Annotated in this window: 105 protein-coding genes, 7 tRNA genes, 2 rRNA genes and 3 pseudogenes (1 of these 117 only partly in view); 43 read left to right on the top strand and 74 right to left on the bottom strand. The window is 61.5% G+C overall.

Translation table 11 applies throughout. The annotated features are described in order from the left end of the window. Nucleotides 1-78 carry the start of a Fic family protein gene (locus ABIB24_RS03340; RefSeq protein ID WP_354316125.1) on the bottom strand. The gene continues 936 nt to the left of window position 1, outside the view, so only the first 78 of its 1,014 coding nucleotides appear in the window; the start codon lies at nucleotides 76-78; its stop codon lies off the left edge, out of view. A gap of 179 nt (nucleotides 79-257) precedes the next feature. Between ABIB24_RS03340 and ABIB24_RS03335 the strand changes: the two genes are divergently transcribed. The 6 genes from ABIB24_RS03335 to ABIB24_RS03310 all read left to right on the top strand — a co-directional run bounded on the left by ABIB24_RS03335 (nucleotide 258) and on the right by ABIB24_RS03310 (nucleotide 6,215). Beyond that, nucleotides 258-647 carry a YybH family protein gene (locus ABIB24_RS03335; RefSeq protein ID WP_015268917.1) on the top strand — a complete coding sequence of 130 codons (390 nt, stop codon included), beginning with the start codon at nucleotides 258-260 and terminating at the stop codon, nucleotides 645-647. Between the two features lie 94 nt (nucleotides 648-741). Continuing rightward, the gene (locus ABIB24_RS03330; protein ID WP_274078971.1) at nucleotides 742-2,241 is read left to right on the top strand and encodes a purine-cytosine permease family protein; all 1,500 of its coding nucleotides are present in this window, start codon (nucleotides 742-744) and stop codon (nucleotides 2,239-2,241) included. A 13-nt stretch (nucleotides 2,242-2,254) separates the two neighbouring features. Continuing rightward, a complete protein-coding gene (locus ABIB24_RS03325; protein ID WP_274078972.1) occupies nucleotides 2,255-3,685 on the top strand; it encodes an aldehyde dehydrogenase family protein in 1,431 nt (476 codons plus the stop codon). Between the two features lie 419 nt (nucleotides 3,686-4,104). Continuing rightward, on the top strand, nucleotides 4,105-4,350 hold the full coding sequence (locus ABIB24_RS03320; RefSeq protein ID WP_143493469.1) for a hypothetical protein: 246 nt from the start codon (nucleotides 4,105-4,107) through the stop codon (nucleotides 4,348-4,350). A gap of 228 nt (nucleotides 4,351-4,578) precedes the next feature. Next, nucleotides 4,579-4,815 (top strand): DUF6429 family protein, encoded by a 237-nt coding sequence (locus ABIB24_RS03315; protein ID WP_075043732.1) that lies wholly within the window; start codon nucleotides 4,579-4,581, stop codon nucleotides 4,813-4,815. Nucleotides 4,816-4,997: 182 nt separating this feature from the next. Continuing rightward, nucleotides 4,998-6,215 carry a DUF3422 domain-containing protein gene (locus tag ABIB24_RS03310; protein ID WP_354316124.1) on the top strand — a complete coding sequence of 406 codons (1,218 nt, stop codon included), beginning with the start codon at nucleotides 4,998-5,000 and terminating at the stop codon, nucleotides 6,213-6,215. Nucleotides 6,216-6,329: 114 nt separating this feature from the next. Here the strand turns inward: ABIB24_RS03310 and ABIB24_RS03305 are convergent, their stop codons facing one another. The 3 genes from ABIB24_RS03305 to ABIB24_RS03295 form a co-directional block, all read right to left on the bottom strand. Continuing rightward, nucleotides 6,330-8,741, bottom strand: coding sequence for a DUF3772 domain-containing protein (locus ABIB24_RS03305; RefSeq protein WP_354316123.1), 2,412 nt, complete (start codon nucleotides 8,739-8,741; stop codon nucleotides 6,330-6,332). 56 nt (nucleotides 8,742-8,797) lie between these two features. After that, nucleotides 8,798-9,853: a bifunctional DNA-binding transcriptional regulator/O6-methylguanine-DNA methyltransferase Ada gene (ada, locus tag ABIB24_RS03300; RefSeq protein ID WP_354316122.1), complete on the bottom strand. Its 1,056-nt coding sequence runs from the start codon at nucleotides 9,851-9,853 to the stop codon at nucleotides 8,798-8,800. 209 nt (nucleotides 9,854-10,062) lie between these two features. Further along, the gene (locus ABIB24_RS03295) at nucleotides 10,063-10,689 is read right to left on the bottom strand and encodes a DNA-3-methyladenine glycosylase family protein (RefSeq protein WP_354316121.1); all 627 of its coding nucleotides are present in this window, start codon (nucleotides 10,687-10,689) and stop codon (nucleotides 10,063-10,065) included. Nucleotides 10,690-10,861: 172 nt separating this feature from the next. Between ABIB24_RS03295 and ABIB24_RS03290 the strand changes: the two genes are divergently transcribed. The 3 genes from ABIB24_RS03290 (at nucleotide 10,862) to ABIB24_RS03280 (ending at nucleotide 14,885) form a co-directional block, all read left to right on the top strand. Then, nucleotides 10,862-11,377 (top strand): sigma-70 family RNA polymerase sigma factor, encoded by a 516-nt coding sequence (locus ABIB24_RS03290; protein ID WP_085617313.1) that lies wholly within the window; start codon nucleotides 10,862-10,864, stop codon nucleotides 11,375-11,377. Next, nucleotides 11,364-12,320: a FecR domain-containing protein gene (locus tag ABIB24_RS03285; RefSeq protein ID WP_286918821.1), complete on the top strand. Its 957-nt coding sequence runs from the start codon at nucleotides 11,364-11,366 to the stop codon at nucleotides 12,318-12,320. The genes ABIB24_RS03290 and ABIB24_RS03285 overlap by 14 nt, the downstream gene beginning before the upstream one ends. A 96-nt stretch (nucleotides 12,321-12,416) precedes the next feature. After that, on the top strand, nucleotides 12,417-14,885 hold the full coding sequence (locus ABIB24_RS03280; RefSeq protein WP_354316120.1) for a TonB-dependent siderophore receptor: 2,469 nt from the start codon (nucleotides 12,417-12,419) through the stop codon (nucleotides 14,883-14,885). A 160-nt stretch (nucleotides 14,886-15,045) separates the two neighbouring features. Here ABIB24_RS03280 and ABIB24_RS03275 read toward each other — a convergent pair whose 3' ends face one another. Both ABIB24_RS03275 and ABIB24_RS03270 read right to left on the bottom strand, forming a co-directional pair. Continuing rightward, entirely contained in the window at nucleotides 15,046-16,203 is a 1,158-nt protein-coding gene (locus ABIB24_RS03275; protein WP_025337647.1) for an MFS transporter, read from the bottom strand. Between the two features lie 406 nt (nucleotides 16,204-16,609). Continuing rightward, a complete protein-coding gene (locus tag ABIB24_RS03270; protein WP_354316119.1) occupies nucleotides 16,610-17,824 on the bottom strand; it encodes an MFS transporter in 1,215 nt (404 codons plus the stop codon). A gap of 182 nt (nucleotides 17,825-18,006) precedes the next feature. Between ABIB24_RS03270 and ABIB24_RS03265 the strand changes: the two are divergent. Both ABIB24_RS03265 and ABIB24_RS03260 read left to right on the top strand, forming a co-directional pair. Further along, nucleotides 18,007-18,567, top strand: a pseudogene (locus tag ABIB24_RS03265) (FecR family protein); the annotation flags it as partial. A gap of 130 nt (nucleotides 18,568-18,697) precedes the next feature. Then, a tRNA-Met gene (locus tag ABIB24_RS03260) sits at nucleotides 18,698-18,774 on the top strand. Nucleotides 18,775-18,873: 99 nt separating this feature from the next. Here the strand turns inward: ABIB24_RS03260 and ABIB24_RS03255 are convergent. Next, nucleotides 18,874-19,488, bottom strand: a complete 615-nt coding sequence (locus tag ABIB24_RS03255) for a LysE family translocator (RefSeq protein ID WP_354316118.1) — start codon at nucleotides 19,486-19,488, stop codon at nucleotides 18,874-18,876. 246 nt (nucleotides 19,489-19,734) lie between these two features. On the opposite strand from ABIB24_RS03255, the gene ABIB24_RS03250 reads away from it, so the two are divergent. Beyond that, nucleotides 19,735-20,652, top strand: a complete 918-nt coding sequence (locus ABIB24_RS03250) for a LysR substrate-binding domain-containing protein (RefSeq protein WP_354316117.1) — start codon at nucleotides 19,735-19,737, stop codon at nucleotides 20,650-20,652. Here the strand turns inward: ABIB24_RS03250 and ABIB24_RS03245 are convergent. Continuing rightward, nucleotides 20,592-21,176 (bottom strand): D-Ala-D-Ala carboxypeptidase family metallohydrolase, encoded by a 585-nt coding sequence (locus tag ABIB24_RS03245; RefSeq protein ID WP_354316116.1) that lies wholly within the window; start codon nucleotides 21,174-21,176, stop codon nucleotides 20,592-20,594. The two genes, ABIB24_RS03250 and ABIB24_RS03245, sit on opposite strands and share 61 nt — an antisense overlap. Nucleotides 21,177-21,460: 284 nt before the next feature. Here ABIB24_RS03245 and ABIB24_RS03240 point away from each other — a divergent pair, with 284 nt between their 5' ends. Then, entirely contained in the window at nucleotides 21,461-22,150 is a 690-nt protein-coding gene (locus ABIB24_RS03240) for an NYN domain-containing protein (protein WP_137164761.1), read from the top strand. Between the two features lie 54 nt (nucleotides 22,151-22,204). Here the strand turns inward: ABIB24_RS03240 and can are convergent, their stop codons facing one another. Genes can through ABIB24_RS03225 form a run of 3 tightly spaced genes read right to left on the bottom strand, consistent with a single transcriptional unit; the run spans nucleotide 22,205 to nucleotide 24,133 of the window. Next, nucleotides 22,205-22,843: a carbonate dehydratase gene (gene can / locus ABIB24_RS03235; protein WP_025337641.1), complete on the bottom strand. Its 639-nt coding sequence runs from the start codon at nucleotides 22,841-22,843 to the stop codon at nucleotides 22,205-22,207. Between the two features lie 52 nt (nucleotides 22,844-22,895). Further along, nucleotides 22,896-23,351, bottom strand: a complete 456-nt coding sequence (rimI, locus tag ABIB24_RS03230) for a ribosomal protein S18-alanine N-acetyltransferase (RefSeq protein ID WP_046616794.1) — start codon at nucleotides 23,349-23,351, stop codon at nucleotides 22,896-22,898. Further along, nucleotides 23,348-24,133, bottom strand: coding sequence for an energy transducer TonB (locus ABIB24_RS03225; RefSeq protein ID WP_274119764.1), 786 nt, complete (start codon nucleotides 24,131-24,133; stop codon nucleotides 23,348-23,350). The genes rimI and ABIB24_RS03225 overlap by 4 nt, the downstream gene beginning before the upstream one ends. A gap of 427 nt (nucleotides 24,134-24,560) precedes the next feature. Here ABIB24_RS03225 and mksB point away from each other — a divergent pair, with 427 nt between their 5' ends. The 3 genes from mksB to mksF are packed head-to-tail and all read left to right on the top strand — an operon-like array spanning nucleotide 24,561 to nucleotide 29,378. Continuing rightward, on the top strand, nucleotides 24,561-25,850 hold the full coding sequence (gene mksB / locus ABIB24_RS03220) for an Mks condensin complex protein MksB (protein ID WP_354316115.1): 1,290 nt from the start codon (nucleotides 24,561-24,563) through the stop codon (nucleotides 25,848-25,850). Beyond that, nucleotides 25,840-26,547: an Mks condensin complex protein MksE gene (gene mksE / locus ABIB24_RS03215; RefSeq protein ID WP_013970824.1), complete on the top strand. Its 708-nt coding sequence runs from the start codon at nucleotides 25,840-25,842 to the stop codon at nucleotides 26,545-26,547. The genes mksB and mksE overlap by 11 nt, the downstream gene beginning before the upstream one ends. Beyond that, nucleotides 26,544-29,378: an Mks condensin complex protein MksF gene (gene mksF / locus ABIB24_RS03210; RefSeq protein ID WP_015268901.1), complete on the top strand. Its 2,835-nt coding sequence runs from the start codon at nucleotides 26,544-26,546 to the stop codon at nucleotides 29,376-29,378. Before mksE ends, mksF begins: the two co-directional genes overlap by 4 nt. A gap of 131 nt (nucleotides 29,379-29,509) precedes the next feature. On the opposite strand, the gene ABIB24_RS03205 is transcribed toward mksF, so the two are convergent. The 5 genes from ABIB24_RS03205 to rplU all read right to left on the bottom strand — a co-directional run bounded on the left by ABIB24_RS03205 (nucleotide 29,510) and on the right by rplU (nucleotide 33,198). After that, nucleotides 29,510-29,971 (bottom strand): CreA family protein, encoded by a 462-nt coding sequence (locus tag ABIB24_RS03205; protein WP_500121021.1) that lies wholly within the window; start codon nucleotides 29,969-29,971, stop codon nucleotides 29,510-29,512. Beyond that, on the bottom strand, nucleotides 29,968-31,086 hold the full coding sequence (proB, locus tag ABIB24_RS03200; RefSeq protein WP_354316114.1) for a glutamate 5-kinase: 1,119 nt from the start codon (nucleotides 31,084-31,086) through the stop codon (nucleotides 29,968-29,970). Before proB ends, ABIB24_RS03205 begins: the two co-directional genes overlap by 4 nt. Before the next feature lie 85 nt (nucleotides 31,087-31,171). Continuing rightward, nucleotides 31,172-32,398 carry an Obg family GTPase CgtA gene (gene cgtA / locus ABIB24_RS03195; protein WP_274079175.1) on the bottom strand — a complete coding sequence of 409 codons (1,227 nt, stop codon included), beginning with the start codon at nucleotides 32,396-32,398 and terminating at the stop codon, nucleotides 31,172-31,174. Nucleotides 32,399-32,587: 189 nt separating this feature from the next. After that, nucleotides 32,588-32,845 carry a 50S ribosomal protein L27 gene (gene rpmA / locus ABIB24_RS03190; protein ID WP_003247464.1) on the bottom strand — a complete coding sequence of 86 codons (258 nt, stop codon included), beginning with the start codon at nucleotides 32,843-32,845 and terminating at the stop codon, nucleotides 32,588-32,590. 38 nt (nucleotides 32,846-32,883) lie between these two features. Further along, entirely contained in the window at nucleotides 32,884-33,198 is a 315-nt protein-coding gene (rplU, locus tag ABIB24_RS03185; RefSeq protein WP_003247466.1) for a 50S ribosomal protein L21, read from the bottom strand. Nucleotides 33,199-33,442: 244 nt separating this feature from the next. Between rplU and ABIB24_RS03180 the strand changes: the two genes are divergently transcribed. The 3 genes from ABIB24_RS03180 to ABIB24_RS03170 all read left to right on the top strand — a co-directional run bounded on the left by ABIB24_RS03180 (nucleotide 33,443) and on the right by ABIB24_RS03170 (nucleotide 35,270). Next, nucleotides 33,443-34,411, top strand: coding sequence for a polyprenyl synthetase family protein (locus ABIB24_RS03180; protein ID WP_003256318.1), 969 nt, complete (start codon nucleotides 33,443-33,445; stop codon nucleotides 34,409-34,411). A 187-nt stretch (nucleotides 34,412-34,598) separates the two neighbouring features. Continuing rightward, nucleotides 34,599-34,940 (top strand): zinc ribbon domain-containing protein YjdM, encoded by a 342-nt coding sequence (locus tag ABIB24_RS03175; RefSeq protein WP_354316113.1) that lies wholly within the window; start codon nucleotides 34,599-34,601, stop codon nucleotides 34,938-34,940. 84 nt (nucleotides 34,941-35,024) lie between these two features. Beyond that, nucleotides 35,025-35,270 carry a PA4570 family protein gene (locus ABIB24_RS03170; protein ID WP_003256316.1) on the top strand — a complete coding sequence of 82 codons (246 nt, stop codon included), beginning with the start codon at nucleotides 35,025-35,027 and terminating at the stop codon, nucleotides 35,268-35,270. Nucleotides 35,271-35,388: 118 nt separating this feature from the next. On the opposite strand, the gene bamJ is transcribed toward ABIB24_RS03170, so the two are convergent. The 5 genes from bamJ to ABIB24_RS03145 all read right to left on the bottom strand — a co-directional run bounded on the left by bamJ (nucleotide 35,389) and on the right by ABIB24_RS03145 (nucleotide 40,175). Next, on the bottom strand, nucleotides 35,389-36,006 hold the full coding sequence (gene bamJ, locus ABIB24_RS03165) for a BamJ family beta-barrel-assembly machinery protein (RefSeq protein ID WP_025337633.1): 618 nt from the start codon (nucleotides 36,004-36,006) through the stop codon (nucleotides 35,389-35,391). Nucleotides 36,007-36,091: 85 nt separating this feature from the next. After that, nucleotides 36,092-36,397: a DUF6482 family protein gene (locus tag ABIB24_RS03160; protein ID WP_015268897.1), complete on the bottom strand. Its 306-nt coding sequence runs from the start codon at nucleotides 36,395-36,397 to the stop codon at nucleotides 36,092-36,094. Nucleotides 36,398-36,555: 158 nt separating this feature from the next. Beyond that, nucleotides 36,556-37,044: a TIGR00645 family protein gene (locus ABIB24_RS03155; RefSeq protein ID WP_003247486.1), complete on the bottom strand. Its 489-nt coding sequence runs from the start codon at nucleotides 37,042-37,044 to the stop codon at nucleotides 36,556-36,558. Nucleotides 37,045-37,236: 192 nt separating this feature from the next. Continuing rightward, the gene (locus ABIB24_RS03150; protein ID WP_003247487.1) at nucleotides 37,237-37,575 is read right to left on the bottom strand and encodes a PA4575 family protein; all 339 of its coding nucleotides are present in this window, start codon (nucleotides 37,573-37,575) and stop codon (nucleotides 37,237-37,239) included. 161 nt (nucleotides 37,576-37,736) lie between these two features. After that, entirely contained in the window at nucleotides 37,737-40,175 is a 2,439-nt protein-coding gene (locus ABIB24_RS03145) for a Lon protease family protein (protein WP_354316112.1), read from the bottom strand. 253 nt (nucleotides 40,176-40,428) lie between these two features. On the opposite strand from ABIB24_RS03145, the gene ABIB24_RS03140 reads away from it, so the two are divergent. The 4 genes from ABIB24_RS03140 to ABIB24_RS03125 all read left to right on the top strand — a co-directional run bounded on the left by ABIB24_RS03140 (nucleotide 40,429) and on the right by ABIB24_RS03125 (nucleotide 44,017). Beyond that, nucleotides 40,429-40,917 carry a DUF3015 domain-containing protein gene (locus tag ABIB24_RS03140; protein WP_003256313.1) on the top strand — a complete coding sequence of 163 codons (489 nt, stop codon included), beginning with the start codon at nucleotides 40,429-40,431 and terminating at the stop codon, nucleotides 40,915-40,917. 74 nt (nucleotides 40,918-40,991) lie between these two features. After that, complete coding sequence (locus tag ABIB24_RS03135; RefSeq protein WP_354316111.1) at nucleotides 40,992-42,845, top strand: Lnb N-terminal periplasmic domain-containing protein; 1,854 nt, start codon at nucleotides 40,992-40,994, stop codon at nucleotides 42,843-42,845. 250 nt (nucleotides 42,846-43,095) lie between these two features. Continuing rightward, complete coding sequence (locus tag ABIB24_RS03130; RefSeq protein ID WP_025337630.1) at nucleotides 43,096-43,452, top strand: hypothetical protein; 357 nt, start codon at nucleotides 43,096-43,098, stop codon at nucleotides 43,450-43,452. 67 nt (nucleotides 43,453-43,519) lie between these two features. Continuing rightward, nucleotides 43,520-44,017 carry a GreA/GreB family elongation factor gene (locus ABIB24_RS03125; protein ID WP_354316110.1) on the top strand — a complete coding sequence of 166 codons (498 nt, stop codon included), beginning with the start codon at nucleotides 43,520-43,522 and terminating at the stop codon, nucleotides 44,015-44,017. 140 nt (nucleotides 44,018-44,157) lie between these two features. Here the strand turns inward: ABIB24_RS03125 and gdhA are convergent, their stop codons facing one another. Both gdhA and ettA read right to left on the bottom strand, forming a co-directional pair. Then, nucleotides 44,158-45,498 carry an NADP-specific glutamate dehydrogenase gene (gdhA, locus tag ABIB24_RS03120; RefSeq protein WP_015268894.1) on the bottom strand — a complete coding sequence of 447 codons (1,341 nt, stop codon included), beginning with the start codon at nucleotides 45,496-45,498 and terminating at the stop codon, nucleotides 44,158-44,160. Nucleotides 45,499-45,811: 313 nt separating this feature from the next. After that, a complete protein-coding gene (gene ettA, locus ABIB24_RS03115; protein WP_015268893.1) occupies nucleotides 45,812-47,479 on the bottom strand; it encodes an energy-dependent translational throttle protein EttA in 1,668 nt (555 codons plus the stop codon). On the opposite strand from ettA, the gene ABIB24_RS03110 reads away from it, so the two are divergent. After that, the gene (locus ABIB24_RS03110; protein WP_137162951.1) at nucleotides 47,471-47,908 is read left to right on the top strand and encodes a hypothetical protein; all 438 of its coding nucleotides are present in this window, start codon (nucleotides 47,471-47,473) and stop codon (nucleotides 47,906-47,908) included. The genes ettA and ABIB24_RS03110 overlap by 9 nt on opposite strands. 273 nt (nucleotides 47,909-48,181) lie before the next feature. Here ABIB24_RS03110 and ABIB24_RS03105 read toward each other — a convergent pair whose 3' ends face one another. The 11 genes and pseudogenes from ABIB24_RS03105 to ABIB24_RS03055 form a co-directional block, all read right to left on the bottom strand. Next, nucleotides 48,182-48,643: an SMI1/KNR4 family protein gene (locus ABIB24_RS03105; RefSeq protein WP_137162950.1), complete on the bottom strand. Its 462-nt coding sequence runs from the start codon at nucleotides 48,641-48,643 to the stop codon at nucleotides 48,182-48,184. A 2-nt stretch (nucleotides 48,644-48,645) separates the two neighbouring features. After that, nucleotides 48,646-48,876, bottom strand: coding sequence for an HNH/ENDO VII family nuclease (locus tag ABIB24_RS03100; protein WP_249352809.1), 231 nt, complete (start codon nucleotides 48,874-48,876; stop codon nucleotides 48,646-48,648). Between the two features lie 196 nt (nucleotides 48,877-49,072). Then, nucleotides 49,073-49,447, bottom strand: a complete 375-nt coding sequence (locus ABIB24_RS03095) for a barstar family protein (protein WP_137162949.1) — start codon at nucleotides 49,445-49,447, stop codon at nucleotides 49,073-49,075. Nucleotides 49,448-49,461: 14 nt separating this feature from the next. Further along, nucleotides 49,462-49,902 (bottom strand): hypothetical protein, encoded by a 441-nt coding sequence (locus tag ABIB24_RS03090; protein WP_354316109.1) that lies wholly within the window; start codon nucleotides 49,900-49,902, stop codon nucleotides 49,462-49,464. Further along, nucleotides 49,902-50,216: a DNA/RNA non-specific endonuclease gene (locus tag ABIB24_RS03085; RefSeq protein ID WP_354316108.1), complete on the bottom strand. Its 315-nt coding sequence runs from the start codon at nucleotides 50,214-50,216 to the stop codon at nucleotides 49,902-49,904. Before ABIB24_RS03085 ends, ABIB24_RS03090 begins: the two co-directional genes overlap by 1 nt. Then, nucleotides 50,149-51,005 (bottom strand): annotated as a pseudogene (locus ABIB24_RS03080) (IS5 family transposase). Before ABIB24_RS03080 ends, ABIB24_RS03085 begins: the two are co-directional and overlap by 68 nt. Nucleotides 51,006-51,467: 462 nt before the next feature. Beyond that, on the bottom strand, nucleotides 51,468-52,019 hold the full coding sequence (locus ABIB24_RS03075; RefSeq protein WP_274079170.1) for a DUF6990 domain-containing protein: 552 nt from the start codon (nucleotides 52,017-52,019) through the stop codon (nucleotides 51,468-51,470). 210 nt (nucleotides 52,020-52,229) lie between these two features. Further along, nucleotides 52,230-52,967, bottom strand: coding sequence for a hypothetical protein (locus ABIB24_RS03070; RefSeq protein WP_274079169.1), 738 nt, complete (start codon nucleotides 52,965-52,967; stop codon nucleotides 52,230-52,232). Between the two features lie 33 nt (nucleotides 52,968-53,000). Further along, complete coding sequence (locus ABIB24_RS03065) at nucleotides 53,001-53,084, bottom strand: VENN motif pre-toxin domain-containing protein (protein ID WP_258229920.1); 84 nt, start codon at nucleotides 53,082-53,084, stop codon at nucleotides 53,001-53,003. Between the two features lie 46 nt (nucleotides 53,085-53,130). Then, nucleotides 53,131-53,553 (bottom strand): annotated as a pseudogene (locus ABIB24_RS03060) (hemagglutinin repeat-containing protein); the annotation flags it as partial. Nucleotides 53,554-53,668: 115 nt separating this feature from the next. Continuing rightward, nucleotides 53,669-54,076: a hypothetical protein gene (locus tag ABIB24_RS03055; protein WP_354316106.1), complete on the bottom strand. Its 408-nt coding sequence runs from the start codon at nucleotides 54,074-54,076 to the stop codon at nucleotides 53,669-53,671. A 248-nt stretch (nucleotides 54,077-54,324) separates the two neighbouring features. Here ABIB24_RS03055 and ABIB24_RS03050 point away from each other — a divergent pair, with 248 nt between their 5' ends. The 5 genes from ABIB24_RS03050 to ABIB24_RS03030 all read left to right on the top strand — a co-directional run bounded on the left by ABIB24_RS03050 (nucleotide 54,325) and on the right by ABIB24_RS03030 (nucleotide 62,059). Continuing rightward, a complete protein-coding gene (locus ABIB24_RS03050; protein WP_137162944.1) occupies nucleotides 54,325-58,155 on the top strand; it encodes a sensor domain-containing protein in 3,831 nt (1,276 codons plus the stop codon). A 341-nt stretch (nucleotides 58,156-58,496) separates the two neighbouring features. Then, entirely contained in the window at nucleotides 58,497-59,750 is a 1,254-nt protein-coding gene (gene glyA / locus ABIB24_RS03045) for a serine hydroxymethyltransferase (RefSeq protein WP_025337620.1), read from the top strand. Nucleotides 59,751-60,028: 278 nt separating this feature from the next. Further along, entirely contained in the window at nucleotides 60,029-60,982 is a 954-nt protein-coding gene (locus tag ABIB24_RS03040; protein ID WP_274079166.1) for an arsenic resistance protein, read from the top strand. A gap of 530 nt (nucleotides 60,983-61,512) precedes the next feature. Next, nucleotides 61,513-61,740, top strand: a complete 228-nt coding sequence (locus ABIB24_RS03035) for a type II toxin-antitoxin system RelE/ParE family toxin (RefSeq protein ID WP_237140965.1) — start codon at nucleotides 61,513-61,515, stop codon at nucleotides 61,738-61,740. Nucleotide 61,741: 1 nt separating this feature from the next. Continuing rightward, on the top strand, nucleotides 61,742-62,059 hold the full coding sequence (locus ABIB24_RS03030) for a helix-turn-helix domain-containing protein (protein ID WP_274079165.1): 318 nt from the start codon (nucleotides 61,742-61,744) through the stop codon (nucleotides 62,057-62,059). A gap of 59 nt (nucleotides 62,060-62,118) precedes the next feature. Here ABIB24_RS03030 and ABIB24_RS03025 read toward each other — a convergent pair whose 3' ends face one another. Continuing rightward, nucleotides 62,119-63,048, bottom strand: a complete 930-nt coding sequence (locus ABIB24_RS03025; RefSeq protein ID WP_085618672.1) for a malate dehydrogenase — start codon at nucleotides 63,046-63,048, stop codon at nucleotides 62,119-62,121. A 174-nt stretch (nucleotides 63,049-63,222) separates the two neighbouring features. On the opposite strand from ABIB24_RS03025, the gene ABIB24_RS03020 reads away from it, so the two are divergent. Then, nucleotides 63,223-64,500, top strand: coding sequence for a peptidase MATCAP family protein (locus ABIB24_RS03020; RefSeq protein ID WP_354316105.1), 1,278 nt, complete (start codon nucleotides 63,223-63,225; stop codon nucleotides 64,498-64,500). Between the two features lie 89 nt (nucleotides 64,501-64,589). Here ABIB24_RS03020 and ABIB24_RS03015 read toward each other — a convergent pair whose 3' ends face one another. The 3 genes from ABIB24_RS03015 to ABIB24_RS03005 form a co-directional block, all read right to left on the bottom strand. After that, entirely contained in the window at nucleotides 64,590-64,802 is a 213-nt protein-coding gene (locus ABIB24_RS03015; protein ID WP_274119771.1) for a hypothetical protein, read from the bottom strand. A gap of 200 nt (nucleotides 64,803-65,002) precedes the next feature. Further along, a complete protein-coding gene (locus ABIB24_RS03010; protein ID WP_015268870.1) occupies nucleotides 65,003-65,230 on the bottom strand; it encodes a hypothetical protein in 228 nt (75 codons plus the stop codon). A 598-nt stretch (nucleotides 65,231-65,828) separates the two neighbouring features. Continuing rightward, the gene (locus ABIB24_RS03005; RefSeq protein WP_354316104.1) at nucleotides 65,829-66,383 is read right to left on the bottom strand and encodes a winged helix-turn-helix domain-containing protein; all 555 of its coding nucleotides are present in this window, start codon (nucleotides 66,381-66,383) and stop codon (nucleotides 65,829-65,831) included. A 1,011-nt stretch (nucleotides 66,384-67,394) separates the two neighbouring features. Here ABIB24_RS03005 and ABIB24_RS03000 point away from each other — a divergent pair. Continuing rightward, nucleotides 67,395-68,486 (top strand): AAA family ATPase, encoded by a 1,092-nt coding sequence (locus ABIB24_RS03000; protein ID WP_354316103.1) that lies wholly within the window; start codon nucleotides 67,395-67,397, stop codon nucleotides 68,484-68,486. Next, on the top strand, nucleotides 68,479-70,680 hold the full coding sequence (locus ABIB24_RS02995; protein ID WP_354316102.1) for a S8 family peptidase: 2,202 nt from the start codon (nucleotides 68,479-68,481) through the stop codon (nucleotides 70,678-70,680). Before ABIB24_RS03000 ends, ABIB24_RS02995 begins: the two co-directional genes overlap by 8 nt. A 307-nt stretch (nucleotides 70,681-70,987) precedes the next feature. On the opposite strand, the gene ABIB24_RS02990 is transcribed toward ABIB24_RS02995, so the two are convergent. From ABIB24_RS02990 to ABIB24_RS02940, 11 genes are all read right to left on the bottom strand, one after another. Beyond that, nucleotides 70,988-72,754, bottom strand: coding sequence for a retron Ec67 family RNA-directed DNA polymerase/endonuclease (locus ABIB24_RS02990; RefSeq protein WP_354316101.1), 1,767 nt, complete (start codon nucleotides 72,752-72,754; stop codon nucleotides 70,988-70,990). A gap of 329 nt (nucleotides 72,755-73,083) precedes the next feature. Beyond that, nucleotides 73,084-73,941: a hypothetical protein gene (locus ABIB24_RS02985; RefSeq protein WP_354316100.1), complete on the bottom strand. Its 858-nt coding sequence runs from the start codon at nucleotides 73,939-73,941 to the stop codon at nucleotides 73,084-73,086. A gap of 89 nt (nucleotides 73,942-74,030) precedes the next feature. Next, nucleotides 74,031-76,925 carry a DUF927 domain-containing protein gene (locus ABIB24_RS02980; RefSeq protein WP_354316099.1) on the bottom strand — a complete coding sequence of 965 codons (2,895 nt, stop codon included), beginning with the start codon at nucleotides 76,923-76,925 and terminating at the stop codon, nucleotides 74,031-74,033. After that, on the bottom strand, nucleotides 76,922-77,206 hold the full coding sequence (locus tag ABIB24_RS02975) for a DUF3077 domain-containing protein (protein WP_354316098.1): 285 nt from the start codon (nucleotides 77,204-77,206) through the stop codon (nucleotides 76,922-76,924). Before ABIB24_RS02975 ends, ABIB24_RS02980 begins: the two co-directional genes overlap by 4 nt. After that, entirely contained in the window at nucleotides 77,203-77,490 is a 288-nt protein-coding gene (locus tag ABIB24_RS02970) for a hypothetical protein (protein ID WP_073664115.1), read from the bottom strand. The genes ABIB24_RS02975 and ABIB24_RS02970 overlap by 4 nt, the downstream gene beginning before the upstream one ends. A 540-nt stretch (nucleotides 77,491-78,030) precedes the next feature. After that, nucleotides 78,031-78,363, bottom strand: a complete 333-nt coding sequence (locus ABIB24_RS02965) for a hypothetical protein (protein WP_154211778.1) — start codon at nucleotides 78,361-78,363, stop codon at nucleotides 78,031-78,033. After that, nucleotides 78,360-78,620, bottom strand: coding sequence for a helix-turn-helix transcriptional regulator (locus ABIB24_RS02960; RefSeq protein ID WP_154211779.1), 261 nt, complete (start codon nucleotides 78,618-78,620; stop codon nucleotides 78,360-78,362). Before ABIB24_RS02960 ends, ABIB24_RS02965 begins: the two co-directional genes overlap by 4 nt. A gap of 98 nt (nucleotides 78,621-78,718) precedes the next feature. After that, on the bottom strand, nucleotides 78,719-79,468 hold the full coding sequence (locus ABIB24_RS02955) for a hypothetical protein (RefSeq protein WP_354316097.1): 750 nt from the start codon (nucleotides 79,466-79,468) through the stop codon (nucleotides 78,719-78,721). A 270-nt stretch (nucleotides 79,469-79,738) separates the two neighbouring features. After that, on the bottom strand, nucleotides 79,739-81,028 hold the full coding sequence (locus ABIB24_RS02950; RefSeq protein ID WP_354316096.1) for a tyrosine-type recombinase/integrase: 1,290 nt from the start codon (nucleotides 81,026-81,028) through the stop codon (nucleotides 79,739-79,741). Nucleotides 81,029-81,189: 161 nt separating this feature from the next. Beyond that, nucleotides 81,190-81,265 (bottom strand) — tRNA-Thr (locus ABIB24_RS02945). A 71-nt stretch (nucleotides 81,266-81,336) separates the two neighbouring features. Then, nucleotides 81,337-81,747, bottom strand: a complete 411-nt coding sequence (locus ABIB24_RS02940) for a pilin (RefSeq protein ID WP_085618687.1) — start codon at nucleotides 81,745-81,747, stop codon at nucleotides 81,337-81,339. Between the two features lie 216 nt (nucleotides 81,748-81,963). On the opposite strand from ABIB24_RS02940, the gene ABIB24_RS02935 reads away from it, so the two are divergent. Genes ABIB24_RS02935 through yacG form a run of 4 tightly spaced genes read left to right on the top strand, consistent with a single transcriptional unit; the run spans nucleotide 81,964 to nucleotide 84,861 of the window. Then, entirely contained in the window at nucleotides 81,964-83,172 is a 1,209-nt protein-coding gene (locus tag ABIB24_RS02935; RefSeq protein ID WP_354316095.1) for a type II secretion system F family protein, read from the top strand. Nucleotides 83,173-83,174: 2 nt separating this feature from the next. Further along, on the top strand, nucleotides 83,175-84,041 hold the full coding sequence (locus ABIB24_RS02930; RefSeq protein WP_354316094.1) for a prepilin peptidase: 867 nt from the start codon (nucleotides 83,175-83,177) through the stop codon (nucleotides 84,039-84,041). Then, complete coding sequence (gene coaE, locus ABIB24_RS02925) at nucleotides 84,041-84,664, top strand: dephospho-CoA kinase (protein WP_075043664.1); 624 nt, start codon at nucleotides 84,041-84,043, stop codon at nucleotides 84,662-84,664. Before ABIB24_RS02930 ends, coaE begins: the two co-directional genes overlap by 1 nt. Beyond that, nucleotides 84,661-84,861, top strand: a complete 201-nt coding sequence (gene yacG, locus ABIB24_RS02920; protein WP_003260624.1) for a DNA gyrase inhibitor YacG — start codon at nucleotides 84,661-84,663, stop codon at nucleotides 84,859-84,861. Before coaE ends, yacG begins: the two co-directional genes overlap by 4 nt. A gap of 237 nt (nucleotides 84,862-85,098) precedes the next feature. On the opposite strand, the gene ABIB24_RS02915 is transcribed toward yacG, so the two are convergent. Further along, nucleotides 85,099-85,806 carry an energy-coupling factor ABC transporter permease gene (locus tag ABIB24_RS02915; protein ID WP_354316093.1) on the bottom strand — a complete coding sequence of 236 codons (708 nt, stop codon included), beginning with the start codon at nucleotides 85,804-85,806 and terminating at the stop codon, nucleotides 85,099-85,101. A gap of 133 nt (nucleotides 85,807-85,939) precedes the next feature. Between ABIB24_RS02915 and ABIB24_RS02910 the strand changes: the two genes are divergently transcribed. From ABIB24_RS02910 to ABIB24_RS02900, 3 genes are all read left to right on the top strand, one after another. Beyond that, complete coding sequence (locus ABIB24_RS02910; RefSeq protein WP_013970766.1) at nucleotides 85,940-86,569, top strand: DUF1780 domain-containing protein; 630 nt, start codon at nucleotides 85,940-85,942, stop codon at nucleotides 86,567-86,569. A gap of 133 nt (nucleotides 86,570-86,702) precedes the next feature. Next, nucleotides 86,703-86,876: a DUF3094 family protein gene (locus tag ABIB24_RS02905; protein WP_013970765.1), complete on the top strand. Its 174-nt coding sequence runs from the start codon at nucleotides 86,703-86,705 to the stop codon at nucleotides 86,874-86,876. An 84-nt stretch (nucleotides 86,877-86,960) separates the two neighbouring features. After that, on the top strand, nucleotides 86,961-88,256 hold the full coding sequence (locus ABIB24_RS02900) for an NAD(P)/FAD-dependent oxidoreductase (protein WP_025337608.1): 1,296 nt from the start codon (nucleotides 86,961-86,963) through the stop codon (nucleotides 88,254-88,256). A 175-nt stretch (nucleotides 88,257-88,431) separates the two neighbouring features. Here ABIB24_RS02900 and ABIB24_RS02895 read toward each other — a convergent pair. The 8 genes from ABIB24_RS02895 to rluD form a co-directional block, all read right to left on the bottom strand. Next, nucleotides 88,432-88,507 (bottom strand) — tRNA-Lys (locus ABIB24_RS02895). A gap of 5 nt (nucleotides 88,508-88,512) precedes the next feature. Beyond that, a tRNA-Pro gene (locus tag ABIB24_RS02890) sits at nucleotides 88,513-88,589 on the bottom strand. Nucleotides 88,590-88,636: 47 nt separating this feature from the next. Then, a tRNA-Lys gene (locus ABIB24_RS02885) sits at nucleotides 88,637-88,712 on the bottom strand. Nucleotides 88,713-88,718: 6 nt separating this feature from the next. After that, nucleotides 88,719-88,795 (bottom strand) — tRNA-Pro (locus tag ABIB24_RS02880). 4 nt (nucleotides 88,796-88,799) lie between these two features. Further along, nucleotides 88,800-88,875 (bottom strand) — tRNA-Asn (locus ABIB24_RS02875). Nucleotides 88,876-89,271: 396 nt separating this feature from the next. Then, nucleotides 89,272-91,836, bottom strand: coding sequence for an ATP-dependent chaperone ClpB (gene clpB, locus ABIB24_RS02870; protein WP_354316092.1), 2,565 nt, complete (start codon nucleotides 91,834-91,836; stop codon nucleotides 89,272-89,274). 250 nt (nucleotides 91,837-92,086) lie between these two features. After that, nucleotides 92,087-92,827, bottom strand: coding sequence for a peptidoglycan editing factor PgeF (gene pgeF / locus ABIB24_RS02865; protein WP_085693106.1), 741 nt, complete (start codon nucleotides 92,825-92,827; stop codon nucleotides 92,087-92,089). Next, nucleotides 92,824-93,786 carry a 23S rRNA pseudouridine(1911/1915/1917) synthase RluD gene (gene rluD, locus ABIB24_RS02860; protein ID WP_025337605.1) on the bottom strand — a complete coding sequence of 321 codons (963 nt, stop codon included), beginning with the start codon at nucleotides 93,784-93,786 and terminating at the stop codon, nucleotides 92,824-92,826. The genes pgeF and rluD overlap by 4 nt, the downstream gene beginning before the upstream one ends. Nucleotides 93,787-93,933: 147 nt before the next feature. Between rluD and ABIB24_RS02855 the strand changes: the two genes are divergently transcribed. Both ABIB24_RS02855 and ABIB24_RS02850 read left to right on the top strand, forming a co-directional pair. Beyond that, nucleotides 93,934-94,953: an outer membrane protein assembly factor BamD gene (locus ABIB24_RS02855; protein WP_085626733.1), complete on the top strand. Its 1,020-nt coding sequence runs from the start codon at nucleotides 93,934-93,936 to the stop codon at nucleotides 94,951-94,953. 93 nt (nucleotides 94,954-95,046) lie between these two features. Next, nucleotides 95,047-95,277 carry a PP0621 family protein gene (locus tag ABIB24_RS02850; RefSeq protein ID WP_015268854.1) on the top strand — a complete coding sequence of 77 codons (231 nt, stop codon included), beginning with the start codon at nucleotides 95,047-95,049 and terminating at the stop codon, nucleotides 95,275-95,277. 116 nt (nucleotides 95,278-95,393) lie between these two features. On the opposite strand, the gene thiO is transcribed toward ABIB24_RS02850, so the two are convergent. From thiO to ABIB24_RS02825, 5 genes are read right to left on the bottom strand one after another with little or no spacing between them, the layout of a single operon-like run. Continuing rightward, entirely contained in the window at nucleotides 95,394-96,491 is a 1,098-nt protein-coding gene (gene thiO / locus ABIB24_RS02845) for a glycine oxidase ThiO (RefSeq protein WP_075043657.1), read from the bottom strand. 54 nt (nucleotides 96,492-96,545) lie between these two features. Further along, nucleotides 96,546-96,935 (bottom strand): type IV pilin protein, encoded by a 390-nt coding sequence (locus ABIB24_RS02840; protein WP_085721799.1) that lies wholly within the window; start codon nucleotides 96,933-96,935, stop codon nucleotides 96,546-96,548. A 1-nt stretch (nucleotide 96,936) separates the two neighbouring features. Beyond that, complete coding sequence (locus ABIB24_RS02835; protein WP_137162931.1) at nucleotides 96,937-97,401, bottom strand: hypothetical protein; 465 nt, start codon at nucleotides 97,399-97,401, stop codon at nucleotides 96,937-96,939. Then, nucleotides 97,398-98,042 (bottom strand): PilW family protein, encoded by a 645-nt coding sequence (locus ABIB24_RS02830; protein ID WP_137162930.1) that lies wholly within the window; start codon nucleotides 98,040-98,042, stop codon nucleotides 97,398-97,400. Before ABIB24_RS02830 ends, ABIB24_RS02835 begins: the two co-directional genes overlap by 4 nt. Beyond that, nucleotides 98,039-98,221: a prepilin-type N-terminal cleavage/methylation domain-containing protein gene (locus ABIB24_RS02825; RefSeq protein WP_137162929.1), complete on the bottom strand. Its 183-nt coding sequence runs from the start codon at nucleotides 98,219-98,221 to the stop codon at nucleotides 98,039-98,041. Before ABIB24_RS02825 ends, ABIB24_RS02830 begins: the two co-directional genes overlap by 4 nt. 109 nt (nucleotides 98,222-98,330) lie before the next feature. On the opposite strand from ABIB24_RS02825, the gene ABIB24_RS02820 reads away from it, so the two are divergent. Beyond that, nucleotides 98,331-98,846 carry a GspH/FimT family pseudopilin gene (locus ABIB24_RS02820; RefSeq protein WP_274079155.1) on the top strand — a complete coding sequence of 172 codons (516 nt, stop codon included), beginning with the start codon at nucleotides 98,331-98,333 and terminating at the stop codon, nucleotides 98,844-98,846. Nucleotides 98,847-98,979: 133 nt separating this feature from the next. On the opposite strand, the gene ispH is transcribed toward ABIB24_RS02820, so the two are convergent. From ispH to murJ, 6 genes are all read right to left on the bottom strand, one after another. Further along, entirely contained in the window at nucleotides 98,980-99,927 is a 948-nt protein-coding gene (gene ispH, locus ABIB24_RS02815) for a 4-hydroxy-3-methylbut-2-enyl diphosphate reductase (RefSeq protein WP_137162927.1), read from the bottom strand. A gap of 14 nt (nucleotides 99,928-99,941) precedes the next feature. Next, complete coding sequence (gene fkpB, locus ABIB24_RS02810) at nucleotides 99,942-100,379, bottom strand: FKBP-type peptidyl-prolyl cis-trans isomerase (protein WP_003258215.1); 438 nt, start codon at nucleotides 100,377-100,379, stop codon at nucleotides 99,942-99,944. Beyond that, nucleotides 100,372-100,887, bottom strand: coding sequence for a signal peptidase II (gene lspA / locus ABIB24_RS02805; RefSeq protein WP_025337596.1), 516 nt, complete (start codon nucleotides 100,885-100,887; stop codon nucleotides 100,372-100,374). Before lspA ends, fkpB begins: the two co-directional genes overlap by 8 nt. Next, nucleotides 100,880-103,711, bottom strand: coding sequence for an isoleucine--tRNA ligase (gene ileS / locus ABIB24_RS02800; RefSeq protein ID WP_085706420.1), 2,832 nt, complete (start codon nucleotides 103,709-103,711; stop codon nucleotides 100,880-100,882). Before ileS ends, lspA begins: the two co-directional genes overlap by 8 nt. Next, nucleotides 103,708-104,658, bottom strand: coding sequence for a bifunctional riboflavin kinase/FAD synthetase (gene ribF / locus ABIB24_RS02795; RefSeq protein ID WP_025337594.1), 951 nt, complete (start codon nucleotides 104,656-104,658; stop codon nucleotides 103,708-103,710). Before ribF ends, ileS begins: the two co-directional genes overlap by 4 nt. A 118-nt stretch (nucleotides 104,659-104,776) precedes the next feature. Then, nucleotides 104,777-106,315, bottom strand: coding sequence for a murein biosynthesis integral membrane protein MurJ (murJ, locus tag ABIB24_RS02790; RefSeq protein ID WP_354316091.1), 1,539 nt, complete (start codon nucleotides 106,313-106,315; stop codon nucleotides 104,777-104,779). A gap of 250 nt (nucleotides 106,316-106,565) precedes the next feature. On the opposite strand from murJ, the gene rpsT reads away from it, so the two are divergent. Then, the gene (rpsT, locus tag ABIB24_RS02785) at nucleotides 106,566-106,844 is read left to right on the top strand and encodes a 30S ribosomal protein S20 (protein ID WP_003247625.1); all 279 of its coding nucleotides are present in this window, start codon (nucleotides 106,566-106,568) and stop codon (nucleotides 106,842-106,844) included. 252 nt (nucleotides 106,845-107,096) lie between these two features. On the opposite strand, the gene ABIB24_RS02780 is transcribed toward rpsT, so the two are convergent. The 5 genes from ABIB24_RS02780 to ABIB24_RS02760 all read right to left on the bottom strand — a co-directional run. Beyond that, a complete protein-coding gene (locus ABIB24_RS02780; RefSeq protein WP_354316090.1) occupies nucleotides 107,097-109,397 on the bottom strand; it encodes a PqiB family protein in 2,301 nt (766 codons plus the stop codon). Next, nucleotides 109,390-110,013: a paraquat-inducible protein A gene (locus ABIB24_RS02775; RefSeq protein WP_015268842.1), complete on the bottom strand. Its 624-nt coding sequence runs from the start codon at nucleotides 110,011-110,013 to the stop codon at nucleotides 109,390-109,392. The genes ABIB24_RS02780 and ABIB24_RS02775 overlap by 8 nt, the downstream gene beginning before the upstream one ends. Then, entirely contained in the window at nucleotides 110,000-110,659 is a 660-nt protein-coding gene (locus ABIB24_RS02770; protein WP_025337591.1) for a paraquat-inducible protein A, read from the bottom strand. The genes ABIB24_RS02775 and ABIB24_RS02770 overlap by 14 nt, the downstream gene beginning before the upstream one ends. A gap of 341 nt (nucleotides 110,660-111,000) precedes the next feature. After that, nucleotides 111,001-111,116 (bottom strand): 5S ribosomal RNA (rrf, locus tag ABIB24_RS02765). A gap of 136 nt (nucleotides 111,117-111,252) precedes the next feature. Continuing rightward, nucleotides 111,253-111,444: ribosomal RNA gene (locus ABIB24_RS02760) — 23S ribosomal RNA — on the bottom strand; the annotation flags it as partial.

Below are 111,444 nucleotides of genomic sequence, written 5' to 3'. Positions count from 1 at the left end.
TCCCACTTGCTCGCTGATTTCGGCAACCAGAGCCAGAATGCGGGGGGTCACCGTCAGTGGTGGTTGGTAATTGCTCATTGCCTACAGCCCATGGGGATCAGCTGCCACCTTAATCCACAGATCACGCGGGGGTAAAGAAAGCGCAGCCATCACTTCACAAATTCCTGAACTGATTATTTGCCCGCAGCGATTTTTCCCCTCGCCAACCGCCACCAGAATCGCTTCACCACAATCACAAGAACCGTGAGGCCACTCCCGTGGACCAGACACTCCAGGTACGGCAAGCCGCCGCCGACCTCGTTGCGGCGTTCGCCAGCAACGACACCGCTCGCTATTTCGCCTGCTTCAGCGAAGACGCCACCTTCCTTTTCCACACCCTGCCGCAACCGCTGCTGTCGCGCCATGCCTACGAGCAACTCTGGGCCCAGTGGCAGGCCGACGGGTTTGCGGTGCTCGCCTGCGAATCGGGCAATGCCCAGGTGAGCCTGCAAGGTGACGTGGCGATCTTCATGCATGATGTGGCCACGCACATCCGCATCGCCGGCGAAGAACACCAGTTGAGCGAGCGCGAGACCATCGTCTTCCGCCGCCACGGCGAAAGGTGGCTGGCCTGCCACGAGCACCTGTCGGTCGTATCGCCGGCCTGATCATCCATTTACGCGGCCCTGCCGCCCTGCCATCGCACCCACAATAAGGCCCGCGTACTGCGCCGGCCCACAACAACCGCGCTGGAGCATCACCATGAGCCACTCGACCGGTATCGAGACCAACGGCGTCGAACAGATCCCCGACGATCAACGCGACGCCTCCCCGCTGGACCTGTTCCGCCTGATCTTCGGCGGCGCCAATACCTTCGCCACGGCCGTGCTGGGCAGCTTCCCGGTGCTGTTCGGGCTGTCGTTCCAGGCCGGAGTGTGGGCGATCCTGCTCGGCGTCGGCGTGGGCGCGCTGATCCTTGCGCCCATGGGCCTGTTCGGCGCCCTCAACGGCACCAACAACGCAGTATCGTCGGGTGCGCACTTTGGCGTGCACGGGCGCATCGTCGGTTCGTTCCTGTCGCTGCTCACCGCGGTGGCGTTCTTTTCGCTGTCGGTGTGGAGCTCGGGCGACGCCCTGGTCGGCGGCGCCAAGCGCCTGGCCGGCCTGCCGGAAACCGACCTGACCCTGGGCCTGGCCTATGGCCTGTTCGCGGTGCTGGTGCTGGTGGTGTGCATCTTCGGCTTCCGCTTCATGCTGTGGGTCAACAAGATCGCCGTGTGGGCCTCGAGCCTGCTGTTCCTGCTGGGCATCGTTGCCTTTGCCGGGCCGTTCGACGCTGGTTATGCGGGCAGCGTAAACCTCGGTCAGGCGGGCTTCTGGGCGGCATTCGTCGGTGCGGCGATCCTGGCCATGAGCAACCCGGTGTCGTTCGGTGCGTTCCTCGGCGACTGGTCGCGCTACATCCCGCGTGAAACGCCCAAGGCGCGCATCATGCTGGCGGTGATCGCGGCCCAGGGCGCGACACTGATCCCGTTCCTGTTCGGCCTGTGCACCGCCACCCTGGTGGCCACCCAGGCACCGGACTACATCGCCGCCAACAACTACGTCGGTGGCCTGCTGGCGGTGGCGCCAAGCTGGTTCTTCCTGCCGGTGTGCCTGATTGCGGTGATCGGCGGCATGTCCACCGGCACCACGGCGCTGTACGGCACCGGCCTGGACATGTCCAGCGTGTTCCCACGCCTGCTCAGCCGTGCCGGCGCCACACTGCTGATCGGCGTGCTGGCGATCGGCTTCATCTTCGTCGGCCGCTTCACCTTCAACCTGGTGCAGAGCGTGTCGACCTTCGCCGTGCTGATCATCACCTGCACCAGCCCGTGGATGGTGATCATGATCCTCGGCCTGATCACCCGCCGCGGCTTCTACCATGCCGACGACCTGCAGGTGTTCACCCGCGGCCAGCGTGGCGGCCACTACTGGTTCCTGCATGGCTGGAACTGGCGCGGCATGGGGGCGTGGATCCCCAGCGCGGCGGTGGGCCTGTGCTTCGTCAACCTGCCAGGGCAGTTCGTCGGCCCGCTGGGCAACCTGGCCGGCGGCATCGACCTGAGCCTGCCTGTCACCCTGGGGCTGGCCGGCGTGCTGTACCTGCTGCTGCTCAACCTGTTCCCCGAACCTGCCGGAGTGTATGGCCCCCAGGGCCCGCGTTGGGTGCGTTGCAAAAGCACCGCGCACACGCCGGTAACCACCGCCGAAATGGCCTGACTGGAAACCGACCATGACCACTTCCCACTACATTGCCGGCCGCTGGGTCGAAGGCCAGGGCAGCGACTGCATCAGCGTCAATGACCCGGCCCTTGGGCAACCGTTTGCCGAACTGATGGCCGCCAGCGTCGCCCAGGTAGACCAGGCCGTGACCGCTGCCCGTGGCGCCCTGCCCGCCTGGAAAAACACCAGCGCCAGCGAACGCGCCGCCTACCTGCGCGGCTTTGCCGAACAGCTCGGGCAGCGCCGCGAAGCGTTGATCACCTTGCAGATGCGCAACAACGGCAAGCCACGTCACGAGGCGGAAATCGACCTGGACGACGCTATCGCCACCTTCGGCTACTACGCCGAACTGGCCGAGCAACTGCCATCGAAGAACATTGAAGTGCCGTTGGCTGCGCCGGGCTTCAGCGCTCGTACCCGCCTGGAACCGGTGGGCGTGGTCGGCCTGATCGTGCCATGGAACTTCCCGCTGGTGACCAGCGCCTGGAAGCTCGCCCCGGCCCTGGCCGCCGGTTGCACCGTGGTGCTCAAGCCGTCGGAAGTCACCCCGCTGATCGAACAGGCCTACGGCCAGATCGCCGATGCCCTGGGGCTGCCGCCCGGGGTGCTGAACATCGTCAACGGCAAGGCCGAGACCGGTGCTGCGCTGAGCAACCACAATGGCCTGGACAAGCTGTCGTTCACCGGCAGCAATAGTGTCGGCAGCCAGGTAATGCGCAGCGCTTCGGCGCAGTGCCGGCCAGTGACGCTGGAGCTGGGCGGCAAGTCGGCGATCGTGGTGTTCGATGATTGCGACGTGGGCCAGGCGGTGGAGTGGATCGTCGCCGGCATTACCTGGAACGCCGGGCAGATGTGCTCGGCCACTTCGCGGCTGCTGGTGCAGGACGGCATTGCCGATGCATTGCTGCCGCGTTTGCAGGCCGCACTGGAACAGCTACGGGTCGGTAATCCATTGACCGAAGAGGTCGAAATGGGGCCGCTGACCAGCCAGGCGCAGTGGCTGAAGGTGGCCGGCTACTTTGCCACGGCGCGTGAGGAAGGCCTGCAGTGTCTGGCCGGTGGCAAGGCGCTGGACCGTGATGGCTGGTTCGTCAGCCCGACGCTGTATGCCGATGTGCCGAAAGACAGCCGCCTGTGGACCGAGGAAATCTTTGGCCCGGTGCTGTGCGCGCGTCGCTTTGCGACCGAGGAACAGGCGATTGCCGAGGCCAACGATAGCCGCTTCGGGCTGGTGGCTACGGTGTGCTCCGCCGACCTGGAGCGCGCCGAGCGGGTGGCCGATGCGCTGGAGGTTGGCCATGTGTGGATCAACTCGGTGCAGGCGGTGTTCGTCGAGACCTCGTGGGGTGGCACCAAGGGCAGCGGGATCGGGCGTGAGCTGGGGCCTTGGGGGTTGTCGGCCTACCAATCGGTCAAGCATGTGACGCGCTGTCTGGGTTGAGGTTTCCGGGGCCGCTTTGCGGCCCTTTCGCCGGCAAGCCATATGCAATCCCTGTGGGAGCTGGCTTGCCGGCGATCGAGGACGAAGCCCTCGCCTTGGCCCCTCAGATGTAAGACTTTTCCCAACCTGAAACCAAATGCTTCAGCTGGAAGTAGCTTGGGAATTATCCTACCCGCGCCGCAGCCGTTTCTCTGTTGTTGAACAGGAGCATCAGGGCTAATTTCCCCGGGTCGTCACAAATGGCGACCGGGTGTGAGAGCCCGTGCTGATCTGGTTGCAACCTCAACGGTAGCTGTGCGCGGGCAGGCTTGGTCCTGGCCGGGTTCCTAGGTCTCCGGTCTCTCACCCCGCGTACGGCTGCCACCCGATCCTGTGAGAGGGAATGGGGTGGTAGCTCCTGACCGACCTGGGGAAACGCAATGAATAAACTTGTGCCCGATCCACCTGTAAAACCTGGCTCCCGCCCGTTCTACACCATCAACAACGACTTGCCCTCACCCGAGGCACTGCGATACGTCTCGCAGTTGCTGCTTGGCATCGAGGACAGCCTCGACGAATACATCTGCGCCAACGCTGGCGAACCGGGCATCGGGTTGTTGGTCAATACTGTGCATAACGTGCAAATGACCCGGGCGCTCAACCAGTTGCTGTTGAACCGCGAATAAGGCCTGGAGTTGATGCCGGGTTCACCGGCCTCTTCGCGGGCAAGCCCGCTCCCACAGGGATAGCGCAGGCCTGAAGGGCAGCACCGTACCTGTGGGAGCGGGCTTGCCCGCGAAGAGGCCGGTACAGGCTTCACAGGATGTGTCGCAAAAACGCCATTTCGAGAACACGTTTGGCAAACATGTCGCTGGCAGCGACACATAGATGCTGCACTGAACGAGGCCGAGATCATGACCTATGACGACAAGTTGATCGAAGAAGCTGTACTTGCCCTGTTAGCCACCTTCAGCTTCAACGGAGGCAGTGCCTGGAAAGGTTTTGACTTCGAGGTAATGAACAATCTGCATGAGCAGGGCTTTATTACTCAACCGCGGGGCAAGGCGAAATCAGTTCGGTTGACACCTGAAGGCATGGAGCGAGGGAAGCAAATCGCAGATCAGCTGTTCGCTGAAAAGCCCGAACAGTAATGATACCGGGACTTCTTTGCGGCGCAGGCCTGAAGGGCAGCGTGCTACCTGTGGGAGCGGGCTTGCCCGCGAAGAGGCCGGCACAGGCGACACAAAACTCTGCGCCCGCGTGACTTTCCCCTCCCCCCGCAAAGTCCCACTTCCTGGTACCCCCACAATCACAACACCAGGCCGGACCACCCATGCACCCTCAACGCACCGCCTTGCACAACGAACTGCACGCCCGCCCGTCGCTGTATTTCGACGGCCCGGCGCATGTCTTCCACCTGGCCTTGCTCGGCGGCGATGCTGCCTGTGCGGCACTGCTGCAACGCTGCTGCCCGGATGCCCTGGACACCGCTGCCGCCCAAGGCATCACCCGCCTGGATGGCCATCCGTTCAAGTGGGAACGGCACACCGAGTTCTTCACCCTGACCCTGGTGGTGCCCTGCACTGCCGCCGACACCGAGTGGCAAACGCTGCCGCCGGTGCTGGCCGAGGCTATCGCCCCGCAAGCGGCGCAAGTGATCAATGCGGTGCAGGTGCTGGTCCGTGACGAACACGAACTGGACCTGCCCCACTACGGTTTCAAGGACCCGTGCGGCTCCTGCGTCGGCGGTGGCGATGCGGTGGTGTGGAGCGATTTTCGCCTGACCGAGGACGGCACCAACCGCTTCCTGTTCATCAACCGTCGCCTCAATGCCTACCGCCAGGGCCGCATGATCCGCCGTCTGCTGGAAATCGAGACCTACCGCATGATGGCCTCGCTGACCCTGACCACGGCCAAGGACCTGAGCCAGGAACTGGATGCCTTCGACAAGAACCTGGTCAGCCTCTCGGAGCGCAGTGCCGGGGTCGATGGCCATGATTCCAAAGGGTTGCTGGAGGCCATTGCCCACCTGTCACGCCAGGTGGTCAGCCGCACGGTGAAAACCCGCCACCGCTTCGGCGCCACGCAAGCCTATGCGCAACTGGTGTTCGAGCGCCTGGGCGAGCTGCGGGAAAGCCATGTGGGCGACTGCCAGCGCCTGGGGGTGTTCATCGAACGCCGGTTCAAACCGACCGTGCGCTACTGCGCGGCCACCGAGCAGCGCCTGGAGCAGTTGGCGAAGAATGTGGCCAACCTGGGCGACCTGTTGCAGGCACGGGTACAAGTGGAGATGGAAGAACAGAACGCCGAGATCCTGCGCAGCCTCAATGCCCGGGCCGATGCCCAGGTGAAGATCCAGCGGGCGGTGGAGGGGCTGTCGATCATTGCCATCACCTACTACCTGCTGAACTTGTTCAAGCTGCTGTATGGCGGGCTGAATGTGCTGGGGTTGGGGCTGACGGCGCGGGATGGGCTGTTGGCCATGGCGCCGCCTGTGCTGTTGGTGTTGCTGGTGATTTTGCTGAGGATCAGGCAGGCCAAGCAGCATTGAGGATTGGGGGCGCCTTGCGCCCCTATCGCGACACAAGGCCGCTCCTACAGGGACTGCACATTTCCTGTAGGAGCGGCCTTGTGTCGCGATGGGCTGCAACGCAGCCCCCGATGCTCACACCGGCTCGTCAGCCGGCCGTGCATTCTCTTGCACCAACACCATGCTCTGCGGCGACGACAGGGCAATACCTTCATCACGCAGGCGCCCAAGGATGGTAAACAGCAGGTCACTGCGCGTACCGGATACCTGCCGTGGCCCCGCCACGTAACCACTCACACCTATCACCATGCCGCTGCTGGTCAGGTCCTTGAAGGTGACCGAGGTGGCCGGCGCATCCAGAATCGCCTCGTGCTCCTGGTAAGCCGCCAGCAGCAGTTCACGCACGCGGTTGGCATCGGTCTCCAGCGGCATGGTCAGGGTAATGCCGACCACGCCAAGGGCATTGCCCATGGTCACGTTGCGCACGTTCTGCGAGATGAACTGCGAGTTGGGCACGATAACCGTCGAGCGGTCGGACATCTGGATCTCGGTGGCGCGCACGTTGATACGGCGAATGTCGCCCTCGACGCCCGCCAGGCTGACCCAGTCGCCCACCTTGACCGGGCGCTCGGTCAGCAGGATCAGGCCGGAAATGAAGTTCTGCACGATCTGCTGCAAGCCGAAACCGATACCCACCGACAGGGCACTGACCACCCAGGTCAGGCTGGTGAGGTTGATGCGCAGGGTCGACATCACCAGCATGGCCAGGAAGATGAAGCCCAGGTAACCCACCAGGGTCACCAGCGAGGCACGCATGCCGGCGTCCATGTCGGTTTCCGGCAGCAGGCGATCGCTCAGCCAACGCTTGACCACGCGGATGGCGAACAGGCCGCTGAGGAACATCACCACTGCCAACAGAATGTCCTGGGGGACAATGTTCATGTTGCCCAGCAGCTTGCCGCCGGTCTCGTCCCAATCACCCAGGCTCAGCAGCAGCTCGCTGGGGCTGGTGCCCGATGGCATCAGTGCCAGCAACAACGCCAGGAACAGCACCACGGTGCGGCCGATGCCGGCCAGGATGGTGCTGGCCTGCGCCTGGTGACGCGGCGCCAGGCCCAGGGTCGAGGCCAGCGCCAGGCCGCCGGGCTGGCGGGGCGACAGCAGGGTTTCGCAGAGGTCGCCAAAGAACGTGGTCAGCAGGTAGGCACAGGTGATCACCAGGCTGACCCACAGCAGCTTGGCGGTGAGGAAGTAGGCGAGTGTCAGGTAACCGGCGAGCAGGGCCAGCAGGATCAGCGTCAGCCAGATCACCATCACGAACGGGATCAGCCCGGCCAGGCCCGTGGGGCGCTCCAGGTCATGCTTGCGCAGGGTGCGACGGTAACGCAGCAGCGCACCGGCGAAGGTAACCGCCACAACCAGCGCGGTCAGGCCGTTGACCGCCACGGTCAGCGCCAGGCTGGCACCGATCACGCTGTTGATGCGTTCCATGGTCATCATGACCATCAGCGCCAACGCCAGCACCTTGGGGAACCAGCCCAGGGCGCTGGCCACTTCGTCGTGAATCGGCGGCAGGCGCCAGGAGGGGCGTTGCAGCATCAGCATGGCGCGGCCCAGGCCGGTGATGAAGGCGCTGAACACCACCAGGGCAAGTACATGGTTGGCCAGGCTGGCAATATCGGCGCCCAGCTCGGCGCTGCTCTCCAGCCCCCATCGCAGCAGCGAGACCGAACCGGCGATGGTACCCAGGGTTGCCAGGCTCACGCCCAGCGCCAACGCACTGCGGCGCAGGCGGCCTTCGGGTAGCCAGCTGACCATGGCGTCGGCCAGCAGGCGCTCGAGCACGCGGCGCACCAAGGTCCAGACCAGGATTGCCGCCACCAGGCTGGTAATGAACAGCCAGCGATTTTCGGCGCTGAAGGCACTGCCGATGGCATCGGCCGTCTCGCCACGCAGGTCGCGCAGGCGTGCCACGTCGTCCTGGGTGGGGCGAATGATGCTCTGCCAGAACGCCGGGCTCAGCGGTGAGGCCGCGCGGCTGGTGATCTGCGAGTTGAACTGGCTGCGGCGCAGGTTGACGATTTGCGTGGACAGGTCGCGGGCCGACTGGGTCAGCTTGGTTGCCTGGTCCCGTTGGGCTACCAAGGCCTTCTTCTCGGCCTCCAGCTCCTTGCGCTGCTGGGTCAGGGTGGCGGCCTCGTCCGGCTGGACCGGCCCGATGACCTTGAGCTTGTCGTCGACTTTCTCCACATCCGTGGTGCGCAGGGCACTTAACGCATCGGCCTGGCGCTGGACCTGCATGGCGCCCAGGCGCAGTTGCGACAGCAGATCGTCGTTGGCCTCGCTGGTGACACCCTGGCGGATCTGGTCCAGTCGATCGCTCAACTGCTCGATGCTGGCGTTTTCATCCAGCACGTTCGCTTCGGCAACCGCCAGATTGGACAAGGGCGTGGCCGGGGCCGACCAGGCCGGGCTGGCAATGGCCAGCATCAAGGCCATCAAAACCATCAGGCCTGGGCAAAAACGGGCAAGGCTGACACGCCTCATCGAATATTCCTCTTTACAATTCGATTTGGCGGGGGATTCTACGCGGCTTCAGGCAATCAGGAGAGTGCCGTTTCTCGTTTGAGCAGTTGCTGTTTGCGCTCGACGCCCCAGCGGTAGCCGCTGATGTCGCCGTCGCGGCGCACCACCCGATGACATGGGATGGCCACAGCGATGTGGTTGGCCGCGCAGGCCATGGCCACCGCACGCACCGCCTTGGGCGCGCCGATGCGCTCGGCGATGTCGGTGTAGCTGACCCGGCTGCCGGCCGGCACCTCGCGCAGGGCCTGCCACACCCGTTCCTGGAACGCAGTGCCTTGCACATCCAGGGGCAAGGCCAAGCCCAGCGCCGGGGCTTCGACGAAGCCCACCACCTCGGCGACCAACCGTTCGTAGGCACTGTCGCCACCGACCAGGTGGGCCTTGGGGAACTGGTCCTGCAGGTCGCGCAGCAGGGCCTCGGGGTCGTCGCCCAGCAGGATCGCGCAAATGCCCTTCTCGCTCTGGGCCACCAGGATCGCGCCCAAAGAGCACTGGCCGAGGGCGAAGTGGATGGTTGCCCCGGCGCCGCCGGCGCGGTATTGCCGCGGGCGCATGCCCAGGCGCTGGTCGGCGCTTTCGTAGAAACGGCTGTTGGAGTTGTAGCCGGCGTCATAGATGGCATCGGTGACAGAGCGCTGGCCATCTTCCAGGTGCGCGCGCAGGCGCCGGGCACGGAAAGCGGTTGCGTAGGCCTTGGGGGTGAGGCCGGTTTCGGCCTTGAACAGGCGGTGCAGGTGGAAAGGGCTGACGGCCAGTTGGGCGCTGAGTTGATCGAGGCTGGGCGCGGGGTCGCTGGCTTCGATCAGCCGGCAGGCGCGGGTGACCAGCTGGCTGTGGCGGGTGGCGCTGGTGGTGGTGGCGGTGCAACGTTTGCAGGCGCGGTAGCCGGCGGCTTCGGCGGCGGCTGGGGTGTCGTAGAACTCGACGTTGGTTCGCTTGGCGAGGCGCGATTTGCAGCCGGGGTGGCAGTAGATGCCGGTGGTGCGCACGGCGTAGACGAAGTGGCCGGTGGCGGCGGTTTCGCGGGATTCTACGGCTTGCCAGCGTTGGTCGGGGGTGGTGTAGGGGTTCATTGGTAAATGTCCAGATAGGTTGTTGCTTGTGCCGGCCTCTTCGCGGGCATGCCCGCTCCCACAGGTACCGTGTCGGTTTCGGATGTTGTGCCATGCCTTTGAGGCCGGTTTACCTACAACTTCAGGTACTGCATAGACCTTCAAGGCTGTGGAAATCCCTGTGGGAGCGGGCGTGCCCGCGAAAGGGCCGGCACAGGCGGTGCAAGACCTCAGGCCCGCCACAGGTACCAGGCCGCCACGGTACGGTATGGCCGCCAGCCGCCACCCAGCGAACGCATTTGCGCCGGCGTCGGCGCCTTGTCCAGCCCCTTCAGCCGCCGATACCCCTCGCGCACGCCAAAATCGTCGACCGGCAGAACGTCCGAACGCGCCAGGCTGTAGATCAGCAACATCTCCACCGTCCACCGCCCTACCCCGCGCAATGCCACCAGCCGTTCGATCAACGCCTCGTCAGCCATGGCCAGTGCCTCGTCCCGGCTCGGCACCAGGCCATCCAGCCGGCCCTGGGCAATACCCTGGATCGTCGCCATCTTGCTCGCGGAAAAACCACAGGCGCGCATGGTTTCTGGTGTAACCGCCAACAACTGCTCCGGCCCCGGGAACGCAGCCTCCGGGAACAACGCCAGCAAGCGCCCAAGAATTGCCTCGGCAGCACGGGCATGCAGTTGCTGGTAGGCAATCGCCCGTACCAACACTTCGTAAGGCTCACGCCCCGGCGTGGCCTGGTGCAGGCAAGGCCCGGTCGCCGCGATATGCCGCGACCAGTCCGGGTCGAGCGCCGCCAGGTATTCGGTGGCCTCGCGGTACGCGTCAGGCGAAAGGTCGGCCCGGATCATGGCACCTCCATCAAGTCGATTGCAGGTCCAGCTTAGCGCAGCCGTTCATCGGGCAAACGCCGGTTCTTGCGCGGCTAATTCCTGGCGTGCCATTGCTCCGCGCCATCGTCCCCGCATAGAATTGAGAACTATTCACAATCGCATATATCCACAGGACCGGGCCTTCGCCAAGATGCAGATCAACGACACGCTCAAGCCGACCGAGGTCGCTCTGCTCTACCAGGCCCACCACCGTTGGCTCAGCGGCTGGCTGCGCAGCCGGGTAGGTTGCAGCGAGCACGCCGCCGACCTGGCCCAGGATACCTTCGTGCGGCTGTTGCGGGCCCGCCAGCTTTCGCCGCTGAAGGAGCCACGCGCCTACCTCAGCAGCATCGCCCGTGGCCTGATGATCGACCAGTTCCGCCGCCGCGCGCTGGAACGGGCCTACCAGGAAAGCCTGGCTCACCTGCCCGAAGCCGAAGTGCCCAGCGAAGAAGATCGACTGGTCATCCTGGATACCCTGGCGCGCCTCGACCGTGCCCTGCACCAGCTGAAACCGCGTGCCCGCCAGGCTTTCCTGCTGGCTCAGCTCGATGGTTTGAGCATCGTGCAGATCGCCCTGCGCCTGGGTGTGTCGCGGGCCACCGTCGAGCGGGACCTGGCCAAGGCCCTGGGCGTCTGCTACCGGTTGCGCTATGCCGACGCCTGACAGCGCGCCCGCGCAGGCGCAGGTCGACCAGGCCATCGACTGGCTGGTGAAGCTGCGCTTCGACAGCCCCTGCCCGCGTACCGAGCAGCAGTTCCAGCACTGGCTGGCCAGCCATCCGGACAACCCCTTGGCCTGGCAGCGGGTCAGCCACCTCAGTGACGAACTGGCCGGGCTGCCCAAGGGCCTGAGCCGCCGCACTCTGGATGGCAGCCAGCGCCAGCGCATCAGCCGCCGCGACCACCTCAAGCTGCTGGCCGTGCTGGCCGTGGGCGGCAGCCTGGGCTGGGCCGCGCGCGAACCGTTGGGCATACCCCAGCTGCTGGCCGACAGCAGCACTGCCACCGGCGAACGCCGCCAGTTGCAAGGCAGCGATGGCAGCCGCATCCAGCTCAATACCGCCAGCGCCATCGACCTGCGTTACAGCGCCGAGCAGCGCCGGCTGCAACTGGTGCGTGGCGAGGTGAGCCTGGACAGCAACCCCAACGATAACCGCCCGTTCCGCATCGACACCCACATTGGCCAACTGGCCACCCTCGACGGCCAACTGCTGCTGCGCGAGAACGACCAGGGCCTGTTGCTGGCGGTACGCCGGGGCGACGTCACGCTGTTCCCCACCTCGGCCTCGCCACGTCGGGTGCTGCCAGGCGAAACCTTGCAGGTGTGGGCCAGCGGCAGCTTCCAGGCGGTGACGCTGCACAGCGACCCCTGGGGCTGGACCGACGGCGTGCTCAGCGTGCAGCAGATGCCGCTGGGCGAGTTCATCGCCGAGCTGGCGCGTTACCGCCCAGGCCTGCTGCGCTGTGCCCCCGAAGTGGCAGACCTGAAGGTGTCCGGTACCTACCAGTTGGCCGACACCGGGCAGATCCTGCAGCTACTCACCCGCAGCCTGCCGGTGCGGGTCGACTACCGCACGCGTTATTGGGTGAGCATCGGTGCGGCCTGAAAAATTTCTGAAAATAAATGAGGTGGAATCTCATTCTCGTCCGGCCTGAAGGAACAAAACCCGAAAAGTGGTCTTCACAACCTTCAGGAGCGCTTCATGATTGCCCCGTGTTCCCCTCGCAACGACAGGCTGCGCCGTGCCGTGCGCGCGGCCGTGTTCGGCCTTGGCCTGGCAGCTGGCGGTGCCTTCCCGGCCATGGCCCAGGCTGCAGCGGCCAGCCAGAGCCAGCAGACCGACTGGAACATCCCGGCCGGCCCGCTGGCCCCGGCGCTGGACCAGTTGGCCCGCCAGGGCGGCCTGAGCCTGTCGTTCGACGCGAACAGCCTGCAGGGCAAGACCACCCGCGGCGTGCAGGGCCGGCATGACAGTGCGGGGGCGCTGTCGATCCTGTTGCAGGGCAGCAACGTGCAGGTCCAGCAGGAAAGCGCAACCAGCTTCCTGCTGATCCCGGCGCTGGATGTGGGAAACGCCCTTGAGCTGGGCGCGACGAGCATTTCCAGCGACCGCCTGGGCGAAACCACCGAGCACACCGGCTCCTACACTACCGGCGAAGTGACCATCGGCAAGATGCCGCAAACCCTGCGCCATACCCCGCAATCGGTCAGTGTGATAACCCGCCAGCGCATCGATGACCAGTACATCACCAACCTGACCAACCTGCTGGAGCAGACACCCGGCGTGGTGGTCAACTACACCGACAGCGAGCGGGTGCAGTACTACTCGCGTGGCTTTGCCATCGATGCCATCCAGTATGACGGCGCCACCGTGGTGCAGAGCAGCGGTGGCGGTTCGTTCATCCAGACCGACTCGGCGTTCATCGACCGCGCCGAAGTGCTGCGCGGCGCCACCGGCATGCTGCGTGGCGCCGGCAACCCGTCGGGCACGGTGAACCTGGTGCGCAAGCGCCCGACCCATGACTTCCAGGCTACGGGCAGCGTGACCCTGGGCTCATGGAATGCCCAGCGCTATGTGGCCGATATCTCCGGCCCGCTGACCGAAACCGGCAACGTACGCGGGCGGGTGATCGCCGTGCATGACGACCGCGACCTGTTCCAGGACTCGCGCATGGAGCGCAAGGAAGCGTTCGGCGGCTCGCTGGCCTTCGACCTGGACGACAGCACCACGCTGACCACCGGTGTCGAGTGGACCAAGCTCGACGCCACTGGCGCCTGGGGCAACCTGCCCGCCGACGCCAGCGGCGCCCCCCTGCCCTTCGGCCGCAGCACCTACCTGGGCGCCGACTGGAACCGCTGGGACCGCAGCAACCTGAACACTTTTGCCGAACTGGAACACCGCTTCGACAACGACTGGACCCTGAAGCTGATGGCCCTGCGTACCCACTTCGAGCTGGAGGACCATGGTTTCAAGCAAACCTACATGGAGCGCGCACCGGCCAACCTGAACCCCACCGGCAACCCGTACCTGATGCAATATCAGGTTACCGAAGGCGACGGCGGCGAGAGCCTGCAGAACAACCTGAGCGCCACCCTCAACGGCCCGTTCGACCTGTTTGGCCGCACCCACGAGCTGATGGTCGGCGTCGAACGGATTCGCAACGACTCCTACGCGTCGGCCACCAACCGGGTAATTTCCGGGCTGTACGACATCCGCTACTGGGACCCGAAAACCAGCCTGCCAGAGCCGGACATCGACATCACCGCACACCCGGTGCGCACCCGTACCACCCAGCAAGCCGCACACGCCACCTGGCGCATTTCGCTGGCCGAACCGCTGACCGCGATCATCGGCGCGCGGGCCAACTGGTACGACTACGAGCAGGAAAACAACACCGGTGCAAACGGCAAGTTCAGCGTCGATGAGAAGATCGTGCCGTACGCGGCGCTGATCTACGACCTGAATGACAACTTCAGCGTGTACGCCAGCTACACCGAGATATTCAGCCCGCAGACAGTGGTGGACAAGAACAACTCGGTGCTCGACCCGATCATCGGCGAAGCCTACGAAACGGGCATCAAGGGCGAGTTCTACGATGGCCGGTTGAACACCAGCCTGGCGTTTTTCCGTATCAACCAGGTGGGTACGCCGGTGGATGACATGTCCACGGAGATCGGCTGCAACGGCACCACCGGCCGCTGCAAGATCGCCTCGGGCAAGAGCCGCAGCGAGGGCATCGACCTGGAGATTTCCGGCGAAGTGCTGCCGGGCTGGCAGGTCACCGGTGGCTACACCTACAACACCACCGAGTACCTGAAGAACTCGGCAGCTACCAATGGCAACGCGATCCGCACCACCGACCCGGAGCACATGCTGCGACTGTTCACCAGCTACCGCCTGCCGGGCACGCTGGATGCCTGGACCATTGGCGGCGGCGTGCAGGCGCAGAGCGATATCTATTCCGAAAGCGGCACGGCCAAGGCGACCCAGGCGGGGTATGCGGTGTACAACGGCATGCTCGGTTATCGCATCAACGACAACTACTCAGTGCAACTGAACGCCAACAACATCTTCGACAAGAAGTACTACCGGCAGATCGGTACCACGGCGACGGGGTACTACTGGGGGGAGCCGCGCAATATGTCGGTGACCTTGCGCGGGAGTTTCTGACAGGGCAACACGGTCGCCTTGTGGGAGCGGCCTTGTGTCGCGAAAGGGCCGCGAAGCGGCCCCAGGGTTTCAACTGCGCCGGCCAGATTGCTGGGGCCGCTTTGCGGCCCTTTCGCGACACAAGGCCGCTCCTACAGGGACCGCGCAGCCCTGGAGGACCTCAGTCCGCCACCGCCCGCAACCGCCCCGCGCGCCGGTACGACTGCCGGGCAAAGCACACGAACAACCCGGCCATCAGCGCCAGCGCGATGGGCAGACCATGCGGCGCCACATCCATCGCCGCACCGCTGACCAGCGGCCCGACCAGGCTACCCACACCCCACAGCAAGCCCACGCTGGCATTGGCGGTAACCAGGTCCTGCCCCTTGAAGCGCTGCCCGATCAACACCAGCGCCAGGGTATAGATGCCGCCTGCCACGGCGCCCAGCAGCACCAGCAGCGGCCACAGCAGCCAGGTCAGGTTCAGCAGCCAGGGCAGGCCGATACCGATCGCCATCGCCAGCAGCCCGCATACCAGGTGCAGCCCGGTGCGCTCCACCCGGTCGGCCAACCAGCCAAGCGGCAACTGGAACAACATGTCACCGGCAAACACCACGGTCACCATCAGCGCCGCCACGCCCACGGCAAAGCCATGGCTGGTGGCATACACCGGCAGCAGCGACAGCACCACGGCATCGAAGAACGAGAAGAACAGCACCGCCACGCACAACGCCGGCGCCACACGGAAGAAACCGGCCAGGCCGAAGCTCTTTTCACCCTCTTCATGTTCCACATGGTCGTTGGGCACGGTCAGCACGATGCACAGCAGCGCCAGGCCATAGCAGGCGGTGACCACACCGGTGATCCACGGGCTGTCGGCGCCCAGCACCGCCAGCATGGCCGGGCCGAGCACCTGGAAGCCGGTGAAGCTGGTGGCGTACAGGGCCATGATCTTGCCGCGGTTGTGCTCCGGGCACAGTTCGTTGACCCACGACTCGCCGAGGATGATGGCGATACCCATGCCCAGCCCCAGGCCCAGGCGCAAAAGCGCCAGCAGCCACAGCGAGCCGAACGCAGACTCGAGCAAGCCAATGCTGAGCGTGCACAGGCTGAAGCACAGCAGGTAGATGGTGCGCCGGGTAAGGTGGCGACAGCAGGCGTCGACCAGGAACGCCGAGAGCATCATGCCCGCAGCGGGGATGGCCGAGATGATGCCGATTTCCAGGGTGCTCGCACCGGCTTCATGCAGGCGCAACGACACCAGCGGCAGGCTGGCCCCCAAACTGAAACCCACGACCGAAACGGCGAACAACAGGCCCGCCAGCAAACGCATGTTCATGTACCACTCCTTGCAAACCGAAAAGACGTGCAGACACAGGCGCGCACGCCAGGGCGGCGAGCGACGCGAAAGCGCAGATCAGTTCAGGCGAGGTGTGGCGAGAAGGTGAAGGCAAACAGCACGCTGCGGCGACGCTTGAGCACCGTATCGCTCGGCCACGCGCGACGCAGGGCCTGGAAGGCAGGCTGGCGGGCGTTTGGCAGGGACTGGTTACGGCACATCGCTTTGACTACTACGCAGGTGGTTGGGGAAAGGCGGACTCTAGGCCACCGCAGGTTGGCTCGTCAATTGCCCAGGGGGCCTCTACGAGGCCCTTTCGCGACACAAGGCCGCTCCTACAACAGTACGCAGCCCCCTGTAGGAGCGGCCTTGTGTCGCGATGGGCTGCAAAGCAGCCCCGGCAATATCAGCGCTTGCCGGTACTTGGCAAGAACACCGCCAGCAACCCGAACAACGGCAGGAACGAACACACCTCGTACACGTACTCGATGCCACGCAGGTCCGCCACATACCCCAGCAAGGCTGCACCGATGCCACCAAAGCCGAACATCAGCCCGAAGAAGATCCCGGCAATCATGCCCACGCTGCCCGGCACCAGCTCCTGCGCATACACCACGATCGCGGAAAACGCCGAAGCCAGGATAAAGCCGATCACCACGCTCAACACGGTGGTCCAGAACAGGTCGGCATACGGCAGTACCAGGGTGAACGGCGCCACTCCGAGGATCGAGAACCAGATCACCGCCTTGCGCCCGATGCGGTCACCGATCGGCCCGCCAAAGAAGGTACCTGCCGCCACCGCACCGAGGAACAGGAACAGGTGCAGCTGCGAGCTGGCCACCGACACATCGAACTTCTCGATCAGGTAGAAGGTGAAGTAGCTGGTAAAGCTGGCCATGTAGAAGTACTTGGAGAACACCAGCAGGCCCAGCACGATCAGCGCCGCGACCACCCGCCCGCGCGAGATGCCGTGGGTCGCCTGCACTGCCTTGCGCGCCTTGGCCTGGTTTAGGTGCTCCTTGTACCAGCCACGCAGCATCAGGGTGACGCCGAGGAAGAACAGCGCAGCCAGGCCGAACCAGGCTACGTGGCTCTGCCCGAACGGAATGACAATGGCCGCCGCCAGCAGTGGGCCCAGCGCAGAGCCGGTGTTGCCGCCGACCTGGAAGGTCGACTGGGCCAGGCCGAAGCGCCCGCCCGAGGCCAGGCGCGCAATACGCGAGGTTTCCGGGTGGAAGGTCGACGAGCCGATCCCCACCAGCGCCGAGGCCAGCAGAATCATGGGGAAGCTGCCGACGAAGGCCAGCATCACTATACCCACCAGGGTACACAGGGTGCCCAGCGGCAGCAGGTTCGGCGCCGGTCGGCGATCGGTGAAAAAGCCGACCCAAGGCTGCAGCAGCGAGGCGGTGATCTGGAACGTCAGGGTAATCATGCCGATCTGGGCGAAGCTCAGGTCGTAGTTGGCCTTGAGCATCGGGTAGATCGCCGGCAGCACCGACTGGATCAGGTCATTGATCAGGTGCGCCAGGGCGCAGAAACCGATGATGCGCATCACCAGCGGCGTGGCTTGGCTCGCCGCCGCACTGGTGGACGCCGTGGAGGCGCTACTGATAGCCATGTGCCTGAATCTCCGTCAGCAGTTTGGGATCCGATTATCGGGAAACAAATAGATACATAGCTACCTTTTTTATCCCTCTGTCGCGATGCGCTTGAAAATGGTTATCAATATAATTAGCATCCTCGGCCCATACCCCTGTAATCGTTGGGCGAAACGGCCCCTATCGCGAGCAGATCGAACCCATGAGCCAGATGCTCGCCAATCAGCTGCAGCCTGACCGCCCCCGCCCTCGGCAGATCAACACGCGCCGCAGCCATATGGGCAAATGGCTGGCGCTGCTATTCCTGCTGGGGCTGGCTGCTGCAGCCTACCTGTACTGGCCGCTGATGCAGCGCCTGGGCAGCGAATTGCACACCGATGCAGGTGAACGCCGCAGTATCCGCCTGGCCGATGGCACCACCCTGCACCTGGGCACCGCCAGCGCGATGAACGCCGACCTGCGCGGCCGCACGCGCCAGCTGCAGCTGGTGCAGGGCCGGGTATACCTGGAAGTGATGCTCGACGGCCGGGCCATGGAGGTGACAGTGGGCGATGCGCGCATCCAGGTGTTCGGTACCCGCCTGCAGGTCGCCCGCCATGCCGGGCATGACGAACTGGTGGTGTTCAGTGGCAAGGCCATGGTTATCCAGGGTGGCGAACAGTGCCTTGTATCGGCGGGCGAGCGGGTAGCCTTCGATGGCGGGCGTATCGGCCCGTTACAGAAAGCCGACCTCAAGGGCACCGATGGCTGGCGCAACGGGCAGTAGAAAGCCGGCGACATGCCGTTGGGCAAGGCAGAACCGGGGCATGGCCGCTAAGTTTTTGAAAGCGTGTAAATTTTTTTTGAAATGAGTGTTGACAGGGGGGCCGTTCAAGAGAATAATGCGCGCCATCGGCTACATAGCTCAGTTGGTTAGAGCATAGCATTCATAATGCTGGGGTCCGGGGTTCAAGTCCCTGTGTAGCCACCAAACAAGACGAAGGGCTTACCGCAAGGTAAGCCCTTTTTCTTTGCCTGCGAAAAATACCACAGGCCCGCCCCCTCCCCCACAGGCCATGCAATCGCTACCTCAACGCATGCCGGTCACCACCACAGCCAGGCCCAACCCGATCAGCGCCAGGCCGATTACCCGGTCCACCAGCCTTTGCCGCTCGATCATCGCCTTGCGCAATGCCGTGCTGGAGAAAAACACCGCCACCAGGCTGAACCACAGCCAGTGGGCAACGGACATGAAAGCGCCGTAGGCAAAATCCAGCGCCAGCGAGCTGCCAGGCTGCACCACCTGGGTGAAGGCACTGATGACGAACAGCATGGTCTTGGGGTTGAGGGCGTTGGTCAGAAAGCCCGTGCGCAGGGCCTGCGTTACGCTGGCGGCGGATGCGGCAACCCCGTCGAGGCTGATGCGCCGGGTGTTGGTCAGCGACTGGTAACCCAGGTAGACCAGGTAACCCGCGCCCAGCACTTTCATGCCCAGGAACAGAGCCGGGCTCTGGCTGATGATCACCGCGATGCCCAGCACCGTGTACAGAACGTGAACCTGCACCCCCAGGGCAATGCCCACGGCAGCAGCCAGCCCGGCCTTGCGGCCCTGTGCATAACTGCTGCGGGTGACCATGGCGAAGTCGGCACCGGGGCTGATGACGGCAAGCAGGGTGAACAGGGCGACGGCAATGAGTTCGGTCATGCTGGTGGCTCTCGATAGGCGATGGAAATGCACAGACCAGGTAATTATCGAGAGCTTATAGCCGAGGAAAAATCGATTTATAGTGAGGCAAATCTGATAGTTTTCTTCACAGATACATAGCGCCTGTGCTGGCCTCTTCGCGGGTAAACCCGCTCCCACAGGTGATGCGCCGCCCTCAGGTTTGGTGAAGTCCCTGTGGGAGCGGGTTTACCCGCGAAGAGGCCAGCACAGGCAAACAGGGATGCCATGAAACTGCCGCCACTCAATGCCTTCCGCTACTTCGAGATCGCCGCCGAAACCGAAAGCTTCGTGCGCGCCGCCGAGCACCTGCACGTCACCCATGGCGCAGTCAGCCGCCAGGTGCGCCTGCTTGAAGAAAGCCTTGGTGTGGAGTTGTTCGAGCGCCGCAACCGGGCCATTTTCCTCACCCCTGCCGGCCGTGCCTTGCAGGGCACCACCCAGGCGATTTTCGAGCAGCTCGAAGGCGCCGTGCAGCGCTTGCAACAACAGGCCCGCGACAACGTGCTGGTGCTGTCGTGCGAGCCGACCATCGCCATGCGCTGGCTGATCCCGCGCCTGCCCCGCTTCCATGCCACCCATCCCGACCTGCAGTTGCACCTGGTGGCCGCAGGCGGGCCACTGGACTTCGCCCGCAGTGGGGTCGACCTGGCAATTCGCCGCGATGACTTCCACTGGGACAAGCAGCTGTACAACCAGAAGATCTGCGACGAATGGATCGGCCCGGTCTGCCACCCCACCACACCCATCCAACTTGAAGGCCAGCGCCTGCTGCACAGCGCCACCCGCCCCGGCGCCTGGCCCAACTGGCTGCGCCTGAGTGGCCAGCAGGCCCGGCATACCGAGCGCAGCGACTACGAGCACTTCTACCTGTCGATTCAGGCCGCCAGCGCAGGCCTGGGCCTGGCCATGGCCTCAGCCCTCATGGTGCGCGACGAACTCGACAGCGGGCAGTTGCAGGCGCCGTTCGGTTTTGTGCGTGACGGCTCGGCCTACCACCTGCTCAGCCCTCAGCCGCTGGAAGACGACGGCAAGCGCCAGCGCTTCGCCACGTGGGTGATGGGCGAATGCAAGAGCTGCCTGGCTCATCTGGGTTTGATACAGAACGACGAACCTGCACGGCCGTCACCACCCCAGGTGCGGTAACCCGCGGTATCCACATGAATCCGCCCGGACGGATAGCGCCCCAGGCCCATGTTCCAGGCCTGGCCATACTGCTGCCAGAAACGGCACAGCGGGTTGGGGTCCGCCCAGCCGGGTAGCAGGATATCGACGGCGAACGCCCGGGTATGGGCGCTGTTGGCAGCCCCGCCGGCGCAGACATTCAGGCGCGGGTCTCGATAGGCCGAAACCACCTCAAACTGGCGCAGGATGCCCTGGTCGTCGAGCGCCTTGATCAGCGAGAGCGTAGAACGCACTGCCGGCCAGTTGCTGGCAGGCGGCACGGCGAAGGGGGACGCGTGGCACAGCTTCCAGTCCGAAGCCGAACGCAGCAGCTGATGGATAGGCACTATGCCGTAAAGGCGAGCATCCACCAGCATTTCACGGAAGGGACGAGTGTGATGGTCGCCAGCCCACTGGGCGAACATCCACAGGTCGCGTTCGTCGGCGTGGGCCACTCCGCCCAACGCCAAACCCAGCGTCAGCAACCAGCACCTTGTGCTGCCCATATCGGCTCCTTCGCCTAACGTGTTCAATGCTTATGTTCCAGGCCATTTCGTGTGCAACGCCGGGAAACACACTTCCTAGTTATTGATCCCCCAAGATCGGCCATTGTCAGCCATCATTGCCCTGTAACTGCTCGCCGGATCATGCACACCCGTTGACTGACTCAGCCACGGTGGCATAATTCCATTCACTACTCAGCCTCGTACGCGATGATTCAGTTCGTCGGCTGTTGGGGTGAGAAAACCGGCCTAGTGCCGGTTTTTTCGTTTTCAGGGAAATGAAACCCTTGCGTACTGCCTGTTTTGTTGATGGCTACAACGTGTTCTATGGCCTGGTGGCAGGCACAAGCTACAAGTGGCTGAACCTGCCTGCCTTACTGAAGCACATTCTCTGCGTCGAACAACCTGACAGCGAACTGACAGCCATCAGCTTTTTTACTTCCGGGGTTAAGCCATCGCTCGCCAGCCGCGGGAACCTTTCAAAAGAGGCGCAGGATAGCTACCTGCGCGCCTTGATCGCGCAAGGTGTCGACGTGCATTACGGCCGGCATCAACTCGAGCCGCGCAACGCGCCTCGCTTCGTCAACAAGGAAACGCCACCTTCCAGGCTCGACCAGGTGGCTATCTGGAAGCTGGAGGAAAAAGAAACGGATGTACACATCGCCATCAGCATGTATCGACTCGCAGCCCAAGAAAGTAGGCTCCCAGCGGATCAGCGAGTCCAACAACTGGTATTGGTTTCCGCTGACACCGACCTGACACCAGCATTGAGAGCCATCCGCGAAGACTTCCCCGATTTGCGATTGGGTGTGATCCTGCCGCATCGGAAAGGCATGAAGCGAACGCTGCCGGGCTCACTCAGAAATAACGCCCACTGGATGCGCCAGATGGTAACGGAGGACGAACTAGCCTCCCATCAGTTTCCCGATCGGGTTCCTACCCAGAAAAAACCGGCACTGAAGCCCGCGTACTGGTGATGATGAAAGCCGTTTCAAAACCCGGGTTGCCGCAAGGAGAGTTGCGACAAACTGCTACTCCAACGCCCGCAACCGATACTGCGGCGGCAGCTGGGCGAAGCCGCTGATGGTGGTGTCCAGGCTCTTCCACCGGCCATCCTTGATGCCATATATGCAGCCATGCACCGACAGTTCCTGACCACGGTGCCAGGCGTTCTGCACGATGCTGGTATGAGCCACGTTGGCGACCTGCTGGATGACGTTCAGTTCGCACAGGCGGTCGACCCTGGCCTCTTCGTTGTCCAGCTTGGCCAGCTCGGCGCGCTTTTCGTAATACAGGTCGCGGATCGAGCGCAGCCAGCCGTCGATCAGGCCCAGCTGGCGATCCTGCATGGCGGCGCGCACGCCACCGCAACCGTAGTGGCCGGTGACCAGGATGTGCCGCACTTTCAGTACTTCCACCGCGTACTGGATCACCGACAGGCAGTTGAGGTCAGTGTGCAGCACCACGTTGGCAACGTTGCGGTGGACGAACAGATCGCCCGGCAGCATGCCGACGATTTCGTTGGCCGGCACGCGGGCGTCGGAGCAGCCAATCCAGAGGAATTCGGGAGTCTGCTGGCGGGCCAGCTTGGCGAAGAAGTCGGGGTCGCGCTGGTTGATCGCGTCGGCCCAGCGGGCGTTGTTGTCGATCAGTTCCTGCAGGTCGTGCATGGTCGTTGCCTCATCAGGGTTTGCCTGCGTGACAGCGCCAGCCCCTGCAAGGTCAGTCCTCGAGCAGGGTGCAGGCCATCACCAGGGCGTCTTCACGGCCACCGGCAACCGGGTAATAGTCGCGGCGGCGGCCGATTTCGTTGAAACCGTAGCGCTCGTACAAACGATAGGCCGACTGGTTGCTGGCGCGCACTTCCAGGAAGCACTCCCGGCCATTGAGCTGGTAGGCCCGGGCCATCAGGTGCTCGAGCAGGCGCAGGCCCAGGCCGCGGCCCTGGTTTTCCGGCTTGACGGTGATGTTGAGCAGGTGCGCCTCGTCGATGATCACGTTGATCACGCCATGGCCCACCTGCTGCTGGCCGTCGAACATCAGCCAGACTTCGTACGACTTGAGCGCATCCTGAAAGATCCCGCGGGTCCAGGGATGACTGAACGCGGCATATTCGATCTTAAGTACGGCATCCAGATCCGCCTCGGTCATCGGGCGGAAGCTGATCGAGTCACTCATTCAACGCTCTTCCAGCGCGCCATCAGCTGGCGCATGGCTTTCCAGACGTCCGCCTTGCGCTGCGGCTCGTCCATCAACAGTTCAAGGCCCGGCAAGGCCCAGGCTTCGCCCAGGCCCTCGAGCTTCAGGGTTTGGTAATAGGCTTCGCCGTCGACATTGGCGGCAAAGCGCAGCGCCGGCAGGCCGACCAGCCACAGGCAGGTGCACGGGGCGTCTTCCAGGCGCGCCTGGACAAAGCCCTGGACGAAATCGCGCGCCGCCTCCGGGCCCTGGTCCATGTTGCCGCGCACCAGCAGCGGCCAGCGTACCGGCTCGCCGATGATCTGCGGGGCGTCGGGCAGGCCGGCGGCGCGCAGCATGTCCTTGAGCAGCAGGTAGGACGGGTCGCGGCTCTGGAACGGCTGGCCGGTGGCCAACTCCACCAGCAGCAGGCAGCTGCCGGCTCGCAGCAACTGCAACGAGAAGCGCGGGGGCGGCACCGGGGCCGGGCGCGGTGGCGCGGCCTGCTCCTCGGCCTCGGCGGGCTTGGCGGCCGGCTTGGGCGCATTGCTCGGGCGCGGAATCTCGATTTTCGGTCGCTCGCCGGAGCGGGCCTGGGAGGTGACTGGCGCCTCGTTGGCAGCCGGTGCCGGCCTGACGTCGAAATCGAGGTCCTCGACCGGCGCCACCGGCAGCAGCAGCTCGGGCCGCGACGGTGCGGCGAACGGCAGTTCGGCGCGCGGCAGCCAGTGCACCACTTGCATGGCGGAAAGGTAGGCGCGGCGACGGGGTTCGGTGAGCAAGGGGCGGGGTTCCGAGGGGTGGAGACAAAGGGCCATTCTAACGTGTACGCCTTGGTTTTTGCAGCGCCTATCAGACCGAGCGCCGCCCGCGCGGCGCTTCGCAGCACAAGGCTGCTCCTACATTTGTTTCTGGCCAGTCACGCCTGTCCCCGCGCACGCGGCCGCCTTGTTTGCCCTGCACGATATCGAGGTGAACACCAAAGGGCCGCGCGCCGCTCCTTCAGAAATAATTGGCCCGAAACAGATGTAGGAGCAGCCTTGTGCTGCGAAGCGCCGCGCGGGCGGCGCTCGATCTAAATGCCACTACAAAAACCGAACCATACCCATATACACACAAGGCTATTTCTCATTACAGACCAAGGGGTGAAAACCTCCCCCCCGTATGCAGTACAATCGCTCCCTTTTTCTTGGCAACGAGTCGAAGCCAATGATCGAACCCAAGCGCGTCCTGCGCGCCCTAGCCGAACACTGGGCCCTGATCGAGCCGCTGTGCGAGCGTTTCGACCAGGGCACCCTGAGCCTGGTCGAATTGCGTCAGCATGTGGCCCGCCAGCAGGTCGAGAGCACCCCGCAGGACATCACCCAGCTGCTCGACGTGTGGATCCGCCTGGATATCCTGGTCCCGGTGGCCAAGAGCCCGAACCGTTTCGAGCTCAACGCGCAGATCCACGATTTCCTCGCCTACCTGCGCCGCGAACACCGGCTGGGCCTGTGCCTGGAGATCGAAGCCTACCTGCGCCACCTGGAGCGCCTGGCCGGGCATATCCAGGACGCCTTCGACAACCGTGACAGCGACGACCTGGCGCGTCAGCTGCGCCTGCTCGACATGCGCGTGCGCGATGTACTGAAGAAGCTCGACAACGACGAGCAGGCACTGGTGGCCGTGGCCGAGCGGGCCAAGACCAGCAACCGCCAGATCCCGCTGCGCCAGCGCTATGCCGAAGTACTGGCGACCTGGGACGAGTACGTCGAGCCGATGATCCAGCTGGTCAACGCCGACGGCGCCTTCGAACAGGGCGTGCGCAAGGTCGAGACCGTGCTGCTGAAGCTGCTGGGCGAACAGGCGCGCCTGGGCCACCTGGTCGACGACGACATGCTGCTGCGCACCCACGCGCGCATCCTGGAAATGCAGACCAGCGCCCAGCTGACCCTGCGCCACGCCCGCGAACTGCTGCTGCCGCTGCGTGAGGAAGCCCGCCGGCACAACGCCGTGACCCGTGGCGCCGCACTGGCCCTGTCGGTGATCCGGCGCAGGGGCATCGACGCCGTACCGCAAGCGGCCATGCCGATGTTCACCCGCCCGCAAAGCACCTTCCTCGGCAGCGCCAGCCAGGTCGAGGCCTATGTCTACGCCCTGGCCCGCTTCGAGCCCAAGCCGGCGCGCTTCCCCAAGGCCCACAAGACCCAGTCCGGCGCCCTGCCCCGTGCACCGCGCACGGTCAAGGAAATGGCCGAACGCTGCGAACAGGCCCTGCCGCTGCCCGACCTGATGGTCTGGCTGCTGGAGCAGGAACCCGAAGGCGCCACCGACGAGCTGCTGTACTGGTTCTCGCGCCTGTCGCGGGAAAAGCGCTTCAAGCGCGAACGCCTCGACCGCCGCGAGTACATCACCCAGGAACACCTGGTCAGCCTGCGCTCGTTCGCCCTGACCTCCAGCCGCGAAGACGCCGCCAGCGCGCCTACCGAATCCAACGCGAGCCCAGCCCATGCATCTTGATCTTTCCGAACTGTCCCAGCTCGCGCCGATCTTCCGCGAGCTGTTCAAAGGCTTCCACGTCAGCCGCCGCGACCCCGAGCTGTACGCCCAGCTGTCGAACTTCCAGGACCAGTACCGCACCCTGTTCAAGGCCCTGGGCTTCGAACTGGTGTGCGACACCCGTGGCTTCTACTACTTCGTGCCGGACATGACCGCCGCGCAGGTCAACAAGACCGCGCAACGCCTGTCGCTGTTCACCTTCATCCTGGTCGAACACCTGGCCGACCAGGGCCGCGACCCGATGGCCGTGCTCGATGGCGGCAGCATCGGCCGTGACGAACTGCCCTCGCTGCTGGACAAGTACCGCGACCTGTTCCTGCAGGCCGAAGTGCAGACCGTGGACGAGCTGGAAGAAAAAATCCTGCGCCGCATGACCCAGCTCGGCTTCGCCTTCGAGGAAGGCGGCATCTACCGCTTCCTGCCACCGATGCATCGCTTCCTCGACGTGTGCCTGGCCGTGCAGCAGGACCGCGACCTGGCGGCCACGCTGCACAGCGACCTACCGCTGCCGACCCCGGTACTGGTCGAGGAAGAAAGCCCCGAAGAACTCAACCGCACCGACGACCCGCTCGACCTCAGCCCCTTCGAGGGCGAGGAAAGCGAAGAGGAAGCCCTGGCCCGGGCGATCCGCGAAGAGCAACAGGAGATTGACGCATGAGCCAGGAACGCTACGGCATCCGCCGCTTCGCACTGCTCAACACCGCCGGCTACAGCCTTGGCCTGTTCCCGCTGGAGCACCCACTGTCGGTATACGGTGCCAACAACCTGGGTAAATCGGCGTCGATCAACGCCCTGCAGTTCCCGATCCTGGCGCGCATGTCGGACATGAGCTTCGGCAAGTACAGCCTCGAGCAGTCGCGCCGCTTCTACTTCGCCAGCGACACCTCGTACATTCTCTGCGAACTGAGCCTGCCCCACGGCCCGCACGTCATCGGCGTTGTCGGCCGCGGCCCGGGCGGCGGTTTCGGCCACCAGTTCTTTGCCTACAAGGGCGAACTGGACCTGGCCCACTACCAGAAGAACGACACCTGCCTGCGCCAGAAAGAGCTGTTCACCAACCTCGAGCGCCTGGGGATCAAGGCCTACGAGCTGAAGCCGGACGAACTGCGTCGTCTGCTGGTCGGTGGCCACACCTCGGTGCCGCTGGACCTGACCATGATCCCGCTGCGCTCGACCAGCGAGCAAAGCCTGAAAACCTTCCGCGCGCTGTTCATCAACCTGCTGCACATGCGCGAAATCACCGCCGCCAAGCTCAAGCAACTGTTCCTCGACGCCTTCGAGCACAGCCTGCGCTCTGGTAGCGTCGACTATATCGCCGCGTGCGAGGAAGCCTTCCGCGACGTGCGCCGCATGGAACAGGACTACAACGCCCTGGTCGCCGCCGGCCCGCTGGTCGAGGCCCTGGCCGGTGGCGTGGCCCAGCGCGACATCCTGCGCGGCAAGCTGCACCGCATTTCGCCAGTGCTCGACACCCTGCTGGGCACCTGGCAGGAATACGCCATGGCGCGCAAGGAAGAGCTGGTGATCCAGGCCGAGCACTACCGTGGCGAGCAGGACCGCCTGCAGAACGACCAGCGCGGCGGTACTCAGGAGCTGATGCGCCTGGAGCGTGAAATCACCGGTATCCAGCGCTGGCTGGGCGAGCTGTCGGTGCTCAAGCACCGCTTCGCCCTGGTCGATGACGTCAAGGTGCTGGAGCAGCAACTGCTGGCGGCCAAGGACGCCCACGACGAACTGGCCGGCGCCCTGGCCCAGTCGCGGCAGTTCAGCGCCGAAGACCTGGACGAACGCGTCCGCGACCTGGAAAAGCGCCTGAAGCAGGTCAAGCAGCAGCTCGACCACGCCGACAACAACAGCTACGCCCGCCTGCGCGAAGAGTTCTCGCAGCAGGACGTCGACCGCCTGATGCGCCTGTTCAATGGCGCGCTGTTCAGCCTGCCGCTGGGTGACCGCGGTATCGAACTGGACGACAGCGACCTGTGGGTAAAATCGCTGGAAGCGGTACTCGACGGCTTCAAGGGCGAACGCTTCGAAGCCCCGGGCCTGTCCATCGACCTGTCGCACATCGACCCACCGGCGCTGCAGGCCCTGGCCGACCGTGCTGCCCTGCGTGACCAGAAAGAGCGCCTGGAAAAAGAGCTGAAGCAGCTCAAGACCCAGCAGGCCGTGGCCGCCGACCGCTCCGCCTCCAAGGCGCAGACCGAGGCCCTGTACCAGGAAGTACTGGACGCGCAGAAAGCGCTGGAAGACTTCCGCCGCAGCGAAACCCTGGCCGCCGAAGAGCCCGAGAAGCTGGAGCAGCTGTCGCAGCTCGAAGCCGCCCAGGACGAACTCAAGCGCTCCAGCGACGCCTTCACCGAACGCGTCCAGCAGCTGTCGGCCAAGCTGCAACTGGTCGGCCGGCAGATCGGCGACCTCGAGGCCAAGCAGCGCACCCTGGAAGACGCCCTGCGCCGTCGCCAGCTGCTGCCGGCCGACCTGCCCTACGGCACGCCGTACATGGAAGCCATCGACGACTCGATGGACAACCTGCTGCCACTGCTCAACGACTACCAGGACAGCTGGCAGAGCCTGCAGCGGGTGGACAACCAGATCGAGGCGCTGTACGCCCAGGTGCGCCTGAAAGGCGTGGCCAAGTTCGACAGCGAAGACGACATGGAACGCCGCCTGCAACTGCTGGTGAATGCCTATGCGCACCGCACCGACGAAGCCCTGACCTTGGCCAAGGCCCGCCGCGCCGCGGTCACCGACATCGCCCGGACCCTGCGCAACATCCGCAGCGACTACGACAGCCTCGAGCACCAGCTGGCCCTGTTCAACCGCGAGATCAACAAGCGCCAGGTATCCAACCTGGAGAGCTTCCGCGTGGTGCTGGCGCCGAACAAGGAAGCGCTCAAGCACATTGACCAGATCATCCACAGCGCCGGCCAGTACGAAGAAGGCGAAACCCTGTCGGTGTTCGACCTGACCCAGAGCGCCGAGCAGGACAACAAGAACGAAGAGGCCAAGGAATACCTGGCACGGTTGGTGGCAGCCAACCACAACCAGCTGGGCCTGAAGGACCTGTTCGAGCTGGCGTTCGAGATCACCAAGGTCAACGGCCAGCCGGTGATCCATGCCGACATCGACGGCGCGGCATCCAACGGCACCACCATGACCATCAAGGCGCTGACCAACATGTACCTGTTGCTGCACCTGATGGACCGCGACCTGGCCGGGCGCATCCGCCTGCCGTACTACCTGGACGAAGCGGCGGACATCGACGAACGCAACCAGGCTGCGCTGCTGGAAACCAGCCTGCAGCTGGGCTTCGTACCGATCCTGGCGAGCGTGAAGCCGCAGGTGTCTGCACGCGTGGCGATCGACCTGGAAGGTGGCAGTGGGCCGAATGGCATCTACATCGACGAGGCGGACTGGAAGTTCATCAGCCGTCGGGATGAGGTGAAGGCTGTTGTGCGTGAGGATCATCAGGCCGAGGAATTGGCCTGATATCGGAGTAGTGGGGCCGCTTTGCGGCCCTATCGCGACACAAGGCCGCTCCTACAGGGATTCGCGTCCCCCTGTAGGAGCGGCCTTGTGTCGCGATGGAGGCCAAAGGCCTCCCAGGATCTACCAGGCTATCAATGAGCCCAAGGCAGAATCGGAATCGCGGTCACCGCATTCTGCGGGCTGCCTTCGATCATGCGGTCGCTGTACACCAGGTACACCAGCGTATTGCGCTTCTTGTCCAGGAAGCGCACCACCTGCATGGTCTTGAACACCAGCGAGGTGCGTTCCTTGAACACTTCCTCGCCATCCTTCAGCTCACCCTTGAAGCTGATCGGCCCGACCTGACGACAGGCAATCGATGCCTCCGCCCGGTCCTCCGCCAGCCCCAACCCACCCTTCACGCCGCCGGTCTTGGCCCGCGACAGGTAGCAGGTCACGCCCTCGACCTTGGGGTCGTCGAACGCCTCGACCACAATACGGTCATTCGGCCCGAGGAACTTGAATACGGTAGATACCTGGCCGATTTCCTCGGCCCCGGCCAGTATTGGCAGCACCAATGCCGCCACGCCGATTACCCGCTTCAGCACGCTCATACCAGCACCAGGTTGTCGCGGTGCACCAACTCCGGTTCTGCGCTGTAGCCCAGCAGGCTTTCGATGGCATCGGATGGCTGGCCGATGATCTTCTGCGCCTCCAGGGCGCTGTAGTTGGCCAGCCCGCGGGCCACTTCCAGGCCATCCGGGCCTACGCACACCACCATCTCGCCACGGCGGAAGCTGCCCTGCACGGTCTTCACGCCAACCGGCAGCAGGCTCTTGTTGGCCTGGCGCAGCGCCTGCACGGCACCGGCATCCAGCACCAGGGTGCCACGGGTCTGCAGGTGGCCGGCCAGCCACTGCTTGCGCGCGGCAAGCATGCCGCGCTCGGGCGACAGCAAGGTACCCAGACGCTCGCCAGCCTTGAGGCGATCCAGCACGCGCTCGATGCGGCCACCGATGATGATGGTGTGAGCACCGGAACGGGCTGCCAGGCGCGCGGCGCGCAGCTTGGTCTGCATGCCGCCACGGCCCAGGGCGCCACCGGTACCGCCGGCCACGGCGTCCAGTGCCGGGTCGTCGGCGCGGGCCTCGTAGATCAGCTGGGCGTCGGGGTTGTTGCGCGGGTCGGCATCGAACATGCCATCGCGGTCGGTGAGGATCACCAGCAGGTCAGCCTCGACCAGGTTGGCCACCAGCGCCGCCAGGGTGTCGTTGTCGCCGAAACGGATCTCGTCGGTAACCACGGTATCGTTTTCGTTGATCACCGGCACCACGCCCAGGTCGACCAGCGTGCGCAGGGTGCTGCGGGCGTTCAGGTAGCGCTTGCGGTCGGACAGGTCGTCATGGGTCAGCAGGATCTGCGCGGTGTGCTTGCCGTGCTCGCCGAAGCTCGACTCCCAGGCCTGCACCAGGCGCATCTGGCCGATCGAGGCAGCCGCCTGCAGCTCGTTCATCGCACTCGGTCGCGACGTCCAGCCCAGCTGGCTCATGCCGGCAGCCACGGCCCCGGAGGAGACCAGTACCAACTCCACGCCTGCCTCACGCAGCGCGACCATCTGCTCGACCCAAACGGCCATGGCACCGCGGTCGAGGCCTTTGCCATCGGCGGTCAGCAGAGCACTGCCAATCTTCACGACCCAGCGCTTGGCGCCCGTCACCTTGCTTCGCATCTTCTTCCAACCTATGTCGAATCTGTAGATACCGTGGATACAAAAACGCCGCTCCAAAGAGCGGCGTTTAGTGTACTGCAACCGGTCAGTCGCGCACGTAAATGATTTCCGGGCCGTCTTCGTCGTCCTCGAAATCATCGTCCCAACCGTCATCGTCGCCAATGTCGTGCACGCTCTTGACGCCGGTACGGCGCAGGGTACGGGCGTCGTCCAGGGCCTGCAGCTGGGCACGGGCTTCGTCTTCGATGCGCTGGTCAAGGTCAGCCAGCTCTTCGGCGTAGGCCGGGTCGTTGGCCAGGCGGTCGGCGCGGTCTTCGAGGTAGCGCATCAAGTCGTGGCTGAGCTTTTCGGTGCCTTGCTTGGAGATGGCCGAAATCACGTAGACCGGGCCTTCCCACTGCAGGCGCTCGACCACTTCCTTGACCCGCTCGTCGCGCTCGTCTTCCATGACCATGTCGGCCTTGTTCAGCACCAGCCAGCGCTCACGCTCGGCCAGCGACGGGCTGAAGCGGGTCAGCTCGTTGACGATGACTTCGGCGGCATCGGCCGGGCTGCTTTCGTCCAGCGGCGCCATGTCCACCAGGTGCAGCAGCACGCGGGTACGCGCCAGGTGCTTGAGGAAGCGGATACCCAGGCCGGCGCCTTCGGAAGCACCTTCGATCAGACCGGGGATGTCGGCGATGACGAAGCTCTTCCAGCGGTCGACGCTGACCACGCCCAGGTTCGGCACCAGGGTGGTGAACGGGTAGTCGGCCACTTTCGGCTTGGCGGCCGAAACCGAGCGAATGAAGGTACTCTTGCCGGCGTTCGGCAGGCCCAGCAGGCCGACGTCGGCCAGCACTTTCATTTCCATCTTCAGGTCACGCTGGTCACCTGGCTTGCCCGGGGTGGTCTGGCGCGGTGCACGGTTGGTGCTGGACTTGAAGCGGGTGTTGCCCAGGCCGTGCCAGCCGCCTTGGGCGACCATCAGTTTCTGGCCCGGGGTGACCAGGTCACCGATCACTTCCTGGGTGGAGGCGTCGATCACGGTAGTGCCGACCGGCACACGCAGGTACAGGTCGTCGCCCTTCTTGCCGGTGCAGTCGGTGCTGCCGCCGTTAGCGCCACGCTGGGCCTCGTGGTGACGGGTGTAGCGATAGTCGACCAGGGTGTTGAGGTTTTCGTCGGCGATCATGTACACCGAACCACCGTCGCCACCGTCACCACCGTTGGGGCCACCGTTCTCGATGAACTTCTCGCGACGGAAGCTCATGCAACCGTTGCCGCCGTCACCGGCCTTGACCCGAATGGATACTTCGTCAACAAACTTCATTCAAAACCGCCTCTCGCCTGCTGGCGAGTTGAATACCTGAAAAACCTGAGGCTCTTGCAAAAATGAGCGCGGCGGCCCCGTACGACCGTAGAAACCCACGCCGGCAGCCCATACAAACAGCTTTGCAAGAGGCTCACCACAAACGAAAAAGCCCCGTCGCATGACGGGGCTTCTGGAGCGACGTCGCGATTAAGCGGCGACGATGCTCACGTAACGGCGCATGAACTCGCCTTTTTTCTCGAACTTGATCACGCCTTCGATCTTGGCGAACAAGGTGTGATCCTTGCCCATGCCAACACCGTAGCCAGCGTGGAATTCGGTGCCGCGCTGACGGACGATGATGTTGCCTGGCTTGATAACCTGGCCGCCATACATCTTCACGCCAAGGCGTTTCGATTCTGAGTCGCGACCGTTACGAGTACTACCACCAGCCTTCTTGTGAGCCATGGTTCAATTCTCCAAATAAATTCAGGGGATCTAGGGGATTAAGCCTGGATACCGGTGATTTTGATCTCGGTGAACCACTGGCGGTGGCCCATACGCTTCATGTGGTGCTTACGACGACGGAACTTGATGATGCGAACCTTGTCGTGGCGGCCTTGCGAAACGACTTCGGCCACTACTTTGGCGCCAGCAACAACTGGAGCACCGATGGTGACTTCTTCACCGTTGGCGACCAGCAGGACGCGATCGAAGGTCACGGATTCGCCAGTGGCGACTTCCAGTTTTTCGATCTTGAGGAATTCACCTTCAGCGACTTTGTACTGCTTGCCGCCGGTAACGATTACTGCGTAAGACATGGTATTTCTCCGATAATCCTGCTCACCCAGCGCTTTATATGATGAGTATTGGCTGGCATGGCTGCACAGGGCTGGAACGGCCCGGCGCAATTGCGTAAGGCAGGTGCTGCCCAGGAAGTTAGGGTGCGCGATTGTACGCAACCGCGGTTTTGCTTGCAAGTACCGCCCCCGGGGCGCTGGCACCGCGCCTTGACACACCGGGACCTGCGACCTAGCATGCCGCGCAACCTCACTGGAGCAGCCGATGCAACCCCAATCCTTCTACCGCGCGGTGGCTGATGATTTCAGCGCCGTCGACGAGATCATCAAGAAGCAGCTGACCTCGCGCGTGCCGCTGGTATCGAAGATCGGCGACTATATCACGTCCGCCGGTGGCAAGCGCCTGCGCCCCCTGCTGGTGCTGCTGTGTGGCAAGGCCCTGGGCCGCGAAGGCGACGACCTGCGCCTGCTGGCTGCCACCATCGAATTCCTGCACACCGCTACCCTGCTGCACGACGACGTGGTCGACATGTCCGGCATGCGCCGTGGCCGCTCCACCGCCAATGCCCTGTGGGGCAATGCGCCGAGCGTGCTGGTGGGCGACTTCCTCTATTCGCGCTCGTTCGAGATGATGGTCGAACTGGGCTCGATGCCGGTCATGCAGATCCTGTCCAAGGCCACCCGCGTGATTGCCGAGGGTGAAGTGCTGCAGCTGTCGCGGGTACGCGACGCCAGCACCACCGAGGAAGTCTACATGGAGGTCATCCGCGGCAAGACCGCGATGCTGTTCGAAGCTTCGACCCACAGCGCCGCCGCGCTGGCCGAAGCCACCGACGAACAGCGCGAGGCCCTGCGTACCTTCGGTGACCACCTGGGCGTGGCGTTCCAGCTGGTCGACGACCTGCTGGACTACAAGGGCGACTCGCAGACCTTGGGCAAGAACGTCGGTGACGACCTGGCCGAAGGCAAGCCTACCCTGCCGCTGATCTACACCATGCGCGAAGGCACCGCCGAACAGGCTGCGCTGGTGCGCCAGGCGATCCAGAAGGGTGGCCTGGAAGACCTGGAGCAGATTCGCGTGGCGGTCGAGGAGTCGGGTGCGCTGAAGTACACGGCGGAGCTGGCGCGTGACTATGTGAAGCGTGCCATCCAGTGCCTGGAAGTGCTGCCGGCCAGCGAATATCGTGATGCGCTGGTCGAGCTTAGCGAGTTTGCGGTCGCGCGTACTCACTGATAGACCGAGTCGTATTCTTCGCGGGCTTGCCCGCTCCCACAGGGACCGCGCAAGCCTCAAAGGTAGCGCAGATCGTGTGGGAGCGGGCAAGCCCGCGAATGCTTTTGTCCGGACATAATCACTTCTGAAAAAATACCTTATACAATTCGGGTTTTTAACCGCCCGTCTGTTTGTTTGAGGAACCGAAGTGAGCACTCTGCCACCCTGCCCGAAATGCAACTCCGAATACACCTATGAGGATGGCACTCAGCTGATCTGCCCGGAATGCGCCCACGAGTGGTCGGCCAGCGGCGATGCCGAAGTGGCCAGCGACGAGGTGGTGAAGAAGGACTCGGTCGGCAACATCCTGCAGGATGGCGACACCGTCACCGTGATCAAGGACCTCAAGGTCAAGGGCTCGTCCCTGGTGGTCAAGGTCGGCACCAAGGTCAAGAACATCCGCCTGTGCGATGGCGACCACGACATCGACTGCAAGATCGACGGCATCGGCGCCATGAAGCTGAAGTCCGAGTTCGTACGCAAGGTCTGATTTTCCAAAAAACCGCCAATTGGCGCTTGCTATTCGGATAATAAGAATTATTCTCATTGGGACTGCTATCCAAGGAGAATAGCCATGACTTATCTGATCGACGCCTGGCTGGACCGCCCTCACCCCTACCTGCGCATTCTTCATCGGGAAACCGGCGAAGTGTGCGCGGTGCTTGAAGAAGAAGCGCTCGACGAGCTGCGCGACCAGGGCGACCTGGACATGAGCGGGCTGAACTCGAGTGAACCGGGGGTGCTCAAGGAACTGGTGCGGAATCTGTTTCTGTTCTGCTATGCGCGGGCGTTGCGCCCCGGGGGAACAGACTGGAACTGACGGACCTGGCGAGGGCTTCGCCCTCGATCGCGACACAAGGCCGCTCCTACAGGTGTTTGCGTTCCCCTGTAGGAGCGGCCTTGTGTCGCGAATGGGCCGCAAAGCGGCCCCAGTGGCATTACAGAACGTCGAGCAGCTCGACGTCGAACACCAGCACGCTGTGCGGCGGGATGCTGCCAACGCCTTGGGCGCCGTAGGCCAGCTCGCTCGGCACGTACAGGCGCCATTTGCTGCCAGCGTTCATCAGCTGCAGGGCTTCGGTCCAGCCAGCGATCACACCACCTACCGGGAATTCAGCCGGCTGACCACGGTCGTAGGAGCTGTCGAACACAGTGCCGTCGATCAGGGTGCCGTGGTAGTGGGTGCGCACGTTGTCTTCGCGGGTCGGCTTGGCGCCTTCGCCTGCGGTCAGTACTTCGAACTGAAGGCCCGAAGCCAGGGTGGTGATGCCGTCACGCTTGGCGTTCTCGACCAGGAATGCCTTGCCAGCAGCAGCAGCGGCTTCAGCCTTGGCGGCTGCTTCGGCTTGCATCACGTCGCGGATGACCTTGAAGCTGGCCGACAGGTCGGCTTCGCTGACGCGGCTGTCGGCGCCGTTGAAGGCGTCGGTCAGGCCGGCCAGGATGGCTTCCAGGCTGACGCCTGGTGGCGGGTTGTCGCGCAGCTGGCCGCCCAGCTGACGGCCGATGCCGTAGCTGACGCGAGTTTCGTCGGTGGACAGGTTGAGTTCGGACATTGTCGTGCTCCACTGCAGGGCGCAGTGAAGCCGCGCCCTTGATGAAAAGGGCGAGCAGCCTAGCACACTGGGGCGCTGCGAGCAGCTACCAGGCCGAGCGCTGGGAAATCGGCACCTTCAAGTCTTCTTCCGGGTGCGTGCCCATACCGCACATTTCGTCCTGCACCGACCAGTGCACCAGGTTCATCGAGACCATGGGGATGGTTTGCAGCAACTTGCGCGCGTCCTCCACCGAATGCACGCGCAAGCGTTCACCACGGGCATCGGACAGGGGGTGGGGGTGGCCTTTGATCCGGGCCTCGAGCAGGTAGTCACCGCCTTCGATGGCGATCAGGTTCAGTTCGTCGACATGGCCAGCCCTGGCCTCGGTGTTGAGCTGATGCAGGTTCATGAGAGCACCTCGCGATGGGAACCACGCATGAGAGCTCATTTTTTGTACAGAAAGGGAGAATGCACAAGGCATGACTGACGCCGCTCGTCAGGTGGACCGTGCCGGCCTCTTCGCGGGCTTGCCCGCTCCCACAGGGTTTGCGAAGAGGCCTGACAGGCTCAGTGCTTGGTCAGCTTGTCCAGGTAGCCCATGCAGAATGCCGAGACCACGAAGGTCATGTGGATGATCACGTACCACATCAGGTAATCGGTGGAGATGTTCTGTGCATCCATGAACACCCGCAGCAGATGGATGGACGAAATGGCCACGATCGACGCGGCAACCTTCATCTTCAACGACGAAGAGTCCATCTTGCCCAGCCAGTTGAGCTTTTCCTTGCTCTCGTCGATGTCCAGTTGCGAGACGAAGTTCTCGTAGCCGGAGATCATCACCATCACCAGCAGGCCGCCCACCAGCGACATGTCGATCAGTGACAGGATCACCAGGATCAGGTCGGCTTCGCTGAGGGCGAAGACGTTGGGCAGGACGTGGACCACTTCCTGGAAGAATTTCAGCGCCAGGGCCAGCAGGCCGAGGGACAGGCCGAAGTAGATGGGGGCGAGCAGCCAGCGCGAGGCATACATCGCGTTTTCGAGGATACGTTCCATGGAGTGTCGGGACTCATCAGGTGACTAAAAAAGCGACGGCGAGTATAGCCAGCCACCTGTTACAGCAAAAGCCCGGTGAATGGGGCTGCTTTGCAGCCCATCGCGACACAAGGCCGCTCCTACAAGAGATCGCGGTCCCTTGTAGGAGCGGCCTTGTGTCGCGATGGGCCGCAAAGCGGCCCCCTGCATCAATCAGGTCTCAGGATGAAACTGGTAATCCCCCAGATTCCGACACCGCTCCCCGTTGATCCGCCGCAACTGCGCCTGCAAATGCAAACACCAGATCTGCGGATCCTCGGCCACCTGGTACCCATGCAAGGTCAGGCTGTCGACAATGGCATTGAGCACAGACTCGGCCACCAGCGGCCCATGGAACGGCCCTTGGGCCTTGATCGCGGACGGTTGTTCACCGGCCATGCCGGCGGCGAACAGCAGCGTCCACATGCCGTTGTCCCCGGCCAGCGGACGGATGCTGCATTCGATGCGGGTCACCAGGCCCAGGCACTGGCGTGTGAGGCTGAGATTGCGCATGGCCGCGCCCCCTCCAAAAAGCCTTGTTCAGCCTGAACCTCAGGCTGTTTCCATCCTGAACGCTGATACCGTCCTTAAGTTCCAGCATAGAAGAACGGTATAGAAAGATGGAAAACCGGCGCTGAACGGTAGCACATCGCCGCTAGCGCCGGTTTCTTGACTCAGGCTGGCTTGGCCTGGGCAATTACCTCTTCCAGGCGTTCTTTCTCCGCCTTCTCGATTTCTTCCTCGCTGATCATCTCGGCAATCTCACGCAGGCGCTCCACCACCCGGGCGTTGACGCTGCCCTCGGTGAACTGGCCCTTGTCATCCAGCACACCGGCCTCCTCGCCCACCAGCAGGCTCAACGCCTCGTCGGCCTGGCTGACCGCGTACACGTGGAACATGCCGTTCTCCACTGCCTGCAGCACACGCTCGTCGAGCATCAGCGTAGCGACGTTGGCACGCGGGATGATCACCCCCTGCTCGCCGGTCAGGCCACGCGCCTCGCACAGGCGGAAGAAGCCCTCGATCTTTTCGTTTACCCCACCCACCGCCTGCACTTCACCAAACTGGTTGATCGAGCCGGTAATGGCGAAGCACTGCTTGAGCGGCGTGCGCGACAAGGCCGAGATCAGCGTGCAGGCTTCGCCCAGCGAGGCGCTGTCACCGTCCACATAGCCGTAGGACTGTTCCAGGGCGATGCTCGCCGAGATCGCCAGCGGGAACTCCTGGGCATAGCGGCTGCCCAGGTAGCCGGTGAGGATCATCACACCCTTGGAGTGGATCGGCTGGCCGAGGTTGACCTCACGCTCGATGTCGACGATACCGCTGCCGCCCGGGTACACGGTGGCGGAGATGCGCGCCGGCATACCGAACGCCGAATCCCCCACTTCCAGCACGGTCAGGCCGTTGCACTTGCCGATGGCCGCGCCTTCGGTGTCGATCAGGATGATGCCGGCGAGCATGTCGTCCAGCACCCGCTGCGAAACACGCCCGGTGCGGGTGGCCTTGGCCTTGAGCGCACGCTCGATGTGCCCGGCGTCGGTCATTTCGTCACTGGCCAGCTGGCGGATGAAATCGGCTTCGCTGACCAGCTGGAACAAGTCGCCGATACGTGCCGACAGGCGCGACTGGTTTTCTGCCAGGCGGGCGCTGTAGGTGGCCAGGCGCGCCACCGCGTCACTGGTCAGTGGCGCCATGCCCTCTTCGTTGGTGCGGGTGCGCAACAGCTGGGCGAACTGCTCCAGGTTCTCGTCGACCATGGGCATGTCTTCGTCGAAGTCCACCAGCACCCGGAACATCTCCTGGAAGTCCGGGTCGTGGTCCTGCAGCGCGTAATACAGCTGACGGGAACCGATGATGACCAGCTTGATGTTCAGCGGGATCATCTGCGGCGTCAGGCTGACGGTGGCCACCCGGCCCAGCTCGCCCAGTGGCGACTCCATCTTCAACTTGCGCGACTGCAGCGCACGCTTGAGCGCGTCCCAGACGAACGGCTCGCCCAGCATCTTCTCGGCTTCCAGAATCAGGAAGCCGCCGTTGGCGCGGTGCAGTGCGCCCGGGCGCAGCTGGCGGTACGAGGTGTACAGCGCACCCTGGTCGGTGCTGTATTCGATACGGCCAAACAGGTTGTCGTAGGTCGGGTGCGGCTCGAACACCATCGGCGCACCGCCGTCGGCGTGGTGGCCGACCACCAGGCTTGGGGCGTACTGCTCTTCCAGCAGCTTGCGCGCGGCCGCGTCGGTCTTGCTGTCATCGACCAGTTGCTCGACCACGGTACGCAGCAAGTTCAGCTGTACCGACTGCAGGTAGGCGCAGACCGCAGCGTTCTCGGCGTACTTCTCCGACAGCGGCGCCAGCAATGGCTGCAGGGCCAGGGTGATGGTTTCTTCGTTGAGCTGGCGCAGTTGGTTGTTCGACTCGCGTTTCCATTGCGGCAGGCTGGCCAGTTCTTCGTTCAGGCGTTCCTCGAGCAGGGCAATATCCTCGTGGAACTGCTCGCGCACCTCTTCCGGCAACTGGGCGAATTCGGCTTCATCCAGCGCCTTGCCGTCGGCCATCGGGGTGAAGGCGACGTTGCTGGCGTCGCGGTACAGGGCCACGTCCTTTTCCAGCGAGGCGCGCTCGATCACATCCAGGGCGCGGTCGTAACGCTGGTTGAAGGCGCGGTCGATGGCGCCTTTCTTCTGCTGGTACGACGGGTGCTCGAACACCGCCGGGAAGGTCGACAACAGGTTGTCGATCAGCCCGTTCATGTCCGCGATGAACGCCCCGGCGCTGCCGGACGGCAACTCCAGTGCGCGGGGTTCACGGGTGTCATCGAAGTGGTTGACGTAGACCCAGTCGGCCGGGGTCTGCTGGCGCTTGCCCTCGGCCTTGAGGTAGCGCTTTACGAACGAGAAGCGGCCGGTGCCGGGCTCGCCCATCACGTACACGTTGTAACCAGGGCGCGGCATGGCCACGCCGAACTGCAGGGCCTCGACAGCACGCTCCTGGCCCAGGACTCCGCGAAACGGCTCCAGATCGTCGGTATTGGTAAAGGCAAACTGCTCGGGGGAGAAACGCCGGGTCAGGGCTTCAGGCGCGAGACGCAGGCGCGCAGCGACAGGATCGGGCATTGGGTTTCCTTACTTCGGCGGGGCAGATACGCAGCATTCTGGCGCTGCCCGCGCGCGCCTTGCAAGGCTCCACGGGACTTTATGTCGCAGCCGGTGCGGGTCATGTAACAGCAAATTTTTCGCAATCAACAACGCAACTCTTAGATCGTGCCTAAACTCCAAGCTGCGCGGGTGGGTGAAAAGCTTTCCCGACCTGGCAACCGAGTTGCCAGAAACCCTGACCCTTGGTTAAGTCAAATAGAGAACAAATGCTATGAAACGGATTCTTCTGGGTACTCTGTTCACCGTGGTCTCGATCAATGCCATGGCCGAAGCGCCAGGCGGCCCGAACTGCGGCTGGGGCAACATGTTGTTCGAAGGCCAGCGCGGCACTCCGGCACACTTCCTGGCTTCCACCACCAACGGCACCTCCGGTAACGCCACCTTCGGCATGACCTCCGGCACCAACGGCTGCTCGACCAAGGCCTCGCTGACCTACGGCGGCAAGTCCTGGTTCGCCATGAACGGCATGATGAATGAGCTTTCCGAAGACATGGCCATGGGCCAGGGCGAAGCACTGACCACCTATGCCGTGGTTCTCGGCGTGGCCCCGGAAGACCGTGGCTACTTCGCATCGGTCACCCACCAGCACTTCAACCAGATCTTCAGCAGCGCCGACGTCACTGCCGAAACCGTCCACAGCAACACCCTGGCTGTTCTGAAGAACGACCCACGCCTGGCCAAATACGCAACCGAGGCCTGAGTGCAGCTGCTCCCGCCCCGGCCCCGGGGCGGGTTTCGCCTTTTTTCGGCATCGTTAAGAAGTAGTTGCCCGACATGCTCAAACGTTTCGTATCCCTGGCGCTGTGTGCCTGCGCCCCTGTTCATGCCGCGCCCGTGCTGGACCAAGGCCGTGTCCAGCAACTGGCCAACACCCCTTACTGGATTGCCCTGGGCCATTACGAAACCGCCAAGCTGGGTGGCTGGCGCAGCTATGTGGACGATGATGCGTTCTTCCTCGCCGAGGATGGCGCGCACCACCCCGACCAGGAGCTGCAAGCCACGGTCGAAGCGCTGTACGCCCCGGCCAGCCTCGGCGACAAACATGCCCAGTGCGTATTCCCGGCGCGCACCCGCTGGCTGCGCGAACAGCTCGACCTGCAAGACTTGCCGCAACCGGACTGTCAGGAGTTCACCACCTGGTACCAGTCGATCGACCCGCACAGTGCGGCGCTGATCTTCCCGGCGGCCTACCTGAACAGCCCGTCATCGATGTTCGGCCACACCTTGCTGCGCATCGACCAGTCCAACGCCCGCAGCGACGACACCACGTTGCTGAGCTACGCGATCAACTTCGGTGCCTACATCGAAGGCAGCGACAACAGCATCCTGTACGCCTGGAAGGGCCTGATGGGCGGCTACCCGGGCCTGTTCGCGCTGATGCCCTACCAGGAAAAACTGTCCGAATACCGCAGCCTGGAAAACCGCGACCTGTGGGAGTACCAGCTGGACCTGACCCCGGAAGAAACCGGGCGCATGGTCGAACATGTGTGGGAGCTGAAGCAGGTCCAGTTCGACTACTTCTTCTTCGACGAAAACTGCTCGTACCGCCTGCTGGAGCTGCTGCAGGTGGCCCGGCCGAGCCTGGACCTGACCTCGCAGTTCCCGCTGACCGCCATCCCGACCGACACGGTGAAGGCCGTGAAGCAGTCCGGCATGGTCGCCAGCGAGACGTACCGCCCCTCTCGCGAACGTGAACTGCTGGCTCGGGCCGAGCCGCTCGATCACGACGAAAAGCGCCAGGTGCTGGCTGCAAGCGCCGACACCGCGCACCTGCAGAGCCCCGAGTTCAAGGCCCTCCCCCGCCAGCGCCAGGCGCTGGTGCAGGATGCCGCGTACCGCCTGGAGCGTTACCGCGCCAATGGCCAGGAGCGCGACCCTGGGCAGGCGAAACGCAGCTTCGAACTGCTGCGGGCAATCAACAGCAACCCGCCACCGCCCCTGCAGATCGAGCGCCCGGGCCTGCCCGAGGACGGCCATGACTCGCGCACCTGGCAGCTTGGCGTGGGCTCCCGCGAAGACCGCGCCTACGCCGAGTACGGCCTGCGCATGGCCTACCACGACCTGAATGACAACGCCTATGGCTTCCCGCTGGGGGCGCAGATCGAGATCCTGCAGCTGAAGCTGCGCCAGTACGAAGGCAACGACTGGCAGGTGCAGCGCCTGGACCTGGCCACCATCCGCTCGCTGACGCCGCGCAACAAGCTGCTCAAGCCTTGGTCGTGGCAGGTGGCCGGCGGGCTGGAGCGGGTGCCGGGCAAGCATGATGACGAAGTGCTGGTGAGCCATGTGAACGGCGGGGCCGGCGGCACCTGGCAACTGGCCGACGGGTTGCTGGGCTTTGCCCTGGGCACGGTGCGGGTCGAGCACCACAATGATTTCGCCCAGTTCATCGCCCCGGCGGCGGGCTTCAATGGCGGGCTGCTGTGGCGCAACGGGCTGGGCAACATGACGCTGGAGGCCAAGGGCGACTACTTCACCAATGGCGAGGTACGGCGCAGTGTGAGCCTGAACCAGCAGTGGGAGATCAGCCAGAACCTGGGCCTGCGGTTGAGTGCTTCGCGGGAGTTCAGCCACCTGGCTACGGCGCAGAACGAGGTGATGCTGGAGTTGAAGTGGTATCACTACTGATCGGCCCTACGCAGACTTTGTAGGAGCGGCCTTGTGTCGCGAAAGGGCCGCAAAGCGGCCCCGGCAATTTTTGCATCATCGCTGAAATCCTGGGGCCGCTCTGCGGCCCTTTCGCGACACAAGGCCGCTCCTACAGGACCGCGCCAGGGCAGAACCTGTGTGAACCAACCGACTCTTTGACACGGTTTTGACGGCCCCCCGACAAATCGCCACCTAGACTTTCCAGTATCAACCGGAGGGTTTTGTGGTTATGTCGCGGTACTGGTTTGGCGTGTGCATGGCGTTGTTGCTGTCTGGTTGCGAAACCACCCACGAGCAGATGGTCAACCAGGGCTATCCCCCCGCCTATGCCGATGGCTTCCAGGACGGCTGCAGCAGCGGCCGCCAGGCGGCAGGGCTGATGGTCGGTGGCTTTCGCAAGGACGTGCCGCGCTACCTCCACGAGCGCCAGTACGAAAGCGGCTGGGACGACGGTTTTCGCCAGTGCCACGCCATGCAGAACAGCGAAGAACAGCGCCAGTACCACGAGCGCTTCTGGGACCAGCGCGAGCGCGACTGGGAGCAGGAAAAGGACCGCGACGCCGCACGCGCCTATCGCCACAACTGAGTCGCAAACGGACATCCCTTGAAACCGGCGGCCTGCGATGATGGTCTCCTGCACAAGGAGGCCACGCATGAGCCGAGCATTCGTCAACGAAGACCAGGCCGCTGCCCAGGCTGATCAGCCAGTCGAGCGACGGGTCAGTGAGCAACCCAACTACGTGACCGCCAGCGGCATGCGCCAGCTGCAGGAGCGCGTGGCCGAACTGAACGCCCTGCGCAGCGAACTGCAGGCACAGGGCGAACGTGGCGACAAGCAGCGGCTGGCGGATACCGAACGGGACCTGCGCTACTTCAGCGCGCGGGTGCAGAGTGCCCAGGTGGTGCCGGCGGCGACGTCGCACAGCAAGGTGCAGATTGGTAGCCGGGTGCGGTTTGTCGATGGGCAGGACCAGGAACATGTGGTGCGGCTGGTGGGCGAGGATGAGGCGGATGCCGGGCGGGGGTTGATCAACTGGGGTTCGCCGTTGGGGAGGGCTTTGCTCGGGGCGGGGCCTGGGGATGAGGTGGTCTGGCGGCGGCCGGTGGGGGAGCAGGTGATCGAAGTGGTTGAGGTTTTTGGTGAAGATTGAGGGGCCTGGGGGCTGCTTTGCAGCCCATCGCGACACAAGGCCGCTCCTACAAGAACCGCGTCATTTCTGAACATGCGCGATACCTGTAGGAGCGGCCTTGTGTCGCGAAAGGGCCGCAAAGCGGCCCCAACGGCCTCAGATCAAACGACGCCCTGCGCCAGCATCGCATCAGCCACTTTCACGAAGCCTGCGATGTTCGCACCTTTGACGTAGTTGATGCTGCCATCCGCCTCTTCACCGTAATGCACGCAAGCATGGTGAATCGACTGCATGATGTTGTGCAGCTTGCTGTCCACCTCACCGGCAGTCCACAGCAGGCGCATGGCGTTCTGCGACATTTCCAGGCCCGACACGGCCACGCCGCCGGCGTTGGAGGCCTTGCCCGGGGCGTACAGGATGCCCGCTTCCAGGAAGATATCCACAGCCTCCAGGGTGGTCGGCATGTTGGCGCCTTCGGCCACGCAGATGCAGCCATTGCGCAGCAAGGTGCGGGCGTCTTCGGCGTCCAGCTCGTTCTGCGTGGCACACGGCAGGGCGATGTCGCACGGCAGGCTCCACGGGGTCTGGCCCTTGCGGAACTCCAGGCCGAACTGCGCGGCCAGTTCGCTGATGCGGCCACGCTTGACGTTCTTCAGCTCCATAACCGCATCCCACTGGGCATCGGTCAGGCCGGCTTCGGCGTACAGGGTGCCTTCGGAGTCGGACAGCGAAATCACCTTGCCGCCCAGGTCCATGACCTTGCGCGCAGCATACTGGGCCACGTTACCCGAACCAGAAATCGCCACGCGGCAGCCATCGATACGTTTGTCCTGGCGCTTGAGCATTTCCTCGGCGAAGTACACGCAGCCGTAGCCGGTGGCTTCCGGGCGTATCAGGCTGCCGCCGTAGGTCATGCCCTTGCCGGTCAGCACCGAAGTGAACTGGTTGGCCAGGCGCTTGTACTGGCCGAACATGAAGCCGATTTCGCGAGCACCCACGCCGATATCACCGGCCGGGACGTCCAGGTCAGCGCCAATGTGGCGGTACAGCTCGCTCATGAACGCCTGGCAGAAGCGCATGACTTCGGCATCGCTCTTGCCTTTGGGGTCGAAGTCCGAGCCGCCTTTGCCGCCGCCCATGGGCAGCGAAGTGAGGGAGTTCTTGAACACCTGCTCGAAGGCCAGGAACTTGAGCACGCCCAGGTTGACCGACGGGTGGAAGCGCAGGCCGCCCTTGTACGGGCCGATGGCGCTGCTCATCTGGATGCGGTAGCCGCGGTTGACCTGCACCTTGCCCTGGTCATCGACCCAGGACACGCGGAACAGCACGGCGCGCTCGGGCTCGACCATGCGCTCCAGAATGCCGGCCTGCAGGTAATGCGGGTTGGCCTCGAGGAATGGCCACAGGCTGCGCAGTACTTCTTCCACAGCCTGGTGGAATTCAGGTTGGGCCGGGTCGCGTTGCTTCAGGCGCGCGAGGAAATTGTCGACAGATTCGATCATGGTAGACATCTCACCAAGAGGATTGGACTTATTGGTTTTTTTCAGGAATGTACCAAGAAGCAATCGCACCGGAATAGGGCGAAATGTCGTTTTTTTGAAATTATTTGGTGCGTTTTCTATAACTGTATACAAATTCGCTATCAGTGTTGGCCTCTTCGGGTAAACCCGCTCCCACAGAGGAGCTGCGCAAGCCCGAGAGCTATGGGCATCCCTGTGGGAGCGGGTTTACCCGCGAAGAAGCCAGCACCACTTTCCAGTCAAGCACAAAAATGGGGCCTCAAAGGGCCCCATTCTTGTGCATCAGAACACCGGCTTACTGGGCCAGCTTCTTGTGCCGTACACGGTGCGGCTGGGCAGCAGCATCGCCCAGGCGCTTCTTGCGGTCAGCTTCGTACTCGGTGTAGTTACCCTCGAAGAACACCACGTTCGAGTCGTCTTCGTACGCCAGGATGTGGGTAGCCACACGGTCCAGGAACCAACGGTCGTGGGAGATCACGATCGCCGCGCCCGGGAAGTCCAGCAGGGCTTCTTCCAGCGAACGCAGGGTTTCGACGTCGAGGTCGTTGGACGGTTCGTCGAGCAGCAGGACGTTACCGCCCTCCTTCAGGGTCAGGGCCAGGTGCAGGCGGCCACGCTCACCACCGGACAGGTCCTTGACGAACTTCTGCTGGTCGCCACCCTTGAAGTTGAAGCGGCCCACATAGGTACGCGACGGGATCTCGTAGTTGCCGATGCGGATCATGTCGGAGCCGTCGGAAACCTGCTGGAACACGGTCTTGCCGCCGTCCAGGTCCTCGCGGCTCTGGTCGACGCAGGCCAGCTGCACGGTTTCACCGATCTCGATGCTGCCCGAGTCCGGTTGTTCCTTGCCCATCAGCATGCGGAACAGGGTCGACTTACCGGCACCGTTACCACCGATCACACCGACGATGGCGCCTTTAGGCATGGAGAACGACAGGTTGTCGATCAGCACGCGGTCGCCGTAACCCTTGGTGACGTTCTTGAACTCGATGACCTTGTCGCCCAGGCGCGGACCGGCCGGGATGTAGATCTCGTTGGTTTCGCTGCGCTTCTGGAATTCCTGCGACTGCATTTCTTCAAAGCGCTGCAGACGGGCCTTGGACTTGGACTGGCGGGCCTTGGCGCCTTTGCGCACCCATTCCAGTTCTTCTTTCATGGCCTTCTCGTGGGCGCTCTGCTGCTTGGATTCCTGCGCCAGGCGCTCGGACTTGGCTTCCAGCCAGCCCGAGTAGTTGCCTTCGTACGGGATGCCGGCGCCGCGGTCCAGTTCCAGGATCCAGCCAGCAACGTTGTCGAGGAAGTAACGGTCGTGGGTAATGGCTACCACGGTGCCCGGGAAGTCGTGCAGGAAGCGCTCCAGCCAGGCCACCGAATCGGCGTCCAGGTGGTTGGTCGGCTCGTCCAGCAGCAGCATGTCGGGGGCCGACAGCAGCAGGCGGCACAGGGCCACGCGGCGCTTCTCACCACCGGACAGGTGCTCGATGCGTGCGTCCCAGGCCGGCAGGCGCAGGGCGTCGGCGGCAACGTCCAGCTGGCGCTCAAGGTTGTGGCCGTCAGCGGCCTGCAGGATGGCTTCCAGCTTGGCCTGCTCGGCGGCCAGCTTGTCGAAGTCGGCATCCGGTTCGGCGTAGGCAGCATAGACCTCGTCCAGGCGCGCCTGGGCGTCCTTGATCACGCTGACCGCTTCCTCGACCACTTCGCGCACCGACTTGTTCGGGTCCAGTTGCGGTTCCTGCGGCAGGTAGCCAACGTTGATGTCGGGCATCGGACGGGCTTCGCCGTCGAATTCCTTGTCGACGCCCGCCATGATCCGCAGCAGGGTCGATTTACCGGCGCCGTTCAGGCCGAGCACGCCGATCTTGGCGCCCGGGAAGAACGACAGGGAAATGTTCTTGAGAATTTCCCGCTTCGGCGGCACGACCTTGCTCAGCCGATGCATGGTGTAGACGTATTGAGCCATTCTGGATACCCCAGTCTAAAGGTTAAGAAATACCGGGCAGCCCACGTGAATTTGACCGGGCTGCCATTGCCAAAAAATTCGTTGTCTGGCGTCGCGCTGTTAATTTGGGCTGCAAAAACGCGTAAACAGCCTTCTCGCCATGAAAATGATCCGTTGCGCAGGCGAGGATTGGCCGGGGGTCTGGATGCGGTCGCTGGGTGGTGCAACGCAGTGAAGCAGCCTTTTCCGCCCTACCTCATGTTCTCGCTTCAAAAAATCGACCTCGCCATGACGCTCAGAGCCGGCAGGCTGCTCGCTCCTGTGGCGCCTGCGCCAGTCGTCGCCGCTGCCAAGCTGGCTATCATCTCAACTACGTGCGACACGCTCAACTGTTCGCCTGCTGGGTGGCAGAAAGGCAGTCATGTTCATCATTGGATGAAGGGAGGCTGAGCAAAGCGGAGTATGACCCTCTGGTATAGGCGAAGACGGGGCTTGGCCTGCGGACTGAGCATCAGCAGCGAAGAACGTGAATTTTTCATTGCCGTGGGCGAGCGAATTGCCCGCCTGCGCAAAGAACACGGCATCACCCACACTCTGTTGCGCAGATGCTCGATGCCCTGATCGCTCAGGCCACGACCAAAGCAAGCAGCGAAGGAAAGGAGATTTTGCAGTAAGCAGATAAAACAACACCGGCGCATGGCCGGTGCAGAATGAGGACACCTATCAAATATGAGCAGAAATTCGTTTATATAAAAACTCATAAAAATCTGAAGCGTAATTAACATCTTCACCAGACGGAAGTCGAAGATTCACGGGACACTCACCATCTTTAAACTTTGAATAGTCAAAGAAAAAGACTTCCCCCATATCAGTTTCGCTAATCACAAGCCTTTTGCCATCTACCAGATTATTTTTTATGCCCACAATATGCTGATAGACAATATCCCCTCCATTGACACCCTCAAAGTCCACGCCATAGATACTGTAAATTTCTTCAGTACCAATCTCGCCACCCGCATACGTCTTTAAAAACCACTTGTACGACCCTGGCAGTTCAAGCCCTAGCCGCTGCTCGGCCTTCTCAATCCAGTCATCACCCACGCAATCGGCCTGGCTACCAAAGCACACGATATCAGGATGCAGTGATACTAAATCCTCAATTTGATGCGTCGTAACTTGGCTCATTCTCAATTCCTAAAGTCTGCAGATCGTTGCTTCCAGTACTGCACCTTCCACTTATCAAAAGCTGCCCTATCAATACCACAAGGAATTGTATTAGGGTTAATGTGAATAGTTGCGCTATTGGCTTGGTGAAAACTTTGCGTCATTTCTGCAATAGGCCCTGACTGTGTTTGCGTCATATGGTGCAGGTTCACCAACTTGCCATCTACACCTATGGGCGCTCGACCAGAGGCCATACGCTCAACATTACTACCTGTTATGACTCTGCCACCTTCACGCCAACTAGCTTGCAAATTAGGATCAAATAAATCATTCCGCTGATAGACCTTATTCCCACTAAACTGAATAGGATCTTTTGACCAAAAATTACGTTACCGAGTAAAAACAGAGCCCGCCTCTGTAGCGTTCCCTATTCCTTTTGCACCACTTGAATTAGCTCATTAAAAGTGCCTCCACTGCACTTCGGTCAGTCGGCCGGAAGAAAACCTCCAATTGATGCGCCTCATCTCGCCCCCAGTCAAGAGCCGCGTCGCGCAACACCTCCAGATAAACCTTCAGGTCATCTACTGGCACGTTTGGAATAACTTCATGCACAAGAACCACCTTGCTGCATGGAATCCATTCAAGATCTCTCAAACAGTCGTAGAGTGCATCCCAATTGAATCCAAAATACCCTGGAAGCCATAGCTGGTAATATAGCGCGCTCAACAGCTCTTCCGAGAGAGAAATTTTCGGATCAATACGGACATAAAAAACTTCCGCAGCGTCGAATGAGGGTGTGAGATCGGAGTACTTGAATGGCAGCATTTCCACTCCTTGTTTTATTTATTGACTGGGATAAATGTTTTGTAATGATCTGCAGCGTAGTACATCTCACCACCCTTCCCAACAACTATCCGCTGAGGCCTTGGCCCTGAAACACCTGGGGTAGGATGTACGTACATAAAGTCGATGCAAATTTTAAATTTAATCAAGTCCAAGGCCACCTCACAGCCACTCCACGCTGGCAGCCCTCCTGTCAGTTCATTCTCAACATACCAACGACGCAACTCCATTAAAAGATCTAAAATATCTGTATTGACTCGCCCGCCTGCCGTAAACCAGGCAACGTTACCTTGTTCATCAATGTAGTCATACTCATACTCACAGCTATCTAGCTCCTGGGATAGTTGTGCACGCATAATAACTTTACAGGCTCCATCGGGAGCAATCTCAAAAAGAATACCCCCAATGTCATTATAGATATCATCATCACTACGCATCAATTTACACCCAGTGAGTTTTTAAATAAAATTTCTTTTGGACGAGCAATACCTATTGAATACTGCACGTTAAAGCTTTCTGGCCGAACAGTATTGCCAAAATAAATAGCCTCAATCTTTACGTTAACTTGCTTTCCCTCCTTGAATGCGGACGCCCATGTATTCCCCATAGATTTCCAAGTACCTTTATTCAAGTTTCCATTCATGGGAAGGAGGTTCAACCTCTCCCCAGGTCCGTTGAATATACTAGGCTCCGTACGAAAAGAGATGTCGCAAACACCGCATGGGACAAGCCAGTGAGACCATGGCGGCATAGCTTTTCGCGAGCTTGTCGAAGCGTGTGACGATGCGGCGATTCTCTTTCAGCCAGCCAAAAATACGCTCAATGATGTTGCGCTGTCAGTATTTGGGCCGATCAAACAGTCTGGGTAAGCCAGGCTTGGGTTTGCGCTTCATTGAGCGCATCGGGATGACGGGTTGCATACGGTACTGGTCGCAGTAACGGCGCAGCGTTTCGGCGTCGTAGCCCTTGTCGGCGAGCAACCATTTGCGGCGCTTGCGCGGGCGGCCACGTTGGTTCGATGGAATGCTGACTTCGTCCAGCAGTGGTTGTGCGTAGCTGATGTCACTGGCTTGACCGCCAGAGAGGAGGAAGCGCAACGGTGTCCCGTTGGCGTCGCAGAGCAAGTGGATCTTAGTTGTCGGGCCACCGCGACTGGGGCCTAGAGCGTGATCGGCAGGTTCGTCAGGCCCCCTTTTTTCCGAGCGCCAGATGAGGCTGGGGTTGCACGTACTGCGGTTGAGTCGATCATCCAGGTTTGCAGATCAATCAAGCCTTGCTCATTCAATCTCAGGTGTAAGCACTTGAGCATCTGATCGAACGTCCCTTGGTTTCGCCAGCCGCGAAACCGTTGATACAGCGTTGACCATGGGCCGAAGCGCTCCGGCATGTCTCGCCACGCAGCGCCCGAGCAGAGCACCCAGAGCACGCCATCGAGCATCAGGCGGTCGCTTAGACGCGGTCGCCCCCGACCATGAGTTTCGATGAAGAGATCAGAGACCACATCCCAGGCCTCGTCCGAGAGTTCGTAACGCTTTGCCATCACAGAATTCCTTTCCGTAGATGGCCGGGAACCCTGCAGAATTTCAGCTTCCGAAGGGCGGCAATTGGGTTTCTCGGGATTTCGTACAGAGCCTAGAAGACAGAAGTCGGATAACTAATTGATACATAAGAAAATACTCACCTCGCAAGAGGTGCGTGATGTGTATTGAGATTTTGATCCTGTTAAGGAGCGAAAAATCATGCTCAAAAAGGGCGTATTGAGCAGATAGACCGTAGGTCGTCAGAGGTGGGTGCAAAAGGGGTGCAACTTGAGTGCAGATAGGATGCAGAAAGAGTGCAATCAGGGTGCAAAAGCAACTGAAAATACTGGCGCTAGAGTGCGCCGGATATCCACCAAAGCAAACAAAACGCGTAGCGAAGGATGGGACGGTTTTGAACGTAAAGCGAAATACAACACCGGCCCAAGGCCGGTGTCAAAGGTGTGTAGCGCTCAAGAAAAAATCTATTTTGCAAGTTTGGCTTTCAAGACTGCCCGATCAATCATGCCATCAGTAATGTAGGGTACAAAACCAAGCCTGTCCCCCATCTCAAAGCTCTTCTTGTAACCGTCCAATCGTTCAACGTCACCAGCTATTGCCAATGCAGCCAAGTGCCGAAGGGGCATCGCACCTTTACTGTCAGTCGGCAGACTTCTATAAACCATCAGGCCGGACTCAATATTTTGAGAGCGTGCCCAAGACATGGCTTTCTCAGACATCCTGAGAACATCATCACTAGAAAAATCAGGCAACTTCTCTGGAGGCTCATTACTGACTATTACCGGTGAATATCCGCTCCCCTCTCCCCGCACAAACGCAACAGTTTCCGAGAATTCTTTGGTCGAAACCGATGGCATAAGTGACACCCGAAAATGATCCGAGCGCTTCTTCACAGACGGGATTACTTGAAGTTTAACCCCATCAACATCTGTCACGCAAAAATAATCCCCGACTTCATCCTTGCTACAAACCCAGCCCTGCTCCGTCAAAACTGAAGCCACATCTTTTTCCTTCATAACTTAGCACCAGGAAAATTCATTATTTCAATAGGGATACCGTTAGGATAACCTTGACCCTTTAGTGGAACGCCTGGCGTGAGGCCAAAACTTTCGGCAACTTTCCCCCTTGGAATTTAAGCCCCATCTTTTATTTGAGGAAAAATTTCTGACTGACGAATACTCAAGTCCGCGCCCCCTGTCTTAACCTCAATAATTCTCAAGGTCCCATCAGGTGCTGATGGCCACGATATCTGGCCTACAACGACCAGTTCCGCAGGAGCTACCGAATGATATTTCCTTTTCGCTGACTCTGAACCCTTGAGACGAAAGTTGATCCTTTATGTCATCCACCATATTCAAGTGATGATCATAGTGATCTTTGATGGTGACTTTCGGATCTGTTGCAGTACCTTTTGTACCGCTGGTAGCTTTGCCTAGTATCACCACCGCCGCTAATTTTACTACATCATCCCGCGTAGCACCTTTATCGACAAGGCTAATGATCCCTGGCATATCCACCGGCGCCAAGGTCGAGCCGAGCAAGCCATCCTGACGTGCCCGTTCATTGATTGCCTCTTCAGTTAACCCTTGCCCTTTCCATTCCGCAATCAGCTCGCTCGCTCTGATCGCGTTCACATACGGATTCGCAACAACGCCCATTGGCGACCAATCGCTGCCCGACAGCGCATAGACATCAAGGAAGCTCGCGTCCGCGTCGCTCTTCTGCGCGTCCACTACCCCCCTCATCATCGCAAGGGCGTAATCCGTTACCAGAAGGTCATATTCCGCTTTGCTCAGCCTGCCGCTCTGGTACAGCTCAACCAGCTTTTCCCCAGCCTGTTTCTCCTGCTGCCGGTACTCATCACGAATACCAACCTCGCAGCCGCCATTTCCACCACAGGCTTTATACCGCTCGTGCAACTCATCAATACTGCCAATACCGGCGGCCTTGAGCTTCTCATACAACGCACGGCTGGCGGCATCCAGCCGTTCAACGCCCTATTTGTTCGCCAGCAGGTTGTTTTCAACCGCGTTACGGCCCGCACCGGCACCCGCGACAGCCCCAGCGCTATTACCTTCCACCAGACCGCCCGAAAGCCCGGCCGCTAGCGTCGACAGCGCCGATGATGGTGACGCTCAACCCACCGCTGACATTGGCCTGTTTGGACTTGTAGTTGTCGGTGTCCTGCAGGCTTTGCAGCGTCAGGTCGCGCCCTACGTCGGCGGTGATTTTCGCGGCGTTGACCTGCGCCCCTTTGAGCGCCGTGTCCCGCCCGCTGAGCAGGGTCGCCTCATTGCCGGCGTCCAGTGTGGTTTCGGTCCAGGTCGTGCCGTTGCCTTTCTCGTTGCCGGCACCCTTGTTGGCATTGGCGAAGATGCTGAGACCGGCACCTTCGGAACCTACACCAATGCTGGCGCCGATGGCGCCGCCACTGCTGCTGTTCTTGCCATCGAGCTTTTGCGTATTGGCAGCAGCCTCAAGCTGGATGTCGCGTCCGGCGGACAACAGCAGGTCATTGCCGGCCTTGAGTTGACTGCCTTGTACCCGGATAAGCAAGGGTTGAAGGTGGAGGCAGGATCGATTGAATGATTGGAAAACTCATGACCTGTGCCGGCCTCTTCGCGGCTGAAGCCCCACACAGGGACCGCACAGGTCTTGAGATGGCTCAGACGTGACGCTGCCTGGCCTTGCCGCGCGGCAACCGGCAGCGCTCGCCCTGCTCGGCCAGGCGCGCGGCCCAGGCCGATTTCACGCTGAAGCCACCGCTGCGGGCAGGCTGCTGTTCGACCACCTGGGCCGGTTTGGCCGCCGCAGGCGCAGTACCGACGACCTTGGCGGCGGGCTTGCTGGCCGCAGCCACAGCCACCACCGGCTCAACTGCCGCCTTGGCGGTCTTGCGCAGTTCAGCCAGCGATGGGCTCTTGCTCTTGGCGACAGCTGCCGCCTCGGGTTTGCTCAGCGAACGCTGGCAAGACTTGCAGGATACGTCCTCGGTCACGGCAGTGCTGACAAGGGTCTGACTGCTGCGCCCGCAGGCGGAATCGAGGCCATTGGAGGAAAAGTGAGTAACCAAAACCGAACATCTCCGATGCGTTGTCATTTGAAGCGGGCGCTATTCTCGCACAGGTTGCAGGGGCTTGCCGAACCACCGGGCAGGCACCACCGGTCACATTGGCTGGCACTTTGCCATAATCCTAGGCATGCTAGCTCGTTTCGGGTGTCCGGCCTTATAGTGCGCCACCGCGGTCTGGCAACCAGACACCGGCACACACCGTGCATGATCCATCCCTGCCATCGCCAGCCCAATCGCAGGATCAACGCTTGACCAATCTTACTCATCCGTCGTCATTGCGTTCCGCGCCACAGGCGCCCGTCGCCTCGCTGCGCGGGTCGATCAAGGGTGCGCTGGCGCTGCTGGCCCTGATCCTGCTGGGCCTGCTGCTGTGGCAGCTGTTCGCCCAGTTCAACCATACCCAGGCCGACCTGCGCAAACAGAGCCTGGACGCCACCGCGGAACTGGCCGACCACCTGAGCCTGAACATGGCGTTCAAGGCCCAGCAGGCCGTGAATGTGGTGCAGCCCTACGTCAAGGCGCCGACGCCCTCGGCCCTGCCCAGCCTGCTGGGTACCCTGCGCGAGCGCCTGCCGGCCCTTCAGAGCATTGCCTGGCTGGACGCTACCGGGCAGGTGCAGGCCGACAGCCTGGCCGGCAGCCCCGACCGCCATTTGCTTGACGAGCTGCTCAGGCTGAACCAGGGCAGCCCGTACTTCTTCACCAATTCGGCCGACAACCGCACCCTCTACCTGTTGCTACGCCAGGCCACCGAACAGGGCCGCGGCTACTGGCTGCTACGCCTGTCGCCGGACTATTACCGCACCCTCACCCTCCATCTGGATGGTGCCGGCCACCCGCTGTGGCTGCTGGAAAACAGCCGCAACGGCGAGGTACTGCAAAGCCATGCGCCGGCCGATACCAGCAACGAGCCGCTGCAAAGCGTGATGCTGGCCTTCATCGACAACAGTACCTGGCAGTTGCGCGGCCTGTTCGACGCCAAGCTGGCCCAGCAGAAGCTGCTGCCGGCGCTGCTCGGCAAATGCCTGCTGGTGCTGTTCTGCGCCCTGCTGCCGGTGCTGGCCCTGATCAACATGCGCCGCCGCCAACGGGCGCTGCAGGAAGACCGCCGGCGCTACCAGGAAATCTTCGAAGGCACCGGCGTGGCCTTGTGCGTGCTCGACCTGTCCAGCCTGCCCGGCCAACTCGACCGCTACCACCTGCGCAACCGCGCCGCGCTCAAGCACAGCCTGGCCCTGGACCCCAACCTGCGCCGCTCGCTGCTGCTGGAGCTGAAGATCACCGAGATCAACCAGGTGGCTCGCCAGTTGTTGAATATCGACAGCCACGAAGGTGCCTGGCAGCGCCTGATCGACGGCACGGGCGATGGCCGCGACAGCATCGGCATGCAGCTGATCGACGCGCTGATCGAGCAGCGCCAGCTGCTGGAGCTGGAAGTGCGCCTGCCGGCGCCGCTGGGAGGCGAGCTGCACCTGTGGCTGATGGCCCGCCTGCCGCAGCAGCGCCGCGATTACCAGGCAGTCATCCTCAGCATCAGCGACATCACCAGCCGCAAGCAGGTGGAGCTGTCGTTGCTGGAGCGCGAAAGCTTCTGGTCGGATGTGGTGCGCACCGTGCCCGACCAGCTGTACGTGCAGGACGTGCTCAGCCAGCGGATGATTTTCAGCAACCGCCACCTCGGCCAGACGCTGGGCTACGACCGTACCGAGCTGGCGCAGATGGGCGACCGCTTCTGGGAGCTGCTGCTGCACCCCGAGGACGCCGCGCACTACCAGGCGCTGCGCCAGCAACAGCGCGACAGCGGCCATGACCAGCCGCTGCACTGCCAGCTGCGCTTCCGCCACCGTGATGGCGGCTGGCGCTGCTACGACATCCGCGAACAAGTGCTGACCCGCGACGCCGACGGCCTGGTGACGCGCATCATCGGCGTGGGCAAGGACGTGACCGTGCAGATCGAGGCCAGCCAGTCACTGCGCGACAGCGAACAACGCTACCGCATGCTCGCCGAAAGCATCAGCGACGTGATCTTCTCCACCGACAGGCTGCTCCAGCTCAACTACGTAAGCCCCTCGGTGCAGGGCGTGCTGGGCTACCAGGCCGACTGGATCTTCGCCAACGGCTGGCAGTCGATCGTCGCCAACCCGTCCCAGCTCACCGGTATCTACAGCCTGATGGAGCGCGTCAGCAAGGCCATGGGCGACCCGGCCCAGCTGGCCCAGCTACGCAGCCAGCTGCCCACCCAGCTGTTCCTGTTCGACTGCCTGCGCGCCGATGGCCGCAAGATCCCCATCGAACTGCGCCTGGTGCTGGTGTGGGACGATGAAGAACGCTTCGAAGGCGTGCTCGGGGTGGGCCGCGACATCAGCCAGCAACGCCGCGCTGAAAAAGACCTGCGCATGGCCGCGACGGTATTCGAGCACTCCACCTCGGCCATCCTCATCACCGACCCGGCCGGCTATATCGTCCAGGCCAACGAAGCGTTCAGCCGCGTCAGTGGCTACGCCGTCAGCGAGGTGCTCGACCAGTTGCCGGGCATGCTTACCGTCGACGAGCAGCAGGAAGGCCACCTGCGCTACGTGGTCAAGCAGCTGTACCAGCGCGGCAGCTGGGAGGGCGAGGTGTGGCTCAAGCGCCGCGACGGCGACCACTACCCGGCCTGGGTCGGTATTACCGCGGTGCTGGACGACGAAGGCGACCTGGCCAGCTACGTGTGCTTCTTCACCGACATCAGCGAGCGCAAGGCCAGCGAACAGCGCATCCACCGCCTGGCCTACTACGACGCCCTCACCCACCTGCCCAACCGCACGTTGTTCCAGGACCGCCTGTACAACGCCCTGCAGCAGGCCGAGCGGCAAAAGGCCTGGGTGGTGCTGATGTTCCTCGACCTGGACCGCTTCAAGCCGATCAACGACTCCCTCGGCCACGCTGCCGGCGACCGCATGCTCAAGGACATGGCCCAGCGCCTGCTGGCCTGCGTGGACAACGACGACACCGTGGCGCGCATGGGCGGCGACGAGTTCACCCTGCTGCTGCAACCGCGCGCTACCCGCGAGATGGCACTCAACCGCGCCATCCACGTGGCCGAGAACATCCTCGGCAGCCTGGTGCGGCCGTTCGTGCTGGAAAACCGCGAGTTCTTCGTTACCGCCAGTATCGGCATCGCCCTCAGCCCGCAGGACGGCAGCGAGCTGAGCCAGCTGATGAAAAACGCCGACACCGCCATGTACCACGCCAAGGAGCGCGGCAAGAACAACTTCCAGTTCTACCAGGCGGAGATGAACGCCAGTGCCCTGGAACGCCTGGAGCTGGAGAGCGACCTGCGCCACGCCATGGAGCAGAACGAGTTCATCCTCTACTACCAGCCGCAGTTCAGCGGCGACGGCAAGCGCCTGACCGGCGCCGAAGCCCTGCTGCGCTGGCGCCACCCGACCCGCGGCCTGGTGCCGCCGGGCGATTTCATCCCGGTGATCGAAGAACTGGGCCTGGTGGTGGACGTGGGCGACTGGGTGCTGCGCGAGGCCAGCCGCCAGCTCAAGGCCTGGCACAAGGCCAAGGTGCGCGTGCCCAAGGTGTCGGTGAACATCTCGGCGCGGCAGTTCTCCGACGGCCAGCTGGGCACGCGCATCGCCACCATTCTGGAAGAAACCGGCCTGCCACCGGCGTGCCTGGAGCTGGAGCTGACCGAAAGCATCCTGATGCGCGAAGTGAACGAAGCCATGCAGATTCTCGCCAGCCTGAAAAACCTCGGCCTGAGCATCGCGGTGGACGACTTCGGCACCGGCTACTCGTCGCTGAACTACCTCAAGCAGTTCCCGATCGACGTGTTGAAGATCGACCGCACCTTCGTCGACGGCCTGCCCGAAGGCGAGCAGGATGCGCAGATTGCCCGGGCGATCATCGCCATGGCCCACAGCCTCAACCTGGCGGTAATTGCCGAAGGGGTGGAGACCCACGAGCAGCTGGAGTTCCTGCGCGAGCATGGTTGCGACGAGGTGCAGGGCTACCTGTTCGGGCGGCCGATGCCGGCGCATCAGTTCGAGGCGCAGTTCGCCAACGAGAAGCTCTTCATGTTCCATTGACCCCGACGCCTCCTGGCGTGCGCGGACTCTGTAGGAGCGGCCTTGTGTCGCGAAAGGACCGCAACGCGGTCCCGACAATTTCGGCGGCAACGCTGCAATCACGGGGCCGCTGCGCGCCCCTTTCGCGACACAAGGCCGCTCCTACAGGGACCGCGCCCGGGCTGAGAAGCGCACCTGTAAAAACGGACCTGCGAGTCAACTCCAACCCCCGCCCAGCCCAGACACGGCGCGGGATGCAACATGAAGCCCATTGGTCCGCGACTTGATGCCACTTCATATGCCAGCCGCGAATCAATCGGTTAGAATGCCCCCCCAATTCACCCCGATCCTTGAGGACCGCCATGTTCAGCCGTGATTTGACCATTGCCAAGTACGACGCCGAGCTCTTCGAAGCCATGCAGCAAGAAGCTCTGCGCCAGGAAGAGCATATCGAGCTGATCGCTTCGGAAAACTACACCAGCCCGGCAGTCATGGAGGCCCAGGGCTCGGTCCTGACCAACAAGTACGCCGAAGGCTACCCGGGCAAGCGCTACTACGGTGGTTGCGAGTACGTCGACGTCGTCGAGCAACTGGCCATCGACCGTGCCAAGGAACTGTTCGGCGCCGACTACGCCAACGTCCAGCCGCACGCCGGCTCCCAGGCCAACGCCGCCGTCTACCTGGCCCTGCTGTCGGCCGGTGACACCATCCTGGGCATGAGCCTGGCCCACGGTGGCCACCTGACCCACGGTGCTTCGGTAAGCTCCTCGGGCAAGCTGTACAACGCCATCCAGTACGGCATCGACGGCAACGGCCTGATCGACTACGACGAAGTCGAGCGCCTGGCTGTCGAGCACAAGCCGAAGATGATCGTTGCCGGCTTCTCGGCCTACTCGCAGGTGCTGGACTTCGCCCGCTTCCGCGCCATCGCCGACAAGGTCGGTGCCTACCTGTTCGTCGACATGGCCCACGTTGCCGGCCTGGTTGCCGCTGGCGTGTACCCGAACCCAGTTCCGTTCGCCGACGTGGTCACCACCACCACCCACAAGACCCTGCGCGGCCCGCGCGGCGGCCTGATCCTCGCTCGCAAGAACGAAGAGATCGAGAAGAAGCTGAACTCCGCCGTCTTCCCTGGCGCCCAGGGTGGCCCGCTGGAGCACGTCATCGCTGCCAAGGCCATCTGCTTCAAGGAAGCCCTGCAGCCTGAGTTCAAGGCTTACCAGCAGCAGGTCGTGAAGAACGCCCAGGCCATGGCCAGCGTGTTCATCGAACGTGGTTTCGACGTGGTTTCCGGTGGCACCCAGAACCACCTGTTCCTGCTGTCGCTGATCAAGCAGGAAATCTCCGGCAAGGACGCTGACGCCGCCCTGGGCAAAGCCTTCATCACCGTAAACAAGAACTCGGTACCGAACGACCCACGTTCCCCGTTCGTCACCTCGGGCCTGCGTTTCGGCACCCCAGCCGTCACCACCCGTGGTTTCAAGGAAGCCGAGTGCCGCGAGCTGGCTGGCTGGATCTGCGACATCCTGGCTGACCTGAACAACGAAGCGGTGATCGACGCCGTGCGTGAGAAGGTCAAGGCCATCTGCAAGAAGCTGCCGGTTTACGGCAACTGATTGGCGATTGCCTGACAGGAAAAAGCCCGGCCTAGTGCCGGGCTTTTTCGTTTGACTCAGGCGGCATGACTTGAAGTCGATGCGGTCATTGTGGGAGCGGCCTTGTGTCGCGAAAGGGGCGCGCAGCGGCCCCACGATTGCACTTTCACCATCGAGATCGCCGGGACCGCTTTGCGGTCCTTTCGCGACACAAGGCCGCTCCCACAAAAAACCGCGCCCCCTACTGGCAGCAGGTATTACCCTGTGCCTCCTCCATACCACCGAGCACAGGCCGTACCTTGACCAGAGAGCAACTCGAAACCCACCAGGTCCCGATCTACTTCGTCGCCGTGCTCGCCGCCGTCACGTTCGGCCTGCTGACCAGCGACGCTGCGCAGCTCCTGGAAGCGCTGGTCACCCCCGCCATCGCCGTGCTTATGTACGCGATGTTCCTGCAGATCCCCTTCCTCGACCTGCGCCAAGGCCTGAGCAACCGCCGCTTCATCGCCGCCCTGCTGCTGGCCAACTTCATCCTCGTGCCGCTGCTGGTATGGGCCATCACCCGTGGGCTGGTCGAACACCCGGCGATCCTCATCGGCGCGCTGCTGGTGTTGCTGACGCCGTGCATCGACTACGTGGTGGTGTTCACCCACATCGGCAAAGGCGACTCCCGCCTGACCTTGGCCGCCACCCCCGTGCTGCTGTTGGTGCAACTGGCACTGCTGCCGCTCTACCTGGCCCTGATGCTGGGTGACAGCAGCAATGTGGCCATCTCCATCACCCCGTTCGTGGAAGCCTTCATGCTGCTGATCGTGCTGCCTATGGCGCTTGCCGTGCTCACCAGCGCCGGCGCCCGTCGCTCGCGCACGGTCTCGACCTGGAACGACGCCTGGGCGTGGATGCCGGTACCCGCCATGGCCCTGGTGCTGGTGGTAGTGATCGCCTCGCAGATTGCCGTGGTGCTGCGTGATTTCGACCGTTTGCTGCCGGTGATTCCGGTGTACATCGGCTTCATGCTGTTGGCGCCGGTGCTCGGGTTCGTTGCATCGCGCTTGCTGCGCTTGCCAGTGACCGAGGCACGCTCGGTAACCTTCAGCGCCGCCACGCGCAACTCGCTGGTGGTGCTGCCATTGGCGCTGGCGCTGCCAGAAGAAATGCGCGGGCTGGCCGCCGCTGCGGTGATTACCCAGACGCTGGTGGAACTGGTGTGTGAACTGGTTTACGTACGGGCAGTGCCGCTGCTGGTGCGCTGAACCGCCAGCGCACGCCAGAGCAACTGTCTGTTATGCCTGCGCTGGCCTCATCGCCGGCAAGCCGGCTCCCACAGGTGCAGCGCTGATCTCGAGGTTGTCGCTGTACCTGTGGGAGCGGCCTTGTGTCGCGAAAGGGCCGCGACGCGGCCCCAAGATCCCAGAAGTCGAAGCCTCACTTCGCCACAGCGAGGCGAATGATCACTCAAACGCCCGAGTAGAAATCTGCTCGAACGCCACTTCGGACATATCCGGCAAATCAACCGACAAGGCCTCCCTGCTACCAAGTCTGGAGAATGATCCGGACGAGCGCATGCAGCATGTGCTCGATGAGCTCAGGGAGCGGGTTCAGTGGCTGGCGCCAGGGTTGACCTGGCACGCTACAGCGTTCATCCCATCGCCGTTCCGCCCTTTGAGCATCCGTATTCAACGTTGCATGCTATAAGGGAATCCCGTACATTCATATGCATACAGTAATTGAAACGCCTACGTTCCAAAGAGCCGCTGCCAAATTGTGGTCTGACGAAGAACGCGTGGCTTTCATCGACTGGATTGCGGTCAATCCGCTCGCGGGGGATGTAGTACCCGGTGCGGACGGCGCACGAAAAGTTCGATGGACCCGCGCAGGTTCTGGTAAGTCCGGTGGCACACGGGTGATCTACTTCAACCTGAATGAAGATGAAATTGTGCTGTTGCTTACGGTTTATGCGAAGGCTGAACGTGCCAACATGAGCCCCGCTGAAATCAGCAAGGTGGTGTGAAATGCGTGACATCGATGTAGAAAGTGTTGCCAAGGCCATTGAGGCTGATGCGGGTGAGCCATTGCCTGACCTGCGCCAAGCGCTCAAGGAGGCCAATATTGGCGCTGGTCGAGTAACCACGCCGGAGCAGATTCTGGTTCGCCAGGCCCGCGAACGCTGTGGGCTGACCCAAGCATCATTCGCCGAGCGTATCGCAACACCGGTCGCAACGCTGCGTGACTGGGAGCAAGGTCGCTTCGTGCCGCCAGGCGGTGTGTTGTGCCTGATGCGCCTGATCCTCAAGCATCCTGAGCTGTCACTGGAGCTGGCCGCGATCTGACCACAGGTACAATTGGGCTTGATCGCCGGCTGCGCGTCGGCGATCAAGCATTTCCCCATTCACAGCGCCTTCATCTCAGCGATATCCCGCGCCACCTGATCTGCAGAATGGTCGAACATCAGCTGCTCCTGCGCATCCAGCGGCAACTCGATCACCCGCGCCAGCCCCTCCCCTGCCAGTACACAGGGCACACCCATGGCGATATCCGTTCGCCCGTACTCGCCCTCCAGAATCGCCACCGCCGGCAAGATGCGGTTTCGCCCATTGGCGATCGCATCCACCATCTGCGCAATCGCCACGCCCGGCGCATCGCAGGCGCTACCCAGCTTCTTCAGCCCCAGGATCTCGCCACCACCCTTGCGGGTGCGTTCGACGATCTGCTCGATCTGCTCGCTGGAAAGGAAGTGCGACAGCGGCACCGAGCCGATCTGGCAATAGCGCATCAGCGGCACCATGCTGTCGCCATGCCCGCCCAGGACCAGCGCCGTGATATCCCGGGCAGAAAACCCGGTCTGCTCGGCGATGAAACACTTCATGCGCGCGGTATCCAGCACCCCCGCCTGGCCGAACACCTTGCTGCGCCCCTGCCCGCTGAGGCTCCAGGCGCGATAGGTCAGCACATCGACCGGGTTCGACACCACCAGCACCGTCGCCGTTGGCGCATGCTGTTTGATGTCCGCCATGATGCTATCGATAATCGGCAGGTTGATGCTCAGCACGTCCTGACGCGACTGCCCCGGCTTGCGCGGCACGCCTGCGGTAATGACCACCAGCTCAGACCCGCCCAGCATGTCAGCCTTGGCCCCGCCGTGAACCCGGGTATCGGAACCCGACTCGACTGCCGCCTGCCACACGTCCAGCGCCTTGCCCTGGGCCAACTCACCCTGCACATCCATCAACACCAACTCCCGGCACAACTCTTCCCGGGCGATGATCTGCGCCGCCGCCTCGCCGACCATGCCGGCACCCACGATTGTCAGTTTGTTCACGTGACACCTCCCAGCGGCGCGCGCCACCAGGAACACGCCTGCAATACACAGAAGTATTGCCCGCTGAGGCGAAAAGGCCACTCGAAGGTGATGTGAGGCTCTCGCTGCTGCCGCGCAGCGGGTCGGCAACAACTATGCTGTTGCGATCAAAGCTGGTCTCTCAAGGACACCTCCATGAGTGCTGCCTCGCTGCCCGAACTCGATTCCGCATTGCCAGGGCTGACTCGCAAAATCCGCGTGCTCGAGGCACTGGCCTGGCCGGACGGCGTCGAACAGGACTTCCTGAGGCAATGGCGCACCGGCAAGGCGCAGTTGCCCAAGGTGGCGCTGCAACCACGCGACCACAGCGCCGACATTGCCGCACTGGAGGCTTTTATCGGGCAGTGCGATCAGGGGCACCCGGCCGGGCACTTCCTGGCCACAACAGCGCGTAGCTATGCCACCGCCGGGCGCATGCTGGGGGCCATCGGCACGCCCGCATTTACCCAATATTCCTCGGCGCTGTACCGCCGCCCGGACTTTTTCTACCCCAAGCAGAAACTGACCATGCTCGACGCGGCCCGTTTCTTCCTCACGACCACCGACGCCCTGCTCGGCGGTGACCAGATTCCGCCGAGCGAAGCCGACATCCCAGCCGAGGATTTCGCCGCCTGGATGCAGCCGGAGCTGGACCGCTTCTTCGGTGCCGGCCGGATCAGGATCGTGCTGGACCCGGCCCTGGCCGCCAAAGCGATCGCCGGGAGCAGCCGCATCCGGTTGCGTGCCAGTGCCCTGTTCAGCGAACTGGACAAGCAGCAACTGTTGCAGCACGAAGCCTTCGTGCATGTGGCCACCGCACAGAATGGCGCCAACCAGCCCAACCTCAAGTGCCTGGGCCTTGGTGCGCCGCGCACCACCCAGACCCAGGAGGGCATTGCCACGCTGGCCGAGTTGTTCACTGGCAGCATGGACATCAACCGCTTGCGCCGTGTTGCCCTGCGCGTGCTCGCGGTGCAGCAGGCCCTGGATGGCGCGGATTTCATCCAGGTATTCGAAGGTTTTCTGCAAGCCGGTCAGTCGCCGGAAGAGTCCTTCCGCTCCACCCAACGGATTTTCCGCGGTGCCGATCTGCGTGGCGGCTCGGCCTTTACCAAGGACGCCGCCTACCTGACCGGCTTGCTGGGCGTGCATACCCTGCTGCGCGTGGCGATCCGTGACAACCGCCCGGAGCTGGTGGGCCACCTGTTTGCTGGGCGCCTGAGCCTGGCCGATACCGTGCGCCTTGCGCCGCTGTTCGAGTCTGGCTGGCTCCGAGCGCCGACCTATGTACCAGCCTGGGCCAGCGACATGCGCCGCCTCGCCGCCAACCTGGCCTTCTCGGCCTTCATTGCCCAGATCAGACTCGATGTGCTCGACCTGAAGATGTTCATGGCCTTTGCCGACGAGCACGAATCGGACGCCAGTGCCCAGTGATCTGAAGCCATCACTACTCCTGTAGGAGCGAGTTCACTCGCGAACACGGGCGAAGCCCGTGCTATCCCCACCGCCACTTACCATGACCATTATTCAAAAATCACGCCGTACTTGTAGGAGCGGCCTTGCGTCGCGATGGGCTGCGCAGCAGCCCCAACAACGCATCTGAAATACTTCCGGCCACCGAGCAAAAGGCCAACCCGCACCTGGGCCAGAACGATCCGCCAGCCTCGAATCCGCCAAACAACAAAATCCACTTTCTTCCGGTAAGCCAGCTTGTCGTGCTCAGGTACCAGTGCCATCCACACCACCACCTGCACCCTGCCACAGGTAAAACACATATCCATGAATTAATGCGCCCCCTGTAGGAGCTGGCTTGCCTGCGATGGGCTGCGCAGCAGCCCCATAACCCTACCCGACAGAAATAAACCACCAGGCGGCCTTGAGCAGAGGGCCAGCCGCAATGGTTATATCTGGCCCCGCCGCTCATCAATGATCCTGCCTAACTAACAGGGTCCTGCCCGTTTCGCTCCATCACCTTCCCACACTGCTCACTGGCCAAACGGCTGATGATCCGGATCGCCTGATGGATACCGGCAGTGTTGCGAAAGCTCAGGTGTGGGTTGTGTTCGCACTCCAGCATTTCGTCGTGCTGGACCAGGGCTTCGCCTAGCAGTTCGAGGGTCCAGGCATAGCTTTGGATGGTGGATAGGCGTTCTTGGTCAGTCATGGCGTGCCTCCGATTGGGCGGAGACGGAGCGGGATTGGCTGGAGGTGAGATCGCTGAGGGCCGTCAAGGAGCGACGGTGGAGAACGGATGCGAGGATCTTGGATGAACGTGAGGTAGGCATGCATGCAGTCCTTTTCGGTTGAAGCACCACGCTGACCGTCGCCAAACGGTTAGGGTGGCAGCTGTACGCAGGTTGGCGAACCGAGGAAAAGGAGCTCGGCAGACCCGAAGGTCTCCCACGCACAGCCGCCATTACACGAAACTGCGGACGCAAAAAAAGCGCCTGCAATCGTGGTCGGGGCGCCGTTGCGCCTTTTCGTTCGGGTCGCCAAACCCGGTCGCGGAACTGGCCGCGACTGGAGCAAGGTATCGCTGTGGGGGCTCTAATGCAAGGTTGTCCGTTGTATGAATGGTCGCGGAAAACTGTAGGCAAAAGTCAGGACGGGGGCGAGCCGAAGCTAGAGAACCTGAAACTCGCCAGCTCATTCTGGTGCGGAGACAGGAATCGAATAATGCCACTAAAACCCTGTATTTGTTGGGGGCCGCCCAGAACAGCAGGCTAACGTATCCCTAAATGTATCCCTAAACCTGAATTCATCTAGGGAAGAGACCAGAACGCGTGCCGCCCTTCTTTACGCTGGACGATCCTTCCATCCGCATTCAATTCGCCAAGCAACCGATAAACGTAGACCTTACTGACGTTCATCCTCTCGTAGACGTCTTGTGTGGACAGCTCCCCATCGACGAGCAGACTCAAAATTTTATCTTTCCGCGACTCCATCGACGCCTGCTCAACCGCCCCTCCCACTTTCTCAGTGATGCGCTGGACTTGCTCAGCCGAAAGTGCCACCTCATCCCCAACCACCGTAGTCAAGCTGCCAATGACCTCCTGCTTTACTGCTTCCTTCAGGCGAAGGGACTCGAGGTACATTTCCTCATCCTCAAAGTCACTCGGAGCGTACAGAACGGTGTGGTTCCAATTCAGCAATGCGAAAAAAATCCCGACTATCAAGATCGGGAACGCCATCACGAAGTAAACGAAAATAGACTGGATCTCGGGAGGGAGATTGATCAGCGATATTGTTGCGAAGCCCTCAGCCAAGGTGGAGAAAATCGCGACGACGGTAAGTGGGTTACTGACCTTTGTGGCCATCAGTAGTCCTTTGTGATTGCCTAGGAGGATGGGCAGGTTACCTGCGTCTGCATGGATTGACGAGCCGGTCGCAGATACATGAACAGTTTGAGACTCGAAGTCGGGCCATGGAGTACTAGTCGGAGGGCCCCTGGTTGGACCAAAGGCCAAACCCTGGCAACTATCGAATCAGAGGTAAGGCAGGGGCTGGATAGGATTACCCCTCCCCAGTTCACCTGTTCACCAGTTCACTAAGCTGGTGAACCTGCCGCTAACGAAGAAGCGCGGGTTTCCTGCCCCGTATCTGGCCTCATCTCTCAGGGTCCCCGGCGTCCTACAAACGGGAGGGTTGGGACTACTCCTGCCGCTGAAGGCACATTTGAACAGGGGCATGGGGCCATTATTAAGCTACTGCTAAAAATCGGTGTAACAGGTGTGATACGTGTAACGCTAAGCCTCAAGTCATTGATTTTTAAGGCTTATGAGACCGTACACGTCAATCTCATTTCTGTGCTGTTGCGGTGTAACAAATGATCCGGTGTAACCATGGCTAAGCAGACGAGGTGTACGCATGCCTCGCAGGTAGCTGTGTGGGGTTGTGCCCTGCCTCAGAGAGGTTGCCTACCAGCTTCATAGGTTTCATAGACAGCAGCACTGACTAAGTGTTGGGTGGTGGACCGTGTGCCTCGAGCCGCCAGGGCATCCAGAATGAAGGATTGCGATCGCAAATTGGGGGCAGAGCATCGGCAACGATCAAGGTCCGTGCTGGCCTCTGCACCTGGTGACCTGGTGACCTGGTGCCGAGCGCCAGTCGCCACTAGCCCGCCACCTACCTAGCATCAACATCAAGCCGGGATGACAATTCTTTGAAATGCGAGCTAGTGATGCAAGCCGCCGGCGCTGAGGGGCTCAGTCTCGCCCCATGTCGCCCTGAATTCCCGAAATGAAAAATGGAGAACACGGTAAATCTGTGGTAATTTTTAAGCCAGAAAACTTACCACACTGGAAAAGCGTAGCAATAACGGGGGTATCGTGGTAACCATAGCCGAGAAAGACCTTGAATCTCTTTACCAGCAAGGAGTGCGAGGCAACGCGGCGGCCTTCGCTCTCATAGGCCGCCAAATCGCGAGCAAACTTAAGAAGACGCAACCAGATCTTGCTACTCGCCTAGCCGAGCTCCTTGCCGCCGACAGTGGAACGCGAGGTGGACCTCGCATAGCAGCACCCGTAGATTCGGACTCTCGACGTAGCCTCTTGAAAGAGGGCGCGGACGTTCTGCTTGGGTTCGAGCCCAAGTGGGAAAGCGTCCTCGAGCAACAACTGCTAGAAATCATTCAAGAGAGAAAAAGCTACAAAGAGCTTCTAACAGCGGGACTTGAACCTATACGTTCTATGATTTTCACTGGTCCACCGGGAGTGGGTAAAACGCTGGCGGCACATTGGATAGCCAGTAAGCTTGAGCTTCCCATATACACGCTGGACCTTGCCTCAGTGATGTCGAGCCTGCTGGGCAAGACGGGGACGAATATCAAAGCAGTAATCGAACACGCCAAGAGCATCCCTTGCATTCTGTTTTTGGATGAATTCGACGCGATTGCCAAAAGGCGCGATGACGATAAAGATGTTGGTGAGCTCAAACGGCTCGTCAACGTTTTGCTACAAGCCATCGACGAGTGGCCCTCAACCTCTGTACTGATTGCTGCGACGAACCATCCAGACATGCTAGACCCAGCAGCGTGGCGAAGGTTTGAAGCAACGCTCCGCTTTGATAACCCCCCAATTCAACTCATTGAAGGGATTCTAATTGACGCTAAGGTGTCTCCGAAGATCGCTCAACAGTTGGCGGCTCATTTGCTGGGCAACTCATTTTCAGACATCAATAGAATTGTTCTTACGGCCAAAAAAAGGGCAGTTCTGGATCAGCGATCAATCAATGACACCATTATTGATATCTCGCTCAAAGCCTTTGCCTTTAGCGAATCGGCCCACAAGACCAGGGATATGAGGATTATCCAATTATCTTTGCAGGGTTTATCTCAGCGCAAAATCGCTGGCGAGCTGAATGTATCCCATCCCACGGTCGGGAAAGTCTTAAAAGAATTCAAGGAGAGTACCAATGTCTGAACGGAACCTGCTTTTAGGGAAGGGCGAAGCACTGACAACAGCCCAAGCAATCAAGCGTGGCTCTGGACCCAAGAAGTTCCCCTACACCATTGAGGAGGTCCGCGCCGAGATCTCTTCCTCTCTTGAGCAGGTTCAGAACTCTCTTTCTGCTCTCCCCAAAGCGGCCAAGCCGCGTGGGGAGGGAGTGTTTGAGTTAACTCTTCATCCAGCTTTTTTGGGGAGGTCCTATTTCCCCAAAAGTATCCTCAAAAAAGCTGGACTACGCGATGTTGGGAGCAAAGAAACATCGATTATTCCAAGGCAGGTCACAGATATTCGCGACGCCGGAAAAATCCAGGCCACTGCGACCCTATTCATTGCCGGCACTGAAAGCGCCGTCGCTAATCTGCGTACCCTACTTGAGGCGAGTTCCATTCCAAGCTCGCTGGAGAAAGAGCTCAAGGAAATCGAGTCAATCCGCTGGATCAACAACGAAAGCAAAATAAGAGGCCAGCTTCCGCAGGATAGCGAGCAACATGCCTTTGAGGTCGCTCTGCATGCCGGACCGGACGAAGAAGACATCGTTGCCTCTTTCGCCGAATTTGTGAGAGCACACTCAGGCAAAGCAGACCTCAAGCGGAGAATCAAGGTTGGAGGACTCACTTTCATACCTGTCTATGCATCCTCGAAGGCTATGATCGCAATTGCCAGTCACACATTCCTGCGCGTAGCTAGGCCTATGCCAGAGCTTCGTATCGCGCATCCAACAATGGCCCGCTCCACACTGGCCAACTTCAGCACGACACTGCCCAGCTTGGCTGCTATCGCCCCAGAAAGATCCGCAGCAATTTTTGATGGCGGCCTAGGCACAAGCGATCTCTCCGGATGGGCTACCGAGTACTACTACGAAGATACAGACGAGACAAATGGGCAGTTGCTTATGCATGGCAACGAAGTCACGTCGACCTTCCTGTTCGGCAGGCTTGCTTCTGAAACTGACGAACTCAAGCGCCCCTACATGAATGTACATCACTACCGCGTGCTCTCGCCCATTTCAGGCAGAGATCCTGACCTTTTCGACGTGCTGATAAAGATTCGGGATGCACTGGACTCCGGTGAATACAAGTTCGCCAACCTGAGTCTTGGCCCTCGCATGCCAATTAATGATGAAGAGGTCCATGCCTGGACAGCAACGCTCGACCAAGTTTGCTCGCGCCATGGCATTCTGGCGACTGTCGCAGTTGGCAATGATGGTGATGTGGACGGAGCCAACAGGATTCAGCCCCCAGGGGACATGGTGAACGCCCTTGCGATCGGAGCGGCAGATACCAGCTGTACAAAATGGAAACGCGCTGAGTACAGCTGTATTGGACCAGGAAGAAGCCCAGGCTATGTAAAGCCCGATGGAATTGCCTTCGGTGGCTCTACCTCAGAACCATTTAAGGTATTCAATCCTCTTCTCGGAAGTACGGTGGGCGTACAGGGGACCAGTTACTCAGCGCCGCTGACGCTGAGGACGGCCGCGGGGGTTGCCTGCTCAACGTCATATGAGATGACCGCAATCGCCCTTAAGGCCCTACTTGTTCATCATGCCGAATACAAACGCAGGATCAGCCGCAACGAAATAGGTTGGGGGCGATTCCAAGAGGATCCACTCACACTTCTTGAGTGCGAGGATGGCAGCGCAACAATAATCTTCCAAGGGCAGCTGGAAAAGGGCCAATATCTCCGCTGCCCTATTCCCTTCCCCGATATTCCAATCACAGGCAAAGCAAAGATTAAAGCTACATTTTGTATCCAAGCGCATACCGACCCAGAGCACACCATCAACTATACACGCTCTGGAATGGGCGTGGTATTCCGCCCGAAGGCCGGTGCCGGCATCGAAACAAGTAAAGACTTTTTTGGTCGCGGCTCTCAGTACAAGATGACTGAAAGGCAGTATCGAGATGATGCACATAAGTGGGAAACCTGTTTGCACCGCGACAGGAGTTTTGACGGTGAGGACTCACTTGTTGGCCCGGTCTTCGACATCGAATACCACGCACGTGAGAGTAGCCGTGGCGTATCACCAAGCTCGGCACCAGACGTCAACTACGCGCTGATTATAAGTGTTCAGGTTGACGAGATCCCAGACATCTATAATTTAATCAGGCAGAAGTACCAGATTCTTCAACCTGTAGAAGTCACGCTGGAAACCACCATTACAACGTGATAGCCAAAACCAGAGCCCTTGAGGTGAGGGCTCTGGTCTGGAATACTTGGATTCTGTATCGGGCCAATATGTCGACTCAGATTTAGATATGTGGGGACGGCAGCTTTCGCCGGTTAGTTCTCTCCACCAGGTCCGCTCTGGCCCAATACGGCCACTTGGTATCTTTAGGTACAAATCGGTAACAGCTTTTAATACTAAAGTCGGATCATACTAAACTATAGCAGGTCAAGCCCCATTGTTTCTTAGCCAAACCGCAGGAAAAACGGCCAGAGCGACAACCGCCCAAATAGAGCTAAAAAGCTAATTATTACTTCGTGAGAATAATAGTTGCGAAATGCTCCATACACCGCACTACCCTAGCCAAGATAATATTGAAGCCTGAGAAATCAATCGTATTTCTGTTCGGCACAACAACCTTGCTTGCAAAGAATTCCTTACCATATTCGGTAGCAACGTCAATCTCATTTTCTTTATTGAATTTTTTTCCACCCAACTCTACATCCCTGACAGCTTGCGGGAAAAGATCTTCGATTGAAGTATGTTCACCTTTCGCGCCTGGAGGCGTCAAAATAATATATAAATTATGAACTACATGGATGAAATCTGCTTTCCTGAAGTCATTGGCCGGTATCGTTGCAGGAAAAATAGTAGGACTGTACTTTTTACCTCTCAAAACCCCTTCAATTTTTCCGAACCCATCATCATTATCAAGCACTAGAATAACCGGCTGCGCCGGAACCGGGGCTTTATAGTACTTAAAATGTTCATCAAAACCTAAAACAAACTCCTTCAAATAAGGAGTACCACCAGCCAGCTCAAGCAAAAATCTAGTGCGCTCAGTATAGTTTACGAACCGTACTAGTAGCTCGTATGGATCATTCTTGGTCTTTGGCTTAGCTAGTTTAGGATAAGCGCCTGCCAACCGACTTATAGCTGACTTAAGATATATATTGTCTGTTTTTCCTTCACAAATAATAGTTGGCTTATCATTTCCATAGAATAGCTTGTAGTACAAGAACCTGCTAAATGTGAGCTCGCGACCATTCAAAAGCTTTCGAGTATTTGTTTTTCTCTGCAAGGATTCATGATCTAGCGCCAACTTTGACTTATTTCTCTTCCGATTAAACAAATCAATTTGATCAATGAAATTTAACCGCCCCTCAAGCACGAAAATATTACCTTCTTCGGGAGTACCCGACGCATTCTCCGTAAAAGCTCCAGTCTGAAATAGCGAATGACACTGAGACCTGACAGTTCGCCAGTACTCACTCTTAACTGCTGGTTTTTTGTTGACGATTAACCCAGTCACATCTTGACGTGAATCTTTATATTGAATCCTCGTCTTTGAACTATTGATCTCAAACCCAGCTCGTTTAATCTCAGATTGCAATCTTTTACCAGGGACATAGCCGCCGTTACCCTCGACCATCAAACTGGAGGGAAACTCCTTTTTTCTAGTCGAAATTGTTATATCATCGGCATACCTGCTATAGGTACAAGAATTCTCTTTAGCCAGAGAGGCCAATCTAATGTCAAGAGAGTGCGTGATTAAATTCGTTATAACAGGAGAGCACGGACTACCTTGGGGCAGCTTATTGTCATAGCACGCGATCTGCGCAATTACAGTTGCAACCGCTGGATCCAACTGAAAGTTTTTGTTCGCAATAAAAAATCCTCGAACACGACCGAAATTAAAACTTTCAAAGAAATCTTTCAGATCGATGTTCAAAACATTCTTCTGACTCAAATGCATCACCGCATTCGTAAGAATTGATCGCTCTCGAACAAACCCGTGCGACAATGTCGATCTAAAACCATCTCCCTTAGATTTATTAATTTCTTGAATACAGTCCTGGAGCAGAAGGGACAGAGCTGCCTGTATAGGCTTAAGGTCATCTGACGGAGCGTATATAGTACGAACGCCGCCACTTTTTTTTGCTATCGTGAAACTCTTGTATTGGTTTTCAAGCCTCATCCTGTATAGAACATTAGTAAGGTGCGACTCATTAATCCCCATGAGCAAAGCAAGCTCGGGCTTAGTTTTTATTGCACGTAGAGCACTTATTTTTATCATTGCGCACTAATGTTCAAAAAGTAAGAAGGCTTACGGGCACTCCTAGGCACTGCAAGGACCGTAGAGAATCGACGAGTCTTCACCAAGGGCAATCCATTCGGACCATTTTTTCACTGATCGCGATACGCGACCCAAAATCTGCCCGTAAGCCACAGGCGAGGCTAGCAAAAAATTGGATCCTATAGCAATACCGATAAGTGGCGCGCCTCCTAACAACGTAGAGAGTGGGTTCCGGTATTTTCAATCGGGCGCCCTTCGACCAAATCAACACCTGGAATGCCGACACTATTGCAACAGCAAACAGCCCGCATATGCGGGCTGTTTCGGGGTTACGCTTCGATCAGGTCTTTTAGGGTGATGCCTTCAGCCCCTTCTAGCAGATCGTCGCGGTCGAGCCCTCTACCTGAGGGGCCGAAGAGCGGGATCGACAGGTCTGACAACATCATGCTCCCGCTACCTCGATGATGGTCTGCGGCGAGAATTCGAGAGCCCACAGCGGCAAGTTGCTTGGCCAAGCGATTCCATTCATCGCCGAGGGCCAAAGCGGTTGCGCGTAGAGCGCTGTCCTGAGCTTGGCTAGACTCCTGCTTAACCTTGGAGATCTGAGCATCGAGCGCCTCAATTTCCGCCTGCAATGCAGCGACAATCAGTTCTTGGCGCCTTGCATGTTCATCAGCCTCAATGAGCAAGGTGCTAGCTCTCTCCATCGCGGTGCTTGCAGCCTGTTCGCCCTCACTATTACCGGTTGCGACGTTGCGTGCGTAGAGGTTCGCAGCCTCAATCTCAGCTTGCTGCGCCCTCTCGATGGCTAGATTTGATTCTTTTTGGATCGCTTGTAGGCGCTCAAGAATAAGCGTACGAGTACTCTCCAGTGAAGCTACCGTGTTAACTGAATCTGACATGACTTGGCGAGCCTTTGTCTTGGCCTGCTTCGCATTCGCCAAACTTTCCTGATAGCTGATCTCGCGTTCAATTCGCTCAATAGCACCAGGAATACTGCGCAAGCGACCCTCTGCGCTGGAAAGCTTATTCATAGCCGCCGTACTTTCAGGGCTGCCAATACAATTGCCATGACGGTCCCAGTTACTCGGTGTTGCCTCCCACGCAGCTCTCAGGCCCGGAATGCTATCTTCGAGAGAATCCCGCTCTGCAATCAATTCGTCACGCTGCTTTTTCAGTTCTTTCATAATCAATACCTAATGATTGGAAGTGGTTTGTGCGAGGCTGGCAAGGCCATATGTTGCCGACACTACCTCGTGGGTTTAGAGGTAGTGGTTCAAGCGGCCTGTGCTTCGTTCTCAGCCGGTTCAGGGATCATCACGACGACGTAGCAGCGCTGTAGTCCGAGGCCGGGCAGGCGCACTGAGGTGGAGGCTTTGCCATCTTTGCCAGGCTCTAATACCCGACGCCTCAGCAGCTCTTTGTTCACTGCATTGAGGTTCATGCCTCGGAAGATTTCAGAGCGCCAAGCTTCGGGAAGTACGTAATAGGTTGTCGTCGTGTGCGACGTATCACCCATGCCGTGCTCCATCGACTTCCGAAAGCCGAGCCGGTCAATAGTGCGGGGGCCATGTTCATCTACTTTGGCAGCCGTCGATTCCCAGCGTGTAAAGCGGCTCTCTCCAAAACGCTCAATCACCTGGCGCAGGCGTGCGAGAATCGCATCACCTTCCATGTTTCCAGCCCCACCCCGCTCAGCAAGCCAGGCATTCAGGCATACGCGGGCGGAGTCGAGTGCCAAACCGTCCGGCCATCCCGTAACGCCCAGGGCGGTGGCCAGCTCTCCCGCAGCCGCTGCCAAACCGAAGCGGCTTGCGGCTCGCTGGGCCTGGCCGCTAGCACTGGCAGGGAGCGCTTCAGCAGTGAAACGCTCCATTGTGCTGCGGACCATGGCTGTATAGGCGCGCAACTTGGTCGGATCGCACAGGGCCGACAGGAATGCCAGGGCAGGTGATCCATAGGTTTTGGCCACACGGGCTTTCAGCGCATCCGAAAGCGCAGCGGCATCGTCAAAACCATGCAGCGCCTCGAACAACCCCAGTCCTTTTCCGGCGTCAGCCGGCACGGCTAATAGCCGCACTTCCATACCCGCTTTCAAATCCTTGTTTGCTTCGGCCATGTGCTGCGCAAGGGTCTTCTCTCCCGTGGAAAGGAACAGCACTCGCCATTCTTGTATCTGGCGACCGCTCAGCCCACGGTCGTTAGCCCGGGCTTTGCCGGTGCCGTTGCCCAACATATAGACCGTTTCCCCGATGATTCTCGGGTCACACATCCCGATCTCATCGAGCACCAGCAATCCGTCCGAGTGCGCTGCCGCGATACTTTCCAGGGCGTTATCAGTAGAGCGCCAGGAGCGCACCAGGCGCGGTCCACCCCAAACTGAGGCCGCGACTTGCAAGTGGGTGGTCTTTCCGCCCGAGCTGTCGCCGTACAGATGGAAACCGCCCGATTCATGCCCGAGCAAATGCAGCACTGCCCCAGCAAAAGCGACGCACACAACGAATGCCAGGCGGTTATTGCCCACACACAAGGCACCGATTTGCTGTTGCCACTGCTCCAGCGTGCCCGATTGAGTGACGGGCGGGAGCTGGGCGCCGGCCTCGTAGAAATGGAGATATTCAGTACTGGCCCCTATCTGCCGATCCGGCACCAGATAGGCGTCCCCATGCCAGCCCAAGCGAGTGACCAAGCGGGCGCGCTCGGAACCGTCATAACCTTGCAGGTAGCTCTGTAGGTCGTTGCGCGAATTGCGAGCGGTGCGCACGGGTGCCAGGCGCAGCCCCATATCAACCAGTGGCGCAAGCACTTCCTTGCCAAAGTCGCCCGCCATTGCCCTGGCCGGAATATTAAGGCGCTTGCTGGCCCCGTCGGGATCATCGAACTCTACCAGCAGGCCCCAACCGTGGCCCTTTTCGTCACGGGTGCGAGCCAAGATCTCTAGCCGTGAACAAATCGGTCGTGCTTCGCCATCCTCACCGGCATAGAACACCCCATCCTTTGTGACACGAAAGCCGCTCGGGGCTGGAGCAGTTTTCTTCTCGGATTGGGGCTTGGCCTGATCAGTGGCTTTGCTCTGCTTGGTGGGTTTGGGCGTGGCGGCAGGTGAGAGGGCAAAAAGCTCCCCGGTGCGTTGCAGCTCCAACAAGTGTTGGGCTGTCCAGCCTTTGGATTGGGCATCCGCAGCATCGTCACCTTCGCGCCACTCACCGCCTTGCGCAAAAGTGGGGCGCTCACCGTCCATACCGGGCAGTTGCCTGAATACAGTCAAAGCTACCGTCTGAACCGAGGCAGCTCCAAGCTTCCGAAGGTGATCGGCCAAGGCATCCATGCACTTCAAGCCAGGAGCGTCGTTATCTGGCCACAGCAATACGTCACGCCCGACTAGCTCCGCGAAATCAGCCTTCTGCCAAGAGTTCGTCCCGTTAGGCCAGCAGGTGGCAACATGCTCGGGCAACAGCTCGGCAGCGGCATCGGCGGCCTTTTCACCCTCGCACAATACGACTGGTGCCGAAGGACGTTTTGCCAGATCATCAAGGCGCAGGAGCGGGCGTGGCTCCGATAAGCCCTGCCAGCGCCAGGCCAGCGAGCCGTTAGCAGAGTGTTTACACCAGGTGAGAGGCGCGAAGACTTTGCGCGCCGTGCCGCTCCCATCCGGCCCTAGGTCAAAGCGGTACAGCACCATAAGTGGCTGACCGTTGGCGTCACGGTAAATCCAAACCTTGGAAGGTTTACCGTGCTGCCGGTGCGCTTGCAGCACCTTCTGCATTGCCTGCACAGGAATAGGCAACACGGGCACCCACTCAGGCTTTTTGGCCTGGCCAGTGGGTGGTGTGACATTGGTGCTATTCGTTGCCTCGACACCGAGGAAAGCCGCCAGCTGATTGCAAGCTTCCACATCGGTGCCGCGATCAAGGTAGCGCACCAGGTCGATCAAATCACCGCCTTTGTCGCCGGTGGCGAAGTCGCACCAGGTGGCTTTGGCCAAGTTCACCTTGAGCGAACCTGCATGCTTGTCCGCTCTTGTTGGGTTGGGGGCGGTGTACTCCTTGCCACCGTCTACGCGCTTGCCATTGGGAAGCCAGTGGGCTAGCACACGGTCAATCGCTGCGAGGGAGGCCGCTTTGACTTGGGCAAAGGTCGGATGCCGGGAGTTGGGGGTGCTCCTGCTCATGCTTGGCCACCCTCGGCAATCTGAATCCCAGTGGTCACATCATCGACAAGCGCTTTAGCCTGCTCGCCCAGATAATGTGCCGCCCACACCAGTGCATTGTTGTCGTCGCTCACACCAGCCAGCTGGGTCAGTTTGTTTACGCAGTTCATGAGCACCGATGCCTGCTCCAATGCTTCCTCACCGGAAACACCAGGGCACACCTTGAAGAGCGGTTGACTCAACGAGTTGTGCTTAGAGAAGGTGACCCCACCTACGGTATTGACCTGAAAGTGCCCGTTCATTTCCGGCCCCCTTCAGCGACATGGGAGGTCGAGTCATCGGCATGCACGACCAGGGTACGAATCTGCTCCAGCGTTCCGCGCACATCCCAGAGGGCGCCGAGGATCACACTATTAGCCAGGCGTTGCCCGTGCTCACTCTCAAACTGATCCTCTACCAAGCACAGCACTGCTTGGGCTCGCTCAATGGCGCAGGTGAGCGCATCAATCGGGACGCCTACCGGCGCATTTGCTGTGATGCATAGCAGGTCTTCTGGCTGAGAAAAGTGCTGTGTTGGATTGGTCATTGGGCACCCCCGTTTGCTTCCAGGGCGCGAGCACGTGCCATAGCAGCGTTGTAACGCGCCAAGCGGACAGAGAGGGACGAGTCGGCGTGCAGTGCCGCAATGGCACGGGCCTTCAGGGCAGCAATGTGGTTCTGGAGGGCAGACGGATTGAGGGCGTGCATGGGCGGAGCTCCTTGATTTGAGGAACTGCCACTAATCGTCGCCAAACGATTTAGGGTGGCAGCTGTGCGCAGGTTGGCGAACCGGGAATCAAGGAACCCGGCAGACCCGAAGGTCTCCCACGCACAGCCGCCATAACACAGGAATGCGGGCACAAAAAAAGCGCCAGCATTCGTGATAGGGGCGCTTGTGCGCCTTGATTTCGTCGGGTCGCCAAACCCGGCCGCTGAATTTGCAGCGACCTGCGAAGAGTAACGTGTGAACCGACGAGGCGCAAGCTGATAGGTGCGGGCGGGTTGCATGGCTCTGGGCCATGGCATAGAGTAGGCGAGCAAAGTGAATATCCTCAGACGCCCTCGGTTGCAGCCGGGGGCGTTCTCGTTAGTGAGCAGCGCCCGGGCGGCGCTCAAGCTTGAGCCAGGTGAGATTGCGGCCATGCCGCGCCTTCTCGTACATCTGCCCTAGTGCATCAGGATTAGCGAGCACGTTAGGTACCAACTGAGCCGCATCTCGAATCGTCACGTCGCCAGGCGTCTCGATAGCCAGTAGCCCCCAATCGAGAGTCGGCCAAATCAGCAGCAGAACGTGCGCCCCTTTGGCCAGCGCTTCGTCCCGCAGTTTTTGCAAGCGCGCTAACCGCCCATGTGTTGGAGCCTTTTGGCCCAGTTCGTCGATTGCATCGAGCGCTGCGTGAGGGAGGAAAATTGGCGTCATGCGGCCACCTTGTCACGCGCAGCGATACGAGCGCGCGTCCAGGCCTGAACTTCAGAAAGAACCCAAGCCACGGGAGCGCCGCGGGCGGTGCTGTCAGTGAGTTTCACAGGCTGAGGGAAGGTGCTTTCAGGTTGACTCATCAGCTTGTAGATCGTTGGGCGTGCAAGCCCCACGAGCTCTACAACTTCTTTCATGCGAATGAGCCTGGACGACTGGTCGATTGCAGAGCCGCTCAGCAATGCGGGTTGGAGTGTCATAGCTGTATCCCTGTATTGGTTTTACAGGGCCCAGACTATGGACAAGCTGCTTAGTCGCGAACGTTCACTTTACTTTTTTGGTGGTGAACTGGATTGGTTTACATGAGCCAGGGAATGCGTTTGAGGACTTCACCCATCTGAACTTTCGATATCGACGCCCCTGTTTCGCGCTCCTGCCAGGCACGCAGCTTGCTGTTCAGATTGTGCCTAGCTGTACCTGCACGGACGAGCTCCAGGGCCTTTCCCTCTATGGCCCGATCACGGCTGGCGAGCTCCGTACGACGAGCAATACCACTCAACACACCGTCGATTTTTCTGTCTGCATGCCTCGACGCTGCGCTGGCCAAGTTACCTATCTCGCAGCATGCTGCGCTTGCTTCAGGATCTAGCCAAGCACTAGCACCAGGCACGTAGTCCTCAATGCAGTAAAGGTGCATCTGGTAGTACTCAAGAGCAGGTATTTCTTGACCTTGAGCAATCAGGTGCTCGGCCAGGCCGCATAAGGCATGGACAGCATTTGCCAGTGCGAAAGCAGCAATAACTTGTACGTCTGCCGCTGTTTCTAGGCCGGTGTAGCTGCGGAACTGAGTTACAAGCTGCCTAGCCCCATAGTGAGAAATCACCTGATAGATAGCATCATTGTATTGCAAGGCAGCATTGCTCAGCTCTGCGCCGACTTCCTCCGGGAGCCACTGGCGACAGTGATCCATGATGTTCAGTACGGCATCTACCTCTGAAGCGTAATCGCTGAAAACTGGGAGGTTCTTCAGATGCTCCCTTATCGTGCTGGATTCAGTCCGGGTCGGGTGGATGGCCAGGCCATCAATGGACAACGAGTCAGGCTGCATCGCATTCCCCCACGCCCCAGCAGTTTGCGCCGAGCCCGCGATTTGCCTGAGAGAGCATGCACATAAGCCGGCAGGCGGGCGAGGGGCTTTTCGCGTTACACAGGATGGCGAGGTTACACCGAGTGTACGAAAATATTTTGGTCGGTGTTACGTGCCTAATCCCCAATGATTTCAGCGGCTTGGCCTGATCCGTTACACGGGTTACACCTAGTACACCGGCTTTTGATTGGACAAGCATCGTCATGCCCCCCACCATCATCTCAGTCTGCTTCATGGATGGAGGGACCTCCCATGGGCAAAATCATAGGGAGTGATTGCATCCCAGCGATTGGCATCCAGATAGTCGGCCCACCATTGCACCATAAGCCTCCGCTCTTGTAAGTGCTCCGCTTTGTGAATGTAGGCGGCACGCACCGTGTTTCTCTCCTGATGGCTCATTTGCCGTTCGACCGCGTCTTTACTCCAAAGCCCAGACTCAACCAGTGCGGAGCAGGCCATTGTCCGGAAACCATGGCCGCATACCTCTGCTTTGGTGTCATACCCCATTCGCCGCAGCGCTTTGTTCACGGTGTTCTCGCTCATGGGTTTCCAATGATTGTGGTCACCCGCAAACACCAGATCGAAACGACCAGTGAGGTTACGAATTCTCTCCAGCACCTCTACAGCCTGTCGGCTGAGCGGCACCAGGTGTGGCGTGCTCATCTTGGAGCCTCGATGGGAGTTCTTCACACCCTCAATAGCCAATCTTTCGCCAGGGATTTCCCACATCAACCTCCCCATGTCGATCTCTCCCCAGCGAGCGAACCGAAGCTCACTGGAGCGGATGAACACCAGCAAGGTCAGCTGCACCGCGAGCTTGGTCAGGCCGCGCCCACTGTCGGCATCTATCCGCTGCAGAAGCTCAGGTAACCGATCAAATGGCAGGGCAGGCCGATGCGCTGTTTTGCGAGTAGCAGTGGCGCCTTGCAGATCGATCGCAGGATTGAAGTCCAGGTGCCCATGCTGAACTGCCATGCGGAGGATGCCCGTCATGTACTGACGTAGGCGTGCAGCCGTATCTAAGGTATCCCGCTTTTCTGCCGCTTTCAGCGGGACGAGCAGATCCCGTGTTTTCAGCTCCGCGACCGGACGATCACCGAGGTTGGGCAACAGGTGTGATTCGATCCGTCGCCATACGGTGGCAGCATGACCAGGTGTCCACTTACGAGCGCAGGCCGCGTGCCATTCCTGAGCAAGCAAACGGAATGTATTCGCCCGGGCGTTAGCCGCTTCCTGTTTGTCCAAGCGCGCCTGCTCGATGGGGTCTTTCCCAGCAGCAAGGAGCTCAAGCGCCTGAGCGCGTCGCTCCCTAGCCGCTTTCAAGCCGAGCGCCGGATAGTTGCCAAACGTTGCTAAACCATCCCGGCCATCAGGTTTGGTGTACTTCATACGCCAGGTCTTGACCCCTGACGGCTTCACCAGCAGGTAGAGGCCCTTGCCATCGAACAGCTTGTAGTCCTTCTCCCGTGGTTTGGCCGCATCACATTTGGGATCGGTGAGAGGCACCACTGTGCGCGCCATAGGGATACGTTTCCTTGTCGAACCGAGATATCCCTAACCATATCCCTAAATCGCGTATATGCCCAGAGACAAAACGAGACAGACAGAAACAACAAAGCCCGCTCTAGGCGGGCTTTGCGGGGTGTTTCGTAGACAGTCATAGACTTCTGGAAACTAGTCTCTGGTGCCGGAGACAGGAATCGAACCTGCGACCTTCGCGTTACGAGTGCGCTGCTCTACCGACTGAGCTACACCGGCGTGTAGCGCAACGTACCACTGCTCGCACCCGTTGCGCAAACCCCTGTTTCCGCTAGTTTATTGCCCCACCCTCAAGGCGCCTTGCACCCCTTCGGCGCAAGGTCTTCCTCGATGTTGGTCGTACACGCCCACCCGGTAGCCGAACGCGTCAGGGTCAGTGCCTTGCCGAGCACAGTAGCCGGCGCATCCACCAGCGTGCAAACGATGCTCCCAGTGCCATCCGCCGCCTTGCCGCTAGCCGTGATCGCACAGTGCGACGTCGCTGGCTGGCCACCCAGCGCGGCTACATCCGCAACATCCTTCCCATCATTCAACCGCAGGTCCATCGCCGTCTTCAGCGCGCTGATCTCCAGCAACCCGGCCGCGGCCTTGGAGCGTGACTGGTGGTTGGTGTACATCGGTAAGGCGATGGTCGCCAGAATGCCGATGATCGCGACGACGATCATCAGTTCGATCAGGGTGATACCGCGTTGCCCTTTCATGAACGTTTTCCTTTTTGATACGCGTACTCGTTGAGGTCAGGCTCGACCCCGGCTGGCAGCGGCGCAGTAGGCCTGAACAGACACCTTTTGTCACCCCTGCCCGCTCGGGCGTCGTCTTCGCTGAACTACTCTAGTGAGCATCTCGGACGCACGCCCTTGCATGGGCGCGGCAAGCTGTTTCCAGGCTTGTCGCACGGGCAGAAAAAGGACCTTTGCATGACCCAATCCACACTCCTCTACACCTGGCACGGCACCGACGCCAACGGCGCGCCGGTCAGCGGGCAAACGTCCGGGCGCAGCCCGGCTTATGTGCGTGCCGGGCTTATTCGCCAGGGCATCAAGGTCGCCAGTTTGCGGCCTGCCGGTGGGCTGACGTTCAGTTTGCCGAAACGGCGGGCAAAGGCCGACCCGGCTGGGTTCAGCCGGCAGCTGGCGACCTTGCTCAAGGCCGGGGTGCCGCTGCTGCAGGCGTTCGAGGTGATGGGGCGCAGTGGCTGTGATGCGGCGCAGGCGGCATTGCTGGATAGATTGAAACAGGATGTGGCCTCGGGCCTGGGGCTGGCGGATGCGTTGCAGCGCCACCCGGGGTGGTTCGATGCGTTGTACTGCAACCTGGTGCGGGTGGGGGAGCAGTCCGGCACGCTCGACCGGCAACTGGAACAGCTGGCAGGCATGCTGGAGCAGCGTCGGGTGCTGCACAAGAAGGTGCGCAAGGCGATGATCTACCCGCTGCTGCTGTTGCTGACGGGGCTGGGGGTGTCGGCGATCCTGTTGCTGGAGGTGATTCCGAAATTCGAGAGCATGTTCTCTGGCATGGGCGTGGCGTTGCCGGCATTTACCCAATGGGTGATCGACTTGTCCACAGGGCTGAGCCGGTTTGCGCCGTTGTTGCTGGTGATGGGCGTGGTGCTGGGTGTTGCCATGCGCCAGCTCTACCGACAGCACGCGCCAGCACGCCTGTGGATATCTCGCCGGGTGCTGGGTTTGCCGGTGTTCGGCACGCTGCTGGGGCAGGCGGCGCTGGCGCGGTTTGCTCGCAGCCTGGCAACGTCCTACTCCGCCGGGGTGCCGTTGCTGGATGCGCTGGGCACGGTGGCCAGGGTCAGTGGTGGCGACCTGCATGAACAGGCGGTGTTGCGGCTGCGCCAGGGTATGGCCAATGGGCAGGGGCTGCACCAGGCGATGGCCGCTGAGCCGCTGTTTCCGCCGCTGCTGGTTCAACTGACGGCCATCGGGGAATCCAGTGGCACGCTGGACCAGATGCTGGAAAAAGCCGCCTGCCATTACGAGGAACAGGTCAGCCAGGCGCTGGACCAGTTGACCAGCCTGCTGGAGCCGGCCATCGTGCTGGTCCTGGGCCTGTTGGTGGGCGGCCTGGTGGTGGCGATGTACCTGCCGATCTTCCAGTTGGGTAGCTTGATCTGAACATGACTTTATGGACTTTGCTGGCTGAGCAGCCGGCGTACTTTCTCACTCTGGCCACGGTGCTCGGCCTAGTGGTGGGCAGTTTTCTCAATGTGCTGGTGTACCGCCTGCCGATCATGCTGGAGCGGCAATGGCAGCGGGAGGCGCAGGAAATGCTGGAGTTGCCGATCACGCCGCACGAGCGTTTCGACCTGTGGCTACCTGCCTCGCGCTGCCCGCATTGCGCGCATCGAATTCGCGCGTGGGAAAACATTCCGATCATCAGCTACCTGGCCTTGCGCGGGCGTTGCTCAGCCTGCAAAACCCGTATCAGCCCGCGCTACCCGTTGGTGGAGGTGGCCAGCGCGCTGCTGTCGCTGGTGGTGGCCTGGCGCTTTGGTGCTTCGCCCGAGGCCTTGCTGGCACTGCCGCTGACCTGGTGCCTGCTGGCCCTGAGCCTGATCGATGCCGAGCACCAGTTGCTGCCGGATGCGCTGGTGCTGCCGATGCTGTGGCTGGGGCTGATCGTCAACGCCTTCGGCCTCTACATTCCGCTGAGCAGCGCGCTGTGGGGCGCGGTGGCCGGGTACCTCAGCCTTTGGACGGTGTATTGGCTGTTCAAGCTGGTCACTGGCAAGGAAGGCATGGGCTATGGCGACTTCAAGCTGATGGCGCTGATCGGGGCCTGGGGTGGCTGGCAGGTGTTGCCGTTGACCTTGCTGCTGTCGTCAGTGGTTGGGGCGCTGGCTGGGCTGTGCCTGCTGCGTCTGCGCCGCCATGCCATGGGTACGGCGATCCCGTTCGGCCCCTATCTGGCGATTGCGGGGTGGATTGCCGTGCTCTGGGGTGATGAAATATACGCTTCATACACACAACTGCTTGGATTCTGATGACCACTGCGGCCTTTACCCCCTGGATTCTCGGCCTGACCGGCGGCATTGGTAGCGGCAAGAGCGCCGCTGCCGAGCGTTTCGTCGAGCTTGGCGTGCACCTGGTCGATGCCGACCAAGCGGCGCGTTGGGTTGTCGAGCCTGGCCGCCCGGCCTTGGCCAGCATCGTCGAGCGCTTCGGCGCCGGCGTGCTGCAGGCGGACGGCCAACTCGATCGTGCGGCCCTGCGCCAGCTGATCTTCGCCGACCCGGCGCAGCGCAAATGGCTGGAGCAATTGCTGCACCCGCTGATCGGGCAGGAGATTTTCAGCTACCTGGCCAAGGCGGAGTCGCCGTATGCGGTGTATGTGTCGCCGTTGCTGATCGAGTCGGGCCAGTACCAGAAAACCCAGCGGGTGCTGGTGATCGATGCGCCGCAGGAGCTGCAGGTGGCGCGTACCCTGGCGCGTGACAACACCAGCGCCGAGCAGGTGCAGGCCATTCTCAAGGCCCAGCTGGCCCGCGAGGAGCGCCTGCGCCATGCCGATGATGTGGTGGTCAATGACGGCGACCTGGCCGCGCTGCATCAGCAGATTGACCGCCTGCACCACTTTTACCTGACTTTACGAGGAGGCCAGCCATGAGCCAGCCATTGACCGTCGATTGCCCGACCTGTGGCGCACCTGTGGAATGGAACGAGAAAAGCCCGTTCCGGCCGTTCTGTTCGGACCGTTGCAAGCTGATCGACCTGGGCGCCTGGGCGGCGGAGGAGCACAAGATTCCGGGGGCGGAAGAGTCTGAAGACGAGCTGTACTCGGGGGACCTGGAGCCGCGGCATTGATCCGATAGCCAAGTGGCTGTGCGGGCCTCTTCGCGGGCATGCCCGCTCCCACAGGCGACCCCACAAGCCTCAAGACTGACGCGGTACCTGTAGGAGCGGCCTTGTGTCGCGATGGGCCGCAAAGCGGCCCCCGATTTCAGCGTTAACTCAAAGATCGCCGGGGCTGCTTCGCAGCCCTTTCGCGACACAAGGCCGCTCCTACAAGCAAGGATCGCGCTGCTGCGGAGGCCTGGTTACTTATCGATCATCCTCCTTCCACGGCGCCTGCAGATACCGCGTGCGGTTGAAGGTTTCCAGCCACTCCGGGCAAAACACCACCAGCGCGCTGATCACCGTGCCGTTGATGAACGCTTCGGGGAACATCATCAGCCACAGGTAGCCGACAAAATCGCTGAGCCACTCCGGCATGGCGAAGCGCCCGTCCAGCCACAACAGCCCCAACGCAGCCGACAGGCACGCCAGCACGGTCAGTGCCGCCGGGAAGAACCCCGAACAGAAGATATACACAAACAGGTTCCGCGGCTGGGCGCGCTCGACCCCTATCGCGCACGCCTCGGCTATCAGCACCGGCAGGCCAACCAGCAACAAGCCATTCACCCCCAGCGCCGCCAGGTCCTGGCGCCCCAGCGCCAGCAAGCCGAGCTGGGCCATGAACCCGCCCAGCACCGCCAGTGGCCAGTCCAGCAACAGCGTGACCGCCGTCATGCCAATGAAGTGGTACGACACCCCGGTATCGAAATCGCGTCGCACCAACCACAAGGCAAACAGGCAGAACACCGTGCCAAACAGCAGATGCTGGCGGCGCCGGTCAGTGAACAGCTCAACCCAGCGCACCTGGCTGACCGCCCAGATCAGCAACGGCACATATCCCAGCCAGCCAAGCGTAAGGGTGGTGCCGGACAACACCTGCGCGCTGATCACCTGAGGAATGCCCCTTGCAGCCATGTGGATAAAGCCGAGTCTACACCCATTCTCCGTTTCATCTGGCAGGGGTAGCGCAACAGTGCGCCGGTACCGGGCTGATTCCTGCGCACAAACAGCATCTTATCGTCATCGATTAGCGGCTAAGCTTGTCTGCATGGATGACTCAGACTACCTGCGCCTGCTTACCATCCAGGCGGAACAAGCCAATGCCTTTCTCTCCAACGCCCGCAAGTGGGAGCGGGAGCGTTGGGTGTGCCAACGCCTGTTGCAGGGGCTGAACATCCCCTACCGCAGCGAGGACTTCACCCCGGCCGGGCAAGAACCGCCAGATGTGCTGTTCCGCGATGCGGCGTTCGAGGTGTTTTTCGTGCTCGACGAGGGCCGCCGGCTAAACGATGAATGGCGCGAAGAACTGCAGCGCCGCCGTAGTGCGTTCTCCCTGGCGCAGCTTGTACGCCGCGAGGCGCGCCCGCGGCGCATCAGTGCCACCGAGCTGCTGGGGCGGCTGGCGCCGACCTTGCGCAAGAAGGCGCACAACTACCGGGAACGCGGGCTGGAGCTGAACGAGCTGGACATCATTGCCTTCGCCAGCCTCAAGCGCGAAGTGCTCGACCTCAACACCCACTTCCCGCCGCCCACCGAATACCTGCGCCAGGGTTGGCGCTCGCTGTCGCTGGTGGGGCCGACCTTTGCCCGGGTGCTGTTCGCCCACCCCGACGCGCCCGACTTCCTGCGCGGCAACCTGGGCCGCAGCATTGTGTTCGACGTGGGCATCAGTCTTTGATCCAGTGCAGCGAATGTTTGCGATGGCGTACACTCGGCGCCAGATATAGAAAGCATTATCATTTGTTTCAAGCGCTTGCGTGAACGCTGTAGCGTTTACGCAGTCACAAACGTCTACCTGACGAGGCCCTACCATGACCAGCCGCCTGAATCCGGAAGATCAGCGTCGTGTCGATGAGTATCTGCGAGCCCCCCAGCACCAAGTCGAGCGCAGGCCCTTCCGGCCGTGGCTGCTCCTTGTGCTGGTGGTGGCCGTGACCATCGGGTTGGGTCTCATCAGCCGCCTGCTCAGTGGACTGGTGCTATGAGCTGCTTCGCGCTCGCCCTCCCCTCGTGCAGTTTGCGGCCGGCCCCCGGGGCCACGAATTCCGTAAACCTTATGAGATATCCCCATGACTCATCGCATCGTGATTGTCGGCGGCGGCGCCGGCGGCCTGGAACTGGCGACCCGCCTGGGTAAAAGCCTGGGCAAGCGCAAGCAGGCCGAGATTACCCTGGTCGACGCCAACCTCACGCACATCTGGAAGCCCCTGCTGCACGAAGTGGCCGCCGGCTCGCTGAACTCCTCGGAAGACGAACTGAACTACGTGGCCCAGGCCAAGTGGAACCACTTCAACTTCCAGCTGGGGCGCATGAGCGGCCTGGACCGTGAAGGCAAACAGATTCAACTGGCCGCCACCCTCGACGAAGAGGGCCGCGAGCTGCTGCCTGCGCGCACCCTGGGCTACGACACCCTGGTCATTGCCGTGGGTTCCAACACCAACGACTTCGGCACCCTGGGCGCGGCGCAGCACTGCCTGTTCCTCGACACCCGCAAGCAGGCCGAGCGTTTCCACCAGCAGTTGCTCAACCACTACCTGCGTGCCCATGCCGGTGATGTAGCGAGCGAGAAGATCAGCGTGGCCATCGTCGGCGCCGGTGCCACCGGTGTGGAACTGGCCGCCGAGCTGCATCACGCGGCCCACGAACTGGCGGCCTATGGCCTGGACCGCATCCAGCCCAAGGACATGCACATCACCATTATCGAGGCGGGCCCGCGCGTGTTGCCGGCACTGCCAGAGCGCATCAGCGTGCCGGTGCACAAGACCCTGGAAAAGCTCGGGGTGAAGGTGATGACCAATGCCGCCGTCAGTGAAGTGACCGAGGATGGCTTGAAAACCAAGGACGGTGAAGTGATCCAGGCCAGCCTGAAGGTGTGGGCGGCCGGTATCCGTGCGCCGGGTTTCCTCAAGGACATCGATGGCCTGGAAACCAACCGTATCAACCAGCTGGTGGTGCGCCCTACCCTGCAGACCACGCGCGACGACAATATCTTTGCCTTTGGTGACTGCGCCGCCTGCCCGCAACCGGGTAGCGACCGCAACGTGCCGCCACGTGCCCAAGCGGCGCATCAGCAGGCTTCGATGCTGGCGCAGAGTTTGAAGGCGCGGCTGGAGAACAAGGCGCTGCCGACCTATGAGTACAAGGACTACGGTTCGCTGGTGTCGCTGTCGCGCTTCTCGGCGGTGGGCAACCTGATGGGTAACCTGATGGGCAGCGTGAAGCTGGAGGGCTGGCTGGCGCGGATGTTCTACGTGTCGCTGTACCGGATGCACCAGATGGCGTTGTACGGGTTCTTCCGTACGGCGTTGATGATGCTGGGTAGCAAGATTGGCCGGGGTACCGAGCCTAGGTTGAAGTTGCACTGACACTGAAGATTGCTGGGGGCGCTTTGCGCCCCTTTCGCGACACAAGGCCGCTCCTACAAAAGACCGCGCAATATCTGCTTGCTGTAGGAGCGGCCTTGTGTCGCGATGGCCTGCAACGCAGGCCCAAAATTCTGGCAAAAAAAAGGGCATCTCATGCGAGATGCCCTTTTTTTCATGGTGGGTCGTGTAGGATTCGAACCTACGACCAATTGGTTAAAAGCCAACTGCTCTACCAACTGAGCTAACGACCCGGAAATGGTCGGGGTGAGGGGATTCGAACTCCTGACATCCTGCTCCCAAAGCAGGCGCGCTACCGGACTGCGCTACACCCCGTGATACTTAAAGAAAAAGGGCATCTCGCTTGAGATGCCCTTTTTACATGGTGGGTCGTGTAGGATTCGAACCTACGACCAATTGGTTAAAAGCCAACTGCTCTACCAACTGAGCTAACGACCCGGAAAATGGTCGGGGTGAGGGGATTCGAACTCCTGACATCCTGCTCCCAAAGCAGGCGCGCTACCGGACTGCGCTACACCCCGAGATTGGCTCCGCGACCTGGACTCGAACCAGGGACCCAATGATTAACAGTCATTTGCTCTACCGACTGAGCTATCGCGGAACTGAACTTCGGTACATCTTTACAGCTTCGAAGCTTGTGTTAGCTTCGGTCTCTTTGGCTACCCGCTTTCGCGTTGTCGCTGCTGAGGCCGGCTATTCTACATTCTTCGTTTTGCTTGTCAACCACTTTTTTTCATTCAACTTACTGATTTGTAAGTTGTTTTGCGGTCACCGATGTTGCTGGTGATTCGCTTAGTGCCTGACAACGCGGCGTATATTAGGGGCACTCGTTTTTAGATGCAAGCAGAAATTTCAAAAATTTCAGCTAGTTATACGGGAAGCCGGAAAGGCCCGGATTTGCTGGGGCTGTGAGGGCCTCTTCGCGGGCCTGCCCGCTCCCACAGGTACGGCACAGGCAAAAAAAGCCCCGCAGATGCGGGGCTCATGGTGAAACAGATCAGGCGAAGACGATTTCGTCGCCCTCCACCTTGGCGGTAATCGCCGTCCCCGGCATGAACTTGCCTGCCAGGATCAACTGCGCCAACGGGTTTTCGATCCAGCGCTGGATCGCCCGCTTCAGCGGCCGTGCGCCATACACCGGGTCGTAACCCACGGCAATCAGCTTGTCCAACGCCTCCGGGCTCAAGCTCAGCGACAGTTCGCGCTCCAGCAGGCGGCTGCGCAGGCGGCCCAGCTGGATTTCGGTAATGCCGGCAATCTGCTCGCGGCCCAATGGCTCGAACACCACCACTTCGTCGATACGGTTGATGAACTCCGGACGGAAGTGCGAACCCACCGCATCCATCACCGCCGCACGCTGTGCCTCGCGATCACCCACCAGTTCCTGGATCTGCGCCGAGCCCAGGTTGGAGGTCATCACGATCACGGTGTTGCGGAAGTCCACGGTGCGCCCGTGGCTGTCGGTCAGGCGGCCGTCTTCCAGCACCTGCAGCAGCACGTTGAACACATCCGGGTGGGCCTTCTCCACCTCGTCCAGCAGCACCACCGAGTATGGCTTGCGCCGTACTGCCTCGGTCAGGTAACCGCCCTCTTCATACCCTACATAGCCTGGTGGGGCACCGATCAGGCGAGCCACGGAATGCTTCTCCATGAACTCGGACATGTCGATGCGCACCATCGCCTCTTCGGTGTCGAACAGGAACTCGGCCAGCGCCTTGCACAGCTCGGTCTTGCCCACCCCGGTCGGGCCAAGGAACAGGAACGAGCCACTCGGCCGGTTCGGGTCGGACAGCCCGGCACGCGAACGGCGCACGGCGTTGGCCACCGCGGTTACCGCCTCGCCCTGGCCGATCACGCGCTGGTGCAGCAGCTCTTCCATCTTCAGCAGCTTTTCACGCTCGCCTTCGAGCATCTTGGCCACCGGGATACCGGTCCACTTCGACACCACTTCGGCAATTTCTTCCTCGGTGACCTTGTTGCGCAGCAACTGGTTTTCGGTCTTGCCGTGCTGGTCGACCATCTGCAGGCTGCGCTCCAGGTCCGGGATCACCCCGTACTGCAGCTCGGCCATGCGGCTCAGGTCGCCTTTGCGACGGGCGGTCTCCAGTTCCTGGCGGGCCTGCTCGATCTTTTGCTGGATCTGCGCCGAGCCCTGCACCTCGGCCTTCTCGGAGGCCCAGATTTCTTCCAGGTCGGCGTATTCACGCTCCAACCGGTCGATTTCCTCGGTCAGCTTCTCCAGACGTTTTTTCGCCGCTTCGTCTTCTTCCTTCTTCAGCGCCTGCGATTCCACCTTCAGCTGGATCAGGCGACGGTCGAGGCGGTCGAGCACTTCCGGCTTGGAGTCGATCTCCATGCGGATGCGGCTGGCCGCTTCGTCGATCAGGTCGATGGCCTTGTCCGGCAGCTGGCGGTCGGTGATGTAACGATGGCTGAGCTTGGCCGCAGCAATGATGGCTCCGTCGGTGATGGCCACCTTGTGGTGCACTTCATAGCGCTCCTTCAGGCCACGCAGGATGGCGATGGTGTCTTCCTCGCTCGGCTCCTCGACCAGCACCTTCTGGAAGCGGCGTTCCAGGGCCGCGTCCTTTTCGATGAACTGGCGGTACTCGTTCAGCGTGGTGGCGCCAACGCAGTGCAGCTCGCCACGGGCCAGGGCCGGCTTGAGCATGTTGCCGGCATCCATGGCGCCCTCGCCTTTGCCGGCGCCGACCATGGTGTGCAGTTCGTCAATGAACAGGATGATCTGGCCTTCCTGCTTGGACAGCTCGTTCAGCAGGCCTTTGAGGCGCTCTTCGAACTCGCCGCGGTACTTGGCACCGGCAATCAGCGCGCCCATGTCCAGCGCCAGCAGGCGCTTGCCCTTGAGGCCGTCGGGCACTTCACCATTGATGATGCGCTGGGCCAGGCCTTCGGCGATGGCGGTCTTGCCTACGCCAGGCTCACCGATCAGCACCGGGTTGTTCTTGGTACGGCGTTGCAGCACCTGCACGGTACGGCGAATTTCGTCGTCACGGCCGATCACCGGGTCCAGCTTGCCTTCTTCGGCACGCTTGGTCAGGTCGACGGTGTACTTGTCCAGCGCCTGGCGCGATTCCTCGGCGTTGGCGTCGTTGACGGCCGCGCCGCCGCGCAGGTTGTTGATGGCATTTTCCAGGGCCTTCTTGGTCACGCCCTGGCTCAACAACAGCTTGCCGAGCTTGCTGTTCTCGTCCATGGCGGCCAGCAGCACCAGCTCGCTGGAAATGAACTGGTCACCCTTCTGCTGGGCCAGGCGGTCGGCCTGGTTGAGCAGGCGCGCCAGGTCCTGCGACATGTTCACGTCGCCGGTGGGGTTCTGGATTTTCGGCAGCTGGTCGAGTTCTTTCACCAGCGCCTGGCGCAGGCTGTTGATGTCGAAGCCTACCTGCATCAGCAGCGGCTTGATCGAACCGCCCTGCTGCTCGAGCAGTGCCTGCAACAGGTGCACGGGCTCGATGGCAGGGTGGTCCATGCCAACGGCCAGGGATTGGGCATCGGATATTGCAAGCTGCAGCTTGCTGGTCAAACGGTCTATTCGCATGGGGTACCTTCCTTTAAAGGGCAGGTCGGAGCGATGGACAGCGCCTGTTTATGAAGAAACCTGCCTGAGATGACCTTATAGATAAGGCTGATTCTGGAAGATTCAAGCGTAGCGGGGTTGACCGGGGTCAACCTGTTGGATTCGTGCTGGGCCATTCGCGGGTGAACCCGCTCCCACAAGTACTGCTCCGCTCTCAGGGGCTGTGATTATCCTGTGGGAGCGGGTTCACCCGCGAAGAGGCCGGTGCAGGCTAGCGCGGCTCCAGCCACACCAGGGAAGCAAAGCGCCCACCCTGCGGGGTACGGCGATAGGAGAAGAACCGCTCATCGCTGACCGTGCACAAGCCACCGCCATGAACAGCAGTCACCCCACGCGCCGCCAAACGAATACGCGCCAGCTCATAGATATCGGCCATCAACTTGCCCGGCCGGGCACCATCGACAAAGGCTCTGGCCGCTTCCGGGTGCACCGCCGTAAAGGCATCGCGCACCTCCAGCCCCACTTCGAACGCCTGCGGGCCAATCGCCGGCCCCAACCACACCAGCACCTCCTCGGGCGGCAGTGCCAGGCGATCCAAGGTGGCCTCCAGCACACCACCGGCAAGCCCGCGCCAGCCAGCATGCGCCGCGGCCACGCGGGTACCGGCCCGGTCGCAGAACAGCGCAGGCAGGCAATCGGCAGTCATCACGGTGCAGGCAATGCCAGGCTGGTCAGTCCAGCTGGCGTCGGCCTCGGCCACCACGGCCGGGTCGGCATCCGCCACCACCAGCCCATGCACCTGCTTGAGCCAGGCCGGCTGGATAGCGAATTCGTCGCTCAGGCGACGACGGTTCTCGGCCACCGCGGCAGGGTCGTCCCCTACATGGTCACCAAGGTTGAAGGTTTCATAGGGCGGCAGGCTGACGCCGCCCTGGCGGGTGGTGACACAGGCGCGCACCGAGGCCGGGGCTGGCCAGTCGGGGAACAGCAGCGACTGCGTCAGGCCACTCATCCGACAAAGCTCTCGCGGTCCTGGTTCAGCAGCGACAGCAACCAGACGAAGTCATCCGGCAGCGGCGATTCCCACTTCATGACTTCACCGGTAATCGGGTGGGCCAATGCCAGGAAGCGCGCATGCAGTGCCTGGCGCGGGAAGGTTTTCACCGCCTCGACCATGGTCGGGCTGGCTGCCGGCGGAATGCGGAAGCGCCCGCCGTAGGTCTGGTCGCCGACCAACGGGAAGCCAACGTGAGCCATGTGCACGCGAATCTGGTGGGTACGGCCGGTTTCCAGCTTGACCCGCACGTGGGTGTGCGAGCGGAAGCGCTTGAGCACACGGTAGTGGCTGACCGCCGGCTTGCCGCCGTCGGTGACCGCCATGCGCTGGCGCATGCCGCCGTGGCGGCCGATCGGGGCATCGATCTTGCCGCCGGCAGTGACCACGCCAATCACAATGCACTCGTAGATGCGGCTGACCTTGCGCGCCTGCATCTGCTCGACCAGCCGGGTCTGTGCCTGCAAGGTCTTGGCCACCACCATCAGGCCGGTGGTGTCCTTGTCCAGGCGGTGGACGATACCGGCGCGCGGTACGTTGACGATGTCAGGCACGTGGTGCAGCAGTGCATTGAGCAAAGTCCCGCTGGCATGCCCGGCGGCCGGGTGCACAACCAGCCCGGCAGGCTTGTTGATCACCATGATATGGTCGTCTTCGTAGACGATATCCAGCTCGATATCTTCGGCGACCCACTCGCCCTGGGCCTCTTGCTCGGCCTCCAGGACAAGTTGCGAGCCACCATAGACGAGGTCTCGAGGGCGCACCACGGCACCATCGACCGTCAGGCGGCCTTCTTTGATCCACGAAGTCAGCCGGGAACGCGAGTACTCGGCGAACAATTGGGCGGCGACCTGGTCGAGGCGTTGACCGCCCAGTTCGGACGGGACCTCTGCGCTAAGTTGAATGATCTCGGACATGCTCGATTCGGCGGGCGCACAGCCTTTGGTTTCGGCTGCGAGCTTGTGGTTAAATACGACTTCTTTTGTCCCGGGGTTGGCCGGGGCGCTCATCATAACAGGACGGCACCGCCCAAGACAGCGGCCGTCAAAGGGACGCAAGCCGCCATGCAAGTGAAACACCTGCTGCTGATCGCCATCCTCGGGCTCACCGCGGCCTGTTCCTCCAATAAAGAAGTGATTGACGAGAACCTCAGCGAGGCCGAGCTGTATCAGCAGGCGCAAGCTGACCTGGACAACTCCAGCTACACCAGCGCCGTGAACAAGCTCAAGGCCCTGGAGTCGCGCTACCCGTTCGGCCGCTATGCCGACCAGGCGCAGCTCGAGCTGATCTACGCCAACTACAAGAACTCCGAGCCCGAGGCTGCCAAGTCGGCTGCCGAGCGCTTCATCCGCCTGCACCCGCAGCACCCGAACGTCGACTATGCCTACTACCTCAAGGGCCTGACCTCGTTCGACCAGGACCGTGGCCTGGTAGCGCGCTTCCTGCCGCTGGACATGACCAAGCGTGACCCGGGTGCTGCCCGCGACTCGTACAACGAGTTCGCCCAGCTGACCAGCCGCTTCCCCAACAGCCGCTACGCGCCCGACGCCAAGCAGCGCATGATCTACCTGCGCAACCTGCTGGCCTCGTACGAAATCCACGTGGCCGACTACTACCTGAGCCGCCAGGCCTATGTAGCCGCCGCCAACCGTGGCCGCTACGTGGTGGAGAACTTCCAGGAAACCCCATCGGTCGGCGACGGCCTGGCGGTGATGGTCGAGGCGTACCAGAAGATGCACCTGGACGAACTGGCCGCCACCAGCCTGGAAACCCTCAAGCTCAACTACCCGGACCACCCGAGCCTGGCAGATGGCGAGTTCCAGCCAAAGCAGACCGAGTCTGACGGCCGCGGCTGGCTGTCCAAGGCGACCCTGGGCCTGATCGAAACCGACACCCCGCTGCCGCCGGGTGAAACCCGCGCCAACCAGGACGTGGTCAAGCAGTTCCAGGACGCGCGTGACGAGATGCCGCGTGAGCTGCTGCCGACTGACGAAAACGGTGACCCGATCGTGCCGGAAGGGCCGAAGGAAGCCGAGAAAGACCGCTCCTGGTTCAGCTACATGACCTTTGGTCTGTTCGACTGATACGCAGCGGTACATGAAAGGGAGGCTTGGGCCTCCCTTTTTTATTGGCCGCGTCCTAGACTGTCGGCTTCTTCAACCGACAAGCTGGACACCATGGTTCGCCTACTTTTCTGGATCGCCCTGATCGCCGCCGCGTTCTGGCTGTGGCGCAAGTTCAAAGCCAGCCAACAGTCGCACCCCGAGGCGAAGCTCGATGCGCCGCTGAAGATGGTGCGCTGCGCCCATTGCGGCGTACACCTGCCCAATGACCGGGCGCTGCAGCAGGGCAACGAGTGGTATTGCAGCCAGGCGCACCTGCAGCAAGGGCCGGGGCAATCCCGCTAGAAACTGGGGCTGCTTTGCAGCCCTTTCGCGACACAAGGCCGCTCCTACAGGGAGTACGAGGCCCCTGTAGGAGCGGCCTTGTGTCGCGAAAGGGCCGCAACGCGGCCCCGGCAATCTCAGCTCAACCGCCCGGCTGGCGCATACGGCGCCGGGTCAATGATCGGCTCTGCCCCGGTCAACAGGTCGGTAAACAGCTGGCACGAAGCCGGCGCCAGCACCAGCCCGTTGCGGTAATGCCCGCAGTTCAACCACAGCCCCGCATGCCCCGGCACCGGCCCGATGTACGGAATACCTTCCGGCGACCCCGGCCGCAGCCCGGCCCAATGCGCCACCACCGTGGCCCCCTCGAGCTCAGGCAGCAACTCCACCGCCGAGGCCTTCAGGCTCTCCAACGCCTCCTCGGTCGGGGTCTTGTCGTACCCGGCATGCTCCAGCGTGCTACCCACCAGAATATGCCCGTCGCGCCGCGGGATCGCATAGCGCCCCTTGGCCAACACCATGCTCGGCAGGAAGTCTTCGGCACATTTGAACAAAATCATCTGGCCCTTCACCGGCTCCACCGGCAATTCCAGGCCGAGCGTACGCAGCAGGTCGCCACTCCAGGCGCCGGCACTGAGTACCACCTCATCCGCCGCCAGCACGCCGTCTGCCGTCTGCACACCGGTCACGCGACCGCCTTGCTCGGCGAAGCCGGTAATCTGGCAGTGCTCACGCAAAGTCACGTTGGGCAACGCCAGCAACGCCGCCTTGAGCGACTTCACCAGGCGCGGGTTGCGCACGTTGGCCACGCCGGCCATGTAGATGGCACGCTTGAAGCCCGGGCCCAGCACCGGCACCGCGTCATAGGCCGCCGAGATATCCACGGCACTCAGCGGCCGCTGCTCACGCTCGGCCCAGGCCAGCGCTTCGGCCTCGTCGTCCAGGTCGAGCCAGTACAGGCCGGTAGTGTGCACTTCGGGGTCGACGCCGGTGCTGGCGAACAAACGCTCGCCCAGCTGTGGATAAAAGTCTTGCGACCAGTGTGCCAAGGCGGTCACGGCAGGGCTGTAGCGCCACGGGTACAGCGGCGAGACGATGCCACCGCCGGCCCAGGACGACTCACGGCCGACCTCACCCTGATCACACACCACCACCTGCCCGACCTTCGCCGCCAGGTTGAATGCCGTCAGCAGGCCGATCACCCCGCCACCGACCACCACTACTTGCTTGCTCATCTGTCGATCCAACACCTGAAGTAAATCCGCGATGCACCGGGCATCATTCAACCTTCAGCTTCCCCAGCAGTGCACGCTGCCTTCGACGGCACCCGGATTGCGCTGCACGCCGGCCTGGTCGAGCTGGAAATCGCCACAGCGGTCCTGCGCCATCAGCCCGCTCGGTAGCCGCCGGGCGCGCAGCGTGAAGGTGTCGCTGTCGCGCTGGGCCTGCAGGCTGTAATAGCGGGTACCGTCGGGCAAGGCCGGGTCGCCCTCGGCGTATTGGCCAGTGCGTACGCGGTGGCGCTCCAGGCGCAGGGCAGCATCATGCAGCAGGCCAACCACTTCGCTGCGTGCGGCTCGCCGTAGCTGGTCGCTGTAACTGGGGTAGGCAATGGCTGCCAGAATGCCGGTCACGGCCAGCACAATCAACAACTCGATCAGGCTCAAGCCTTGCTGCATGTCAGTCTCCTCGCAATCTCTGGCGCCAGGCAATGCGCCGGGTCGTGTCCTCGCCCATGGCATAGACCGCTTCCAGCACATGCCGTGACTGGGTTTGCAGGCTGACGGCGGTGACGCGGTACAGGGTGACCTGCTGCCCTTCCGGCATATGCGCCGCGTGTTCGCTGGTACCCAGATTCTGCAAATGGAAATAGCCGGTTGGCGTGCGCTGCCACTGCCCGCTCAGGTCATGCGGTCGAGCGGGTGGCGGGCACGCCTCGCAAGGGTCGGGGGGATCCCGCTCGAGCTCGCCTGCCCCTGCCAGCAGCGTGGCCTCGGCCTGCTCCAGCGCCAGCAGGCCTTCGCTCAGATAGCCGGTCATTCGCGTTTGCGCCAGCGCATCACGCAGGGCCGACGCCGCAAGCAGCCCCAGCAGCATGCTCAAGACCAGGGCCAATAACAGGACTATGCCACGCTGACGACTCATGAAGCCGGCACCGGGTTGCGGACTGCGACGCTCAGTTCATGGTGCTGTTCAAGTTCGAGCGTGGGTTCGTAAAGCGTCAGGGCAATGTCCACCCGCTCCCCCTGTGCCATTTGCACACGCTGCAAACGCATTGACCGCACATTTTCAACCAGCGGCTGGAATGTGCTGTTTTTGCGTTTGAATCTCAGCGTATTGCCCTCGAGTTGGTAGACATATCTGCTGATGGGGTGAACCTGTGGGTAGCCCTCCTTCAACTCATCGTCCACAGACACTTTGCTAGTACAGTCCGTGTGCAGGAACCACTGCGGCCCACCGGCTTGCCCAGGTAACTCCGCCACGACCAGGCTAAGGGTGGATGCTTCGACTTCCATCGGCCGGGCGAATGCGTGCTCTGCGCTCGAACTGCCGAAGTGCTTTGGCTGCAGTCGCAAGCAGCCGAACATCCCGGTCATGCGGATATCCTGGGCCATTCGCAGCAATGCCAGGCGAGCCTCATCCTGCATGCGCACTGCCGTGCTTTGCAGCCGCCAAGTATGGTGGGCCGAGGCGAATAGCTGGCTGGCCGCCACCAACAGCAGCAACCCGATGGTCAGCGCCAGCATCAGCTCAAGCAAGCCGAAACCACGCTGGGCGCGGCTCATGGCCGCCCCCTTTCATGGTCACTGTGCGCCGCCATTGCCGCCTGCCCATCGCGGCGCGCGTCCTCCGCTGCCTGCAATGCCTGCAGTTGCAGGCCTGCCGCTGCGAACATACCCACGGCCACCACACCCACCGCCAACAACACTTCCAGAAGCGTCATGCCCTGTTGTCTTGCGTGCATCCCTGCACCTCCTGCGACTTTTCCTGCAAATGCATTGAACCCGGGCGACTGGACCGCCGGTCCAACGACCGTGAAGCTACAGCCAAGCACTTCCAGGGAGGAATGCACGGTGAAGCAACGAGGTGTAACACTGATACAAATGTTGTCGGCCCTGGCGGTGGCCGTATTGCTGACACAGCTCGGCATGCCGGCCTACGCCAGATTGAGCGACGACCTACACAGGGCGGCAGCTGCGCGAGACCTGGCGCAGGCGCTGCGCAGTGCGCGCAGCCATGCCATGTTGCAAAACCAGCCGGTGTTGGTGCAGGCGTTGGACGGCAATTGGGGGAATGGTTGGCGGGTGATGCTGGAGCATAACCATCAGGTGCTGCGTGAGCAGCGTCTTTCACGGCCGCTGAAGATCACGAGCAATCGCGGTGAGCAGCTGAAATTCAGTGCGCAAGGGGTTCCGCTTGGGGCAACCAGTAATTGGTTAGGTTCAACGATGGAGATTTGCGAGCGCTTGACCGCAACTAGCCAGTATCAAGTGGTGATGGCATCGACTGGCAGGGTCAAGGTAAAGATGGGTGAGCCAAAAGACTCCCGATGCAAAGACACCACTAGCAGATCAGCGCGGTCAATGTAGGAGCGGCCTTGTGTCGCGAACGGGCCGCAAAGCGGCCCCGGCAATATCAGCTCTAAGGCTGAAATCCTGGGGCTGCTTTGCAGCCCGTTCGCGACACAAGGCCGCTCCTACATGGGGATCGCGCAAACTGCGGTCAGATCAGTGACCGAACCCGCAGCTCCTTGGGCATGGAGAAGGTGATGTTCTCTTCCCGCCCATCCAGCTCTTCAGCACCGCTGGCGCCCCAAGCCTTGAGCTGCTCGATCACACCACGCACCAGCACTTCGGGGGCCGAAGCACCGGCGGTGATGCCGACCCGCGCCTTCTGCTCGAACCAGCCACGCTGCAGGTCCTCGGCACCGTCGATCAGGTAGGCCGGGGTGCCCATGCGCTCGGCCAGCTCGCGCAGGCGGTTGGAGTTGGAGCTGTTCGGGCTGCCGACCACCAGTACCACGTCGCACTCGTCCGCCAGTTGCTTGACCGCGTCCTGGCGGTTCTGGGTGGCGTAGCAGATGTCGTCCTTGCGCGGGCCGCCAATGTTCGGGAAGCGCGCACGCAGGGCGTCGATGACGCGGCTGGTGTCGTCCATCGACAGCGTGGTCTGGGTGACGAACGCCAGGTGGTCCGGGTCCTTCACCTGCAGGTTGGCAACATCCTCCTCGTCTTCGACGAGGTAGATGGCGCCACCGTTGCTGGCGTCGTACTGGCCCATGGTGCCTTCGACTTCCGGGTGCCCTTCGTGGCCGATGAGGATGCACTCACGGCCGTCGCGGCTGTACTTGGCCACTTCGATGTGCACCTTGGTCACCAGCGGGCAGGTGGCATCGAACACTTTCAGGCCACGGCCAGCGGCTTCCTGGCGCACGGCCTGGGAAACACCGTGGGCGCTGAAGATGACGATGACATCGTCCGGTACCTGGTCCAGCTCTTCGACGAAGATGGCGCCGCGGTTGCGCAGGTCTTCCACCACGAACTTGTTGTGCACCACTTCGTGACGCACATAGATCGGCGGGCCGAAGACTTCCAGCGCGCGGTTGACGATCTCGATCGCCCGGTCGACCCCCGCGCAGAAGCCGCGAGGGTTGGCGAGTTTGATTTGCATGCTCGGCTCCAGGCTTACAGGGCCTTCACCTCGAGGATCTCCACCTCGAAGGTCAGGGTCTTGCCAGCCAATGGGTGATTGAAGTCGATGGTCACCTGGTCGTCATCGAACGCTTTGACCACACCTGGCAGCTCGGTGTTGGCGGCGTCGTTGAAGATGATCAACAGCCCTTCGGACAACTCCATGCCCTCGAACTGGGACCGCGGCATGACTTGCACGTTCTGCGGGTTGGGCTGACCGAAGGCGTTCTCCGGGGCCACCACGACGGTACGCTTGTCACCGCCCTTGAAGCCGAACAGCGCGTTCTCGAAACCTGGCAGCAGGTTGCCATCGCCAACCTTGAAGGTGGCCGGGGCCTTGTCGAACGTGCTGTCGACGGTGTCGCCGTTTTCCAGGTGCAGCGCGAAGTGCAGGGTGACTTCGGTGTTCTGGCCGATACGGGTGTCAGTCATGGACCGGATCCTCGGACTTCTTGCTCTTGAACATATCCAGCGCCAGCATCACCGCACCAACGGTAATGGCGCTGTCGGCCAGGTTGAAGGCCGGGAAGTAATGGCGGTTCTGCCAGTGCACCAGGATGAAGTCGACCACATGGCCGAGCACGACGCGGTCGTACAGGTTGCCGATCGCGCCACCCAGCACCAGCGCCAACGCCACGGCCAGCCAGGTCTCGTTGCGCCCCAGGCGCTTGAGCCACACCACCAGCACGGCACTGACCACCACGGCGATCAGGGCGAACAGCCAGCGCTGCCAGCCGGAGCTTTCCGCCAGGAAGCTGAACGCCGCGCCGGTGTTGTAGGCCAGGGTCCAGCTGAAGTAGTCAGGGATGACGACAACCTGCTGATACATGGTCAGGGCATTGTTGAAATACAGCTTGGTGGCCTGGTCGAGGACCAGTACCACCAGGCTCAGCCAAAGCCATGCAAGGCGCCCGAAGCGCCCCGCTGCAGGGTTAGGCATAGTGGCGCACCTCGCCGGAACCGCTCAGGTTGTCGACGCAACGGCCGCAGATTTCCGGGTGCTCCGGGTGGCTGCCGACGTCGGCGCGGAAGTGCCAGCAACGGCCGCACTTGGCGTGGCCGGACTTGACCACTTGCAGCTTGAGGCCTTCGACTTCGGTGGCCACGGCTTCGGCCGGCGCCTGCACGAACGGCACCACGCTGGCAGCCGAGGTGATCAGCACGAAGCGCAGTTCGTCGCCCAGCTTGCCCAGGTCGGCGCTCAGGCCTTCGTCGGCGTACAGGGTGACTTCAGCCTGCAGGTTGCCGCCGATGACCTTGGCGGTACGCTGGTTTTCCAGCTCCTTGTTGACCGATGCCTTGACGGCCATCACGCGGTCCCAGTAGGCGCGGTCCAGTTCGGTGCCTTCCGGCAGCTCGCTCAGGCCTTGGTACCAGCCGTTGAGCATTACCGACTCGTTGCGCTCGCCTGGCAGATACTGCCAGATTTCGTCGGCGGTAAACGCCAGGATCGGCGCGATCCAGCGCACCAGCGCCTCGCTGATGTGGTACAGCGCGGTCTGGCAGGAACGGCGGGCGACACTGTTGGCGCCGGTGGTGTACTGGCGGTCCTTGATGATGTCGAGGTAGAAGCCGCCCAGCTCCTGCACGCAGAAGTTGTGCACCTTGGAGTAGACGTTCCAGAAACGGTACTCGCTGTAGTGCTCTTCCAGCTCGCGTTGCAGCAGCAGGGTGCGGTCTACGGCCCAGCGGTCCAGCGCCAGCATGTCTTCCGGGGCCAGCAGGTCGCGGGCCGGGTCGAAGCCGGACAGGTTGGAGAGCAGGAAGCGTGCAGTGTTGCGGATACGGCGGTAGGCGTCGGCGCTGCGCTGCAGGATCTGCTCGGAAACGGCCATTTCACCGGAATAGTCGGTAGCGGCAACCCACAGGCGCAGGATATCGGCACCCAGGGTGTTGTTGACCTTCTCCGGCTCGATGGTGTTGCCCAGCGACTTGGACATCTTGCGGCCGTTCTCGTCCACGGTGAAGCCGTGGGTCAGCAGCTCGCGGTACGGCGCGTGGCCGTCGATGGCGCAACCGGTCAGCAACGACGAGTGGAACCAGCCGCGGTGCTGGTCGGAACCTTCCAGGTACAGGTCGGCACGCGGGCCGGTGGCGTGGCCGATGTCATGCGAGCCACGCAGCACGTGCCAGTGGGTGGTACCCGAGTCGAACCACACGTCCAGGGTGTCGGTGATCTTGTCGTACTGCTCGGCTTCAGCGCCCAGCAGTTCGGCGGCGTCCAGCTTGAACCAGGCCTCGATGCCTTCCTGTTCGACGCGCTTGGCCACTGCTTCCATCAGCTCGACGGTGCGTGGGTGCAGCTCGCCTGTCTGCTTGTGCAGGAAGAACGGGATCGGCACGCCCCAGTTGCGCTGACGCGAGATGCACCAGTCCGGGCGGTTGGCGATCATCGAATGCAGGCGCGCCTGGCCCCAGGCCGGCACGAACTTGGTGTCCTCGATGGCTTTCAGTGCACGCTCACGCAGCGGCTCGCCGGTGGTCGGCTGCTTGTCCATACCCACGAACCACTGCGCGGTGGCGCGGTAGATCAGCGGGGTCTTGTGGCGCCAGCAGTGCATGTAGCTGTGGCTGATGGTTTCGGTGTGCATCAGCGCACCGACTTCGCTCAGCTTCTCGACGATGGCCGGGTTGGCCTTCCAGATGAACTGGCCGCCGAAGAATGGCAGCGAGTCGACGTACACGCCGTTGCTCTGCACCGGGGTGAGGATGTCGTCGTTGACCATGCCGTAGCGCTTGCAGGTGACGAAGTCGTCTTCACCGTAGGCTGGCGAGGAGTGCACCACCCCGGTACCGGCGCCCAGTTCGACGTAGTCGGCCAGGTAGACTGGCGACAGGCGGTCGTAGAACGGGTGGCGGAAGTTGATCAGTTCCAGCGCCGAACCCTGGGCGGTGGCGATGACCGAGCCTTCCAGGCTGTAGCGCTTGAGGCACGACTCCACCAGCTCTTCGGCCAGTACCAGCAGACGCTCGCCGGTGTCGACCAGGGCGTACTTGAACTCCGGGTGGATGTTCAGCGCCTGGTTGGCCGGGATGGTCCACGGGGTGGTGGTCCAGATCACGATGGCGGCCGGCTTGGCCAGCGAAGCCAGGCCGAAGGCGGCAGCCAGCTTGGCCTCGTCGGCAACCGGGAAGGCAACGTCGATGGTCTGCGATTTCTTGTCGGCGTACTCGACTTCGGCCTCGGCCAGGGCCGAACCGCAATCGAAGCACCAGTTCACCGGCTTCAGGCCCTTGAACACGAAGCCTTGCTTGACCATCTCGGCCAGGGCGCGGATTTCGCCGGCCTCGTTGGCGAAGTTCATGGTCTTGTACGGGTTGTCCCAGTCACCCAGCACGCCCAGGCGGATGAACTCGGTCTTCTGCCCTTCGATCTGCTCGGCGGCGTACTCGCGGCACAGCTCGCGGGTGCGGTCGGCGGACAGGTGCTTGCCGTGGGTGACCTCGACCTTGTGCTCGATCGGCAGGCCATGGCAGTCCCAGCCTGGCACGTACGGCGCATCGAAGCCGGCCAGGGTCTTGGAACGGACGATCATGTCCTTGAGGATCTTGTTCAGCGCATGACCGATGTGAATCTTGCCGTTGGCATAGGGCGGGCCGTCGTGCAGGACGAACTTGGGACGATCCTTGCCAATTTCGCGCAGCTTCTGGTACAGGCCAATGCTGTCCCAGCGCTGCAGGATCTGCGGTTCGCGCTGAGGCAGGCCGGCCTTCATGGGGAAGGCGGTGTCCGGAAGGTTAAGCGTGGCTTTGTAGTCGGTCATTTCAGGCTCTTCGTTAACGGTTGAGCGTGCCAATGTGCACGTGCGGCGGCGATATCCGCATCGATCGCCGACTTCAGCGCCTCCAGGGAGGCGAATCGCTGCTCTTCACGCAGCTTGTGGTGGAACTCCACCGTCAGGCGCCGGCCGTAAAGGTCGCCGGCATAGTCCAGCAGATGAATCTCCAGGTGCGGGCGCCCGTCACCGGCAACGGTGGGGCGCACGCCGATATTGCCGACACCCGGCCAGGCCTTGCCGTCGATTTCGATGCTGGCCAGGTAGACCCCGGACAGCGGCACGCGGCGGCGCTTGAGCTGGATGTTGGCGGTAGGTGTGCCGAGCTGGCGGGCCAGCTTCTGGCCATGCAACACGCGGCCGCTGATGCGGTACGGGCGGCCCAACAGGTGCTCGGCCAGCTCGAAGTTGCCTTCGGACAGGGCCTTGCGCACTTCGGTGCTGCTGACCCGCAGGCCGTCCTGAATCACCGTGTTGGCAGCCTCGACGGTGAAGCCGTACTGCTTGCCGGCCTCGACCAGGAAGGCGAAGTCGCCAGCGCGGTCGCAGCCGAAGCGGAAGTCATCGCCCACTTCGAGGTGGCGTACACCCAGGCCGTCGACCAGGATGGCCTTGACGAAGGCATCGGCACTGAGCTTGCTCAGGCGCTGGTTGAATGCCAGGCACAGCACCCGGTCGATACCCTCGGCCGCCAGCAGCTCGATCTTGTCGCGCAGGCGGGCCAGGCGGGCCGGCGCGGTGTCGGGGGCGAAGTACTCGCGTGGTTGCGGTTCGAAGATCACCACGCAGGTCGGCAGGCCCAAGGCCTGGCCGCGCTCGCGCAGGCGCGCCAGGATCGCCTGGTGGCCGCGGTGAACCCCGTCGAAGTTGCCAATGGTGGCGACACAGCCCCGGTGCTCGGGGCGCAGGTTGTGAAGACCTCGAACCAGCTGCATAACGCGCTTCTTGCTCATAAAGTGGCCGATTATAACCACACCCGGGCGCCGGTGACAGGCAGCAGCGCCCAAGGGCGGCGTGGAATGCGAAAAACCGACGCCTGACCCGCCCGCTGCCTTAGTGCAAGGCCTTGCGGGCGAAATGCCGAGGCCGGAAGCCGCACAGGTACAGGCAGCCGAAATAGGTCACGATGCCCGCCAGTACCAGAGCCCCCAGGCGCACCAGGCGCTCGAGCATGTTGCCCTGCTCCCAGGCCGGCAGGTAATGCATGCCGGCCAGCAATACCGCCGACATCAGCCCCACCGCCAGCACCAGCTTGAGCAGGAACATCGCCCAGCCTGGCTGCGGCTGGAACAGCTGCTGGCTGCGCAGCTTCCAGAACAGCAGGCCGGCGTTCAGGCAGGCCCCCAGGCTGATCGCCAGGGCCAGGCCGGCATGCGCGAGCGGGCCGATCAGGGCCAGGTTGAACAGTTGGGTGCAGACCAGGGTGAATACCGCGATCTTCACCGGTGTACGGATATTCTGCTGCGCATAGAAGCCGGGTGCCAGTACCTTGACCAGAATGATCGCCAGCAAGCCCACGGAATAGGCGATCAGCGCCTTCTGGGTCATGGCTGCGTCGACGGCAGTGAACTTGCCGTACTGGAACAGCGCCACGGTCAGTGGCTCGGCGAGGATGGCCAGGGCCAGGGTGCATGGCAGCACCAGCAGGAAGCACAGGCGCAGGCCCCAGTCGAGGATCCGCGAGTATTCCTCGCGGTCCTTGTTGGCGTAGGTCTTGGCCAGCGTGGGCAGCAATATGGTGCCCAGGGCCACCCCCAGCACGCCGGAAGGCAGCTCCATGAGGCGGTCGGCGTAATACATCCACGACACCGAACCGGCCACCAGGAAGGAGGCGAAGATGGTGTTGATGATCAGCGAGATCTGGCTCACCGACACCCCGAGGATCGCCGGCAGCATCTGCTTGAGCACCCGCCACACGCCGGCATCACGCAGGTTCAGGCGTGGCAGCACGAGCATGCCGATCTTCTTCAGCGCTGGCAGCTGGTACAGCAACTGCGCCAGGCCGCCCGCCAGCACGCCCCAGGCCAGGGCCATGATCGGCGGGTCGAAATACGGCGTGAGCAGCGCGGCGAAGGCAATCATCGCCACGTTCAGCAGGGTCGGGGTAAAGGCCGGCACCGAGAAACGGTTCCAGGTATTGAGGATCGCCCCGGCCAGGGACGACAGCGAGATCAGCAATATATAAGGAAAAGTCACCCGCAACAGGGCGGTGGTCAATTCGTATTTTTCGGCACTGTCGACAAAGCCTGGTGCGGTCGCCCACACCACCCACGGTGCCGCCAGGATGCCAATGGCGGTCACCAGCGCCAGAACCAGAGTCAGCAGGCCACTGACATAGGCAACGAAGGTGCGGGTCGCCTCCTCGCCTTGCTGGGTCTTGTATTCGGCCAGGATCGGCACGAAGGCCTGGGAAAACGCACCCTCGGCGAAGATGCGCCGCAGCAGGTTGGGCAGCTTGAAGGCGATGAAGAAGGCATCGGTGGCGATGCCGGCACCGAAAACACGCGCCAGGATGGTGTCGCGGACAAAGCCCAGCACCCGCGAAATCATGGTGATCGAGCTTACCGCAGCCAGGGATTTGAGCAGGTTCATCGAAAAGATTCACGCCAAGGGCAGAGGACGCTGCCAGACAGCGTCCGAATGTGCGATACTCCCGCGCCTTCGCAGGGGAGCCAAAAATTCCCGAGTTTACAGGTCGCGCAGCAGAAAGGAATATTTCCCTCTTGTTGGCGCACCGCTCGGCGGAACCTTGCAGGTGGCCTTGACATCCGTTCGACTGATCGGCATGATTCGCGGCCTATTTTGTTTGCTATTTACCTAAAGTCTTTCGAGGAGCTCGACGGTGGCCAACACACCTTCCGCCAAGAAACGTGCAAAACAGGCTGAGAAGCGTCGCAGCCACAACGCCAGCCTGCGTTCCATGGTCCGCACCTACATCAAGAATGTAGTCAAGGCCATCGACGCAAAAGACGCCGAAAAAGCGCAAGCCGCTTACGTTCTGGCTGTGCCTGTAATCGACCGTATGGCCGACAAGGGCATCATCCACAAGAACAAGGCTGCTCGTCACAAAGGCCGTCTGAATGGCCACATCAAGGCGCTGAAAGAAGCTGCAGCTGCCTAAGCGACGTGCTAGTCGAAAAACCGACCCTAGGGTCGGTTTTTTGTTGCCTGCGATTTGTGCACATCGCCGCCTCGCTGCTGCGACCTATGCAACATCGCCGATCCGCCTTTGTAGGAGCGGCCTTGTGTCGCGATCGGGCTGCGCAGCAGCCCCAGCAATATCAGCATCGACGCTGAAACCGAGGGGCTGCTGCGCAGCCCGATCGCGACACAAGGCCGCTCCTACAAAAAGCAGGGCCGTGTTTGCCCAGTGCTACTTCGCTATCTGTATCTTCGGCGCCCACTGCAGCCATTCATCCTCGGCCTTGTCGAACAAGGCGAACGTCTGCTGCGGCCGTGCCGGGTTGCCCATCTGCTCGCCATCCGGCGTGGCGAAGGCGATACCGCCGTCGATCATGGTCTCCACCGACTCGGTACGCACCGTAACCCCCTTGACCAGACCCCAGTCGAAACCGAAGCCGCTGCTGTTCCAGAAGCGACTACCGCTACGCACCAGGGCCGCATAGCGCGGTTCGATCAAGATATGGATCAACACACGGTCAGCGCTCTGGCCCAACTCGAAGCCCGTCACCTTGCCCACCGCAACCTCACGGTAGGTCACCGGCACGCCCGGCTTGATCGAGCCACGGCGCGGAGCGCTCAGCGTCAACGGCAGGCCGACTTCAGGCCCTGCCACCTGCGGGGCGTCGGCCAAGGCGATGAAATCGCGCTGTGGGCCACGGTCCTTGGCAGCCGGCTGCACTTCCAGGTACTGCCCGCCCACCAGGGTGTCGAGGTTCTGCGTGCGCACCAGGCCAAAGGCCGGCTTGACCACCCAGAACTGCGTACCGGCGCGGGCGATACGGTCCGCCACTTCGGTAATGCGCGCCCGCAGCAGCACCGCCTGCAAGTCATCGGTCAGGTCGACGCTCTCGACGCTGCCCACATCCAGGCCGCGGAAGCGTATCGCCGTGCCTGGCTTGAGGCCGTCGGCACGGTCCACGCGAATGGTGATCAACGTACCCGCGCGGTTGACCGCATCCTGGCTGTCATGCAGGCGGAAGCGTGGGATGTGTCGTTTGAGCGGCACATCAGGCCGTGGCGTATCGAACGCGATACCACCAGCCATCAGGGTCTGCAGTGATTCACTCTTGATCTTGATGCCCGACAGGCCCCCCGTCAGGGTGATGCCACTGACATTCCAGAAGCGCGACGAACCGTTGACCAGCTTTTCGTATTCCTTCTCGATATGCACACCGATCAGGATGCGATTGCTGTTGCGGGCGAACTGGTAGCTTTGCACGCTACCCACCTTCACCTGGCGGTACATGACCGGGCTACCGACTTCCAGCGAACCCAGGGTGTCTGCGAACAGCACCATGTGCAGGCCTGGTGCCTTGAGGTCGAGCGGCGGTGCCTTGGCGCGGGCTTCGAACTCACGCTCTGGCCGCGCACCCTTCTCACCAGGGCGAATGGCGATGTAGTTACCCTTGACCAGCGCTTCCAGGCCGGTGATACCCGCCAGGGAAATCGATGGTTTGACCACCCAGAACTGCGTGCCCTCGACCAGATAATCCTCGGCCAGCGGGTCCAGCGTAAGCTCGGCCGATGCACTGGCCAGGTTGTCTGCCATTGTCAGGGCTTTGAGCGAGCCCACCTGGATGCCCTTGTACATGACCGGTGTACGGCCCGCCTGCAGGCCCTCGTAATCGCTCAATTTCACCTTTACCCGGATGCCGGCCTGGGCCGCATCGAAGTCCTCATACAGACGGAACGGCAGGTTCGAGTCGGTGGGAGGGCTGTCCTTGCGGTGTTCCGGCGTGGCAAAGGCGATACCACCGGCAACAATGCTCGACAGCGATTCGCTACGCACTTTCACGCCCGAGAGCGAGGCATCGATGCTGACGCCGCTGGCATTCCAGAAACGCGTGTGCTTGCGCACCAGGCTGGCATAGGCCGGCTCGATGAAGACCTTGATCTCGACGGTGCTCTGGTCCTCGGACAGGCGATAGCTTTTGACCCGGCCAACCTGGATCTGCTTGTAGAACACCGGGCTGTCACGGTTGAGCGACCCCAGCCGCTCGGCCTTGAGGGTAAGGTGCAGGCCCGGCTCGGTGTCCGAAAGCGGCGGCGCCACCTTCAAGGCGGTAAAACGCTTGGTGCGCTCCCCCTCCCCCGGGCTGACGGCGATATAGTTGCCTGACACCAGGGTTTCAAGGCCGGAAATACCCGCCAGGCTGACGCTCGGCTTCACCAGCCAGAAACGCGTACCTTTGGTCAGATGAGGCTCGGCAGCCTTGTTCATCTCGATGGTGGCGATCACCCCTTGGTTCTCACCCTTGGCGTCGAGCACCAGGCTTTTGACCTTGCCAACCGGCATGCCCTTGTAGATCACCTCGGTCTTGTTGGCGACGATACCCTCGCCCGACTCGAAGCGAACCTCAATTTCCACGCCGGCATCACGGTAAGCCTGCCACGCAAGCCAGCCACCGATCATCAAGGCGATCAAAGGCAGGATCCATATGGCCGACCAGTTCGAGGCTGGGCGGGTTTTAGCCGTTGGCAGGTCACTCATGGTCGTCATCCGACTCCGTGTTATCCCAAATCAGTCGGGGATCGAAAGTTAAAGCGGCAAGCATTGTCAGGATCACCACAGTTGCAAAGGCGACAGCGCCCAGGTTGGCTTCGACACTGGCTATTCGGCCGAAATTCACCACCGCCACCAGGATGGCGATGACGAAGATATCGAGCATGGACCAGCGCCCAATGAATTCGATGAAGCGGTACATCAATATCCGTTGCCGCGCCGAAAGCGGCTGCCGGCGCTGAACGGAGTACAACAGCAAGCCGATGCCCACCAGTTTGAATGTGGGCACCAGGATACTGGCAATGAACACCACGGCAGCAATGGGCACCATGCCATGCTTGAGCAAGGTGATGACGCCGGACATGATCGTGTCGGGGCTGCCTTGGCCCAGGGTGCTCACGGTCATGATCGGCAGCATGTTGGCCGGGATGTACAGGATCGACGCGGCAATCAGCAGCGCCCAGGTGCGCGCGATGCTGTTCGGCCGACGGGCATGCACGATGGCACCGCAGCGTGTACAGGTTTGTGAAGTGCTGTCTGGCTGTTGCCTGTTCAGCTCGTGACACTCATTGCAGACAAGAATGCCTGCATCAATCGCCCGCATGCAGGTCCTCCCCTGATAGCGCACTCCAGATCTGGTGCGGTGACATCACCACCTCGAGCCACACCTGGATCAATAACAGGCTGATGAAGCAGAACAGCCCCAGGCCTACGGTCAGCTCGGCCAGGTCCACCAGCTTGACGATGGCCACCAGCACGCCCATGAAATAGACCTCGAGCATGCCCCAGTCACGCAAGTGGTGATAGATGCGGTAGAACAGCAGGCCGAAACTACGCCCCACGTTCAGGCGGATGCTCAGCAGCACGACCAGCTGACAGAGCAGTTTTGCCAGAGGGATGGCCATGCTGCACAGGAACACCACCACGGCCACGCCGCGCATTTCCGAGTTGTACAGGCCCAGCACGCCGCTCCAGACGGTATCGTCCGATGTCTGGCCAAGCAGGTGCAGCTGCATGATCGGCAGGAAATTGGCAGGCACAAACAGCAGCAAGGCGGTGAGTACCAGGGCCAGGCTGCGGTTGACCACATTGTGCCGATGGGCGTAGAGCTCGTAGCCGCAGCGCGGGCATTGGGCCTTCTCATCATGCTGGAGCACGGGCTTGCGCAGCAGCAGGTCGCATTCATGGCAGGCGACAAGCTGGTCCAGCGGCAACTGAGCCAAGGTTTCAGGTTCGACAGGATTGGGCATATAGCGCTTCTGAATAGGTGCGTGGGCCTATTCTAGTGTTCTGGCTCGAATTGTGGGAGGCAACATAACAGCGGGCCTGCGCGACCTTTGTAGGAGCGGCCTTGTGTCGCGATCGGGCGCGAAGCGGCCGTAAAGCCTGCATCCCGGGTCTCACAGGTAAACTGCGGCGCCTGGATTGCGGCCGCTGCGCGCCCGATCGCGACACAAGGCCGCTCCTACAGGGATCGCACAAGGCCGGGGATTCGCACAAGGTCGGAGGATTTGGGTGAGGCTTGGGGGTTTTAGGGCCAGAAAGACAAAACCCCTACCTGCATGTGCAGATAGGGGTTTTGCGAAATGAATCTTGACGATGACCTACTCTCACATGGGGAAACCCCACACTACCATCGGCGATGCATCGTTTCACTGCTGAGTTCGGGATGGGATCAGGTGGTTCCAATGCTCTATGGTCGTCAAGAAATTCTGTTGCCAGAATGTCCAGATGGACAGCCCAGCGAATTCGGATATGCGATATTTGTGATGTTGCGAACTTTCGGTTCTTTCGTCTTCACCACCACAATTTGGCTTTCGTGCGCAAATTGCTTGGGTGTTATATGGTCAAGCCTCACGGGCAATTAGTATTGGTTAGCTCAACGCCTCACAGCGCTTACACACCCAACCTATCAACGTCGTAGTCTTCGACGGCCCTTTAGGGGATTCAAGATCCCAGTGAGATCTCATCTTGAGGCAAGTTTCCCGCTTAGATGCTTTCAGCGGTTATCTCTTCCGAACATAGCTACCCGGCA

Origin of the sequence: Pseudomonas sp. UYEF17 (assembly GCF_040546125.1) — a bacterium.
GTDB lineage: Bacteria > Pseudomonadota > Gammaproteobacteria > Pseudomonadales > Pseudomonadaceae > Aquipseudomonas > Aquipseudomonas putida_Z.
Note: the sequence above shows the minus strand (reverse complement) of the source record. Positions and strands in the feature narration are given on the sequence as shown.

What these genes read in the sequence shown, in the direction of transcription:
- ABIB24_RS03305 (WP_354316123.1), bottom strand. Translation starts at nt 8,741, where the DNA reads ATGAGGCGTGTCAGCCTTGCCCGTTTTTGCCCAGGCCTGATGGTTTTG.
- rimI (WP_046616794.1), bottom strand. Translation starts at nt 23,351, where the DNA reads ATGAGTGACTCGATCAGCTTCCGCCCGATGACCGAGGCGGATCTGGAT.
- ABIB24_RS02985 (WP_354316100.1), bottom strand. Translation starts at nt 73,941, where the DNA reads ATGAAAGAACTGAAAAAGCAGCGTGACGAATTGATTGCAGAGCGGGAT.
- mksB (WP_354316115.1), top strand. Translation starts at nt 24,561, where the DNA reads ATGATCGAACCCAAGCGCGTCCTGCGCGCCCTAGCCGAACACTGGGCC.
- ABIB24_RS02960 (WP_154211779.1), bottom strand. Translation starts at nt 78,620, where the DNA reads ATGACACTCCAACCCGCATTGCTGAGCGGCTCTGCAATCGACCAGTCG.
- ABIB24_RS03330 (WP_274078971.1), top strand. Translation starts at nt 742, where the DNA reads ATGAGCCACTCGACCGGTATCGAGACCAACGGCGTCGAACAGATCCCC.
- ABIB24_RS02980 (WP_354316099.1), bottom strand. Translation starts at nt 76,925, where the DNA reads ATGAGCAGGAGCACCCCCAACTCCCGGCATCCGACCTTTGCCCAAGTC.
- proB (WP_354316114.1), bottom strand. Translation starts at nt 31,086, where the DNA reads ATGCGAAGCAAGGTGACGGGCGCCAAGCGCTGGGTCGTGAAGATTGGC.
- ABIB24_RS02900 (WP_025337608.1), top strand. Translation starts at nt 86,961, where the DNA reads ATGACTCATCGCATCGTGATTGTCGGCGGCGGCGCCGGCGGCCTGGAA.
- ABIB24_RS03020 (WP_354316105.1), top strand. Translation starts at nt 63,223, where the DNA reads ATGAGTGCTGCCTCGCTGCCCGAACTCGATTCCGCATTGCCAGGGCTG.
- ABIB24_RS03290 (WP_085617313.1), top strand. Translation starts at nt 10,862, where the DNA reads ATGCAGATCAACGACACGCTCAAGCCGACCGAGGTCGCTCTGCTCTAC.
- ABIB24_RS03270 (WP_354316119.1), bottom strand. Translation starts at nt 17,824, where the DNA reads ATGGCTATCAGTAGCGCCTCCACGGCGTCCACCAGTGCGGCGGCGAGC.
- ABIB24_RS03015 (WP_274119771.1), bottom strand. Translation starts at nt 64,802, where the DNA reads ATGGCACTGGTACCTGAGCACGACAAGCTGGCTTACCGGAAGAAAGTG.
- coaE (WP_075043664.1), top strand. Translation starts at nt 84,041, where the DNA reads ATGACCACTGCGGCCTTTACCCCCTGGATTCTCGGCCTGACCGGCGGC.
- ABIB24_RS03320 (WP_143493469.1), top strand. Translation starts at nt 4,105, where the DNA reads ATGAATAAACTTGTGCCCGATCCACCTGTAAAACCTGGCTCCCGCCCG.
- ABIB24_RS03100 (WP_249352809.1), bottom strand. Translation starts at nt 48,876, where the DNA reads ATGGCCTCTGGTCGAGCGCCCATAGGTGTAGATGGCAAGTTGGTGAAC.
- rplU (WP_003247466.1), bottom strand. Translation starts at nt 33,198, where the DNA reads ATGTCTTACGCAGTAATCGTTACCGGCGGCAAGCAGTACAAAGTCGCT.
- ABIB24_RS02995 (WP_354316102.1), top strand. Translation starts at nt 68,479, where the DNA reads ATGTCTGAACGGAACCTGCTTTTAGGGAAGGGCGAAGCACTGACAACA.
- lspA (WP_025337596.1), bottom strand. Translation starts at nt 100,887, where the DNA reads ATGCCTAACCCTGCAGCGGGGCGCTTCGGGCGCCTTGCATGGCTTTGG.
- ABIB24_RS03105 (WP_137162950.1), bottom strand. Translation starts at nt 48,643, where the DNA reads ATGAGCCAAGTTACGACGCATCAAATTGAGGATTTAGTATCACTGCAT.
- mksE (WP_013970824.1), top strand. Translation starts at nt 25,840, where the DNA reads ATGCATCTTGATCTTTCCGAACTGTCCCAGCTCGCGCCGATCTTCCGC.
- ABIB24_RS03090 (WP_354316109.1), bottom strand. Translation starts at nt 49,902, where the DNA reads ATGCGTAGTGATGATGATATCTATAATGACATTGGGGGTATTCTTTTT.
- ABIB24_RS02930 (WP_354316094.1), top strand. Translation starts at nt 83,175, where the DNA reads ATGACTTTATGGACTTTGCTGGCTGAGCAGCCGGCGTACTTTCTCACT.
- ABIB24_RS02950 (WP_354316096.1), bottom strand. Translation starts at nt 81,028, where the DNA reads ATGGCGCGCACAGTGGTGCCTCTCACCGATCCCAAATGTGATGCGGCC.
- ABIB24_RS03140 (WP_003256313.1), top strand. Translation starts at nt 40,429, where the DNA reads ATGAAACGGATTCTTCTGGGTACTCTGTTCACCGTGGTCTCGATCAAT.
- rluD (WP_025337605.1), bottom strand. Translation starts at nt 93,786, where the DNA reads ATGTCCGAGATCATTCAACTTAGCGCAGAGGTCCCGTCCGAACTGGGC.
- cgtA (WP_274079175.1), bottom strand. Translation starts at nt 32,398, where the DNA reads ATGAAGTTTGTTGACGAAGTATCCATTCGGGTCAAGGCCGGTGACGGC.
- ABIB24_RS02940 (WP_085618687.1), bottom strand. Translation starts at nt 81,747, where the DNA reads ATGAAAGGGCAACGCGGTATCACCCTGATCGAACTGATGATCGTCGTC.
- ABIB24_RS02910 (WP_013970766.1), top strand. Translation starts at nt 85,940, where the DNA reads ATGGATGACTCAGACTACCTGCGCCTGCTTACCATCCAGGCGGAACAA.
- ABIB24_RS03315 (WP_075043732.1), top strand. Translation starts at nt 4,579, where the DNA reads ATGACCTATGACGACAAGTTGATCGAAGAAGCTGTACTTGCCCTGTTA.
- ada (WP_354316122.1), bottom strand. Translation starts at nt 9,853, where the DNA reads ATGAACCCCTACACCACCCCCGACCAACGCTGGCAAGCCGTAGAATCC.
- ABIB24_RS02855 (WP_085626733.1), top strand. Translation starts at nt 93,934, where the DNA reads ATGCAAGTGAAACACCTGCTGCTGATCGCCATCCTCGGGCTCACCGCG.
- ABIB24_RS03095 (WP_137162949.1), bottom strand. Translation starts at nt 49,447, where the DNA reads ATGCTGCCATTCAAGTACTCCGATCTCACACCCTCATTCGACGCTGCG.
- ABIB24_RS03145 (WP_354316112.1), bottom strand. Translation starts at nt 40,175, where the DNA reads ATGCCCGATCCTGTCGCTGCGCGCCTGCGTCTCGCGCCTGAAGCCCTG.
- ABIB24_RS02850 (WP_015268854.1), top strand. Translation starts at nt 95,047, where the DNA reads ATGGTTCGCCTACTTTTCTGGATCGCCCTGATCGCCGCCGCGTTCTGG.
- ABIB24_RS02835 (WP_137162931.1), bottom strand. Translation starts at nt 97,401, where the DNA reads ATGAGTCGTCAGCGTGGCATAGTCCTGTTATTGGCCCTGGTCTTGAGC.
- ABIB24_RS03275 (WP_025337647.1), bottom strand. Translation starts at nt 16,203, where the DNA reads ATGAACATGCGTTTGCTGGCGGGCCTGTTGTTCGCCGTTTCGGTCGTG.
- murJ (WP_354316091.1), bottom strand. Translation starts at nt 106,315, where the DNA reads ATGAACCTGCTCAAATCCCTGGCTGCGGTAAGCTCGATCACCATGATT.
- ABIB24_RS02905 (WP_013970765.1), top strand. Translation starts at nt 86,703, where the DNA reads ATGACCAGCCGCCTGAATCCGGAAGATCAGCGTCGTGTCGATGAGTAT.
- ABIB24_RS03250 (WP_354316117.1), top strand. Translation starts at nt 19,735, where the DNA reads ATGAAACTGCCGCCACTCAATGCCTTCCGCTACTTCGAGATCGCCGCC.
- ABIB24_RS03030 (WP_274079165.1), top strand. Translation starts at nt 61,742, where the DNA reads ATGCGTGACATCGATGTAGAAAGTGTTGCCAAGGCCATTGAGGCTGAT.
- ABIB24_RS02825 (WP_137162929.1), bottom strand. Translation starts at nt 98,221, where the DNA reads ATGCACGCAAGACAACAGGGCATGACGCTTCTGGAAGTGTTGTTGGCG.
- ABIB24_RS02775 (WP_015268842.1), bottom strand. Translation starts at nt 110,013, where the DNA reads ATGCGGGCGATTGATGCAGGCATTCTTGTCTGCAATGAGTGTCACGAG.
- ABIB24_RS03085 (WP_354316108.1), bottom strand. Translation starts at nt 50,216, where the DNA reads ATGCCGCCATGGTCTCACTGGCTTGTCCCATGCGGTGTTTGCGACATC.
- bamJ (WP_025337633.1), bottom strand. Translation starts at nt 36,006, where the DNA reads ATGTCCGAACTCAACCTGTCCACCGACGAAACTCGCGTCAGCTACGGC.
- ABIB24_RS03245 (WP_354316116.1), bottom strand. Translation starts at nt 21,176, where the DNA reads ATGGGCAGCACAAGGTGCTGGTTGCTGACGCTGGGTTTGGCGTTGGGC.
- ABIB24_RS02830 (WP_137162930.1), bottom strand. Translation starts at nt 98,042, where the DNA reads ATGAGCCGCGCCCAGCGTGGTTTCGGCTTGCTTGAGCTGATGCTGGCG.
- ABIB24_RS03135 (WP_354316111.1), top strand. Translation starts at nt 40,992, where the DNA reads ATGCTCAAACGTTTCGTATCCCTGGCGCTGTGTGCCTGCGCCCCTGTT.
- ABIB24_RS03005 (WP_354316104.1), bottom strand. Translation starts at nt 66,383, where the DNA reads ATGGCCACAAAGGTCAGTAACCCACTTACCGTCGTCGCGATTTTCTCC.
- glyA (WP_025337620.1), top strand. Translation starts at nt 58,497, where the DNA reads ATGTTCAGCCGTGATTTGACCATTGCCAAGTACGACGCCGAGCTCTTC.
- clpB (WP_354316092.1), bottom strand. Translation starts at nt 91,836, where the DNA reads ATGCGAATAGACCGTTTGACCAGCAAGCTGCAGCTTGCAATATCCGAT.
- ABIB24_RS03075 (WP_274079170.1), bottom strand. Translation starts at nt 52,019, where the DNA reads ATGAAGGAAAAAGATGTGGCTTCAGTTTTGACGGAGCAGGGCTGGGTT.
- ABIB24_RS03150 (WP_003247487.1), bottom strand. Translation starts at nt 37,575, where the DNA reads ATGCGCAATCTCAGCCTCACACGCCAGTGCCTGGGCCTGGTGACCCGC.
- ABIB24_RS02780 (WP_354316090.1), bottom strand. Translation starts at nt 109,397, where the DNA reads ATGAGTGACCTGCCAACGGCTAAAACCCGCCCAGCCTCGAACTGGTCG.
- ABIB24_RS03130 (WP_025337630.1), top strand. Translation starts at nt 43,096, where the DNA reads ATGTCGCGGTACTGGTTTGGCGTGTGCATGGCGTTGTTGCTGTCTGGT.
- ettA (WP_015268893.1), bottom strand. Translation starts at nt 47,479, where the DNA reads ATGGCTCAATACGTCTACACCATGCATCGGCTGAGCAAGGTCGTGCCG.
- pgeF (WP_085693106.1), bottom strand. Translation starts at nt 92,827, where the DNA reads ATGAGTGGCCTGACGCAGTCGCTGCTGTTCCCCGACTGGCCAGCCCCG.
- ABIB24_RS03280 (WP_354316120.1), top strand. Translation starts at nt 12,417, where the DNA reads ATGATTGCCCCGTGTTCCCCTCGCAACGACAGGCTGCGCCGTGCCGTG.
- ABIB24_RS02955 (WP_354316097.1), bottom strand. Translation starts at nt 79,468, where the DNA reads ATGCAGCCTGACTCGTTGTCCATTGATGGCCTGGCCATCCACCCGACC.
- ABIB24_RS03170 (WP_003256316.1), top strand. Translation starts at nt 35,025, where the DNA reads ATGACTTATCTGATCGACGCCTGGCTGGACCGCCCTCACCCCTACCTG.
- ABIB24_RS03325 (WP_274078972.1), top strand. Translation starts at nt 2,255, where the DNA reads ATGACCACTTCCCACTACATTGCCGGCCGCTGGGTCGAAGGCCAGGGC.
- ileS (WP_085706420.1), bottom strand. Translation starts at nt 103,711, where the DNA reads ATGACCGACTACAAAGCCACGCTTAACCTTCCGGACACCGCCTTCCCC.
- thiO (WP_075043657.1), bottom strand. Translation starts at nt 96,491, where the DNA reads ATGAGCAAGCAAGTAGTGGTGGTCGGTGGCGGGGTGATCGGCCTGCTG.
- yacG (WP_003260624.1), top strand. Translation starts at nt 84,661, where the DNA reads ATGAGCCAGCCATTGACCGTCGATTGCCCGACCTGTGGCGCACCTGTG.
- rpmA (WP_003247464.1), bottom strand. Translation starts at nt 32,845, where the DNA reads ATGGCTCACAAGAAGGCTGGTGGTAGTACTCGTAACGGTCGCGACTCA.
- ABIB24_RS03310 (WP_354316124.1), top strand. Translation starts at nt 4,998, where the DNA reads ATGCACCCTCAACGCACCGCCTTGCACAACGAACTGCACGCCCGCCCG.
- ABIB24_RS03155 (WP_003247486.1), bottom strand. Translation starts at nt 37,044, where the DNA reads ATGGAACGTATCCTCGAAAACGCGATGTATGCCTCGCGCTGGCTGCTC.
- ABIB24_RS03010 (WP_015268870.1), bottom strand. Translation starts at nt 65,230, where the DNA reads ATGACTGACCAAGAACGCCTATCCACCATCCAAAGCTATGCCTGGACC.
- ribF (WP_025337594.1), bottom strand. Translation starts at nt 104,658, where the DNA reads ATGCAGCTGGTTCGAGGTCTTCACAACCTGCGCCCCGAGCACCGGGGC.
- ABIB24_RS02990 (WP_354316101.1), bottom strand. Translation starts at nt 72,754, where the DNA reads ATGATAAAAATAAGTGCTCTACGTGCAATAAAAACTAAGCCCGAGCTT.
- ABIB24_RS02970 (WP_073664115.1), bottom strand. Translation starts at nt 77,490, where the DNA reads ATGACCAATCCAACACAGCACTTTTCTCAGCCAGAAGACCTGCTATGC.
- ABIB24_RS03160 (WP_015268897.1), bottom strand. Translation starts at nt 36,397, where the DNA reads ATGAACCTGCATCAGCTCAACACCGAGGCCAGGGCTGGCCATGTCGAC.
- mksF (WP_015268901.1), top strand. Translation starts at nt 26,544, where the DNA reads ATGAGCCAGGAACGCTACGGCATCCGCCGCTTCGCACTGCTCAACACC.
- ABIB24_RS02965 (WP_154211778.1), bottom strand. Translation starts at nt 78,363, where the DNA reads ATGACGCCAATTTTCCTCCCTCACGCAGCGCTCGATGCAATCGACGAA.
- ABIB24_RS02770 (WP_025337591.1), bottom strand. Translation starts at nt 110,659, where the DNA reads ATGCCCAATCCTGTCGAACCTGAAACCTTGGCTCAGTTGCCGCTGGAC.
- gdhA (WP_015268894.1), bottom strand. Translation starts at nt 45,498, where the DNA reads ATGATCGAATCTGTCGACAATTTCCTCGCGCGCCTGAAGCAACGCGAC.
- can (WP_025337641.1), bottom strand. Translation starts at nt 22,843, where the DNA reads ATGCACGACCTGCAGGAACTGATCGACAACAACGCCCGCTGGGCCGAC.
- ABIB24_RS03295 (WP_354316121.1), bottom strand. Translation starts at nt 10,689, where the DNA reads ATGATCCGGGCCGACCTTTCGCCTGACGCGTACCGCGAGGCCACCGAA.
- ABIB24_RS02935 (WP_354316095.1), top strand. Translation starts at nt 81,964, where the DNA reads ATGACCCAATCCACACTCCTCTACACCTGGCACGGCACCGACGCCAAC.
- ispH (WP_137162927.1), bottom strand. Translation starts at nt 99,927, where the DNA reads ATGCAAATCAAACTCGCCAACCCTCGCGGCTTCTGCGCGGGGGTCGAC.
- fkpB (WP_003258215.1), bottom strand. Translation starts at nt 100,379, where the DNA reads ATGACTGACACCCGTATCGGCCAGAACACCGAAGTCACCCTGCACTTC.
- ABIB24_RS02915 (WP_354316093.1), bottom strand. Translation starts at nt 85,806, where the DNA reads ATGGCTGCAAGGGGCATTCCTCAGGTGATCAGCGCGCAGGTGTTGTCC.
- ABIB24_RS03180 (WP_003256318.1), top strand. Translation starts at nt 33,443, where the DNA reads ATGCAACCCCAATCCTTCTACCGCGCGGTGGCTGATGATTTCAGCGCC.
- ABIB24_RS03205 (WP_500121021.1), bottom strand. Translation starts at nt 29,971, where the DNA reads ATGAGCGTGCTGAAGCGGGTAATCGGCGTGGCGGCATTGGTGCTGCCA.
- ABIB24_RS03125 (WP_354316110.1), top strand. Translation starts at nt 43,520, where the DNA reads ATGAGCCGAGCATTCGTCAACGAAGACCAGGCCGCTGCCCAGGCTGAT.
- ABIB24_RS03255 (WP_354316118.1), bottom strand. Translation starts at nt 19,488, where the DNA reads ATGACCGAACTCATTGCCGTCGCCCTGTTCACCCTGCTTGCCGTCATC.
- ABIB24_RS03285 (WP_286918821.1), top strand. Translation starts at nt 11,364, where the DNA reads ATGCCGACGCCTGACAGCGCGCCCGCGCAGGCGCAGGTCGACCAGGCC.
- ABIB24_RS02840 (WP_085721799.1), bottom strand. Translation starts at nt 96,935, where the DNA reads ATGCAGCAAGGCTTGAGCCTGATCGAGTTGTTGATTGTGCTGGCCGTG.
- ABIB24_RS02975 (WP_354316098.1), bottom strand. Translation starts at nt 77,206, where the DNA reads ATGAACGGGCACTTTCAGGTCAATACCGTAGGTGGGGTCACCTTCTCT.